This is a genomic window from Anaerococcus sp. Marseille-P9784 (assembly GCF_902500265.1).
Taxonomy (GTDB): Bacteria; Bacillota; Clostridia; order Tissierellales; family Peptoniphilaceae; genus Anaerococcus.
The window spans coordinates 576715-692057 of the sequence record NZ_CABVOZ010000001.1 but is presented as its reverse complement, the minus strand read 5'-3'; the positions used below and the strand labels follow the sequence as shown (position 1 = coordinate 692057).

The window sequence follows — 115343 nt, the reverse complement described above, 5'->3', positions numbered from 1 at the left end:
GTTCTATTGATATGGCTTCACCATCAGCATACCTAATTCTTTTAAGCACAAATACATAATCAGAAGATTTTATTTGCAATTTTCTAGATATTTTTGGATCAGGAATTATTTTTTCAAAATTCAATATTTTTGAACTAGGTTTTTTGCCAATTTTCTTCATTTCTTCTGAAAAGCTGTAAAATTTTGAGATGTTAAATTCTATTATTCTATCAGCTACAAATGTTCCTTTGCCTCTAACTTTATAAATATATCCAGAATTTTCCAAATCTTGAAAAGCTTGTCTAACTGTAGTTCTGCTTATGTCATATTTCTCACATATTAATCTTTCCGATGGTAGTGATTGATGTGGTATTAATTCTTCACTTTCAATTTTTTTTATAAACATTTCCTCTAATTGATAATAAATTGGTATTAAACTATCTTTATCAATTTTTTCCATAGTAACCTCACTTTCATCATATTTTACATTTCAAAAAATGTATATATTTTAATCTGTTTACGAAATCATATATTAGCATCATTTTATAATTAATAAACAATAACTAATAAATATTTCTTATTACCAAAAAAATTAAATCGCTATTAATTTGAAATTATATTTTCATTATACTTAATATACTTTCTAAGTAAAAGTGGTTTAATATAGATAGAAGGTTTTTTGAGGTAATTTATGAAAGTGATTTTAGCTGTCGATGAAAATTGGGGGATTGGCAAGGATAATCAGATGCTTTTTCATATATCTAGGGATTTAAAGCATTTTAGATATCTTACATATGGAAATATTGTAATAATGGGTAGAAATACATATGAGTCCATGGGAAAAGCTCTGAGAGGTAGAGAAAATCTAGTTTTAACTAGAAATAAAAATTATAAATTAAATGATGCTAGGGTGTTTGTTGATTATAAAGATCTATTAGCATACATAAAAAATTCCAAGAAAGAAATTTTTGTAATTGGGGGTGAGCAAATTGTCGATTTGTTTTTGCCTTTTATAGATGAGGCGATAATTACAAAAATTTTCTCAAGTCGAGAAGCCGACACTTTCTTGCATAATTTTGATGAAGATCCAAATTTTAAAAAGATCGATCAATCAGAAATTTACCGAGAAAATGAAGTTGACTTTAAATTTGTAAAGTATAGGAGGAAATAATGGAAGATGTCAAAATGGTTTATGACAAATTAGACGAATTAGGGATTAGCGTTGAAACAGTTGACCACCCACCAGCACTGACAACCGAACAAGCTGACGAATTTATCGTAGGCGTGCCTGGAGTTAGAACCAAAACCATGTTTCTAACCAACAGAAAAAAGAAAAACTTTTATCTGGTGATAATGGATGATACAAAACGTTTGGATATGGATAATTTCAAGGAAATTGTCGGCGAAAAAGTAAAAATGGCATCAGCAGATACCCTAATGCAAAAAATGAAACTTGCTCCTGGCGTTGTTTCCCTATTTGGCTTGTTAAATAACGAAGATAAGGACATCAAAGTATATTTTGACAAGGCCATTATGGACGAGGAGAGAATGAGCTTTCACCCTAACACCAACGAAAAAACTGTTTTTATAAACACAGATGATATGCTAAAATTCATGGATGCAATAGGCTATGATGCAAATACTGTAGAATTATAATTAGGAGATATTATGAGTATAGAAATTTTTGTAAGCGATAAATGCCCTCACTGCAAGTCTTTGATTGAGGAATATAAGAATAATCCCCAAAAATTTGAAGGCCAAGAATTTATCAACATCAACGAAAATATGATGAATTTAAAAAGATTTTTAAAATATCGTGACAACTTAAAAGAATACGAAAAAATCAAAGAAGCTTATAAAGTTGGAGTTCCATCAAAAGTAATAGATGGCAAAAAAGTCGAATTTTTCGACCAAGTATAAATTTTGGTGCTAGATCTTAGCACCATTTTTTTGCGCTTTTTTGATCATTTATATTCCTACAAAATGAAATTTTTGTCTATTTATTAGATAATTGTTTAGATATTGGGTAAATTAATATAAATGGAGGAAATTATGAGAAGCGAAGTTAATTCTTACAATACAAAAATGCTTTTGGCCAATACTTTAAAAGATCTTTTGGAAAAAAAGTCCTTTTCCAAAGTCACCGTTACGGAAATAATCACCCTAAGTAAGGTCAATAGAAACACATTTTACTATCATTTTGAAGATATTTACGACCTTTTAAGATGGCTTTTGGAGCAAGAAGCAATAAATATTGTAAAAGATTACGATAGCAAGGATGAAATAGATATGGCCATTAATTTCACCCTCTCATATATAGAAAAAAATAGGAGTTTTTTGAAAAACATCTTATTTTCAGTAGGAGAAAAAGATCTAAGAAGATTCTTCTCAAAAGATTTTAGGGAAATTATAGGAAATTTTATTAAAATAGATGAAGAAGAACTAGGAATTAAGATTGATGACCAATACAGAAATGTCCTAACTATGTATTTTACCGAAGCCATAGCAGGACTACTTATAGAATCTCTAAACAAAAAATACGAAATCTCAAATGCCAAAATAACTTCCTACATAAAAACCATCAGCACAAATTCCATCAAAGCCTCTCTAATGGCCTACAAGAAAATATAGCAAATTCAAAAACACACTCTCCAAACTTAGGAAAGTGTGTTTTTATGTTGATTGTTAAAGGCTCATCCAGCAATATTTATTATTTTTGTAGGCGACATAGCGCCTTAGTCCGCTTGAATTTCCTATATAGGATAGCCAAGAATAGCCATTTGCTTCAATAATCCTATCGTAATAAATGACAGAACCTTTCCTATAAAGACCTACAATTTTTGAATTTGTCGATGGATAAGCCCTAATATTTGTGGCGGAATTTACTATAGCTTTTCCAGATTTGTTAATAAAAGATCCTTCTTTTTCAACCATCGGCCTAAAATATCTTTCTTTTTGACTGCGCCTACAATCTAAGAAATATCTAAGGAAATTTCTTTCACCGTTGATGGTAACGGTGTTATTTAGACCGTTACAATGAATAATTTCCCCTTTTCTAAGAAAAATTCCAGTATGACCGCCTCTGCCGGCACTTTTCCCTTCTAAACCTCTGATAAAAATATCCCCAGGTCTTATATCTTCGTAAGAATAAATTTCCTTAAAAATTTTTCCCTTTAGCTTATAAAGGCTTTCTGTGTTGCCGATAAAAGAATTTTTGGGCAAAAATCCTCCTGCAATCAAACTGTAGTAGACAAAAGAGGAACAATCCAAACAATAAGGCCCCAAACGAGCTGGATAGGCCATAGAATATCTTACCTTGTGGTGCTTGCTTTTGGCATAAGCAAGCATTTTGTCAACAGATGCCATTTTTTCTCCTTATCTTTCCCCTAATTTCTTTTCCAATTCTCTAATTTCTCCTAATATTTGATCGAGTTTTCCATTTATTTGATAAATCAATATCAAAGTTATTACAATTGGAAAACCCAAATCTCCGATAAGTTTTGTTATATCCATATTCCCTCCTGTTTGTTAACAAGTGACTTTTGGAATTTCTAAAAATTTTTTATCCTAATAGAAAAACTTACCGAGCCAGATTCCTTAGTCTTCTTTCTTAGAAGAATCCTCTTCTTCATCTTCCTCATCTTCCTTAAAAATGCAGATTATTGCCATAATATTCACCTCCTCTCACTTATATATAGAAAAAAGAGCCTTATTGTCCCAGAAAATAGAGTGTAAGATCAGAAAAAATTATGATATAATAAAAATGTTATCATCAAGCTCTCATAGCATGAGAGGAGGTGAAACTATGCGAACACTTTTAGGTATCATAGTAAGTATCGTAGTTGATATAGTTGGTCACTTAATCAACAAATGGCTAGATAAATTACTAAATGATGATAACTAGCATAAAAAAAAGACGAGCTGCAACTCGTCTTTTTTTGTGGTCAAAACCATGCATGAACTTTTAGGTATCATGGTTAATAATATTATACCTTTTCACAGAATTTCTTCAAAATTAAGAAAATTAAATTTCTCACCAACTTTCCCTTATCAAGAAAATTACCAATTTCAACTCCATTATATCCAGATTTTCCCAAGCTAATCGCCTTTTAGCCTATTAAACTTTTTTAGGAAAATATTATATTATTTACTTGTCGACAAATAAAATATAGCGGCGCCGCTTTGAAAGGTTATTTATGAACATAAATTTAGACAATTCAAAGCAAATCATGGAAAAATATATGCCACTAATAAAGTCAATGGCAAGGAAATTTGGAGTTTTTGAATATGAGGAAAATATTTGCGAATCACAGATGATTTTGATAGAAGCCATTGGCGCATATGATAAAAACAAGGGAACTTTTGGAAATTATCTAAAAAACCAACTGAGATACCATTTCCTAGACAAAAGCAAAAAAGAAAGACCCCTAAGCCTAGATGACTTTGACGAAGATGGCCAAAGATACATCGACAGCCTATTTTCAGATTTTGATATAGAAAAACAAATACTTGAAAACGAAAAATACCAAGAACTAGAAACAGCCATCGGCAAATTAGAAATAAGGGACCAAAAAATAATAAAAATGTCCTACTATGAAAATTTAAAAAACGCAGAAATCGCCAAAAAGCTAAATATTTCACCAAAAACAGTAGCCAACAGAAAAAGTCTTAGTATTAAGAGATTGGGGGAGATTATGAGAGAAAATTAATGGAAAATTTATGGTCTATGTAAAAAAGGCAATGCAATCTTTCTATACGGATTGCATTGCCTTAAAATTAAAACCTTGCTTTAATTATTAAATAAAACAGCCGATCTACAATTTTTTTAGTATATATCATAAGATTAGTTTTAAAATTTACACTAATTAGCTCGTTTTAAACTAATAATTAATCAAAATCTCTCATATCTTTCGAATATGAAAAAGGTATTATTTCATTTGCCTTTGTTAATTTGTATGCTTGTTCATTATGCATATACTCGCTAATTTCCTTACCACTATAATCCTTAAACTTATCTATGACATTATCGATTATCTTTTTTTCTTCATCATCCAAAATATCATCTTTCAAATTATAATTTGGCAAAAATCTTAGAGAATTTGGATAATCAAAGCCTCCTTCCTCAGTATTTACATTATCCAAAGCAATCATTGCCTTATAGCCAATAGGAACCGCTCCCATTGGAAGATGCAAATATATAAGTCCAGTCATCGCCTTATCCTTAATTGAAAATGATAATGAATCGACAAACCATAGCATTTTATTCAACTTTACAGTATAAAGATTCTTAACCCTTTCTGCCATATAAGAAATAATGGCTTCAATTTTTTCTATATTCAAAAGAGTATTACCGTTATTGTCATTTTCAGAATTATAAGAGCTATAATATATAGCTAAATTGTTTCTTGATGTATAAACTCGGCCATATTTTTCAATTAATGCGAGTATATTAGATCTAATCTCAGAGTATCTAAAAAAATCAAATCTATCCCTATTTTTATCTATAAGCTCCAAGGCCTTTGACGGATCATCAGAAACCATCCTCAACAATAAATCATAAGACTCATCTTGAATCGCTTTTGATTCATATCTTGAAATAGTAGCTTCGCCAAAACCCATCATCTTTGCAAATTCTACTTGGTTAAGATCAAATTTTTTCCTAATATTTACTATCTCATCAGAAGTTAGCAAACCATGTTTTATTCTATAAGCATTTCTTGCATTAAGAAGATTCCTATCCAATAATTTTCCACTTACATACTTATGCTCTCCATCAAAACCAATAGGGCAATAGTAAAAAGTTTCATCATATTCTACTTCCTCGCCCTTAATCTTTGTTCTTGTTACATCATTTTTTTCCAAAATTTCGTGGACTCCTCCACAAAGTGGACAATATTTTTCCTCGTGCTTTTTCATAACATTTTCCTCCATAAACTAATTTATTACTAACTTTACAATTTTTTCAATGCTAATTTTTATATGGAAAATTCATCCCATGGTCGGCTTTATGAAAGGAAAGGCAAATTATTTGTTTTTTGCTATTACAGACATTCCTTAACTTTATTTTGATATAAATAAGCTCATTATTAATATATTTCCCAAAAACATAAAGATCCCTGGGATTTGCATCTAAATTATCTACTACTGTTTCAGAATAATCCTTTAAGCTAAGATTTTTAAGCTCATTAATAACATCACTAGTATCCAAACCTAAATAGGCTAGAGTATTAACATTCTTATTTCCTCTACCATTTGATAGAAAAAAATCTTCATCACAGTTAAATTCCTTTGAATTAATATAATCTATTAAATTTTTTAAAAATTTTATAACTTCATTCTTAGTGCTGGTAAAATTATACATTTTATTTTCCTTTCCACTATCAATTGATAGTTCTGTATTTATATTATATACCCTTTTTAGCAAAAATCAATAAATAATTTTGTAAATGGCAAATATTTCTTAAATTCTTATAATAAACTACAGACATTTTAATAAACATTTTATGGAGAATTGGCTTTATTGATTATTAGGATCAATAAAAAGAGGAGATAATTTCTCCTCTTTTTCTAAAACTCAATTTCCATAAGGGTAATTGATTTATTTCTTATTATTAAGCATTAGCTGCGTTTCTTTTTCTCATAGCTACGAATGCTACTGTCATGATTGCAAGACCTGCTACGATGAAGATTAGTGAACCAATACCACCTGTTTGTGGGATTGTTAGGTTCTTGTTTATTACTTGTAAAGCAGAACCTGTGCTATTTTCATTAAGTTTTGCTTCTCCATCTTTTTTAGCTTGTGTATCATCTTTGTCTATAGCAAATTCAATATTTCCTTCGCTTTCCCAAGAATTAGCACTAACTGTGAATTCTTTTTCATCTGTTAGTTTAGCATAGCCTTTTGCTGCTTTAGTTTCTTTTAGATAGTATTTTCCATCTGCAAGACCTTCTATAGCAAATTGACCTTTTTCATTTGATACTAGTTTAACTAGAGTAGTATCTGATTCTGGTTTAGTAGATTCTTTCCATTCATAGGTAGCATTAAGTTTTTCATAAGCTTTTGCTACTTTTGTATATTGAGCATCTAAGCCGTCTGAAATTTTATCAGCTATCATTTGATCATAGATTGCTTTTTCTGTTGTATATTCTTGTCTATCATGTGCTGTTGTTTTAGAAGATTTTTTAGCTAAATATTTTGTCTTCTCTGAGTTCATAACTACAAATTCTGCACCTTGAACTCTCTTGTCTTTTCTATCGCTTGTTTTTACGAATTTTTTACCATGTTGAACAACTTTTGGTTCTTTTGGGTTAACTTCAATGTTGTTTCCTTTGTGGTTAACAGCTTTGATTTGTCCATTAGCTGTAACTTCATAAGAAACTTCAACGCCATCAGTTCTATCAATTTCTTCTACTCTATATGATCTTTGATTATCAAGGTTGTCCCATGTATGAGTTTCTGTTAGATTTGTTTTATTTTTGTCTTTTCCTATAGTAACCTTGCTATTTTCTACTACTTTTCCAGTAGAAACATCAACTAATTGGAATGTTGCAGTTTCGCCATCAGCAAATTTTCCGTCGTCCCATGTTTTTGTTACAGTGATTTTTTTCTCAGCTGGTTTAGTTGTTTTTGGAGTATTACCTTGTTTTTTATCGTTACCATAGAAGAAATCAACGTTGTTTGTTTCTGGAATATTTACGATTGCTTTTTCGTTAAGTGTTGCTGTATATTCTAAAGCTACTAAATGTTTAGTTGGTGAGTAAATTTTAGCAAGTCCTTTTTCAGTCAAAGAAACGTAAAATCCATTGTAAGTTTCGCTATTATCACTTTTTTCTATTTTATAGTCTTCAGCAGCAGCTTCTTGTCCATCAATATATACTTTAAGGTCTTTATTGTAAGTTAGACCTGCAGTCATATCATCTTCCCAATAAGCTTGTTTGTAAGATGTGTTTTCATGGAATAGAGTTTCTACTCTGTATTCAAGTTTATCACCTATTTGATGATCTTTTTTATCCCCATCTATTTGTTCTTGTGTTCTCTTGTTATTTAATTTAGTATTTTCTTTTGTTTCATTAAATTGGTTTTTGTAGTCTTTTACTATTTCTGGACTTTCAGTATCTGTATTTTTTGGATATAGGTGTAGAACATCTCCACCCATAATTGTAGCTGGAAGAACTATTTTTGCTGGTATAGCTTTACCAGTTTTACTAACAGTTTTACCTTTATTATTGTATGTTGATTCTTCTAAGTTTTCAACAATTATAAATGTGGTGTCCTTATAACTTCCATCAGTATTCTTATCTATAGAATTAGTCAAGTCAATTGTACCAGTACCATCTTTTGTATGATCATTTTCATCAACTTCTGTAGCTTTGCCATTTACTAATGAATAGTATTTAGTAGTTTCAAAAATTGTAACACCATACTTTGTGTTTAATTCAGATCCTAGTTTTGCTCCTGATGTATTTCCAGTTGTTTCCTTATAGATTTCAAAATATACACCAGCTACTTCTTCAGAACTTTTTCCAAAGAATGCTTGTATGTTTACAATTCTTCCACCATTAGTTCTGTTATCCTCTGGTTCCCAATTGCTTAAATCAGTAGCTGTCATAATGATTTTATGGATATCAATTTTACATACATCTTCTGTTGCACTTTCTTTATCAGCTGGTGCAGACGGATTTGTTGTTGGCACTTGACCATTGTCATAATATTGGTCATGTGTTTCAGTTTGGTCTGCCTTAGCAGTTGTAAATGGTGCTACGAGGATTCCGAAGACCATTGCAAATGCTGTTAAAAATGACAAAATTTTCTTTTTCATTTGTTTCTCCTTTATTTTTTATTTTGCCAGTTTGATTGATGGGAATTATCCCTTCTCATTTGAGAATATGTATTCTCTATAAGTTCAAATCAATCCTTTCATAGTTTCATTATATCACATTTTTGAAATAATGTAACTATATTTTGAAACATTCCAACATTTATATAATTATTCGAAAAAGAACTTTTTGGAGGTTCTTTTTCGGATTAATTACCTAAGTTTATTGCTTTTTTTAAAAGCTGTGTAAAATTTTTTTAATTTTTGTTAAAATTGATGATTTGACTTACATAGTTAGTGATTTTTTTACTCTATCGCCTTGAACTTGGAGGGCGGCTTTAAGGGACTTTCGATTGTCCCTCCAAAGCCCTTTTGTCCACGAAAACTCGCTTTTCACAAAGCTCCCTCGTGCTACCGCACTATGTTTTCGGGGAAAAACTCCAAATTCAATGGAGTTTTTCCCTCCGCAAACTCACCCTTAAACGACCATTGCATGGAGCAATAAATGTAGGAATTGCTTCGCAATGTCCTTTTGAAATTGTTTGAGTCAAACCTTTTTAGGGTTGGTTCTTTGTGAGATCCTTCGACTCGCTTCGCTCGCTCAGGATGCCAAGGGAGGCGTGGATGCGTTCGCTTATGTTACCAAGGGGCGATTTTTTGCTATGCTTGGCAAGATGAGCGGGTTTTGCTTGTTAGCTATGGCTATTAGTCTAAGCAAGTTGTTTTCTCTTACCGTAGATTAGTACTCCTGTAATCATCACTGCAAGTCCAATTAGGCTAAAGCCTATCCAAACTCCCGGTCCACCGGTTTGTGGGTATGTGGCTTTTTTGTTGGTTATTTGGTAAGGGTTAGATTCGGAGTTGTCATACTTTTCTTTTTCTCCTGCACTTTTTGTTATCACTAATTTACCATTAATATCAACCATAAATTCAATTTCTATTTTTTGATTTATATATCCAATTGGAGCTTTTATTTCAACAATCCTATATTTCTTGTTAAATTCTAGTCCTTCAAATTTGATAAGGCCCTTATCAGCTGAAGTGACTGTCCAATCTTTGCCATCTTTCTTTAGGTTTTTCCAGATTTGCTTACCTTGTTCGTCTACTTTTTCTCCATCTGGTTCTTGAATTCCAAAGATTGCACCTTTTAGCTTGATGGTCGTATCGCCTTCATCAACTTTTTCAAAGTAAACATCTGGGTTTTTGATGTTGGCTATTTCTGTTGTGATTAGGTTAATATCTCTTGCTAGATATTTTCCTTTGTAGGTTTCCATTGAAAGATTGGTTTTCTTTACTGTGATTTTTGATGAGTCGGCTACATATTTATCTAGTGTTTCTTTTGGACTTGTTGTTATATTGCCACTTTGATCGACTGAAATTTCATTGTAGATTACTTTTGCTCCAACTTTTCCTTTTTCCTTGTATGGCATATCTACTATTAGCTTGTAGTATCTTTCTGTTTCTGTACTTGGTGTAGTAGTTCCTGGAGCTTGGCCAACTGGGTTGTGGCCATCGTCCTTATATGGAGCTGTTATTGTTATGCCAAGGTTAGGAGTTCCACTAGTAGGGTTATTTATCTCTAGCTTGTAAGTTGTGTTGTCAGGATCTGCAAGATTTGTTCCATCATCGCTTGCTACAAGTAATACTTTTGTATTGGCCTCGGTAAGTTTTGTTGAACTATCATGGCTTTCAAGAACAATTTTCTTGTTTTTTAGTTCTGATGGTTTTGCCTTTAGGGTTATTATTTGTCTAAAGGTCTTATTTTTTGGATTTAGTCCGACAATCTGGCTATCAAGGCTTGTTGTTGATTGACCTGTGTAGGTTGGAGTTTCTATTTCCTTCATATCGTTGTAAGATTGGCTAAATGTATTGGTCAATTTGACTTTACCATCTCTAGTTACTTTGATTTCCCAATAGGTGTCTTCATCTGGTATCTTGTAGCCTTTTGGAGCTTCCATTTCACGTAGCCGATAAGTTCCAGCTGGTAGATTCTTAAATTCCGCTATTCCGTCTGCCTTTGTTGTGATGGTTGGGTTGTCGTAGTCTTGTCTATCTTGTGCTTCTAGGAAGAATTTAACTCCAGCTAAAGGCTCTCCTTTTTCATTTGTCTTTCTAATTCTTATTTCAGCTTTTTTGTTGTTTTCTAGAATATTCTTATCATTCTTTATTTTTGTGATATTTCCATTCGCATCAACTTCAAAGCTTGAAATTAGTCCTATTGGTTCTTTTGGATCAGTTGGTCTTGGTAGGTCATAGGTCTCATCGGCAGTTTGGGTTTCTATTACTAGATATTTGCCAGGAGTAAGTCCTTGCCATGAGAAGATACCATTTGCATCTGATGTTCTTTCAGAGCCATCTACATCTTCGTATCCTCCAAGGATGCCTGTTGCTTTTTGGAGTTTGAATTTTGCACCCTTTAAGGCACTTCCTATACCAAGACCCTTTAGTGATCCTGCATCTGAGTTTGGAGTTGCAAGGTTTGCTGCGTTTGAAATTACGCCACCATTAACCTTTACAAATTCTATCTTGTTAGGATAGTTTGCAAATTGGAATGTCATATCTCCACTGCCAGTTCCTTCTGGTTTGTAGAATTGTGACCAGGTGTAGAATACTCCATATACTCCATGGTACCAATATTGGAGATCGCTATGTCCTTTATAAGCATCATATGACATATTGTAGTATGAGCTTGTTTGAAGAACGTTATTAGTTCCAGAATTTTTCAATTGTCCTTGGATTACAACAACATAGGTTGAGTCATTATTATTATAATAGTCAAGGTACATACCGTAGTCTTTGTTGGTATTGCCATATTTATAATCAAATTGAGTTTTGTTAGCTACAAGACTTAGTCCTTGTGCTTTGTATCCATTAGCTAAATCATCGTCAAATTTGATGCCATAAGAATCTGGCAAGTCGCCTGTTTGTGGTGAAGTTTTGTTAGAACCATCACCAGATTTACGGAATACTTTTACATTCTTAATGTCTACTGGTTGACTTGTTATAAATCTAAACCATCTGTTCTTGGTGTATTTGTTCCATGGGTTGTAATAAACAACTGTTGTAAATTCACCATTATCTGGATTTAGTCTTAGCATGTATGAAGATATATCAACTTTTGGATCTTGGTAACCTTTGTGATCTTGTCCAGGGGTATCGCCTCTGTAGTTGACATAGATGCTATCTGAATAAGTGTTGCCAGCTGTGGCAGTAACAGTTATGTTATCTGATTGAGGAACAGTTTTCCTATCAACATAAAGCTGTGTACTTAGTTTCATATCTCCAAGCTTGTAATTATCAAGATATTCTGTGAAGGTGTAGGTGAGCTTTCTCTTGTTTGGATCAACTTTAGCCTTAGCTACAAGACCTAAATCAGAGTATAAGTTAAAGGTTTGATCTTCTTCTTTTCCCTTGCCGTCTTTGTCTACGAATATACCAAATAGGTCTACATTATCAGAGAAATCTATGGTGAAGGTGTCTCCAGATTTTACCGTAGCTCCATCTTTGACTTTTAGGTTAAAGTAAGCAAGGATTGCTTCTTGTTGGTTAGGTTTAACTTCACTTGTTGATGAAGTTTCACCACCGATTGATTTCAATTCTTTAGATTTTGTTAAATCAAATAATACATCATTTGTAACATCTCTTGGACTTGTTGGATTTGTTGGAACTTCCCAGTTTTTGCCAAGGAGTACTTGTTTTAGTTTTCTATCTATAACATAACCATCTTTGGTTTTTGTTTCCTTTAACCAATATGATCCAAAGGCTAGACCATCAAATTTGATTTTGCCACCATTTTGTGTGGTTATCTCTCTTACTTTCTTTCCTTCAGAGTCGTAAAGCTCGTAGGTTACTCCGTCAAGACCTTGACCATTTTCATCGACTTTTTCTACATCGAATTCGCCATTGCCTGGTTTTGTGTTGGCAATTGTGGTTAATTTTTCTCTGTTAGTATCAGTTAGAGATTCTTCTGATGTGTCGGTTGTGATTTTGATTGCACCATCGACAACTCTAAATTTCTTAACTGGACCGTCAACTTCCATGTATTTTTTGCCTGGGGCATATGATGGAGCTTCTGGTTCTATAACTTGATAGTAACCATCAGTTAAGCCTGTAAAGGAGAATTTACCATCTGTCTTAGATGTTTCGTAATAAGCGCTATTTGCTGTTGATACTGGTTTTTGGATGTTTCCATAATCCTTTGTGCCATCAGCTTTTTCTATATATTGCTTACCTTCTCCATCAGTTTTGATAAATTCCATATCCCTGGTTACTGGATAGTAGGTGTTTACTTGGTCAGGATCTTGTTTTTCTAGGTAGAATCTTACATCTTTAAGTTCTGTATCCTTAGGATTGATCGTTCCATCTTCTCCCTTAACAAATTCTCTACCAACCTTTGTAAATTCGATTTCTGCCTTGTCATTTACTATCTTTAATTCTGAATCTGTGACTTCATTTACTGGGCTAATTGTTATTCCACCACCGATTGGTTCTCCAGTTTCTGTGATAGATTTACCAGCAGCATTTTTAAGCTCAGTTCCATCTGGCTTTATAACAGCTTTTAGGATAGCTGTCATATCAGATCCTTGTGGCTGGTTAAAGTATAGCTTGTACTTATTAGAAGTTTTCTTGTAACCATCTGGGGATTTTAATTCTTCTAAGAGGTAAGTTTCTCCAGATTTTACACCATCTATCTCAAATTTATAAGATTTTGCACCTGATAGATTTATGGTTTTGGTAAATACTTTTGGATTTGTATCCGTAACTTGAGTCAACCTTAATACCAACTTGCCAGAATTGATATTAATAAATTCTTTTCTATTAGCAGGATCTTTTAGGAATCCTTTTGATAGTGGGAATGAGGCTTTGGCGTCATTCTTTATAAAGATACTACCATCTGGGTCAACGTGAGTTTCTATATTTCCACTTTGATTGCGGTTTAGTAGGTATTTGAAGTCATTTGCTTCTACCAAGACATTTTTGCCATTGGCATCTTTTTTCATCTCATAGAATTTCTTTTTAAGTTTATAATTACCGTTCGTATCTTTTTCTTCATATACTTGGATAACTATTTTCCTATCTTCTATTATTTTGTAGCCTTCTGGGGCTTGAATCTCTATAAGGGTGTAGACACCTTGAGCTAAGTCTTTGATTTCAAATACACCATTTGTACTATCCACTTCGTATGGAGCAAAGCTTGATTGACCAGATTTGGCAGAGTCTACATCATTGCCATCTTTAGAGTTTTTAATAAGTATAAATTTGGTATAACTCTCGATTAGGTCATCTTTGTTTTCTCCAGAATATTTCTTCCACTTTAGGTCGACCGTATTTTTGGTGTTGGTTAGTGTATAAGAAAATCCGTCTGCATCTGGTGTGCTTAGTTTTTCAAGGGTATTTTTCTTATCGAATCCTTTGGCGATATAGGTGTTGGTGTAATAATCATTATCGTGTTCTTGATAATAGTCGCCCTCAAATTTCTTGTCATATTTTACTTCTAGGCCGTTTTCGCCTTTTACAATTTTAATTATCCACCTATCTTGGTTTGTGGAAGAATCGTAACCTTCTGGCTTTGTGGTTTCATGTAGTTCATAGACACCTGTGCCAAGTTTGAAGAATGTTACTGCACCATTGTTTTGTGAACGAGCTCTATCGTAATAGGCAGATGTTGCGGATGATACACCGTCAACATATTCATATTTTTTGCCGTCTAAGTCTTCCAATTTCTTCATATCGAAGTAAACACCAACTAGAGGTTTGTCATCTTGGTTTTTCTTCTTAAATACGAAGTTTATCTTTTGGTAGTTGGCAATTTTGATGTCTTTTGGATTGCCATCAGTGTCTTGGTTAAATTTTACTGAAGCATCAGGATTTTCAAATACAATCTTTAATTTGTAAGTTTTTGGATCTTGATCTACCTTGAAGAACCATGGACTTGGTTTTTCGTATTTTTCGATAGCTCTTTTTTCTGTTAGCTTGTAACGACCAAAAGCTAGACCTTCAAAGCTAAAGTTAGGATTTGCATATGAGTAGAGGGTTTTTTTGTAGCCACCTTCTATTTCCTTGCCATCATTATCAACTTCTACCAATTCAAAGTCTGAAGAGTCGATTTCTGGATATTTGCCATTAACTTTTGTTCCCTCGACTTTTTGGAATTTAAAGTCGATTAGGTTTTTGTCGTTTGCGATGCTTGTAAGTTTGCCATCGTTTGTAGTCGTAAATATCGTACTATCGGAAGCTTGGATTATTTCATATTTGTTTGTTGTTGGATTTAGTTTGTATCCTGTTACTACTTGTTTCCAAGAACCATCAGTTGCTTCTGTAAATTTGATGGTTAGGTAAGCATCTATTGGAGCATATCCATCTGGTGGAGTTAGCTCTTCTAGGATGTAAGTTCCTTCTTCGATTTCTTTGAAGTGTACTCCAAGTCTATCGTTGGATGTTGATTTTGCAAATCCTGCACTTTCGTCAAATGGTTCAACTCGTTTTTCTTCTTCGGTACTTGCGTTAGGATCGTATTGAGCCTTATTATTTGCATCAAAGACTGGATTACCAGCACTATCAACTTTAGCTTTTCTTAGGCTAAATACTGCACCTTTTAAGTTTTGATAATTTTCTTTATCTTTCTTGAAGAATCTAAGTTCTGTTTTGTTCTTGTAGTTGGTTACCCTAGCATCGTGAATTCCTTTGTATGGAGCATCAGGTCTTGCTGGGTTTGAACGTCCATCATCTGGTATTTCTTCTATATATTTACTAAAGTCAGGATCTCCTGCTTGGAAGCCCTTTATGGTTGTACCTATAAGTTTATTTCTTTCTTCATTTGTGATTGCGCTGTTAAATTTATCATTTGCTGAGAAGGTATGGGTAAAGTTAAAGGTAATGTTCATGTAGTTGGCATCTCTTGGGATTTTGTTTTCTTGAACATAAACCTTGAAATACCATTTCATGTCCTTGCCATCTTTATCTTTTGGCAATCTATATGATCCATCTGGAGCTTGGGTTTCTGTAAGTTCGTAGATACCAGGACTTAGCTCTCTAAAGTAGTTATCTCCCGGCTCACCAGTTGCCTCAGAAAATTGGTCATAAGGTTCTGTGGCATATTTTGGAAGTTCTTTTACGTGCGTATTGGTATAAGTACCATCTGCGTTTTTGATGTATTTGTCAGCTTTTTCACCATCGATTAATTTTCGAGCCTTAAATTGTGAACCTGTTAAAGCTCCTAAGTTTTCGTTAACTTTGGTAACTCTTAGAGGGATTCTAAAGCCTGTTTCATCGTGGTTAAAGATTTCTGTTAGGTTACCATTGGAAATTTCTAAAGTTAGCTTGTTGTTTGCATCAGCTTTTGTAAAATCTAATGGGTAATTGCTAACAGTATTAGTTCCCCAATCTCTGCCATTATCGCCATCTCTGGTGTAAACTAACCTATATTCTTTTGAGGAATCTAGGCCATTAAAGTCTAAACTTCCCTTGAAAGGAACATCTTTAGGAGGTCCGGCTACATCTACCCAAGTTTCAACCATTCCAGACATTTGTTTTTCTTGTAGTCTCATAGAACCAGCAAAACCTTGAGGAGGATTGTTGCTAGTATCATTGCCATCTGTTTGGTTGTGATAAGTAAAGTTTACCTTTACATCTACATTTGCAGTTGGGACTGGAATTTGCTCAAATGTTGGAGTTACTGTAACATCTGATGCTGGCATATTGAATGTGTTGTTATTTACAGGAACATCATTACCATTGCTATCTACAACACTTAAATTTTGTAGTCTATAGCCTTGATTTGGGCTTACAGTAAGTATAACTTGTGATCCCTGACTTACATTTATACTTGGATTTGCAATTACAGAACCATTATTAGCTGGCATTACTCTTACATTGTAAGTAGTAACTGGAATTTGACTAAAGCTTGCAGATATTGTTACATCAGATGCAGGCATAAAGAATTTATTATCAGCAGTTAGAGTAATATTTTCACCAGTTTTATCATTGATTACTGTAATAGAATCTAACTTAAAGCCAGCTTGTGGATTTGCTGTAAGACTTACCTCAGTGCCTTCTTTGATATTTTCACTTGGATTTGCACTTACACTACCTCCTGCCATAGGAGCATAGGAAACATTGTAAGTTACAAGGTTATTTTTGTTGATACCTGCTTCGTTATCGTAGGAATCTCCTGCCCAAGCTTTATTACCATAGGTTGCTCCCGTATTGTAGTTATAATCACTTCCAAGTCCTAATGGCGCGGTATCTGATGGATAAGAAGTTTCTATTTCCACTAGTATTGCACCGGTATATCTTGTAGGTATATTTGCACTTACTCTTTGAGGTTTTTGAGTCTCTCCTGGTTTTCTCGGAGGAGTATATTGGCTTGGGTGGATATTATTAGTAATATCTGTCTTTGTTCCAGTGATATTATCTAAGGTAGAATTTTCTCCAACTTCATAAATTTTCATTGTAGATATAACAGTTTTACCATTTTTCAATCTAAATTCGCCATTTTCTGGCTGTCTATGAATTTGTATATTACGAGCATAATTTCTACCTTGAGGTCTAAATAGAAAGACTTGTCTAAATCTATTATCGACCTTGTTAATCTCGGTGATTCTAGTTTCCATTTTTAAGTTAGAATGCTCAATATTTGCTCTACCTTCAGAGTTAGCTGGATTAACATCTTCCCAATCATTTGCAGATCTTAAAGCTGTTCCAGGATTTTTTGCTTTTACTGGGCTATTGGCAAGTGGTTCTGATAGTGAAAGTAAAGAACTTCCCTTAGCTGTGTCAACTAATGATAGTCCTGACATTTTAAATCTGGTGTTTATTGGAGAATAGTCCATAGTTCTTGCACCAGTGTTGGTTGCTGGATTATCTTTGTATTTTTTGACAGTTCCATCAGCTTCTACAAGGATATACCAAGGGTTAGGATCTTTTTCATAACCTGCTGGTCCTCTGTATTCTTCTAGAACGTATTTGCCCGGTTTTAGTTGGTCAAAGGTTACAATACCTTGGTTTGGCGGAATCTTTGTTGGGTCGTTAGGATCTACTCCTTGTTGTCCACCATGACCATCTGGTTCTGTGATTGGATTTCCCGGTGTTACCTTTTGGATGTATTCTTCAGGGAAACCTGCGGCATTTCTCTTGATATTGTAATTGTCATCTGCAGTATAAAGTCTAAAGTAAGCACGTCTTAGTCCGACTCTTATAGGATTGCCATCATCATCATTAAATCCTATGGCATTACCAACTTTTTTGATTGAGAATTCTCCAAGAGCCGTACCTTTGTGGAAGTTTATTACACCTTCAAATATCGCATGCTCGCCATATTTAGTGTTAGGGTTGGTATCTCTAACAATAACTTTCATATGGCCTTCGCTGGCTATGGCTTCTGCTTCAACTTTTAGCAAGATTCTTCTAGCTCTTATATATCCAACTGGTGGGTTAACTTCTCTAAGTACATAGTAATGACCAAATTCAAGATCGTGAAGTTCGAAAGAATAATCGTACTTACTATCTGTGAAATCTCTACGAGCGCCAGAAGCTTTGGAAATGTTTTGAATTATCGGTTCTTTGTTTATTGGATGATTTTCATCAAGAATTGCTCCGTAATAGTCTGCCTCATAGAGGTTAAATTTCACATCCTCGTTATTTTCGTCAACTAGTTTTTTGCTAGCAGGAACTGCATCTCCACCATCAGATAGGTATTTGCTAAAAGGAATTGATATCTTTCTAGGTTCGTTGCCTATTAAAAATCCTTGGATAGTTTTACTTTCCTTGATGATTTGTTTTAGGTGGATTTCTGTTAGGTCACTTAAAGGACTGTTGATATCTTTTTCTTTAGGGACTTCGTAAAGTTTGTACTCAAGTTCTCCCTTGTTTTCTCCTTCTTTTATTTCAGAAACTACAAGTTTCCAACCATATAATGCTGTCGGTTGATAGCCTTTTGGAGCTTGAATTTCTTGTAAGAGGTATTCGCCTATTTTTAGGTTGTTAAATTCAATATATCCGCCACCTTTAGCTTGTTGATTATCAATTGTTGGAGTTGGTGCTTCTGTTTTTTGGGTTTTGTCGGTGAAGTCTTCTTGTAGATAAGTATCACCATCTATCATCTTTAGAGAAGTAAGTCTAAATTTAGCTTCTGGAAGACCTAGGTGTTCGTTTTCTTCATCATTTTTGAATTCTTCCCTAACTTTTCTAAAGGTCACTTTTGTTTCTTTTGGATTGTTTTTGATTACAACCTTGCCATATTCTTTTTCAAGGTCGGTATCGACAAAGTTAACCAAAACTTTTTCTTTGCCATCTACTGGATCTGTGCCATTTTTAGCTTCAAGGACATATCTTTTTGCTTTTTGATAGCCTGCTGGTGCTTTTGTTTCTTCAAGGATGTAGTAGCCAGCTGGGATTTGTTCAAATTTGAATTCTCCACCATCTCCAGAGGAAATTTGATGATAAGCCTCGTCATAAGCTGGGTTAGCTTCCTTAGCTTGATTTTTGGCATCTTCTGCTGAGCTTGCAGATTTTAACTTTCTTAGGGTAAATTCTGCTCCATCAAGTTTTATGAATTTATTTTTCTTGATAAATTCGATTTTACCAAGGTTATCTTGGATATTTATTACTTTGATTTTTAGTTTGTTATTAGGGTCTATTTCTACTAGAGGTGTTCCTTTAGCAGATTTTGGTACATCTTTTAACTCAAGAGTTGTTTTGTAACCATCATTAACACGAATGTTTTTAAGGTTAAAGAAGTCATAATTGCCACTATCTCCGTTAACTTCTTCTCTTTTTACTTCGATTGTAAATGGTTTTATGGCCTCATAAGTAGCTGGTGCTTCTTCTGTTACTCTATAATAACCTGGTTTTAGGTAAATATTATTGATATCGTTAGTATCTGTTGATGTCCAAGTTCTTTTTTCATTTGTATAGATATTGGTAAAGGTAAATATAGCGTCTTTTAGTTTTGTTTTTCCATCTTCTTTGTATTTGTCTATTTGAATTGGATCAGATACACGACCTGTCATCAATTCTTGGTATTTACCTGATTCGATGTGGCTGTAGAAAACAAGTTTTACTAGGTCAGCTTTTTCATTTGACCAGTCAGAGCCATTTTTATAAGAATTGATGACTCTCTTGTTTAACTCTTCTGCCATTTGCAATTGTGTATCTGCAACTGGTGGATAACTTCCTATTACCTCTTCATTATCTTTTAATTTTCTAAGTTTATCAGGGCTTGATACATAGCGATCTGGTAATGTGTTATCACCTTCATATTGACCAATATAACCTGTTTTTGGAGCAGCTTCTCTTCTACCTGTTAGGGTATAAGGAACTTTCCATTCTTGGGTGTTGTAGTTTGATGGTATAGAAAAGTAATCGTCAGTTAATTCTTTACCGTCTGTATAGTAGTGAAGAACTTTTTGGTACATAGCATTTTCGATAAGTCTATGCATTTCTTTGCCATTATGACTAGATGGATATTCTTTTTTGATTTCGTTACCATAGTAGTAGATTCTTTTCATCAAGCTTTCCATAGCTGTGCCTTTACTACTTTGGCCACCTGGATTTAGATTTATGCCATCTCTTGTAGGGTTAGTTCCAGCTAGCTTATCTTCAAGTGTATAGGATGACCAACCAGGGTTTCCTTGGCTTAGGATTTTTTCATTAAGTCTTGAAATCAAATAATCACCTGATGGGTTTTCGTGAATATCAAGGAAAATACCATTTTTTCCCTTGTAACCTGGGTCAGGAATTCCAGAGTTAAAGCATTGTACCATATCAAAGTTTTTGTTGATACGCATGATTGGATATGGTAGTTCGTGGTAAGCAATATAATTGTTTGCCAAATCTTCGTCAGAAACTTTTTCTGTGAATAGGTCGATATTACCACCTGTTGTTGGTGCGTTAAAGCTTGCATCGAAATTATTTACTTTCTTTTCTGTTATATTTGCATTTAGATAGAAGGAATCATTTCTGCTACCAGCTTGATTGCTATATTCATAGGCAATAATAGTTCCAGGATAGAAATCTCCATTATCTAGCAAGACGTCATTTATTTGACCAGTTTGTCTGTAACCACCAGATTTGAGTGGTACATAGTAAAGTTTCCTTGGAGTGATGCTTTGGTTATTGGTTCCTCCGTTTAGGTAGAAGTTTGGATCTTCAAAAGCAAGATCTTTTGTTTCGCCAAATCTTAGTAGGTCAAGAGCATGCCAATCTACTCTAGAGTCGTTGATTCTTTCTGCAACTATAGTTCTTGATGTATCGTAGAAAAATCTCTCGTTGGTAAAGTTATCTTTTAGATTGACTCTGGCAGGGATTTTGCTTTCTACCAAGTTAAATGGAACTTCTGCAAATCTTTGAGCATCTTCAATTCCTCTTAGCCATTTGATTGGTGTAGGAATTTTATTAAATTGACCTATAAATTCATCAAGCATACTCTTAATGTAGTTAGAGTCAGGGTTAATCCTTAGACCAATTGAATAAGTTTCGTGAGGGTGATCTGGATCTATAAGAGCTTTTACCTTGATATACAAATAGTTGCCAAGGTCAGCCTTCTTTATAGAAGTGCTTTGGCTTAAAAGCTCACTCATATTATTTGAAAGAGTGTAACCAGCTGTGGTATTTAGGTCGGATTCATTTTTTGATGCCTTAAATCTAAAATCTCTTAGACCTTGTTGGCTTGAGCCAAAGATAGTTAGATTTAGATTGTTAAAGTCAAGCTTATCTTCTCCTTGGTCAAGAAGTGTAGATGTATTAACTTTTATGTCCCATTCAACATAAGCGCCATTAAGTCTTGTAGGGTCTGGGGTTGTGATTACGTTTCCTTTATTATCTTTAAGCAAAGTTGATGTAGTTTCCCATGCTAGTTGGTAAGGATATCTTTTAGATGAACTTTGTCCTTGATCTTTTATTACAAAATCTGTTGAAACTGGAGAATCATCATCTATTTTTACAGTTTTTGTAGGCATAGATTGAACAGGGTTGTTCTTTGGTGCAACTTTGATATCAATATTTACGGATTGCTTTGACCCGATATTATCTGTGTCAAATTTTAAATTTTGATCAATATCTAATGAGATGGTTTTTTCTACAGGCTTTACGAATGTGTATCTGATATAATGATTTAATCCGTCCTCATGATACTCGGCAGTTGCTACAAGTCCTAGGCCTGTATAAAATAAGTCATTAAGTGGTTGGTTTTCGCTATAATATAAATATGGACCAAATTCTACGTCAAAGTACCAACCAGTTGGGATTGGGTTTTTATCTGATGCCACTACATTCATCTGTGCTTTTAGGTTAAATTGTTTGTTCGCAAATGAATCGGACTTCATCAAATTTTGTGGTCTATAGTTTTCATTTCTATCTTTTCCCACCAAAGCTAAGATCGCATCATTATTATCAGACATTAATTTTTCTTGATCTTCTCTAGATAATTGATATTTTTCTCCAAGGCTTGTTAGAAGATTTTGAATTTCTTCAATTGTCTTCTTTTCATCAGCAAGAGCAGATTTTAGTTCTTGGTCTGCTTTTTCTAGGTTCGTTTTCTCTTTTTCTTCTTTGGAATCTTCTTTATATATGTAGCCGATTATTTCATCTATTGGAAGATTTGCCACTTTGAATTTTTCTTCATTTAAGCCTGCGATTAGACTTTGTAAAATTTCTTTTAATTCTTCTTTATTAAGATCTTTAGAATTTTCTTTTAGATTAATCTTAAATTCTTCTTCGCTTATTTTTTCTTCGTTGTAAGAATTTAGGGTTTTTGTAATTTCTTCGATTTGTACTTTTAGTTGGTCGCTTAATTTTTCTTCGCTTTGGTATTTATTTATCAAAGCATCTTTGTTTAGGTCGATAGGGGAAGTTTGATTTTCTTTTTCCTCTTCGCTATCAGATGGTTTTTCTTCCTCTTTTTCTGTTTTTTCTGGATTTTCTTTTTTGTCAGAATTTTCTTTCTTTTCTGCTTCTTTATTTTCTTCTTTGTTTTCTTCAGGCAAAGGGTCTTCAGATTTTTCTTCTGTCTTGTTTTCTTCGTCAGTTTTTTCGTTTTCTTCTTTATAAGAAGGATTTGCTATTATTTTATTATTGTAAGAAAATTCTTTTGGATTTGCCCCTTCTTTTACTTTTGTTGTAAGGGCAATTTTTGCTATGAAGCCTTGAGGGATTTGTAGTTCGGTTTCTTCTGTGTAAGGGATTTCTTGGCTGTAGGTTTTATTTATTAGAAAACCCTCATCGGAAGCTTCATAGAAATCTACCCTTATAAGGCTATCTGTTGTATCTTGATTTTCATCTACTATAAGTTTGTAGTTAAGAGCTTCGTTATTTTCATCATATTTTGGAAAGATAAAATCTGTCCAGTTAATTTCATTTGTTTTGTCAGATAATAAGTTTTTGCTATTATCTTTATATTGGCCTGCCACTTGGAAAATATCATCGATAAATTCTAGGTCAAAATCTAAGTCTTGATTTTCTTTTTCAGAAATTTCTAGATTTTCCGGATCGAGAATATTTTCCTTGCTCTTATCTATATTTCTAAAAGCCAATCTTTCTTGGTGAAGAATTTCTTGGTTTTCATTTTTAATCAATAAGTCCAAAGCAAATTGATAATTTTCGCCTGCTCTAATTTCTTCAAGAGTTTTATCGTCGATTTTGCTGCTTAGGTAATAAAGCAATAAATTGCCTTCTACTTGGCAAGTGCTTGATAGAGTTTTTATTTCATCTCTTTGGAAAAATGGTTTATTTTCTTTTGCGTCTATTTCAACTTCATTGCCATTTTTGTCAAAGCTTGTTATTTTTTGGATATGTAAGTCATTTTGTTTGGAATTTTTGTTTAGTGCAAAGATTGTTTGAAGATTTGATAAATTGTTTTCATCTTTGGCTTTTATAAGAATTTTATAGATGATCTCTCCAGTTGTTTTGGAAAGACTTACAGATTTTTCGATATCTAGCTTTTCTAGATTTTCTTTAAGAATGTCAGATTGGAGGAGGGTTTTCTCATTTTGGGCAGAATTATCCCTTGAATTTGGATCTTCGTCTTTTTCAGTTACGCCCATTAGACTTGAATCTTTAGTATAGATCTCTCTTTGTTCGCCATTTAGACTTTGGGCTACGATTTCACTTGGAAATGTCAAAATTATTACCAAAACTAATGATAATAATTTTATCATTGCCTGCCTTATCCTTTTTCTCATTTGCTCCCTCCAAATATTTTATTTGCAAATTGTAATTTACTTTTAATTAATAGTATTATATATGGTTGATAAATAATATTATGAAATGAAAAAAATATATAAATTTTTCTATGTATATATTTTCTCTATTATACACCGTTTTCAAAATAAATAATATAGTTTTTTCAATGTTTTTATATATATTATTAAAAAAGTATATAAAGCTAAAAAAACACGCTATCGTTTGCAAGTATTTATCGATCTTTTGGGAAACTGTATTTTCTTTGTTAGGAAAACTATTCTACTTTTACAAATATTAGAGGTTGCCGTTGTCACTTTCGTTGTTTTTCAAGCTATCTAGCTAAAATCTTTTAGAGCAAAAGTTTTCTATATTGACCTAATTATTTTATATATTTTTAGATTTTTTTGGTCAATTATCCTAAATTTGCCTTGAATATATATAAATTTTCTTGAAAAAAAAGATAAATCTATGGAGGAGTTTTACTTTTAACTATTCAAATAAAAAAACACAAGTTTGAATAATTTCTCCAAAACTTGTGTATATTTTATATTATTTTTCATTTTCCAAATGTTTTTTGGCATATTTTAGAAATTCTTCCATTACTTTAATTCTGGCGTATTTCTTATCGTTGCCTTCTATTATTATCCATGGAGCGTAATCGGCATTGGTCCTATCTAGCATTTCATTCATGGCTTTGATGTAGGCATCCCATTTGTCGCGATTTCTCCAGTCTTCATCGGTTAGTTTGTAGTTTTTGTCTGGGTTTTTCTCACGATCCTTAAAACGCTTGTATTGCTCGTCTTTGTCGATTACTACGAAAAATTTTAGTATTAGACTGCCATGGTTGTAGATGTTTTTTTCCATGTCAAGAATTTCTCCATAGGCTCTGTCCCACTCGTTAGTTTTGGCAAAACCTTCTACTCTTTCTACCATGACTCTGCCATACCAGCTTCTTGAAAATATTCCCATATAGCCATCTTTTGGCAATAAGGCGTAAAATCTCCATAGGTAATTTCTGTCTAATTCTTCCTTGGATGGAGCAGAAATTGCATGGACAGTGTAAAGTCTTGGGTCAACTTTTTTTATAAGCCTTGATATTGCCCCATCTTTGCCGGCAGCGTCGACTCCTTCAAAGACTAAAACTGTCGATATGTCTTTTTTGTAAAATTCAAAGAGAACTTTTCTTATCTCTTCTTGGAGAGTTTTTTTCTTTTCTTTGTATTCTTCATCGTCAATTGTTTTTTCAAGGTCGATATTTTCTATGATTTTTACATCTTTGTTATAGGATCTTTTAGTGTTTTGGCTGTTGATTCTTTGGGTAGATACTCTTTCAATTCCTATGGTTAAAGCTTCTAGCATTTGAAATACTGCTGTTTTTGAAGCTTCTTTTAGGTCATCGCTATCGATTATTATCCAAGGAGAAAAAGGAAAGTTTGTTTTTTCTAGGATATTTGCCATATGCTTTTGGTAGGCCTTGTAATTTTTGTTTTGGTTTTTGTCGTTGGCAGATAGGTAAAAACTTTTTTCGTTGGATTTTTCAAGTTTTTTTATGCGGTCTTTTTGCTCATCTTCGCTTACATTTAGGAAGATTTTGATGATTATGGTCTGATCGTCGTAGAGAGCTTTTTCCATATTTTCAAGGGAATTGATTTCTTCATCAAGATTTTTTTCATCTACTTTGAGATTATCGAAAAGCTTGTAGTAAAAGGATCTGTCAAAAAATTGCATGTGACCTTTTCTTGGTGCATGCTCAAAAAATCTTTTGGTAAAAGGAAATTTGCTATCGTATTCTTCGTTGGTTTCAAAGACTTCTACGTCAAAATATTTGGGATTTAATTCTTCTGTTAGGGTGTTTATTACATAGCCCTTGCCAGATGATTCAAAGCCATCTACCATTACAAGAACTGGAATTTCAAGGTTTTGGCAGACTCTACTTATTCTTGCAAGTCTTTCTTTAAGATCTTTTGTGCTTATATTTTCATATGTAGTTGTATTATCTAGTATCATAATTTGCTCCTTTTATGATTTGTACCCAATTATAGTTTTTTATAAAATATTTATAGTTTATTTATAAAATATTTTAAAATCTTAAATTTTAAGTGTAATTATCTAAGATTATTAGTCAAAAGTCTTAAATTGTCTAAGGATAAAGCTTGAACTTATGAGCAAGTATGCATACAATGCTTATAAATAAAACTATATAATGGAGATATTTTTATTAAATTCATTATATTGTGTAAAATTTACTAGCTAATAGATTTTAATTTATAAGTTAGTTAGATATATTATTTAAGAAAGAGGTATATTATGGAATTTACATTAAAAGAAAAAGCTTCTAAGGCTCTATTTTCCAAAGCATGTGACCTTTCTTTTAAAGCTATAAAAAAAGATCCTGTTAAGGGGATGGAGGAGATAACTGCACTTATTGATAAATTTCTAATGCCAAAATCCAGCAAGGAAAATAGTGCAAAAATGGCTATTGGCAAAATTAGAAATGAATTTGCTAATCCAAATTCAAAATGGGCATCTTTTGCCGAGGATATGGTTAATGATGTTGATAGTCATATCTTAAATCAATTTGCAGTTACTGTTGGCTACAATGCTTTTTATAGGGGCAATGCAATTAGAAATAAGTTGCAAGAAGAATACGATTGCAATATTCCTTGGACAATTCTTTTTGACCCAACTTCCGCTTGTAACTTGAAATGTTTGGGTTGTTGGGCAGCTGAATATGGTTATAAAAATAATCTTACCTATGATGAAATGGCAAGCATTGTAAGACAAGCCAACGACTTGGGTTCTTACTTTTTCATTATGACAGGCGGTGAGCCACTAGTTAGAAAAGATGATATTATAAAATTAGCCGAAGAATTTAACGATTCAGCCTTTCATATTTTTACCAACGGAACTTTGATCGATGAAGAATTTTGTAAGGAAGTTAGGAGAGTAGGAAATATCTCTTTTGCCCTAAGTATCGAAGGAAGCGAAGAATCCACCGATGCTAGAAGGGGAGATGGTGTTTATCAAAAAGTTATGGATGCCCTTAGCTTGATGAAAGAAAACAAACTTTTGTATGGAATCTCTGTTTGCTATACTTCAGCTAACTACAAGCAAGTAACAAGCGATGAATTTATGGAAAAAATGGTAGATAAGGGTTGCAAAATCGCTTGGTTCTTCCATTATATGCCAGTGGGAAACGACGCTGACGTAAGCCTTTTACCAAATCCTAGCCAAAGAGAATATGTTTATAAAAGAGTTAGAGAAATAAGATCTAGTAGCTCACCACACAATATTTACACCATAGACTTTCAAAATGATGGTGAATATATCAGAGGTTGCATAGCTGGAGGAAAGAATTATTTCCACATAAATTCTCAAGGCGACATGGAACCTTGCGTATTCATCCACTATTCTGATTCAAATATCAGAGAAAAAACCATACTTGAAGCTTTGCAAAGTCCTTTATTTATGGCTTATCATAGAAATCAACCATTTAATGACAATATGCTAAAGCCTTGTCCAATGCTTGAAAATGCAGGCAAGCTTACAAAAATGGTAAAAGAAAGCAATGCCAAATCGACAGACTTAATCTCACCAGAAAATGTAGAGGATTTGGAAGCAAAATGTAGGCCTTATGCGAAAGAATGGAACAAAGAAGCCGACAAACTTTGGCAAGAAAGACTTTTGGAAAAAGAAAAGCTAAAAGAAGCAGAGAAAGAAAATATTAAAGCATAATAAAAGCTACTAGGTAAAATCTAGTAGCTTTTTAATTTCTAAAAATTTTTTATTTCTTAGGCAATTTTGCCTTTTTGTCTTAGTCTATAAGTATTAATCAAAGATGCAGTTGCATCGCCTGTGATATTAAGAGTTGTTCTACCCATATCAAAGATTCTATCGATACCAGCTACAAGAGCTATACCTTCGACAGGAAGTCCTACTGATTGAAGTACCATAGCAAGCATTATCATACCAGATCCTGGTACACCAGCTGTTCCGACAGATGCAAGAGTTGCAGTTAATACTATTGTCATCATTTGTCCAAGGCTTAAATCAATTCCATAGCAAGAAGCTATAAATATTGCACAAACTCCTTGATAAATAGCAGTACCGTCCATATTGATTGTAGCGCCAAGAGGCAATACGAAACTTGTTACGTCAGGATCTGCTCCTAATTCTTCACAGCATTTCATATTAATTGGTAGTGTTCCTACAGAAGATGCTGATGAAAATGCAAACATCATTGCTGGAGCCATGCCTTTGAAAAATTTTGCAGGACTCATATGAGCCATTGTTTTTACAGTAGTTGAATAAACAACGCCTGCGTGAACTATGTAAGCAAGATATGCAACTAGTAAAACTGAAGCCAAAGATCCTATGATTTTTGGACCATTTGCTGCAATAACTGGAACTAGTAAGCAAAATACACCGATAGGTGAAAGTTTAATAATAAGCTCCATTGCCTTCATAAATATAGAGTTTAAAACTTCAATTCCAGCAATAGCCTTATCTTGGTGTTCTTTTACAATTAAAAGAATTGAAAAACCAACTATAATAGCCGCAACGATTATTTGAAGCATATTAGCCTCAACCATTGGAGTTAGGAAGTTTTTAGGGAAAATATTTACTATTGTATCCATAAATGAAACTTGATTTTGTACTTCAAACTCTAGGTCTGTTGTAGCAATAACTGGGAAAAATCCTTTAAATACGTTAGCAAATATTAAACCAATTACTATAGCACAAGCTGTAGTTAGGAAATAATAAATTATTGTGAATATTCCAACTTCTCCAACCTTCTTGATATCTTTCATAGATACGATACCACCTATAATTGAGAAAAATACAATAGGGGTAACTATGAATTTGATTAGGTTAAGAAAAATATCTCCGAAAGGTTTAATATAAGTTCCTAAAAATTCTGATTGACTTTGAAAAAGCAAACCTAAAACTATCGCCAAAATAAGAGCAATAAAAATATTGCGAGTTAAGTTTGATTTTTTTGTTGCCTTTGTTTCTGTCATAAGATCCTCCTTTTTTTTCTTATTATATATATAATATTCCAAAATCCAAAAAAAGAAAACCTTTTTTTATAGATAAACTACTAAAAAACCATAATTTTTGAAGTTTTTTCAAAAATTATAGCGAAATTTATGAAAAATATTAGCTTTGATAAATAATTATCTAAATTTTACATATTTTTACAGGAATAATTCCCTTAATTCTTCCAGATTATTGATTTTTTTAAAGAGATTTTTGTTGATCTCGTGAAGTTTTGAAAAAAAGTCCTTTATGTTATATTTTTCATATTCACTAGGCTTAACTGCTAGCAAAATAACAATATCCACATTTTCTTCTTGCCAAAAAATTTCTCTTTTAAGCCTTAAAAATGAAATGAGGATTTTTTTATATAAGCTGGATCTCCATGGAGGAGAACTATCCCATTGCCAATTTCTGTAGTTGCTATTAGCTCTCTATAGAGAATACTTTGCCTATACTCTTTTGTTGTATATAAAAGTTCTTCCAATTTATCTGCCAAAAAGTTTATTACAGATTTTTTGCTCGGCAAATTATCTTCTATGAAAAATAAGTTTTCATCAAATAAGTTGATATAGTCAGCTTTATTTATTTGATTGGTGATTTTTTCAAAATCTATCTCGCTTAAAGTTTCAGGGATTTTGATATAATCTCTGTCCACTAGGTCAAGGGTTGAAAAAACAATGTAATCATCGTAATTTTCATTATAGAATTGGCTGATATTTATTGGCTTATTAAATTTGATCCATTTAATATTTTCTTCCAAGATGGCCTGGATATACCAAGAAATTCCAACACCATAATTACAAACTATAACGCCTTTTAGCTTCTTGTCTATGGTTTTTTCAATGGTTATGATATAAATTACAATGTAAGCTACTTCCTCTTTGGGGATTTTTATTTGGTTTTGCTGGTTAAATTTATCTGTAATATAAATTACTTCGTTGTAATAGTAGGGATAATTCTTTTTTATGGATTCATAGAGAGGATTGTTGATCTTTTCATCATTTGAAAGTCTTATAAAACTTTCTTCAAGGTGTTTTTTAAGACTTGTGATCTTTTCCTCGTCTATGTCAAAAATTGGATCTCCTATTTTTTCAAAGTGGTCTTTTAGGGCTGCTATAAGCTCTATGGCTTTTGTTTTTGCAAAATCTCTTATGAGAAGATAGTCTTTAAGATTTATTCTTTCGTAGACTTTTATGAAATAAATTACAAGTTTTTCATCGTCTAAATTAAATTCTCTACAAATTTCCTGAGTTTTTTTTGCATAGGAAAAATAGAAGGATTTTTGATTTTGTTTTGAAAAATTTTCATCAAATTTGTCCAAATTTTTTAGGTAGCTAAGGTGAATTAATAAAATTTCATTGATTTTTTTATCAAGTTTTAGGTCACTAATTATCAAATTTGCAAGTCTTTGGACTTGGTTTATCGATGTTTTTCCGTAGATTTTTTCCAGATAATAAGTTTTATCGTCAATTTCTAACAGCAAATCTCTTTTGTATAAATTGATGTCTTTTTCTTTGCCGATTAACTCTATGCCTGAATTTTGTTTTGTTTCTATGCAAATATTATATAAAGCCATATCCGCATTTATCTGTTCAAGCATATGGGATAATTTGTTGTAGCTTAGATAGTAATTTTCCATCAAATCTCTCACAGTGAGATTTTTTTTACTTAAAATATCTGTGATTATGTCAAAATCTATATTTTCTATCTTTATATCAGAAGCATTTACTTCTAAAAATATGCCTTTGCCATAAATTTTATCCAATTTGTAGGCAATTTTATTATTTTCTAAGTATTCTTTAATCCTATCCAGAGAATTGTAAATGGTTCTTTTTGAACAAGCTAGCCTTTCTGATAAGTCATCGCTTGAAAGATAGGACTTTTCATTTATTAATATTTCTAATAATTCTTGGTCTAGCTTGTTCATTTTATCACCTCATAAAAGTTTTATTGTCTTTATTGCACAGGCTTTTATAAAATCGCCATCATCTTTTGTTATTTCATCAGCTTTTAAATATTCAACATCCTTATGTGAAAGAGAAAAATCAATATCTCTATCCCTATAAGGATTATATAATCTTAATATTAGCTTATCATCATATTGGCAAAGCTTTAAGGTCGAGAAAATTGCATTTTTGACTTCTAATAAGGAGTAAGATTCTGGATAAGTTTGATTTTTGCTAAGAACAAAATAATCAGTATTATCGTAAATTTCCCCAGCTTGATAGGCTATAGGCTTTGTTAGAAGTTCTTTGGAGATTTGGTGGATGGCAAAAAAGTCATTTTCCATATCGCCTACATAAACGGTTGAAGTAAGCTCCTTATTTAATAAGGCATGACCCATTTGAACCTCAAACACTCCAGAAGCTCTACCTGGTCTATCATTTAAGTCGGCTTTGCCTAAATAAGGGATAGATCTAAAGAGAGTAAGGGCAATTTTATTTTTATCTAAAATTTCGTATTCTCTTACGCCATTTGTTATTGCATAGACGGTTTTTGGACTATCCAAAGCTGCAAAAGAAATCATAGGTTCAATTCCTCTTGGCTTTTCATCCCAGCCATCTTCTTTCCAAGTGTCAAATTTCTCGTAGTCTATATCTCTTAAAATCGTTCCAAATTGTTGGTCAGCAATTGATTTAGCGGTTTTGATTTTGCTATCAACTATAAGCCTATCCCTATGCTCAATCGCATTATTTAAAGTTTTATAAGTTATTTCTATATACTTTTTATTTTTATATAAAACAAGGCTCACTTTTGTTTGAAGCTTTGTATCTGAGATTTTTTGATCTCTATTTTTCAAATCTTTTGGAATTTTTCTTGTCAAATCATAGGAAAGTTTTTGGAATAAATTTCCCTTAATGACTTTTAGATTTGAAACTTGACCTTCTGAAATCTTAAGATCAGAGTTTGGGCTTGAATAGTCGTAGCTATCACCCTCATCGCCATTATCTTCAAAATAAATTTTATTGATATTGCTATCGCCTTTTACAAGAATTTGACCCTTTTCGTCAACAGAAATCTTGTAATAGTCATTTTCTATAAAATCATCCTTGCTAATCTTAGGCTCTTTAGATTTTTCGCTAGTTTCAACCACTTCATAGCTTTGGTAGCCCATTGGAAGGATTTCATCCTGGAGGATTAGCTCTACTTTATAAATCTTGTCGTATTTTAGTAAAGAGCTTTGACTTTCGTTATTTACGCCAATTTCTTTAATGGATTTGGCTAAAATCGTCGGATCTTCTTTTTTTGAAATTATATCATAAGCTATTTCTTTGCCAGCTCTTTTGATTATAAAGTTTTCATATGGAAGGCGTATTTCACATGAAACATAGGCATTTCTCCTATTTGCAAGAGTATTGTAAATTTGGAAGGAAAAATTCTTTGAATCAATTCCATCGCCAATTTTTCTCATTAGCAAATCTCTTAAATTGTCGGATAAGTCAAAGGCTGTATCGTACCTATTTTCGATAAAATAATTTGTCTTATCAGAATTGCACATACCTATGGAATCGTGGGCAGAATTTAATAGCAAAAGTTTGTAGCATTTTTCTATCAATTCTTTCTCATATCTTATGCCCAATTTATAGCCAATAGAACTTAGAGGTTCAATAACTTCCGCTAAGAATCTTTCTAAATTATTGTGCTTAAATTTTAGATCTGCTCTGGTTGAAAATATGCTCTTGTGAGTTCTTGAAAATTGACCAAAAGTAAATTCTCCCTTGTAATTTTCTAGATCTTTAATGTTTGAAAAAACCTCATCTAAAGCATCTTCAAGAGTTGATATTTCTATATGGTGTGAGGAATTTTTAATTATTTCTGGCAAATTTTTCCTAATAGGCTTTTGATCTTCGCCGTTAAATAAAATGTATGGCTTGGAATTACCAAATTTTTCAAGTTTTTCTACTAAAGAATCAATGTAAGAACCATCATCTTCATTTGGGGGATAAGCCATAATTCCGTAGTGGTAGAGGTTAAAGGTTTTTATTTCTTCTCCGCTAGGGCTTATCCAATTAAATTCCCTTTTTTTGATAAGATGATCTGCAATGCCACGTCTAAAGAAAGCATACTTTAGTCCCATTTGCGAATAAATTAAAGGCAATTGCTCGCTCATGCCAAAGCTATCGGGAAGATAGCCTATACTTTGATATCCTCCCAAGCTTTTTGAATCTCTCATGCCAATTAGTAGGTTTCTTAGCAAATTTTCACCGCCGATTACAAGTGTATCGGATTGGGTGTACCAAGGACCTGTGATTAGCCTTTTATCTTTTATTAATTTTATAATTTTTTCTTTTTTTTCTGGTCTAAATTGTAAATAATCTTCAATAATCGATGTTTGACCATCTAAGAGAAAAGATCTTATGTCGTCATTTTCTGATAGATAATCAATTATTTCGTCAAAATCGGCTAAGGAATATATCAAAGACCTATGATCTGTAAAATACCATTCCTTATCCCAGTGAGTATGAGCAATTACTTTGATATCGCTCATTCTTCAACCACCAATTTACCTTTTTTGATTTGATTATTTCTGTAAAGGATATTTACTATAGCAATGAAAGCTGCGCCAACTAAAATTCCTCCAACGTAAGCTAAAAGATTTTCAACTAATGGCCAAGCCCAAATTGCAGATTCAGGGAACCATTGAACTGCTCCAAGAACTACTGCAAACAAAGCTCCAATTAGTGATCCTATCATATAAAGAGGAACTGTAAATGCTGGATTTTCAAGTGCAAAAGGAATTGCTCCCTCACTTATGCCCATGAAAGCCAAAAATATTGAAGTTTTTGCAGCTTCTCGTAGTTGTTTATCATAAACTCTTCTTTTAAATATATATTTATCTAGTAAAGCAGATAGACCAAGACCTATTGATGGAGTTACAATTGCAATTACTCTAGCTGTAAGAGGCATAATCTTATCTACTGCAAGTCCTGTTGCTACAAAGCCTGCTGCTTTATTAACAGCACCACCAAGGTCAAAGGCTGTTGTTAGAGAAAGTAAAATTGCATATACAATTCCACCAGATTTGCCTGCGCTTGTTAGTAAGTTTTTAACAGCTTCGTTTAAGCCTGCACCTATAGGTGTGATTACATAAATCATTAATAGCATGGTAACTAATACTGATACCAAAGGGATTAAAAATGTTGTCTTAAAGGCCATCCAATTGTGGCTAACTTTTATTTTTTCATTTAAAAATTTAACAAAATATCCAATCATAAAAGCAATTAACAAGCCACCAAAAAATCCAGAAGGAGCAGGAGCAACTGGTGCATAGGCTCCATCAACTATATTTAGAGTTTCGATAGGATTATTTGCAACTACACCACCGATAAAACCGCATATAAGGGCAGTTTTTCCACCTATGGATTGGGCTGTAAAGGCTGCAAAAATCGGAATTGCAAAGCCGAATAATTTAAAACCGAAGTTTTGTAAAATATAGGCAAATTTTAGCAATCCTTCAGAACTTCCTTGATATGATCCACTATTGATGGCATCGACTATTGACATTGATGGATCGATTTTCATAAACATATATGGAATAAGTTGAGAAATAGCTCCCAAAAGTCCACCCATGATCAAAACTGGAATCATGTAGGAAATTCCTGTCATCAAATGTTTTTGAAATTCGCTAAATTTTGAATTAGATGTTTTATTTGAAATTGATGTTTTCTTGGTAGAAGTGTCTGAACTTCCAACTTTTCTTTTAGTTACTGGCATTTTTCCCTCCTATTTTATACCTAAGTCCTCTTCTATATCATCAAAAACAGTTTTTATATCTTTTATAGCTTCAGATAATGGAACTTCGTAAATCTCGTAGCCCTCAAACCTATCCATATTTTGTGGAGTAATAGCTGTTGATAATAAAATAATATCAGCATTTGCTATATCTTCGCTTGTTAATTCGTTTTTTATTCCATCTGAACCTTGAGTTTCAACTTTTGTTTCGTATCCTCTTTTTTTTGCTTCAGCTTCCATAGATTCGGCTGCCATAAAAGTGTGGGCAAGACCCATGGTGCAAGCACATAAACCAACAAATTTTTTCATATTATTCTCCTATATCCTTTAATTTCTCATAAATTTCATCTCTATTTCCAGTTTCTAGAAATTTGATAAATTCTTTATCTACTAATTTCCTAGATAAGTTTGCCAAAGTTTCGATGTGTTCTCCACCCTCTGATTTTGAAAAAATACCAATTACAATTTTTACATCTACACCTTCCCAATCTATCTTTTGCTTAAGCCTTAGAAAAATGATGGTATTTTTGTTAACATAAGAGCTTTTGGCGTGGGGAATAGCCAAAGGTTCAATAAGGGCTGTTGACATTATCTTTTCTCTTTCTAAGAGGTCATTTTTGATTTTTTCACTATCTGATGCAATATTAAGCTCTTTTGCTTTTTGAGATAAAAAATCAAAAACCTGATCTTTGCTAGTTAAATTAAGATCAGTAATAACGTTTTCCTTATGCATTGTAACCGCCTCCTTTTTATCATTATAACACTTTATCTGATTATATAATTTTTTATTTTTGCAAAACTTTGTGCAAGTTTTGAAATAATTAGACAAACATCGATTTTTATATTTGCATTTATTTGCTTGTAATTTCAAAAAGATTTGACAAATGGAAATTTTTTTTATAAAATATTGAAGATTTGAGATAAATTAAGGAGGAATTAATGGAAAAGAAGAAAATTTACAATGTTGGCGATGATATTCCAAAGTCCTTGCTTTTGCCTTTGGGCTTGCAACACACTTTTGCCATGTTTGGAGCATCTGTTTTGGTTCCAATTTTATTTGGCATAGATCCTGGCATTGTGCTTTTGATGAATGGAATTGGTACTTTACTTTTTATTTTTGTAACTAAGGCTAAGGCTCCAGCTTATTTGGGTTCTAGTTTTGCTTTTCTTGCACCAGGACTTGCCATTATCAAATCTCAAGGGTTTGAGTACGCTCAGGGAGCTTTTGTTGTTGTGGGACTTTTAGGATGTCTTTTGGCATATATTATTTATAAATTTGGCACTGATTGGATTGATATTGTTTTACCACCTGCTGCTATGGGGGCAGTTGTTGCTTTGATTGGATTTGAGCTTGCTTCTAATACAATTTCTGGCGGAGCTATTGGGGCAAATATTATGACTGATACTGTTAGCTCAACAGACTGGTTGGTTTTTATTGTAACTTTGATGACTGCGATTTTAGGGTCTATTATGTTTAAGGGATTTTTCTCAACTATTCCTATCCTTATTGCTATTATTGTCGGCTATATTGTCGCTTATTTTTCTGGTCAAGTTGACTTCACCCCTGTTAGAGAAGCAAACTTTTTTACCCTTCCACATTTTCAAATGGCTAAATTTTCATCTGATGCAATTTTTGCCATGCTGCCAGTCTTATTGGTTATCACATCTGAGCATATCAGCCACCAAGTTGTTACAAGTAACATTGTCGGCAATGACTTAATAAAAGAACCTGGTCTTCACAGATCAATTTTCGCAGATAACTTCTCTACTGCCTTATCAGGTCTTATCGGTGGCGTTCCAACTACAACTTATGGAGAAAACATTGGAGTTATGGCAATAACTGGTGTTTATTCAGTAAAAGTTATTGGCGCTGCAGCTGTTATTTCAATTCTAATGGCCTTTATCGGACCACTTTCAGCCTTGATTTCTACCATTCCAGGAAATGTAATTGGCGGAGTTACATTCTTACTTTATGGAATGATCGGTTCAAGCGGAATCAGACTTTTGGTCGATCAAAAAGTCGATTATTCAAAATCAGATAATTTAATTTTGACATCAGTAGTTTTTATAGCAGGATTATCAGGCTTATCAATAAAATTTGGCAGCATCCAACTACAAGGAATGGTTCTATCATCAGTAGTTGCTATCATACTTTCCTTGCTAATTTATATAATCAAAAAAGCTGGTTTGTCAAATTTGGAGTAAGATTTGTGGGAAAAAGATCTCTTTTAGAGATCTTTTTTTAGTGGGATTTTTTTGTGCCTTTTATTATTCTATAGTTTTTACTTCTTGAGTTCCAATTCGGGGGATAGGCGCTAGGGGTTACGGAGACCCCTTGCTCCTTTCCCCCGAGCCCCCTAAACCTTTTTTAACCCCCCGCCCTTGCAGGGAGCAATGAGCAGTAGAAGTTTGCTCCGCAAATTCTTTTTTGGGTAGTGTTTTCACATATTTTAATGCGAATTCTTGGCATGTTGAGCGAACGGAGTGAGTTGAAACATCTCTTAGTATTTTCTTAAATATAAAAAGATTACCGTCTTTTATGAGATCTTTCGACTTCGAACATCTGAAGATGTTCTCCGCTCAAGATGCCAGGGGGATTAATATAATTTTTTAACTGATACTACTATGTATAGCACATTAGTGTAGTTTGTTCTGTTGAAGATACAGGAAATTAAAATGGCTCTTTTTCTCCACAAAAAATCCTCCTATTCTTAGGAGGATTTTCTTTTATATTTCTTCGTTTTCTTCGTTATTTTCTTCTTTGATATCTTCTTGATTATTTATTGGTGGGAATTCTTCTTTTGGTTTTTCTTCTTTTTCTAGGTCATTTAAGTCTACGTCAGTGTTTTCTTTTATATCATTTTCACTTGTTTGACTTGTGTTTTTCCTATTTAGGATTTCCATGAATTCTTCACCTGTTATGGTTTCTTTTTGCAATAGATAATCTGCTATTTCGTGGAGCTTGTCCATATTTTCTTTTAGGATTTCAATTGCACGCATGTGGGCTGCTGAAATAATTTTTTGAACTTTTTCGTCAATTTTGTTGCCTGTTCCACTTGAAACAATTAGTCCACGTTCTCCACCTAAATATCTACCTTGAATTTGTTCAAGTTGCATGAAGTCAAAGTCTTCGTCCATTCCGTATATTGTTACCATGGATCTTGCCATTGCTGTGGCGCGTTCTATATCGTTACTTGCGCCTGTTGTTTTGGTGTTAAATACTAATTCTTCTGCACTTCTACCGCCAGCAAAGGTACATATTTCATCAAAGAGTTCTTCTTTGGTCATTATATATTTTTCGTCTTTGTCAACAGTCATTGTATAGCCCAAAGCTCCACCAGTTCTTGGAACGATTGTAATTTTGGTTACTGGAGTTTTATGGGTTTGAATTGCTGCTACTAGGGCATGGCCAACTTCGTGGTAGGCGATTATCTTCTTTTGGTCGTCAGAAATAACCGCATTTTTCTTTTGTTGACCTGCTATTACAACTTCAATTGATTCTTCAAGATCTTCTTGAGTAAGTTTTTTTCTGCCTTCTCTTACTGCACGCAAAGCACCTTCATTTACTATGTTTGCAAGGTCAGCACCGCTTGTTCCTGCTGTTCTTGCTGCAATTTCTTCATAGTCGATGTTATCTTCACGTTTGATATTTTTGGCGTGGACTTTTAATATGTCCTCACGACCTTTTTTATCTGGCAATTCAACTTCAACTCGTCTGTCAAAACGACCCGGACGGGTTAGGGCTGGATCTAGGATTTCTGGTCTGTTGGTTGCAGCTAATAAAACTACTCCTTCTGTGGCATCAAATCCATCCATTTCATTTAATAATTGGTTTAAAGTTTGTTCACGTTCGTCGTTTCCTGAATAGCCTGAAACGTCACGTTTTTTGCCTATGGCATCAATTTCATCTATAAATACTATACAAGGAGCTTTTTCCTTGGCTTGTTTGAAAAGATCACGCACCTTGCTTGCTCCAAGACCTACAAACATTTCTACAAATTCTGAACCAGAAATTATAAAAAATGGAACGCTGGCTTCGCCTGCAACTGCCTTTGCCAATAAAGTTTTACCTGTTCCTGGAGGACCAACTAAAAGAACTCCCTTTGGAACTTTGGCTCCAATTTCCTTGTATTTGCTTGGATTATGAAGAAAATCTACGATTTCGTATAGGGAATCTTTAGCTTCTTCTTGTCCTGCAACGTCTTTGAAAGTTTTGCCTGTTTTATTTTCCACATAAACTTTGGCGTTGGATTTGCCAAAATTCATAAAGTCTGGGCCACCTCTGCCACCCATAGTTTTTGTTAGGGATCTTGAGGCAAAAACAAATATTCCCCAAAGGAAAAGCAAAGGCAAAACTGAGGTTAAAAATAGGGTCAACCAAGGGTTCATGGTCGTTTCTATTTCTTTGCCAAAAGTTAGCTTGTCATTTCTTTTTTTGGCCTTCAATAATCTTTCTGTAAGGTCTGTATCTTCCCAAAGTCCAGTTTCAAAAGTTTTTTCCTTGCCATCAACTTTGGCCTTGAAAGTGTATTTGGTTTTATCTTTGAACACTTCGGTAACTTGATCATTTTCAATCATAGTTACAAATTCGCTGTAAGATGCTTCTTTGGCCTGATCTTTAGTTGTTATTGGGCTTAGGGCATAGCGGATAACAACAAAAAGTATTATCGCCACCAGCCAATAATAAAGAAGGGGCTTATTGGCCTTATTCTTTTTCTTATCCATCTATAATCCGCTCCTTGAAATGAAATTATCAAGTAGTTGATCCAAAGATTTTAATTCATCTATAATAGTTTGTAAATTTACATCTACCTCATCATTTTCAAATTCATTTCTTAATTTGTATAAGTAATCACCAACTTTAATAGCTGCTTTTTCGCCGTTTTTGGTCAACATTACATTAACTACACGCTCATCTTCTTCAGATCTAACTCTTTTTACAAAACCTAATTTTTCCAATTTTTTGCAAATATTTGAAATATTGCCACCTGTAACTCCAATGGATTTGCCTAAATTTCCTATGGAAACTTCCTTGCCACTTGAATATAGGGTTATTAGCATCCTTAATTGTAAGGTTGTTATGCCCATTTCTTGGGCAGTTTCTTGTAATAAAATATCAATCTTATGAGAAATCTCTCTAATCATTGAGAAAATAGTATTGTTAAATTCAAAAAAATCAATATGTTCGTTTGCCATATTTCCTCCTTGTGTAAAACTAATCTATAATATGTATTTTACATATTATTATAATTTTTTCAATAAAAAAATACTATTTTTAAACAAGACTTGTAAAAATAGTATTTAATATGTTAAAGTTTTAAAATTTATAACAATTTTTATGAAATATCTATAAATACTTGCTCAATGCTTCTTCAAGTACATCTTTTGCTTGAAATCCTACCAAGGTTTGTTTTAAAACACCATCCTTAAATATCATAAGTGATGGAACTGCATTTACATTGTATTTACTTGCTATATCTTTTGCTTTATCGACATCTAGTCCATATATATTAAACTTATCTTCCAATTCTTCTAGGATTGGTTTTTGCATTTTGCATGGTCCGCACCAAGATGCATTGAAATCTACTAGGCATAGCCCACTACCATTTTCTATTTCTTCGATAAATTCTTTTGAATCTAATTCTTTCATTTTTTTCTCCTTTTTGGATTATTTTCTAGGACAAATCAAGCAAAATTTTAGTCCGTTTAAATTATATATTTTCCAACTAAAGGCTCTTCTCGGAGCTTCGCTCCTGCGACCATTCCATGGAGGGTCCTCCTCTAGTCAGGCAAATATGCCTTGACTTGGCATATTTGCCCCGAAAACTTAGTGCGGAAGCACGGGAGAGTCTACTTTAAGTAGACGAGTTTTCGTACGGGCTTTATTGTTGTTCGATAAGTCCTCTAACTTCTATTACTGGTAACGTATATATTATACCCTTATTTTCATCTTTTAGTTGCATTTGTTCATAGATTGCATTTTTTATTTGCTCTGCTAGTTCTGTTTTTACTAGCATTATTACTAGATCTTTTTCTTCCTCTATGTTCATATTAAATAGGATTGATTTTACTTCTTTGGCTGAGCCTCGTCCGTGTACTAGGCTTGCACCTCTAGCTCCGTTTTCTTGGGCAATTTGCACTGCTTTTTGACCTTCGTGTCTATCTACTATTACATATAATGCTACATATTCTAAATTCATTTTGACCTCATCCTCAATTCTATATTCAAGGGGCGATGTAAAGGCTATGGCCGTGTTAGTCTTTTGGATTTCCTTGTTTAATTCTCTTAGTAAAACCCTTGCATCTTTTTCATCTAATATAGCCATTACTATTTCTTTTTTTATTTTATCGATGTGGAGCATATTTTCTATATGTCCCTTGCTTAATCCGTAACCATAAAAGCAAGTTATGGAGCTTGCTCCATTTTTATCTAACAAATTCATGAAGTCGCTTCCCTTGCCTCTAGGTAGTATTACTCTTAATAATTCTTTCATTAATTCCTCCCCTTATAAAGGTAACCCATTATCATTATCGTTAGAACCGGCATCATGGCGACAAAGGATATTACTCCAAATCCATCTGCCACATTTCCTGCTACTCCTTGGCAAAAGGCTAGGATAAAGGTTGCTGTCATCGGTCCTGATGCAACTCCTCCTGAATCAAAGGCAATGCCAACAAATAGTTGCGGAACTTTTCTTGAAATAATTAGGGATAATAAAAATCCTGGAACTATTACCATCCATAGGCTAAAGGCATTTGTTTTGATCCTTATTACTGCAAGCATTACTGCAAGGGCAACTCCTATGGAAAGGGCTTTTAGGATGTTTCTTTTTGGGATAGATCCTCCAGTTACATCTTCTACTTGCTCTGCTAAAACTGCAACAGCTGGTTCTGCCAAAACGACCAATAGGCCAAGGATGAAACCTATCAGCGGTAAAATTTTATAATCTCTCAGAGACTCTCCAAAAACTCTTGCAAGATCCATAAAACCTGCTTCTACGGATATCAAAAATAAAATAAGTCCAAAATAAGTATAGATAAGTCCTAAAAGAATTTCTTTAAACTCGTCTTTTTCCATTTTGAAATATTTGTGGTTCATGGTAAAAAACACCAAAGAAAGAGGCAAAATTGCAAGACTTGCATTGATTATTCCAGAAATTATTATAGAGCCTTCTTCATGGCTTGCTATTTCTATTTGTCCTATTTGTGTGAAAAGACTCATCAACAAAGCTGCAAGTATGGGGCCTGCTGAGGCCATTCCTACAAGTCCAAAAGAGTTTTCTTCTCCATGCTCTCCTTTAAGATTTGCAACTCCAAGTCCAAGGGCAATGATAAATGGCGTTGTCATAGCTCCTGTTGTTGCTCCCGAAGCATCAAAGGCTATGGCATGGGAAATATTATCTGTAATAGCCATTAGTCCAAAAATTATAAGATAAACTATCCACATAAGTTTTGATATGGAAATTTCTTTAAAAATCCTATAAAGGCCAAGGGATATCATAAATCCTACTCCTGCGGAAATAATTGCTACTATTAACCAGGAGTTTAGACAAAGTGCTAGTGAAACTTCATTGGAAAGAATTATTAAATCTGGTTCTGCCATTGATATTATAAATCCAAGAAAAAGTCCGAATATTAGTACCTTGCTTATTTTGTCAAATCTTGCTAAAAAGTCTCCCATCATAGTTCCGATTTTGGAAATAGATAGGTCTATGCCTGATAAGAATATAGAAAGTCCTATAATTACTCCCAGTGATCCCAAAATAAATTTGATAAGTAGATAACTTTCCACTTTTACAAAAATATTAAGGATTAGGACTAAAGTCACAATAGGTAATACTGCTTTGGAGTTATCTTTTAAATATTCAACAAATATATTATGCCTCCTTTTTTAAAAATAAAGAGGCAATCTTCCGATCGTCTCTTTACAAATCCTATATTTTTACTATATATTAATTAGCAGTATTTATTGCTTGGCTAGCAGTGATTATTGCAATTTCATATACATCTTCTGCTGAGCAACCACGAGATAGGTCGTTTACTGGGGATTTTAGGCCTTGAAGAATTGGACCTAAAGCCTTATAACCACCTAATCTTTGAGCTATTTTATAACCGATATTACCTGCTTGTAGGTCTGGGAAAATAAATACATTGGCATGACCAGCTACTTCAGATTTTGGTGCTTTGTTTTTTGCGGTAATTGGATCTAGGGCAGCATCGAATTGTAATTCTCCATCTAATGGCACATTTGGATCAATTTCATGTGCTTTTTTTGTTGCCTTGGAAACCTTATCTACTAGATCATGGCGAGCAGAACCTTTAGTAGAAAAAGATAAAAGAGCTACTTTTGGTTCTATGCCAAAAGACTTAGCTGTATAGGCTGTCTCAATTGCAACTTCTGCCATTTCTTGAGATTCGAGTGTTATATTTATAGCTGTATCAGCAAATACATATTGTTCTCCATTTGGTCCAATCATTATCATGATTCCAGATACTCTTGAAATTCCAGGTACGGTTTTGATAATTTGTAGGGCTGGTCTAATGGTATCTCCTGTTGTTCCAATAGCACCAGATACCATTCCATCTGCTAGTCCTGCTTTTACAAGCATAACTCCGTAGTAGTTGTTATCTTTTTTTAGCAGATATTCAGCATCCATCTTTGTAGCTTTGCCTTTTCTAGCTTCGACAAATTTTTCTACAAGAAGATTAAAATTCTCATCATAATTAGGATCAATTATTTGTAAATCTCCAAGTTTTAAGTTGTTTTCATCGGCAATTTTTTGTATTAGTCCCTTATCGCCAAGAACTATTGGAGTAAGCAATCCATCTTCTTTGTGCCTAATAGCAGCTTCTAGGATTCTTGGATCTTTACCTTCTGGGAAAACAATTTTTAGGTCTTTGCCTTTTATTGAATCAGTTGCCATCTGTAAAATTGTTGAATTTGACATAAGTCCTCCTAAATTTCTTTTTAATCACTAATTTTATTATACCCAAAATTTCTCTATCTATAATCAATTGTTAGATATAAAAAATCTATTGTTAGATATAATAAGTTGTTTTACTTATTTAAAAATTTACCCTTTGCTCTATTTAGAGCATCTTTTTCGTTTTTTGAAAGCTCTTGCTTTGAGATACCATTGGTAATTTCTTTTATATAAAAATTTGAACCCTTATCGGCATAAAGGCTAGTAAAAATAACACCGTTGTGGTAAGTGTCAAGCATGCAAAGCGAAAAAGATAGTTCGCCACTTTGGCCTTGGAAAGCGTCATAATGAACAACTGCAATCTTGCTAATAGCTCCCATAGTTTTATCGCTTGTTTCCATTGAACGTTGGTCTACTGATTTTAGCTGTAAATTTGAGGATTCTATCTGATCATTTAAGTTGAGCAAAAGCTCTTCAATATTCAAATCTTCTCTAGTTCCCCTAAGCAAATGGTCATATCTTTGTTTTTGTCTGCGTAATTTGTTGTTTACGGAATGAATCATGGCAAATTCAATGATGGAGATTAGGCCTAAAATTCCCAAAATAACATAAATTGTCGTCATTTTTTCCTTCTTTCAATAATTTTTGTATTTTCCTTGTGCAATTTATTTGCTAAATTAATATACTTATCAAGATCGATTTTTTCATCAAAATTTTCTAAATTTAATTTAATAGTTGGAAGAGCTGAAATAATTGTTTGTTTAAGAATATCGTTGGCAATTTGTCCATCTGTTATTGTGGAAATTTTTCCATATTCTAAGTAAAATTTCAAAATCTCTAAAGCCTTGATATTCGTATCAATCATAGTAAGCAAAGGCTTACTAGCATTATAATAATCTTTTTCTAATGCTTGGCCTTCTATAATTTTTTCCATCAAATAAGCAAAATTGTCAACATCATCTTGTGCATTTAAGGATAAGCTTTCTGATAATTTTAAAATTTCTTCTTTGTTAATCTCAGCTTGATCTTTCTTTTCTTTCCAAGATTTTCTATCCATCATCAAAATTAAATTTAGAGCTAAATTGCTTATGATAATTAAAATCGCACCTCCACCTGGATTGGCATCTGATTTTCTTGTTTGCTTTAGCAAAGTTTCTAAATCAAAAGTTGATAATTTTTTCTTATAATTTGTCATAAATTTTTTCTAGATCTTCTATACTGTAACAATCAATTGTTAGCTTGTAGTTTTTGCCAGATTTGCTGATATTTACCTTGGAAGATAATTTATCCATAAATTTTTCTGTCAAATCTTCTAGCAAAATATCGTCAAGGTTAGGTGTTTGAGGCTTGTTATCAGTGACAGATTCTGCCATTTTTTTCTCTTTGATTTTCCTTTTTTCAACTTTTCTTATATTGGTAGATCCGTTTATAAAATCGTTAAGTGTCAACGATCTTAGGTTGCCATCATCAATTGACAAAAGCGTTCTTGCTTGAGAAGGGGAGATTTGACCCTTATCTAAGGCTCTTTTTTCAACATCATAAAGATTTAATAACCTCATGGTATTTGCTATATAAGATCTTGATTTGCCCATAGTTTTAGCAATTTCTTCTTGTGTTAAATTATATTGGCTTGAAAGTTTCTTGTAGGCATTTGCTTCTTCGAGAACTTTTAGGTCTTCTCTTTGGATGTTTTCTATCAAGGATAAAACTTCTACATCTTTTTCATCATAGTCTTTAATAATGGCATCAATTGTTTTTAATCCAAGGTTTTTTATTGCTCTGTACCTACGTTCACCAGCAACTATTTCGTATTTATCATTTTTTTTCCTTACTACAATCGGATTTAAAAGTCCGTATTTTTCAATGGATTTAGCCAAATCATCAATTGTTTCATCATCAAAAGATTTCCTAGGTTGGTTATTTCTAGCGTAAATTTTTTCTATGTCGATTTGTAGAATTTCTTTACTGTTCGCACCTTTGACCATTTGCTTATTTAGAGCCGGGTCTGTTTCAAAGAGTTTATTCATTTTTTTGTTGGGATCTTCAGGTATTAATGAGTGCAAACCACGTCCTAGACTTCTTCTGTTAGTCATTTTCATTCTCCATTTCTTTTTTGATTATTTCATCAGCAAGCATCATATACGCAAGAGTTCCTTGTGAATCCGGGTCATATTGTATAGTTGATTGCCCATGACTTGGTGATTCAGCTAGCCTTGGAGTTCTAGGTATCATGACTTTAAATACTTTTGACTTAAAGAAGTTCTTAACTTCTTCAACTACTTCGTAAGATAAGAAAGTTCTTTTGTCAAACATCGTCAATAGAACCCCTTCAATTTCCAAATCTTTGTTTAATTGATTTTTAACTAGATTAAAGGTATTCATAAGCTCGCTTATTCCTTCCAAGGCGTAATATTCAGTCTGTACTGGTGCAAGTATTGAATCGCTTGCAACTAGTGCATTTATTGATAAAAGCCCAAGAGATGGTGGACAATCAATTAACACAAAATCGTAAGATTTTTTCCTTATTTCTTCCATGATTTCTTTTAGCTCTTGAGTTCTTTCAAAGGGATCAAGATCGACTAGTTCCACTTCTATACCAGATAAAGCGGGTTGGGAAGTTATAATATCTACACCAATTTCAGTCTTGCTAATATATTTATCTATATCCACGAATTCTTTAAGATCAGTTTTTCCATCTATCTTTTCTATTTCATCTTCTTTTATTGAGTCTGCCTTGGGATCTTTCCCGTTGCTATTTTGATCTTCAGAGTCTGTTTCTTCTTTATCTTCTTTTTTGACACCATCTTCTTTTATTTCTTCTACACTGCTTTGTTTTTTATTTTCTTCCGCCATGTCTGCTGCGAGTAATTCATCTTCCACAAGATTTGCGGTCATAGTTTTCTTTTCTGTTAGATCACAAAAAAGATCATAAATTGAATTTTCAATGGTAAATTTATCCATACCAAAACCCGAAGTTGTATTAGCCTGCGGATCCATATCTATTACCAAAACTTTTTTATCTAGATAAGTTAGGGCAACCGATAAATTGACTACAGTTGTAGTTTTTCCTACTCCACCTTTTTGATTAAATACCGATATTACTTTCATAAACACCTCTCATTATTAGTATAGCCATATCAAGAGCATAATTTTTAATTCTTTGTCTTATAAGGTTTCGATCGCCAGAAAGTTTAAAATATCTAACGTAAATTTCTCCATTATAATAAACTCCAACATATACTTCGCCCTTGTGAGCATATCCGGTTGTTGCTATACACAAGTTACTATTTGTGATTTTATTTAGTCCAAGAGCCATTTCTCTTACGACTTCTTTACTAACAACAGTATACTCCTTAATTGTTTCACATGAAACATTTAGAATTTTTTCTTTTGTTGCGTTGGCATATGTTATGTAAGATTCTTTTAAAACATCGCTTGCACCTGGGATATCTATTATAGAAGAAGCTATTAGTCCACCAGTAATTGATTCGGCGGTAGAGACAAATTCGTTTCTATCTCTTAAAAGATTAATTAGAACTTCTTCTTTTCTAATATTTTCACTTGTTATAACAAAAGGGTTAAGTTTATTTTTTACTAAATCTAGACCTTCTTTAATTTTTTTATCTACATCTTCTTCGCTTTTTCCCATTGCTGAAATTCTTAATAAAGGACCTTGATCGCTTACGTAAGGACTAATGGTTGGATTGCTTTTATTAAGATCAATTCTTCTAGCCATATCCCATTCTTCCAAGAGTCCAGTTTTTACAAAAACAGATTTTAAAAAAGCTTCCTTGTGTAAATATTTCATCAATTCATTTTCAAACATTGGAACCATTTCCTTGGGTGGTCCAGGGAGCAAAACGAATTTGGTATTAGATTTTGACTTAATAATACAACCAGGTGCAGTTCCAACTTTGTTTTTTAAAATGATTGCAGATTTGGGAAATTTGGCCTGCTTAATATTTTCTTTTGCCTTAAATTCATTATTGTTAAAAAACTTTAAGATTTCTTGGTAGCTATTTTGATCAACTTGAACATCGTTAGATAATTCACAAACATCAATTGCTACTTCCTTGCTTATATCATCGGCTGTTGGACCCAGGCCACCAGTTGTGAAAACATAATCGACTTTACCATCAACTTCTTTCATGGCCTCATAAAGTCTCTTATAATTATCGCCTATGGTTTCCATTTTATATAAGTTGATGCCAAGGTCTGCTAGTTTTTCTGCTATAAATTTTGAGTTGGTATCTGTTATTGTACCAAGTAAAATTTCTGTTCCTATAGAAAAAATTTGTGCATCCATAATTACTCCATTCTAAAGTATTATACCATTAAATTTTCTCAAGAAAAAAGCCATCTAATTAGATGACTTAATGATTTTTTTAATTATTATAAAGCTTATAAATATGCAAACAAAACCTATAATAAATACAAGACTTGCCAAGTTTTGATTGATGCTTAAAATTAACGCCAGAAAATTATTTACCATGTGGATTAAAATTGAGTCGAGAATATTTTTCCTGTAATAATAAATCATTGCCAAAATAAGAGCCATTACAAAAGTGTTCACTCCTTGAAGAATATTAAAGTGATAAATTCCAAACAAAAGTGCTGTGGATAATATAGCAAATTTATAATCAAAAAGCCTATTGATTTCCTCAAACAAAATCCCTCTAAAAATAAGTTCTTCGGTTATTGGAGCTAAAATTACTATAACTAAGAAAGTTAAGAAAAATCCACTTGAAAAGTTTGAAACTTCTTCAAGAGTTTCCAGGGTCCTTGTTATAGATGGTAAATCTTTTAAAAAGTATAATAAAATACTTACAAGAATGTTTCCTAAGGAAAAAACGCCAAAACCAATTACAATCATCTTCCAAAAATCTTTTTTTACTGATGATTTTATATAAGGAGTTTTTTCCGATCTCTTATAGATTATAGGTATTATTATGATTCCTCTTATGATTTGCCCTAGCAAAAGTTGATACTTAATGTCTAGAGTTTCCTTTTTTATTTGCCCATAAATTTGAATTACTTTGGCAGCTAGTAACTCTGATAAAAATACAAAGCCTGCTAGCAAAAATATTATTCCTAAGAGTTTTAAAAATTTCTTCATAGTTTTCCTTTTAGAATTTCAATGGTTTATTTTTCGGCAAATTTTTTCCTCTTGGATATTTGTTATTTGTCGGGTAGATTTTTTTAACTACGATATTTGCTCTCTCATTGCCCGATAAATCAAATCTTTCTATATCTATAACTTTTCCGCCTAAAATTTTTATAGCATTTTTTGCTTCTTCCAATTCTTCATCTGCCTTTGGCCCTTTAAGGGCGATAAAAATTCCGCCCACTTTTACAAAGGGTAGGCAAAGCTCTGATAGGGTTGTCATGTTGGCAACTGCTCTTGAAACGACCACATCATATTTTTCTCTATTATCTTTGGCAAAATCTTCGGCTCTTGCGTGAATGGCTCTAGCGTTTTGTAGATTAATTTTTTCAATTGCTTGGTTCATAAACTTAACTTTTTTATTTACACTGTCTATAAGAGTTAGGTCGATTTTCTTTTCAATGGCTAGAGGGATTCCTGGAAAGCCTGCCCCAGATCCTATATCTAAAACTTTGTCATTTTCCTTTATCAGATCAAGAACGCTTAGGGAATCTTCTATGTGTTTTATTTTTATCTCGTCAATGTCTGTAATGGTCGTAAGATTTGTATGGGCATTTACTTCTAACAAATAATCTATGAAAATCTTGTATTGGTCTTTTTTATCCACTTACTTCTCCAGTCTTTAGTCTAATTAAAAGTACATTTATGTCCGCCGGGCTTACTCCAGAAATACGACTGGCTTGGCCGATTGAATCTGGTTTTATTTCATTTAGCTTTATTGCCGCTTCTTTTTTTAGTCCAGAAACATTTAGATAGTCAAAATCTTTTGGCAATTTCTTTTTCTCAAGCTTTTTAAATTTCTCAATATCTGCCATTTGCTTAGCAATATAGCCTTCGTATTTTATTTCAGTTTGAGTTTGAATTTGTTGAAATTTTGGAAGAATCGGTCTATCAGGATCAAAAACTGAAATTTTCTCATAATCAATTTCCGGTCTTTTTAATAAGTCGTAAAGAGTTATGCCTGTCACTAGGGGATTAGAACCTAGAGTTGTTAATTTCTCATTAGTTTCCTTGGTTGGAGTAAGCATTATTTTTTTTAGCCTATTTTTTTCATTTTCAATAGCCTTATACTTATCGAGCATTTTTTGGTAGCGTTCTTCATCTGCCAAACCAATCTTGTAAGCTTTTTCAGTAAGTCTATAATCGGCATTATCTTGGCGAAGAGTAAGTCGATATTCGCAGCGGCTTGTCATCATTCTATAAGGTTCGTTTGTCCCTTCTGTAACCAAGTCGTCAATCAAAACTCCAATGTAAGCATCAGACCTATCCAAAATAAAAGGATCTTCGCCCTTTATTTTTAATGCCGCATTGATACCTGCAATTATTCCCTGACCTGCTGCTTCTTCGTAACCACTTGAGCCATTAATTTGACCTGCAAAATATAATCCTTGGTAGGCTTTGCTTTCCAAAGTCAAATTTAATTCTCTGGTGTCAATCATATCGTATTCAATGGCGTAAGCTGGACGCATGATTTTTACATTTTCCAAACCTAAAATCGTCTTATAAAAATCCATTTGTACTTCTTGTGGCAAAGAAGAAGACACTCCTTGAACGTAAATTTCATCTGTTGATAAAGATTCTGGTTCAAGAAAAACTTGGTGGATATCTCTATCTGGAAATCTCATCATCTTATCTTCTATAGATGGACAATATCTCGGACCGATTCCCTTGACCTTGCCGCCGTAGATAGGGGAGCGGTCGATGTTTTCCATAATGATTTCTTTTGTTTGTGGACTGGTGTAGGTTAGGTAGCAATCGTATTGTTTGCGATCTGAAAAATCGCAGCCTTCGTTTGCAAAAGAAAAAGGGATTACTTCGGCATCTCCTGCTTGAACATGAGTCTTTGAAAAATCGATTGATTTTTTGTCAATTCTTGCAGGAGTTCCAGTTTTAAATCTTCTGAGTTTAAAACCCATTTCCTCTAGGCAATCAGAAAGATAAGTTGCTGCTGATAGACCATGAGGACCTGAAACTTTTTCAAAATCACCGATAAGAATTTTCCCGTTTAGATAAGTGCCAGTACAAATTATTAAAGCCTTGCAAGGAAAAATTGCTCCTTGGATTGTTTCACATGAAACAATTTTTCCGTTCTCGTAATTTATCTTGTCGACTTCTTGTTCAAAAATGTCGATGTTTTCTTCATCTTCCAAAACTTTTTTCATTGCTTCGTGATATTTTCTCTTGTCAGCTTGCACTCTTAGGGAATGAACCGCAGGTCCTTTGGATGTGTTTAACATTCTTGATTGGATGAAAGTTTGGTCGATTACCTTTGCCATTTGTCCACCTAGAGCGTCAATTTCACGAACCAAATGTCCCTTGCCTGTTCCACCAATATTTGGATTGCAAGGCATATCTGCAATTGATTCTAATGATGTTGTTAATATTAAAGTGTCCATGCCAAGGCGAGCTGAAGCTAAAGCTGCTTCGCAACCTGCATGGCCAGCACCTACGACGACTACATCGTAGGCTTTTTGTATATACTTATTTTCCAACACAAAACTCCTTAAATACCTTATCCATAATTTCATCTGAAACGGATTCGCCAATTATTAGTCCCAAATCTTTGTAGGAACTTCTTAGGTCAACTTCAACTGCGTCAAGCGAAATCCCTCTTTTTATATCTTCTAATGAATTATCCAATTTTTCATCAGCGGATTTTAATAATCTCTCGTGACGAGTGTTGGTAATGATTAGCGACTCTCGGTTAATCACTTTGGTGTCAAATATATCTTGAATTTTTTCTTCCAATTCTTCAATGCCAATATTTTCTTTCATGGAAGTTTCTATTATAGGTAAGTCCAATTCTTCCATATAAAATTTGTTGGCAAGGTCAGTTTTATTTAAAATGACTATGGCATTTTTGCCTTTGATTAGTTCTAAAATTTTTTCATCTTCGCTGTCAAACTCTCTGGATCTGTCAAAAATTGCAATAATAAGATCAGAAGACTTGGAAAGCTCTATTGATTTATCAACCCCAATTTTTTCTACCAAATCATCTGTATCGCGTATGCCTGCTGTGTCGTTAATCTTTAGGGTAAAAGATCCTAGACTTATATATTCACTGATGGAATCTCTGGTCGTTCCAGGAATATCTGTAACGATGGCGCGATTTTCTTTTAGCAGTGCATTAAGTAGGGAAGACTTGCCAACATTTGGCTTGCCAATTATTGTTGTGTTTATTCCATCTTTTATAATCTTGCCCTTATTGGAAGTGCTTAATAATTTTTTGATTTTTTTATCAGCTTCTTCCATATAGGAAATAATTTCATCTGGAGGAAGGTCTTCGCCATCTTCTGTAAAATTAATCGAATATTCCAAACGAGAAAGTGCTTCCAAAAGATCTTTTCTAATTTTTCCTATCTCATCTCTTAGCAAACCATTTAACTGATTGATGCCCTGAGCTTGGGATAATTCGTTGGTAGAATTAATTATGTCTAAAACCGCCTCGGCTTGGGATAGATCGATTCGTCCATTTAGAAAAGCACGCTTGGTAAATTCTCCTGGCTCGGCAAGAGTCGCTCCCTTATCCAAAAGTAAGTTAAGGATTTTTTTTACCGAAATAAAAGAGCCGTGGCAATTTATTTCAACTATATCTTCTCTAGTAAAAGTTTTGGGAGCTGCCATGAAATTTACCATAACCTCGTCGATAATCTCTTCACCATCGATGATGTTTCCATAACGCATTTTGCGATTGTCTTTGATCTTATCTATTGGTCCACCGTGAATGGGACTAAAAATTTGATCGATAATTTCCTTTGACTTATCTCCACTCATCCTCACAATGGATATACCACCTGTACCTTGAGGAGTGGAAATAGCTGCTATTGTTTTCTCACTCATATATTTTCCTTTCTTAGTAAGCTAGTAATCCACTACTTTCACTAGTGGTTCTTAACATTAAGATTATAGTGGAAATGCCGATAAAGTCAATCTTGTTTTTCAAATTTATGGGAGATTTTAAATGATTTATAAACAAAAATACCAGCATCTTTTCAAAAAATAGTACAATAATAAAAAGGAGTTAAATATGGCTTATAAAATTTTGATAATCGACTTAGAAAATGAAAATACAAAAGTGGAATATGTGGAAGATGAAATTTCAAATTCTTACCTAGGAGGGCTGGGGCTTTCCTATTACTATTTGTCCCAAAATCCTAAAACAAATCCTTTTATGGTTTTTACGTCCGCAATAATTTCATATCCCAATCCTATATGCAAATACATAATAATGGCAAAAGATGAATCAGGAAATATTACCTACGGAACTTTGGGAGGAAATTTTTCTTATTATCTAAAAACAAATTCTTACGATGCTTTGGTTTTACTTGGAAAAGCAAGAGAGAAAAAAGAAATTTTTATAGATGATGAAGTTTTTATAAATAATTTTGAAAAGAGCGATAATCTATCTTTTTCGGCTTTGAGAAAAAAATATGGAAAAGATATTTCTTCTATTTATATAAGTAAGTCTGCAACGAAGGGCGATGAGCTTTCAAGATTAAGGGTTGACGAATATCAAGGAATTTCTAGAGGCCTTGCTAATATTTTGTTGGCAAAAAATGTCGTATCGATAAATGTCAAGAAAAATAATCTTAGAGAAATAAAAACTCCTCAAATCTACGAGGAAAATCCAAATAGAAATTGCCCTGGCTGCCTTTTGGGTTGCTTGGAAAAAAGGAGGGATAAAAAAGAAAATATATTTTCTACTAGCGAAAGAAATTCTATAAGCGAAAATCAAAAATTAGAAGAAATTAAAAAAATCTTGGATGCCTACGGCATAGATATCTTTGCCCTATCAAAGACCATAGAATTTGCCTACGAAAATCTAAATCACATTTATAAGTTTAAAAATCTACAAGCAGAAAATTTGGATACTATTTGCAAAAATATAGTAGAAGATAAGAGGGAAGAAATTTATAAAGATCTGGCCAAGGGAAGAAATTTTCTAGCAGAAAAATACGCAATCAAAACCACTAAAAAGAAAGCTAAAAATAAAAATCCAAATATCGATATAATAGATTCCGCAGGCCTTTGTTTATTTGCAGTTAATCCAAAAGACTTATCAAATATAAGTCAAACCATAAATAAACTTTCTGGCAAAAATTATTCAGAAGATGATTTAGAATATTTAATAAATGAGATAGAAAAAATAAAAAGCAGCTTAAAGTAATTTGAGCTGCTTATCTTCTATTGCTACATGATAATCATAAGTATAATCTTCTAAACTGTCATGGCTTATTAGAATTATCATCCTATCGTCTTTTTCTTTTAGCCACTTATCTAGAAAATCATTTGCATTTTTCCTAGATTTTTTGTCCATCTGAGAAAAAGGTTCATCCAAAATCAAAGTTTGCTTGGCTCTAAGAGTTGATCTTAGAAAAGCAAGCTTTTCTTTTTCTCCACCTGATAGACTTTCTATGTGCTGGTCTAGCAAATTTTCTATGGCAAAAAATTCCAATTCTTTTTTTATATTTTTGGGATTTATATTTACCAATTTGAAATTATCTCTTGGAGTATTTTTGTAAAGGTAGGGAGATTGAGCCTGGTAGATAATTTCCTTATCTATGTCAATTTCTCCTTTTACAAAAGGGCAAAGACCCAAAAATGATTTGAGCAAAGTAGATTTGCCAGCACCGTTTTCTCCAGTAAGAATATATTTATTTCCATCCTCAAAGGTAAATTCTTTTATTTGAAATAATGATTTGCCATTAACATCAGCTGTAAGATTTTTTAATTTTATCATTATTTCTCCCCCTAATAATCATAGCTAGAAATGAAACTGTTAGAGAAATTGCCATAAGAATAATTCCAAGTTTGATACTCATTTGATAATTGCCCTTGTTATTTTCAAGAACAATGGCAGAAGTCAAAACTCTGGTTTTAAATCTTACATTTCCTCCAACTATCATAACAGCTCCAACTTCTGAAATAGCTCTGCCAAAACCTGTGATGATTGCAGAAATTACAGAAATCTTAACTTCTTTAAGTAATTGAAAATACATTTTTACTTTAGAAATCTTTAATCCTAGAGATGTTTCAATAAAAGAATTTCTAATACTTTCAACAGCCGGAAAAATATTGGCAGTTATAATCGGTGTAACTATCAAAACTTGAGCGATTATTATAACTTTTTCAGTATAAAGCCAAGAAAGATGTCCCAAAACTCCATTTTTTGAAAATATTAGATAAACCACAACGCCAGCTATAACTGGTGGCAAGGATGTAAATGCATTTGTAATTATCTTTACATATTTGATGAATTTATTGTCATTTAATCCAAGGGTAAAACCCAAAAGGATTGCAAATATTGTCGAAATCAAAGTTGAAATAAAGCATATCCTAAGAGTTAATACCACTATGGAAAAAATTTCATTCATATTATTCACCTAAGAAGAATAATGCTTGTCCGTATTTATCTTTTCCGTATTCGCTTATTAGTTTAGCTGCATGATCTCCAAGCATCCAATCTTGGAATTTTTGTGCAACGTCTGGATTTGTTCCTTCAACCTTATCAGGGTTAACAATTATAACTGAGTAAACATTCTTTAGAGAATCTGATTGGTCAACTAAAACTTCAAGGTCTAAATCATTTTCCATTGATAGGAATGTTGAAAGGTCTGTTAGAGTGTAAGCTCCATTTTCTGATGCAAATGTAAGAGTTGCGCCCATGCCATCGCCTGTTGCGTTGTAATTATCTTTTTTAGATAATTCGTCAACATTTACTCCAGCTTCTTCCCAAAGTTTTAATTCTTTGTTGTTTGTACCTGATTCATCACCTCTTGATGCAAATTTTGCATTCTTTTCGTTGATCAAAGCAAATGCTTCTTTGGCATCTTTGCCTTTGATTCCTGCTGGGTCATCTTTTGGTCCAACTATTACAAAGAAGTTGTGCATGAATGGTTTTCTTTCAAGACCATAACCTTCTTTTACAAATTCTTCTTCTTTAGCTTTTGAGTGTACAAGGATTACATCAGCGTTTCCTGCTTTAGCATCTTCTAAAGCAGCTCCTGTTCCCTTTGATACGATTTCCATATCAAGACCTGTATCTTCTTTTAGACCATCTCTTAGATATTCCATAAGACCAGAGTCGTTTACAGATGTTGTTGTTGTAAGTTTTACAACATTTTCTTCTTTAGAAGTATCATCTTTAGCATCTTCGTCTTTTTTGTCTTCTTCTTTGTTAGCATCTTCTTTGTTTTCTTGGCTTTGAGATTCTGTTACTTCTGTTTTGGTTTCTTCTTTTGTTTCTTCTTTTTCTTGATTGCCACAACCTGTTGCTATTAATAAGGTTGCAACTGCAATTAAGTGAAATTTATTTAGTTTCATTTTATTCCTCCTATAAAATATTTCCACTGTCATTTGTATTATACCCACCAAGCTCAGATATTCTAATTTTAAAGTCTTCTGATCTTAAAATTTCAAGCAAATCTTTGATTGACTGAAGCTTCAAGTTCTCTTTTTTGATGATAAATTGATATTCTTCATCTTTTAGGTAGATAAAGTCTATATCCATTTTTATTGCTGCTGATTCTACTCCAATGGAAAAATCGCAATCGCCATTTTTTACAGCAAGAGCTGCTGATAGGTGAGTTGTAACTTCATTATCATATCCTCTTATGGTATAAGGGTCAATATTTTCTTTTTTCAAAAGATAATCAAAAAGCAATCTTGTTCCTGCTCCTCTTTGCCTATTGACCATTTTTTTATCAAGCAAATCATCGATGGTCTTTATAGAAAGAGGATTACCCTTTGGGACATAAATTCCCTGCCTACGACCGACAACATTTATCTTTGAAATATTTTCTGGATCGAAGAATAATTTTATGGCATCATTATTATAAGTTCCATCTTCATCTAGCAAATGTGAAGGAGCTATTAGGCAATCGCCCTCGCTTAGAGCCTTTAGTCCACCAAGAGAACCTACATGAGAAGATGAAATCCTCGTTTGCTTTTTGTCTTTGGCAAACATATCATTTAGCAAGTCTACAACAATATCGTGAGAGCCTATACAAACAATTCTGTTGTTAAGAATTTCTTTGGCAATCGGCTTATGCAAAATTACATCTATGATATCACCCCTGTTGTAGCCTTCGATATTTCTATCGATTATTATATAACCATCAGATTGGGCAAGGGAAAATAAAGATCCCGCCTTCCTATCTAGAGGAGTTACAATTGTTTTGCCATCGACAATGCCAAGTTTAGATCTTATATATTCTCTATTTTTTAGCGAAGAAATCACAGGTTTGGTAAGTTTTGCCTTTATTATTTCCTTGTCATCTTCAATTTGATTTAATTTTTTTAGGATAGTAGGAATTACGATTCTTTCAAAAACTATGTGAGTTGAAACTGGATAGCCTGGAAGTCCTACAAAAGGAAGGTCAAAAATTTTTCCCAAAATAGCAGGCTTACCTGGTTTTATGGAAATTCCATGGACAAAAACTTCTCCAAGTTTTCCTACAATTTCGCTGGTAAAATCTTTGCTTCCTGCAGAAGTTCCTGCAATTAGACAGACAAAATCGCATTCTTTGCTTGCCTTTAGCAAGGCTTTTTCTATGGAATCTTTCTCATCTTTTACTATTGGATAGATAATTGTTTCGATGCCATTTTCAAAGGCCATACTTTTTAGCATGGCGGAGTTTGATTCTATAATTTTGCCAACGCTAAGCTCTTCATCCTTATCGATTATTTCATTGCCTGAAGGGATAAGTCCAAGGATTGGCTTTTTTAAAACTTCAACTTCGTTGATGCCAGTTGCTATTAAAACTGAAAGGTCTACTGCTCTAAATTTGTGATAGGATTCAAATATCAAATCTTTTTCTATTACATCTTCGCCTTGGATTCTAATATTTTCCCAAGCATTTACTGGCTTTAAAATCGTAATGCCATCTTCTTCGATTTTTACATCTTCTATCATTATTACCGCATCGTAAGGCTTAACTAGGGGAGAACCAGTATTGCAATAAATGAAATCTTCGTTTTTTAAAAAAAGCGGCTTATTTTCTCTGGCAAGTTTGGTCATCTCGCTTACAACCATTACTCCGTCCATGGCTGATGAATGATAGGAAGGAGAAGAATATTTGGCAAAAATTGCTTTTGCAGAAATTCTTCCCAAGGCATCTTTGGAATTTATAATTTCAGTTTTCTTATCCTCAAAAAATTGGTCTAAATTATTTTGGAAAATCTCTATGGAATCTTCTAATTCTTTGGTATCTAAATATATATTTCTCATCTAATTAGGCTTACCCAAACATCTTCTCCATCTCTTAGACCTTCAGTATATTCATCTATTATAATATAGCCCTTGGCTTTTTTTAGTAGAGAAATATTGTTTGAAAATCCAAAGATGGGACTTGCAATAAGCTCATCCTCCTTTTTCTTTAAATCCACTAGACAAATTTGCGTTTTTGCAGAATTGTTGGCTATGTTTCTATCGATTTTGCATTTGATTTTAAGATCTTCTTCTATATTAAAATACTTGTTATAGGCTTTTTGGAAAATGCTCCTAAAAATCGCATAAGCGCTTATAGGATTTCCCGGCAGTCCCAAAATCATAGTCTTGTTATTTTGGCTAAGGCTTGTGGGCTTACCTGGTTTTATGGAAATGCCATGATAAATTATCCCCGGGCTTAATTTTTTGCCGACAGTTGGGACAAAATCTTTTTTGCCTTTGGATGATGAACCAGAAATAAAAATTAAATCCAAATCTTCTTTTAGTTCTTTTTCTATTAAATCTTCATCATCTGCCAAGTGCTTTACAGAAACAACATCAATTCCCATGCTAGTTAAAAGTCCAAAAAGCATATAAGAATTTACATCTCTTGCCTTGGCTGGTCTTAATTTACCATTAACTGGAATTATTTCATCGCCAGTAGATAAGATTTTGCATCTTAGTTTCCTATAAACAGAAATTTTGTCATAGCCAAGACTTGCCGCCATGGCCATGGTTTCTGGATTAATAATTTTGCCAGCTTTTTCGTAAATATCGCCAACTTTTGAATCATCGCCAATATCAATTACATGATCCATAAAAACAACCGGTCTACTTATAGAAATTAATTTTTCAGATAAGCTTTCTGTAAATTCAATTGGAATTACCGCATCAGCTCCCTCTGGAAGCATTCCTCCAGTATAAATTTTAGCCGCTTCTCCTCTTTGCAAAATTTTTTGTGGAACTTCTCCCATAGATATTTCTTCAATGACCTTTAGCATTGAGGGGATCGTTTCTGTCGCTCCAAGAGAATCCTTGTAATTTATAGCATAACCATCCATGGTGCTTTTTCTAAAATGTGGCAAATCATCTTTGCTTATCAAATCTTCTGCCATAATATAGCCTAAGGAAGAAGTTGTATCTATGGTAATTTTTTCCTTGTAGGAAATTTTTTCCATAAGGTCTACTTGCAAATTTATAGCTTGATCAATTTTTACTACTTCTAATAAATCCATAACCACCTCATTTTATAATAAGATTTTCGTTCTTATTATAAAGATTAAATCTTTGTTCTCTAGCAAAAGCAATCAAATTTACATTTTTTTCTCTTGCCATATCTATGGAAACGCTGGTAGGGGAGGCTTGAGATACGATTAAATCAAAGTCGATTTTTAAAATTTTATCAATAATCTGATCGCTTACCCTACAAGAAGTAAAGATAAATTTATCTGAAATGTCAACTTCCTTTGCCAAGATATAGCCTATGAGCTTATCGACGGCGTTATTTCTTGCCACATCTTCAAAAAATTCCATGATCCTATAATTTTCTATAATAGCACAAGCATGAGCGCCACCAGTTTTTTTAAAAATCAAAGAATAATTTTGAAATTCATTTGCCAGGGCAAAGATTTTTTCTCTTTCAAGGATAAATTTGCCCTTATTTCTCTTTATCTTTGGAGATTTTTCCTCTTTTAATTTCACATAGGCCTTATTATCTCTTATTTGTAAATCTATTATGTCATCTTTTGAATTTATCAAATCCAAGGCATAAAGATGGCCAATGACAAGATATTCTAAATTTGACGGCGAGCACATAAGCCTTGCAAGGATTTTTTCTCCTTGGTAAATGTAAAAATAAGTTTCTACTATAACATCATCGTTAAAGCAAATTATTTTATCTTCCTTGTATTTTTTTATTTGGTATTTTTTAGTTAAATCCATTGTTTTTCTCTTTCAAAAATTTCTGCCAATCTTCTGGATAATTTAGATTTCTAAAAATGTTTTGGTAATTTTTAAAGATCCTTATCTCCTCTTCTTTTATGAGAGTGGGGGAGATTTCTTCTAAAAATCCATTAAGACTTCTTTTTTGTGCTTGTAGATATTTTTCTAAATTATTTGCCAAGTCTTTTTTGTAAAAGGCAAAAAATGGCTGGTAATATTTTTCGTTTTTATAAACTAGGGCGTTTTTGTAAGTCTTAGTCTTTAGAAAATCTAGGTAGGCTTGGTTAAAATAAGGCATATCACAAGCTATTAGAAAATTATCCTCATTAACAGAAGAAATGAGGCCTGTAAAAAGTCCTCCACATGGCCCCATATCTTTTATAATATCAGATACGATAAGTATTTTATTTTCGTAATTATCATACCTATTTTTGAAAAAATCCTTCTTGTTGCTTACAATAATTATTTCTTCAAAATTTTTGGATAAATTTTCTATAAGAGCATCTATTAGATAAGTTCCCTTATAATTTAGCATTTGTTTATCCTTGCCCATCCTAGTGGATTTGCCACCGGAAAGGACGATTGCTGATTTTTCTTTCAATCAACCACCCCAACTCATGTTCATATACTTATCCATGAGCTTGTCGTATTCGTCTTTGAAAATTTTGGCATGGCCATCTTCCCAAGCCGCAAAGTTTGTAAGAATTTCTTTTAGTTCGCTATCTTCAACTTTTCCTGCCATCATCTTATAATATTCTCTAAAATCTTCTTCGATTAGGTAAGCCATACGAAGAACGTTCATATCTGGAATCATTGATTGTTCCAAAGTCTCATCTAAGTTTTCGCTTTCTTTTCTTTGGTCGAAAAACTCGTGAGCTTCTTCTTTTGGCAATTCTAGGTCAGAAACTTCCTCGCCTTGGTATTTGGCAAGTAATTTTTTTAGATATTCGTAATGTCCCCATTCGATTTCAGATAATTTCTTAAAAACAGATTGGGTTTGTAGATTTTGGCTTTTTTCTGCATTGTCCTTGTAGAAATTATGGCCATATAATTCCATGCCCATGGCAAGATTTATTATCTTTATTGGATCATACATAAGAATTCCTTTCTAATTTTTCTATAGCAACAGATGAAACTTTTAATTCTGGAATTTTGGCAATTGGGTCCAAAACTGGATTTGTAAGTGTGTTTGCAGATCCGTCAACATAGTGGAAAGGCATAAATACAACGCCCGGTTCAATTTTGTCGGTAACTTTTGCCATTGTCGTAACACTACCACGTCTTGATGAAACTTTTACTCTTTCACCATCGGCAATATTGTATGCTTTGGCAGTAACTGGTGAAATTTCCATGTAGGATTTTCCAGCAATTTCTGTAAGTCCGTCGATTTTGCCAGTCATAGTTCTTGTGTGGTATTGGTATAACATTCTTCCAGTTGTTAGTATCAATGGATAATCTTCATCAGGTGTTTCTTTACTTACTTCATATTCTATTGGCACAAATAAGCCCTTGCCTCTAGCCATAGAATTTTTGTGCAAGTATTTGGTTCCCTTGTGGTCCTTGCTTGTGCATGGCCATTGTAGAGATTCAGTTTTTAATCTCTCGTAGGAAATTCCCCTATAAGATGGAGTGCAAGCTGCAAGCTCATCCATAATTTCACTTGGAGAATTATAGTACTCTTCATAACCTAGTAGTGTTGAAACTTCCATTAAGATTTGCCAGTCTGGCTTTGCTTCGCCAATAGGATCAATGGCTTTATTGATTCTTTGGATTCTTCTTTCGGTGTTGGTAAAAGTTCCATCTTTTTCGGCAAATGATGCTGCTGGTAAAACTACATCGGCAAATTCTGCTGTTTCTGTTAGGAAAATATCTTGAACAACCAAAAAGTCCAAACTATTAAGAGCTTTCTTGATGTGGTTTAAATCTGGATCAGAAATCATAGGATTTTCGCCCATTATATATAAGAAGCTTAGTTCTCCTTTTTCTGCTGAGTGCATCATTTCAGTTAAGGTTAGACCTTTTTTAGCTGGTAATTCAGTATGCCAGAAATTTCCCATAGATTCTCTAACTGGATCCAAAAATACTTTTTGATATCCTGTGTAATCTGTAGGAAGAGCTCCCATATCACAAGCACCTTGAACGTTATTTTGTCCTCTTAGAGGGTTAATGCCTGTAGATTCACGACCGACATTTGCTAAAAGCATTTGTAGGTTTGAAGTTGATCTTACGCCGTTGGTACCTGTAGCATGTTGTGTAATTCCCATTGAATAATACAAGGCACCTTTGTCAGCTTTGGCATACATTCTTGCAGCTTTGATCAAGTCATCTTTGTCGATGCAACAAATTTCTGCAACAACTTCTGGAGTATATTTTTCTATAACTTTCTTAAATTCTTCAAAACCTTCAGTTCTTTCGTTTATATATTCCTCATTTTCAAGATGTTCACTTAATATTACATTCATCAAACCATTTAAAGCTGCAATATTTGTTCCTGGTTTTATTTGCAAGTAAATATCTGCATATTTGGCAAGTTCGATCTCTCTTGGATCTATAACTATTAGTTTTGCTCCATCTTGTACTCTTTTTTTGATTTTTGTGCCTATAACTGGGTGATTTTCAGTTGTATTTGTACCGATTATCAAAAATGCATCTGTGCCGTCAATTTCTTCTATGGAATTTGTCATAGCACCAGAGCCAAGGGTATTGGCAAGACCTGCTACGGTTGAGGCGTGGCAAAGACGAGCGCAGTGGTCAACGTTATTGGTCTTAAAAACTGTTCTTATAAATTTTTGGAACAAATAGTTTTCTTCATTAGTACATCTTGCTGAAGAAAAACCTCCGAAGCCATCTGGACCTTTTTTGGTCATAATCTCTTCGTATTCTTCTTTGATTAGTCTATAAGCCTCTTGCCAAGATGCTTCTACAAATTTGCCATCTTTTTTGATAAGTGGTTTTGTAAGTCTATCTGGATGATTTACAAATTTGTGGGCAAATTTACCCTTTACGCAAAGCAAACCATCGTTTGGTATGGTGTTAATTGGCTCAACTTCAACTATACGATCGCCCTTAATTAGTAAATTTATTTGGCAACCTACTCCACAATAAGAGCAAGTTGTTTGAACTTTTCTAACTTCCCAATATCTAAATTTATCTTCTGGATATTTTTTCTTAGGATTTAAAGCTCCAACTGGGCAAGCTGAAACACAGTTGCCGCAAGAAACACAATCGCTATTGCCAAAGCCCTTTTCCATAGGAGCTCCAATATAAGAATCAAAACCTCTATCTATAAAGCTTATGGCATGGCTATTTTGCAAATTATGGCATGCACTTACGCAAATTCCGCATTTTATGCACTTATAAGGATCATAGGTAAAGAACTTGTTGGTACTATCGACCTTTAATTCACTAGGCTCATTTTTGTAAGAGCCAGTCTTAACTCCATATTCATAGCAATAATTTTGTAATTTGCATTTACCAGATTTATCGCAATTTAGACAATCATTTGGGTGGTTGGAGAATAATAAATCTAATATTTCTCTTCTCATCCTCATGATTTTTTCGCTGTGGGTGTGGATTTTCATTCCATCTTTTAATTTTTCTGAGCAAGCTGTAACTGGGGTTTTGTAACCTTCAACTTCTACTATGCATAACCTACAAGCGCCATTTGGCAATAATCTCTTGTCATAGCAAAGAGTAGGAATTTCTACTCCAATTTCGTTACAAAAGCTAAGGATCGTTTTAGGAGCATCAACATCATATTTGACATCGTTAATGTAAACTTCCATATTATTCTCCTTTTTTAGCATCTACTTTTTCAATCTTTTTAACTATATTTTTAAAACCTGTTACTGTTAGCCAGTCGCTTTCTACAAATTCTCCTGCACCTTTCATATAAGGAGTGTCAGGATTATCTAAAAACATTAGCTCTGTCATCATTCTGCCTTTTAGACATAAAGGTCTGCCAGAACTTGGTTTTTTAGCTGTAACTGCAATGTTTTCTCCATTTTTGGAATGAACTTCAAAGTTACAACCAAATTCGCAAACTTTGCACTTAACAGTTTTCTTTTCGCTTTCAAAACTTCTAATTTTGCCAAGCGATCTTTTGTCAATCAAAGCTCCTACCGGGCAAATTGAAACGCATCTATTGCAAGATATGCAATATGAATGAGCAAAATCCTTTCCTAGATCCAAAGCTATATAGGCATCATAACCTCTATCGGCAAAGCTTAGGATAGATCTTTCTTCGATTTGTCCACAAATTTGAACGCATTTGCCACAAAGAATGCATTTAGCATTATCTTTTAAAATATAAGGGCTTGAAAGATCGTAAACTTTTTCTCTTTTTGCTCCGTCGTGATCTCTAAATTTCACATCATATTCGTAAGCGTATTTTTGTAAATCACAAGCTCCTGCTTTTTGACATGTTAGGCAATCATTTGGGTGAGAATCTAAAAGAAGTTGTAAAATAGCTCTTCTTTTTTTGATAATCTCCTCAGATTTAGTATTTATTTCCATGCCATCAGCAACTCTAGTTGAGCAGGCTGTATCGATTTTTGTCCAACCACGGTTTGTAATCTCTACTATGCATAACCTACAACCACCGTATTTTTCAAGATCTGGATCATAACATAGAGAAGGGATATCTATGCCATTTTCTCTGGCTACTTCCAAAATGAACCTATCTTTTTGGGTTTGTATTTCTTTTCCGTCGATTTTTATCGTTATATCTGTCATAAAATCATCCCTTTACTACAGCTTTTGGTTTGATTGGGCAAACATTATAGCAAGTTCCGCATTTAATGCATTTATCTTGATCTATAATATGTTTTTCTTTTGGATTGCCGCTTATGCAAGATACTGGACAATTTCTCTTACAAGTTCCACATCCTATACAATTATCTGCTATCTTATAGCTTAACAAAGCCTTGCAAGTTCCAGCTGGGCAGTGTTTGTTTTTGATATGGTCGATGTATTCATCTTTGTAATACATAAGTGTTGAAATTACTGGGAAAGCCGCAGATTTTCCAAGACCACATAAAGATGTTTCAGTTACCAATTGACTAAGTTCTTCTAGCTTATCAATATCTTCCATCTCGCCATGGCCGGCAATAATTCTTTCAAGAATTTCAAGAATTCTCTTTGTACCTTCTCTACAAGGAACGCACTTACCACATGATTCATCACAGGTAAAATCTAGGAAAAATCTTGCAATATCAACCATACAAGTATTCTCATCCATAACTACCATTCCGCCTGAACCCATGATTGAGTGTAATTCTTTTAAGGTTTCATAATCAACAGATGAGTCAAGGTATTTTGCTGGTATACATCCACCAGATGGACCACCAGTTTGTACTGCCTTAAGCTCTTTATCTCCTTCAATTCCATCGCCTAGGTCATAGATAATTTGTCTTAGAGTTGTACCCATTGGAACTTCTATAAGTCCACTTTTCTTGACATCTCCTACTAAAGAGAAAACCTTAGTTCCTGGAGATTTTTCTGTACCGATAGATCTATACCAATCAGCGCCTTTTAGGATAATTTGTGCAACATTTGCCAAAGTTTCTACGTTGTTGATAACTGTTGGTTTTTGCCATAAGCCCCTAAAGGCTGTACGGTGAATTTTTACTCTTGGCATTCCTCTTTTGCCCTCGATTGATTCCATCAAAGCTGTGGATTCACCACATACAAAGGCACCAGAACCTAATCTAAGCTCGATTGAAAAGTCAAAACCAGAATCCATTATATTTTTGCCAAGAAATCCCTTATCTTCTGCATCTTTAATAGCATATTTTAAACTTTCTACAGCTTTTGGATATTCAGCTCTAACATAGATAAAACCTCGATCGCTTCCTATTGCATAACCTGCAATTGCCATTGCTTCAAGGACTGAATGAGGGTCGTTTTCAAGAATTGACCTATCCATATAAGCACCAGGATCTCCTTCATCAGCGTTACAGATGATATATTTTTGATCTACATCGTAATCGTAAGCTGTTTGCCATTTTTTGCCTGTCGGAAAGCCTGCGCCACCTCTTCCTCTTAACAAGGAATCTTTTATTACATTTATTATTTCTTGTCTATCCATTTCAAATAGAGCTTGATGGAGGGCAAAATATCCATCTCTAGCTATGTATTGATCAATATCTCTAGGATCTATTACTCCACAGTTCCTAAGAGCAATTTTTACTTGTATGTCATCTGTCGGCTCTAAATTTTCTGGATGTGCAATTTTGGTATTTTCTTTAATCTCTTTAAGATAATCTAAACTAATCATAAATTCACCTACTTGTTATTTTCCAAAACTTTTAAGACATCTTCTTTTGTGAAGTGTTCAACCTGTTCGCCATTTATTTCTACTACCGGAGCAGCTCCACAGTTTCCAAGACATCTAGTTTCTGATATAGAAAACTTACCATCAGGAGTAGTTTCTCCCTTTTTTATGCCAAGGCGAGTTTCAAATTCGTTTAAAATATCGGCAGCTCCTTTTACATAGCAAGCTGTTCCAAGGCAGATGTGAATATCAGTTTTTCCCTTTGGAATAAAGGTAAATTGTGAATAGAAAGTTGCTACACCATAAACTTCTGAAAGTGGTATATTAAGTTTATTTGAAATAAGAGTCATCATCTCATCTGGCAAATAACCAAATATATTTTGTGCCTCTTGCAAAACTGGCATCAAAGGACCTTTTCTATCCTTGTTCTTTTCTATAAAATTTTTAAATTCTTCTATTTTTTCTTTGTTTGCTTCCTTGTCAAAAGCAAAATTTCCTCTAATTGTTTTCATTTAATTTCCTCTTTTTCTATAAGCTAACCAATATCCTAATCCTACAAATATTCCACCACCGATGATATTACCAAGGGTTACTGGAAGTAAGTTGTGACCTAGAAAACTTCCCCAATTTAAGCCATTTAGAGCTGCTTGGTCAAGACCTGTTGCGGCAACGTATTCTGGTATAGATTTTGCTAAAATTCCTGCAGGTATGTAATACATATTTGCAATACTATGCTCAAAACCTGAAAGAACAAATAGCATAACTGGGAAAAATGCACAAAGCATCTTGCCAACTTGGCTATCAGATCCAAAAGACATCCAAACTGCTAGGCAAACTAACCAGTTACAAGCAATTCCTAAAATAAGAGCTTGAGAAAAGCCTAAATTTACCTTAGAATTTGCAATCAAAATTACTCTAGCTCCAAGTTCGCTTGCTCCACTATTCCATTGACCAGATTTTAGCATCAAAAATGCAAAAAATACTGAACCAATAAAATTGCCAATATAAACTATGCCCCAAGCTCTCAATAATTCTTTTATACTTATTTTTTTGTCCAAAACTGAAATTACCATAAGGTTATTACCGGTAAAAAGTTCAGCTCCTCCAATAAGTACAAATATTAGGCCTGGAGTAAAGGTTAAGCCTTGGATAAGCTTTCCAATTCCTAGACTGTCTTTATTTGCAAGTAAATTAAAGGATGCAAAGGTTGAACCACTTGCAGCAAAAGCTATAAACACCCCAGCAATAAAAGAAAGTATAAAAAGTTTTTTGCTACTTGCGCGAGCCTTTCCAACATAAACATCACTTACCTTGTCCAAAATTTTATCTGGACTTAAAATCTCTTGCATATCTCCTCCTTTATCTACATAATATATACATAAATATTCAATTTATAATCATAAATTTAAATACTTACACATTACTATAATAAAACTTTTTCCCGTCTTTGTCAATGAGAGTGAAAATGGCGGTATAATCATTGTTCCTTGATAAAAAATTATCTAATTAGGAAATCATTTTTTTAACAAAATACTTTTATTGAATTTTTTGAAAAATTGTAAGTCCTAAAATCTTTCTAAATCTTGATTTTTTAGCATTTTAGATAAAAAAAATAAGCTTAAATTAATAAGCTTATTGAAATTGTATTTTTATTAATACTAATGATTATCAATACCAATTATAGTTTCTAGAGCGTGGATTATAAAAGGTCTTATTATTTCAAAATTTTCCGTACAGGCTTTGGCAGATCCTGGGAAATTTATTATAAGACTTTCTCCTCTAATACCAGCTACAGCTCTTGATAAATAGGCAAGAGGAGTGATTTTCCCGCCCTCATATCTCATGGCTTCTGTAATTCCAGGAGTTTGTTTTTCGATAACTGCTAAGCTCGCATCGGCTGTAAAATCTCTTTTGGAAAATCCAGTTCCACCACTTGTTAGAATTAGAGATATTTTTTCATCGGCATATTCTATTAATTTATTTTTTATTTCCTCGTAATCATCAGCTATTACTTGGTATTTTTTTACTTTGAAGCCCATTTCTTTTAAGAGATCTACTAGAATTTTCCCGCTTTTATCTTCGTAAATTCCAGCAGCTGCCCTGTCAGATGTCACCAAAACTGCCGCACTAAAGTTCATTTTTATCCTCCAAATTTTCTTTAGGGATTTCTTTTATAGAAATTTGATCGCCTGGATAAATGTAGCCTTCTTTTTTTACTATGGTAAAAATCCCCTCGCTTGGCATTATGCATTCGCCAATTATATTTCTAATTTCGCAACCCTTGTGGCAAACTTTGCCAATTTGAGTAACTTCAAGTTCACAAGCTCCAATTATAAGCCTTGTTCCAATTGGCAAATGGTGAAGGTCAATTCCTTGGGTCATTATATTTTCTGCAAAATCTCCAGGCTTTAGACTGGGTAATTTCTTTTGCATTTTTTTAAGCGATTCTTCTGCCAAAAGAGAAACTTGCCTATGCCAATTGCCAGCATGGGCATCGCCAATTATTCCATGGTCAATTTTTAATTGGATTTTTTCTACGGGAGTTTTTATAGTTCCCTTTTCCTTGCTTATATTAACTGAAATTACTTTCATTTGTGAATGTTCCACTTTTTCCACCTGACTTTTTTAATAATTTTATATTCGTGATTTCTATATCTCTTTGAAGGGCCTTGCACATATCGTAAATGGTTAAAGCTGCAAGACTTACTGCAGAGAGCGCTTCCATTTCCACTCCAGTTTTTTCATCTACCTTGCAAGTTGCAAAAATTTCTATGAAATTTTGCTTATCATTCATCTTAAATTCTATGTCTATAGCAGTTAAATTTATGGGATGACACATAGGAATGGCCCTAGATGTGTTTTTGGCAGCCATTATTCCTGCGATTTTTGCAACAGTAAGGACATCGCCCTTTTTTATTTGACTATTTTTTACCATTTCATAAGTTTTTTCGTTAAGTAAAACTCTCCCGTAGGCTACGGCTTGTCTGTGGCTTATGGATTTTTCCGATACGTCTACCATTTTCGCCTTGCCATTTTCGTCTAAGTGTGAAAATTTGTCCATTTATCCTCCAATAGAATTCATATTTCTTAAACTAGCAGAAGTAGAATTTTCTAGCTGATGCTTTTGGGGTTTATTATAAATTGCCCTTATAATTTGCTCTTTTTTTTCTTCTTTAGAAAGTCCCTTTATATTAATTTCATCTGCCGAATGCAGACAAGCTTTTAATTTGCCATCTGAAGTTAGCCTTATCTTGTTGCAATCCTTGCAAAACTTATTGCTTAGAGGTGAAATAAGACCAATTTTGCCCTTGTATCCGTCAATTTGATAAATTTTCGCCACTCCCTTATATCCTAAATCCTTATAGGAATATGCCTTTAAAATATCCTGATTTCCCATGAAATTTTCTTTATCAAAATCTTTGGCCTGACCAATCGGCATTAGCTCAATAAACCTAACTTCTATATCCCTATCTTTGGTCAAATTTATAAAAGAATCTATCTCATCTTCGTTAAAGCCCTTGATCAAAACAGTATTTATTTTTACCTTAAATCCTAAATCCAAAGCTTTTTCTAAGGATCTTATGGTTTTGTCAAAATCGCAGCTTTTAGTTATTTGTTTAAATTTATCTTCTTTAAGAGTATCTAGGGAAAAATTAATCCTATTTACTCCAATTTCCTTCAAGCGTTCAAGTTTATCGTAAATCAAGGATCCATTAGTTGTAATTCCAATGTCTTCTAAGGCTTTAATAGATGCGATTTTTTCTATAAGGTTCATTATATTTTTTCTTACAAAAGGCTCGCCGCCCGTAATTCTTACTTTTTTTACGCCCAAATCTGTCATGATTTGAACTATTTCATAAATTTCTTCAAAAGTTAAAATATCCTTGTGGTCAAGTAGTTTGATGCCTTCTTCGCCCATGCAATATTTACAGCGAAAGTTGCACCTATCTGTGACTGATATTCTAAGATAAGAAATTTCTCTATTAAATTGATCTTTCATTAAATCATTCCCATCTAAAATTAAGTGTTTTTTTCTACCTAATTATTATAACAGATTATGGATTTTATAAAAAATTACCAGGAGATTTTAACAAAAAAATAGAACCCAATATTGGGTTCTATTTTATAAAACTATCTTAAAATTAACTTTTATTTTGTCCTTAAAAGTGTTGTAAATTAGAGTTTTATCCAAAACTTCTTGTAGAAATTCACACAAATCGTCTCCTTCTAAAAATGAAAAGAAATAAATATCTATGTTTATTTCATCTATTAGAGCTTTTTCATCAAAGCCAATCACATTTAGCAAGTACATTGGATTTTTTATTGTAAGGTTTACTTTTGCTTCTATGTCTTGGAGGACTTGCTGGTGTTTTTTGGCCTGTCTTTTCATAGTTAGGATGATTTCTGAAGTTATGGCAGATATTAGATAGTCTATTGATGTAAATTCTTCTTTTTCTGAATCAAAGGAAATGGGGGAATCTACAGCAATTGATGATTTTTCATTGTAAATTTTGACCAAATCATCTCTAACTACTGCCCTATAATTTTTATTAAAAAAATTTATATCATCTGTCATATTCTTCTCTTAATTTGTCGCGAGCTTCTATCATGGACTCTAATTTCTTTTTGATATTTTCGTATTCATTTACAGGTCTATTAGAAAATGTTGCAAATCCACAGTCAGGATTTAGCCACAAATTTTCTTTGTCTATAAATGTTAAAGCTTCTTTGGCTCTTTCATAGATAACATTGCTGTCTTCTTTTGCGTCAAATCTAGGATTTATAACTCCAAGGCCTAGGATTACTTTATTTCTAATTCTATCATCTGATAGAAGAGATTTTAATTCTCCTGCTCTTGGGGTGGAAAATTCTAGAGCTAATAGGTCTGCATTGATATTAGCAAATAAATCTAGCAATGGAGTGTAAGGACCTTCTAGAAGTATGCTTTCGTTTTTGGACCAATTGCCTCTGCAAACGTGCATGGAAGCTATGGATTTCCTTCTGTCAATACCATCCATGACACTTTTTATAAGATGACTTGCAAATTTTAATTCTTCACTTGGATCTTTTCTTTGGGATAAGGATGCACACATGAATGTTCTTGGTCTACCTTCAGTAAAAACAATTTCTGTTAGGACTGGTTCGTCAAATTGAATTACATCTACGCCAATTTCTTGAAGGTTTTTGATTTCTTCTTTGAAAATTTTTATTACATCTTCGCCAAGATCTTCTTTGCTATCGTAGTATTTGGAGCTTACATTGGCAAGCCACATACTTCTGGTTACAAGATAAGGACCCGGCATAGTAATTTTTACTTTTCTATCGGTCAAAGATTTTAAAAGTTTTAATTCATTTGCGACAATATCGCCCTTGTAGACAAGTTTTCCTGTACAAATGGCATTTTTAATTGAACTAGCTGGTACATCAAGAGTTGTAAGAATGTTTTCAAATTCTCTTTTGTCATCCACATAATCGAGCATTTCAGCCATGGACATTTGGCTTACGCCCCCTAATTTTTCTGAAATAAAGGAAACGTAATTATCACGAGCTATTTCGCCGCTGGTTATTATATCAATATCCAAATCTTCTTGAAGCCTTACAACTTCCTTGGTTTTTTCGCTAACAAGTTTTTCATAAGATGCCTTATCGATAAGGTTTGCGGATAATTTCCTACGAGCAAGGAGAATTTCCTTGCCCCTAGGCATTGATCCTATAAGTGATGTTTTAAAAAGCTTAGTTTGCACTATTGAAACCTTCTAGGAAATTTCCTAAATATTCATTAGCTTCTGTAATTTGCTTAAAGCCATCATATCTTCCATCAACCCATTTTGTAAGACCTTCAAGATCCATTATTTCCTTATCTTCTTTTTTGTTGTAATCCATTCTCATCATGATTTCATCAAAAGCTTTGATATCTTCATCGGAAACTTCTGGATTAAAGGTAAATACACAATGGTCAAAATGATCTGTCTTATCTAAAACTTCTACAGCGTTTTTGTCAATTGTTCCATCGGCAATCCAAGCATCGTAATTTAGATCTAAGCAAAATGTTGCATCAACTTCGTCATTTAGCAAAGCTTTCATGCTATCAAGTTCTCCACCAACGTGATCTCCGTGAAGGCCAACGCCTATATCAAATCTTTTTTCTTCGTAATCTTTGCCAAATTCAAGGCCATTTTTGTGAAGATGATTAATTGGAATAAGTCTTGCTTGAGGAGAGTCTATTGCTCCAAAGCCTATGGTTTTGCCTTTTAGATCAGATATATCTTTAAATCTATCTTTTTTTACAACTAGATAAGTTCTTCTATCCCTATCTGTATCTCTCATGCAGCCGATTTTTTCTTTTTTGTCAGTTCTAAGTCTTGCATCCAATTGGGCAAGTGGAGAATTCCAAGCTACATCTATATCTTTGTTGATAAGAGCATCTACTTGTAATTTGTAATCCTTAAAGAAAACAGGTTCAATTTCTGCTCCATTTTCCTTATAAAACTTCTCAATCAATTCCCAAATAACTGTAACTCTAGGAGCATAAATAACTGCTCCTACCTTTAATTTATTCATTAGTATCCTTTCTTTATTATAAAAGTGGTTGACCTGTGATAGCTTTACCTAGCCATACATTTAATACATCCAAAGATGGAGCCATGATTTGTCCTGCATAAGCATCTCTCATTAATCTTTCGATTTCGCTTGCTTTGTTGTAGGTCTTTCCACCGCCAACTCTCATTGCAAGTGTTGATGAAGAAATTGCATTGTCAATTGCAGCAATTCTTGCAGCTATAATCTTAGCAACTGCATCAGCTTCGCCATCTACTAAACTTCTTGCAGCAAGTTCTGTTAGAGCTTTTGAGCTCATAGCGTTTTTATAGATTGTTGCCAAGTGAATCTGAACTGTTTCTATATTTGCAAGATTCTTTCCATCAGGATATTTTCTATTTAGTGCATAGTGGTTAGTAACAGATGATAATCTTAAATTTAGTCCTGTATAAACGCTTGCAAGTCCAAGAATGAAATATGGAGCTACTACGTTAAATACTTGATCTTGACCAGATCCTTCTTCGCCGATTTTGTTAACTTCATCAAGTTTAACATCATTTAATTGCATTGGGCAAGATACGTTACCCTTCATGCCTATGCCTTTCCAATGTTCCGTCTTAAATTCTAAGCCTTCAGATTCAAGTGGAACTAACCAGTTGTTGATTGCTCCTTCTTTTTCTGTAGCTGGAGTTAAGATTAGATAATAGCTAGCGTTTAAAGCACTTGTAACCATTGATTTTACACCGTTAAAAGTATAAGTTCCATCGTTGTTATTAGTTACTTTAACTTCTGGAATATAAAAATGTGTTCCAGTTCCAAATTCAGAATAAGCTAGTGCCATGAATTTGTTGTTGTTAACAATATCATCTACGACTTTTTTCTTTAATTCGTCATTGCCGTTTGTAAGAACTGTCATCAATGCAACATTGTGCATCATGTAGCAAAGACCAGCTGTTGGATTAGATTCAGCAAAAGCTAAAACTGCTTGTTGGTGCTCTACTGCAGTTTTTCCTAAGCCGCCTAATTCTTCTGGGATAAGAAGTTTAAAATAACCAGCTTCTCCCATAGCTTTGAAAGATTCAGCAGGGAATTTTCCCTCTTCATCAGTCATGCGATTGAATGGTTCAATGTGTTCTTTAGCAAATTGTTTTGCTTGTTCGTAAAAGTTCATATTTTTCCTCCTATAAAAAAATATTTTACATAATTATCATAACAGCCATTCCAAATCTTGTCCAGAAATTTTTTAATTATATTTTATTTTTTTATTTGTTTAAAAGTGGATAATTATCTTTGTGAAAATTTAATTATTAAAAAATTTTTTCCACATAAAAACTCCTGACAATTGCTATCAGGAGCTTTATTTTTGTAATTTTAAAATTTTTAACTTATAAAACTTATTTTATTATATGCTTTACTATTTCTCCTTCCTTCATTAGGAAAATCTCATCAGCTAAAGCATCAATTATTTCTTTCTCGTGGCTTGCTAATAGGACTATGGTTCCTTTTTCTTTTTCTGATTTTATAATATTTTTTAAGATTATTACACCTTGTTCGTCTATAGCATTGGTTGGTTCATCTAGCATTAGGATTTTAGGATGTTCCATTATAGCTTGAGCTATGGCAAGTCTTTGTTTCATTCCCAGTGAATACTTGGCAAAAATCTTATCTCTTGCTTTATATAAGCCAACCATATGTAAAATTTCATCAATCCTTTTTTCATCTACAACTTTTCTAATTGAGGCGATCATTTCTAAGTTTTTCTTGCCAGTTAGATTAGGAATAAATGCTGGATTTTCAAGTAATAATCCCAAATCTTCTGCAAAATATTTATTATCTAATTTTAAGCCATTTACAATTACTTCTCCACTATCAACCCCAATAAGACCTGCAATAGCTCTAAAAAACATAGTTTTACCAGAACCGTTTCTACCTTGAAAGCCATAAACTTTACCTTCATATAGGTCAAGGCTTATATTTTTTAGTATATTTGCTTCTCCTATTGTTTTTGAAATATTTGTAACTTTAATCATTAGATCCTCCACAAAAATCATATTTTGAAAATATTAGTTTACTTGCAAGTAAAAGTAATATAAGATAGACAAACCAGCAGATAATATTTTCCTTTAAGGAAATATATCCTCCCATGATATCCTGCTTGTAAGCTAATGATTGCTGACCAATAAAATATTTAAAGTTGCTTGTCATAGATAGGATAAGTTGGATTAAAATCGTAGAAATTGCAAATTTATAGCCTAATTTTATTCCAACGATGAAGGATATATAAAATAAAATAAATTCTACTATTATATAAGATATAATAATTCTATTAAAAACTCCCAGCAATTCGGATTCTACATTTCTAGATATATAAGTATTAGCAATAAGTAAGATATACAAAATAGCATTTAATAAAATTATAACTATTAAACCTGCCAATATTTTGGAAAAAAAGTATTTATTCCTTGATCTTGTTTTTAGGACATCATAGCAACTGTTGTTTACATGATTGGTGTAAATAGAATAAGAAGCTATAAAAGTAGGCACCAACTGCAACAAAAACCAAAAACTAGGCAAAATAAAAGTTTCAAAATTTGTGATATATCCTGCATCTATGGCTATGTTATTGAAAAACACCTCAATAGCATTATATTCAGGAAAAATCAAAATATAAATCTGACAAGCTAGTAAAAGTAGCAAATACAATAATAGTATCGGATTGGATTTATATAAAATACTTGCAAGTTCTTTTCTTAAAAGATTCATAGCATATCTTTCTTTCCAATTACTCTAATAATATAAATAATAGAAATCACTACGAATACTATCAAAGTAAAAAATGTCAAGTAATCCGGCTTTGAAGAAAAAGTTAATAAATTTGAAACTGATATAGCTAGCTTAGGATTATTAAATATCACCATAATAACTTGCAAAATAGTATCAAATATCAAAGGAATACATAAGCCTATAAACCTATTATTAAATCTAGTGTTGATAGCTAAAGCAAAAGTTGCTATTATGCCAGCAACGAGGAAAATTTTTATGATATGCAATAGGAAAAATAAGGCCTTGCTTTTATAAAAAACCAAAGCAAATAGCTCATCGTTAAACATATTCATAGTATTAAAATAAGTAAGAGGAACATTTCCTCTGACACAAAACCAAAGTAAAATATTTATTAAAAATGGAATAATAGCAAAAGTACCTGCTATTAAAAAGTTAAACAAAACTGTTTTTCCTATATATTTTCCCCAAGACATTTTGGTAAAAATAGTGTTAGCAAGACCAGTTTTTTTATCAACAACAAGAGTATCCGCATACATTAATCCACTTATTATAAAAACATAAGTAGCATATATGAAAGAAGCTGTGCCAGTATTAAGTAAAATATTTTCTGTCCAAGGAGATTGGAGCAAGGCCTTATCATAGTTGTTAACAATAGGATAAGCGCTAATAGATATATAATTTATAAGTATTGTAAATATGACTACAAGAGCCATCTTTAGCAAGTTATTTGACCTAATTTTAAAATATTTCAAAACCTAACTCCAAATCAATAATTTCATAATAAAAACTTCCATTCTTTAACTTATTATTATAAGTATCTTTGTATAAATTATTTGCTAATTTAATACAAGTTGGAAATTTTTTTAATTGCTCTTTATTAACAATATAATAAAAAATAAACTGCTTTGATTCTCCACTTGCTAAGATAAAATCCTTAGGCTCATACTCTACATCATATGGATTAGGCATCTGTTCATCTGGTAAATCAACCGGAAAATCACTAATGTTTTGAACAGTAGTTTCTCCATATCCATTATATACAACTAAGTTATAAAGAATATTAGAACAATCATAAGATTGATTGTTATTATTTGTAATATCATAGGCAATTGGTAATATAGAATAATATTCTTTATCAATCAAATCCTTATGACTAGATGTAAAAGTACAATTATTGCAATTAATTACTTCTCCTTCTTTGTAATTTTTTATCTCCAGATCTTTAGGAGTATTGCTATTAACCCTAACATATAAAAAAGCGAATATAGCTAAGGGGATGATTATAAAAAAAAATTTTTTCATATTTTTTCCTTTTTTCATATTTTTTATGTTTAACTTTTGATAATATATGGGAAATCGTATTTATATAATTTAAATTTCTACATTTGATAATCAGTTATTACATATATGAAATTCATTTCGTAATAGTAAAATTAATTTCCATATTTGACTAGAAGCAATTGGATTATTCCCAAGGACAAGAGTAGGAATCTGATGACCAAAATCCTCCAGCAAACATTTGTCCAATACCAATTCTATCACCTCTAATCTTTACCTTTACTCCATATCCCTTATTTTCATAGGCATTTGAATGTAAGCAATATTTTGCATTTACGTAACTTATTTTATATTTTGGGCTATAAGTGGTAAAAGAACCATCTTCATTTACGACTCTTGCATAAAATGATCTATTTTGTGTAAGGGATTTAACGTACATAAAGATAGGTGATGCATCTTCTTTATCTCTGGCATTAGTAAACTGAGCTAACGAGAAATTAGAAAATTCAAAATGAAAATTTTCATTTTTTGTATTTGCGGCATAAGAACTATAGCTTAGCAATAAAGATACGCTTACTAAAAAAATCGGAACTATTTTTTTGATTATTTTCATATTTTCCTCCTGTGAAAATATTCTATTATATGAATACAATTTCCTTTAACAACTACATACCATTTTTTTTCTTTTTTTCAAGTTTCTTAAAAAATAAGATATGGAAAAATATTAAAAATCCCGACTGAATTTATTAACAGTCGGGATTAATTATTTTATTCTTCATCTTCGTCTTTATATTCTACTACTACATATCTTTTTGGTTCTACGCCATCGGAATGGCTGGTTACGTTTGTAAATTTGCTAATTTCTTCGTGAGCTAGACGTCTTTCGTAGGAATTCATATATTTTAGATTCCATGATTTTTTGCTTCTTTGAACTTTTCTTGCTGTATCATTTGCAAGTTCTCTGATTTTGTCGTCACGACGTTTTTTGTAGTTGTTGATATCTACATTTACTCTTAGGTTGTTGGCTCTTGAGTCTATTGATTTTCTTATCAAAAGTTCAATTGCATCAAGGGTGCTTCCAGCTTTTCCTATGGCTATTCCTGTGTCGTTTTCATCAACTTTTACATCAAGTTTTATTATTGATCCTTCAAGGTTGCCATAGACACTTGCATTTTCAAAGTGCATTTGTTTTAAAAGTTCTTCTAAGAATTCTTTGGCTTTGTAGTATTTGTCTATGTCGGTTTGTTTTTTCTCTAAAGAGATGTTTTTTGCTTCTTTCTCGTCTGTAAGATCTTCTAATGGAAAATCTTTTTCATTTGCTTCTTCTGTATTTTCAGCTGTTGAAAAATCTGGCATTTCATTTCTTTTTATTTGGTAGCCGTCATTTTCAATTTTTTCTATGCTTTTATCCAAATCGCTTGTTAGATCTTTTTCGATTATGCTTTCATTTGCCGAGTTTTCTTGGTAAGAATTTATTTTTTCAAGTCTTTCAAAGTTTCCAAGATTTTCTTCTTTTTCTTTGATTTCTTCAATTGATTCTACAAATTCTTCGCCTTGTTTTTTTATAGCTTCGCTACTATCTTCTATTTGATAATCCTTATTATCTTCTTTTTCGTATAGGGCATCGGCCTTTTCTTGGTAGTATTTTTTTCTAGATTCTATATCGTAATCTTCTTTGTATTCTTTGGAATTTAGGCTATCTCTTTTTATTTCTTCTTCAAAATCAAATAGTGTATCGTCTAAGTCTTCATCATAAGTTATACGAACAATGGCATCTTTGCTTCCAAGACCAAGAAATCCAGCTGAGCCTTCTTCTATAACTTCTATTTCTACTTCAGATCTATTTTTCCCAATTTCTTCAAGGGCAAGTTTTACAGCTTCTTCTTTATTTTTTGCTTGTTTTATTATTGATTTTCTCATTTTCTCCTCTAATTTCTATATCTTTATTTTTTGGATTTACAAGATGCATTATCACCATAATTATAAGTCTCATAATTGAGCTTAATGTATAATAAAGTGGCAAACCAGCTGGTAGGCTACGGAAAGTTAGGAAAAATACTAATGGCAAGAAAAGCATTGTCTTATTCATGCTTGCCATAGGTCCTTCATTCATTTGCGGGTTAGTTTTCATTGAGAATAAGGTTACAGCAAATTGAGATAAACTTGTTAGTAGTGGAAGTCCATACCAAAGTGGATCTGGCTTTGTAAGGTCACTTATCCAATAAAAATCTTTTCTAATGCTTTCAATTCCTTCAGGAAATACAAAAGTCTTTGTATCATTCATAACTCTAAATAAGGCAAAGAGTACTAAAATTTGAAAAATCATTCCCAAACATGATGAAATACCAGGATTTACTCCTTCTTCTTTGTAAAGTTCTTGCATTTTCTTTTGCATAATCTGTGGGTCGTAGGAGAATTTTTTTTGTATTTCATCCATTTTTGGTTTTATTTTTTTGGTATTTTCAGCTTGTTTTTGCTGAGAAATTGTAACTGGTACTGCTATTAGGGTAACAAGAATTGTCATTATAATGATTGCAATGGCATAAAAACTTATGCTTTCTGGCTCAGTTGCTGAATTAGCCAAAGAATCATAAATCCATCTCATTAGTTTTCCTAATAGGCTAGCTATAAAATTTAACATAATAACTCCATAATTTTTTCTAAGCTATAAGTAGGACTAAAGGACTATTTTACTGGATCATATCCACCTTTGGAAAAAGGATTGCACCTTAAAATTCTCCACAAGGACTTAAAAAATGCTTTTACAAATCCGTAGCGAGTGAAGCACTCAATGGCATACGAACTACAGGTCGGATGATATTTACATTTTCCCAATCCCAATTGTGGAGAAATAAATTTTCGATAAAATATGATGATTTTGATAAAAATTTTATTTAACATAAAAAATCTTATTCTTCTTAAATGCTATGCTTAAAACATGACCTAGAGATTTTTTTAATTTTTGGTAGTCAAAATCTGTAAGATGCTTTTTGGGAATAATTACTATATCAACTCCGTTGAGATTATTGTAATTAATTCTTACTATATTTCTAAGCCTTCTCTTTAGTAAATTCCTTTGATTGGCCTTGCCAACTTTTTTCCCTATAGAAAAGCCAAATCTTGGATGATTTAATCCATTATTTCTAATAAGTACTGTAAAGTCTCTATTAAAAAAAGCATCGTTTTTTTTGTAAACTCTCTGAAAGTCAGTATCTTTTCTTAAACTTATTTTCTTTTCCATCTATGTCCTAATTCTATTAAAAGTAACGCTCTTATAGAAAAAGAAAATCCTAGAAATTAAGCGGATAATCTTTTTCTATTTTTTTTACGTCTTGCTTTTAAAACACGTCTTCCGCCTGGGCTAGACATTCTTTTTCTAAAGCCATGATCTTTTGATCTTTTTCTTCTATTTGGTTGATAGGTTCTTTTCATACTTACACCTCCTCATAAAATTTTGACTCATATTATTATATGTAGAAATAGCTATTCTGTCAAGATATTTTGATATTTTTGCAATTATTTCTTATATTTTTATTCTTTTTATAAATTTACAAAGCTTATCCTTATATTTATTCGAAAATTTTTAAGATTATCTAATAAATTTTCAATGTGTATAACTTTTTTAAGAAAAATTTTTATCAACAAAAAAATAAGACTTTTTCACATGGAAAAAAATTAATTTTTATGAGTAAAGATTTTAAAAAAGAGCTAAAACAATTGAATCTTTAAAAAATTTATAAAAAAGATAAATAAATACACATACTTATCCACATATACACAATTTATTTGCCAAAATATTTATAAAAACATAAGTTTTCCCAAAACTTATTCACATCTTGTGGATAAGTTGTTAAAAACTCTGATTTAGAGTATAATTTCTTGTGTAAAAGTATATGGAAAAGCTAAATTCCTATTTTCATTAGATAATAATTGTGGATAAAATATTAAAAAATATATTTTTTTAATTTTTTATTTGCTATAACCCTTGATTTTTAGGAATTATTTTTTAAAAGTAAAAGTTATCCACAATTTAATCCACATTAGTGGAAAACTTATTTTTTTACTTTTTAAGCTTAGAATATAAGTATTTATTATTGTGGAAAGATTTTTCTTAAGAAAGGCTTACAATGATTAATTTAGAATACATTACCAGTGAATTAAAAAATGAAATGAAAATGAATATTCCAGACGAGAGTCAATATTATACTTGGATAGATATTTTAAAACCAATAAATTTTTTTGAAAATACCCTGTATCTTGAAATCCCAAAGTCTAATATGATGTTCATTTACGAAAAGATTTGGGTTTCATCCTTACAAGAGGCAATGGATAAGATTACAAAGGATAAGGGCATTAATTACAAGGTTGTAGTAGTTGCTAGAGATTCTTATAGTTACAACAAAATCCTTGCTTTGGGCAAAAATTATGACAATGACGGGCAGATGAAAATTAAAGAAACTAACGATTTTCCTAAGCCACTTTTGGATAGAAATTATACTTTTGAAAATTTTATCCAAGGTAAGTCCAACCAATACGCTCTGGCAATTGCAAGCGCTGTTACCCAAAATATTATAAATGGAGATTCTACAAAAATTTATAATCCCTTGTTTATTTATGGGGCTTCAGGTCTTGGCAAAACTCACTTAATGCAAGCTATAGCCCATAAAATTTTGGAAGCTCGTGATGATTTGTATGTTATGTATATTTCCAGTGAGCGTTTTACAAACGAATTGATTGCTAGTATCCAACCAACAAGCAAGGTTAAAAACCAAAACCTAAACCAAGAATTTAGAGAAAAATACCGCTCGGCTGATGTTCTATTAATAGATGATATACAATTTTTATCTAATAAAGAAGGAACTCAAACAGAATTATTCCACACCTTTAACGATCTATATTATGCTGATAAACAAATTGTTTTATCATCTGATAGGCCTCCACTAGAGATAAAAGATTTGGAAGATAGGCTTTTATCAAGATTTTCTTGGGGAATTACTGTCGATATACAAAAACCTGATTTTGAAACGAGAGTTGCAATTTTGCAAAAAAAATCAGATGAATTAGGCACTTATATTGACCCAGAAATTTTAACTTATATAGCAGAAAATATAGATACAAATATTAGAGATTTGGAAGGAGCCTTATCAACTGCCATAGCCTATGCTAAGGGTGATAATAGAAGTTACGTAAGCATAGAAGATGCAAGTAAGGGAATTAACACCAGATCTTTAAACAGAAGAAAACATGTAAGTATTTCCGATATACAAAAAAAGGTTGCCGAAAAATATTCCATCAAACTTTCTGATTTGACAGGCAAAAGCAGAAAAAAAGAATTTGTTAGCCCAAGACATATAGCCATGTACTTGTGCAGGGATATTTTGGATGATTCGCTTGTTACTATAGCCAATAGTTTTGACCGTGATCATACGACTTTGATGCATGGTATAGATAAGATAAAAGAGCAAATGGAATTAGATAGTGATTTCAAAGAAGAAATAGAAAGCATAAAAAAATCCATAGTAGAATAATTTCAAAATGTGGATTAATTTGTGGAAAAGTCAGTGGATATTTAAATTTAGATTTAAAAAAAAATTCTTAAATTTAATATGTGGATAAGTCCCCAAGTTATTATAGGCTTATCCACAAAAATATTTGAATAAATTTTGGCTTGTTTTAAATAATAAAGCTACTTATCCACATTTATACAAGACCTACTACTATTACTACTAAATATATATAATAACATGAGGAGAAAACATGAAATTTGAAATTAAACAAAACTCATTGATCAATGCTATCAACATAGCTAACAGAGCTGTATCAAAAAATACCAATATACAAATACATGAATTAATATACTTTCAAGCAGAAAATGATAGCTTAATTCTTACAGCTTTTGACGGAGAAATCACTATAAGAACTTCAGTAAAAGCAAAAGTTCTAGAAAAAGGCGAAGCTGCAATTAAGGCAAATTTGTTTACTAATATTATTAGAAAACTTCCAGATGAGATAATAAGGATTGAAAAATCTGATGGAAAAATCAATATAAGAAATAAATATTCTAACTTTAATCTTATAGCTTTTGAATATTTTGAGAAAAAAGATATAGAACTTCCATCTACAAATCCAATAGAAATAGCTAATGACAAGCTAAAAAGATCTATAGTTCAAACAGAATTTGCCACAAGTTTGGATGAAACAAAACTTGCTTTAACAGGAATTTTATTTGAGCTAAAAGATTCAAATTTAACTATGGTTGCCTTAGATGGTTATAGGGTAGCTTTAAAGAAAAATAAAATAGATTATCAGTCAGATTTTGAAAATCAAAGTTTTATAATACCAAAAAGATCCCTTATAGAATGGTCTAGGATTGTTTCTGATGACGATATTACAAAAATTTATAAGGCTGATAATGACCTAGCTTTTCAAAGTCAAAACACTATTATGTATTGCAGAGTAATTGATAAAAATTTCATCGACTACAGAAATATTATAAATGATATATCTGATACATCTGTAATAATCGATAAAACGTCTTTGGTTTCTGCCCTAGACCGTGCTCAAGTTTTATCAGATCCAGGACGAGCAAATTTGATCCGCATAGAAATAACTGATGATGCTATGGTTATAAAATCAAATTCAGAAATAGGAGATGTTAAAGAAGTTATAGGAGTAAAAAAAGACGGTCCAAACTTAAATATTGCCTTTAATGCAAGATATATGCAAGAAGGAGTTAGAGCATTTGATAGCGAAAAGATAAAATTAAATTTCAAATCATCCTTAAATCCTTGCCTAATTTATCCGGTTGATAGCAAGTACGAAGATGAAAATTTAACCTATTTGGTATTGCCAGTTAGACTTGCAAACTAGGAGCAATTATGAAAAAACTAGAATTTGAAACTTCAATGATAAGTCTAAAAGATCTGCTAAAGGCTACTAATCTTGTTTCATCAGGTGGCCTTGGCAAAGCTATTATAAAAGATCAAGGAGTTTTAGTAAATGGAGATATTTGTTTTGTTCCTGGCAAAAAACTTTACAAAAACGATCAAATTATTTTTGAAGATTATGAAATTACTATAATATAATGTGGATTAGCAATATAAATTTAGATTCATTTAGAAATTATAATAAGGCAAAGGTTGAATTTTCCAAGGGGATAAATATTTTTATTGGAGATAATGCTCAAGGCAAAACTAATCTTTTGGAGTCCATCTATTATTTGGCCAATGCCACAAGCTTTAAAAAAATAAGAGATAATGACATTATAAGTTTTAAAAAAGATAAGATGAGCCTTGATGGAATTATTAGAAAAGATAAGTATTTTAAACACGTCTATATAAATATTTCAGATAAAGAAAAGAATATCTACGTAAATGAAGTAAAATATGATAGGAACAAAGATCTTAGAGCTTTATTTTCTATAGTGCTTTTTACCCCAGAAGATTTGATGATAATAAAAGATGGTCCAAATCTAAGGCGTGAATTAATTGATGAAATAATAACAAGCTTAGATTTCTCTTATAAGCCTATTAAAAAAGAATATGATAAGCTTATTTTTCAAAGAAATAAGCTATTAAAAAATCAATCTATCCCTTATTTTTATGAGCAAATTGATGCTTTTGATAAGTCCATTAGCAAATTTGCCTATAGAATTTATCAAAAAAGAGAAAAAATTATTAAATTTTTAGATAAGTATGCCTATTCTTACCATTATTATTTATCAGCTGGCAAAGAAAAATTAAGGCTAGCTTATAAGGCTAATATCAGGGCAAATTCTAAGGAAGAATACTACCAACAATTATTAGCAAATAGAAAAAATGACCTAAAATATCAAACAACCCAAGCTGGCATTCACAAAGACGAAATAGAAATTACGATAAATGATAAATTAATCAAAAATTTTGGATCCCAAGGCCAGCAAAGATCAGCTATATTAAATATCAAACTTGCCCAAGTTAAGCTAATTAAGGAAGTGACAGGTGAAAAATCTGTCATTTTATTTGACGATGTTTTTTCAGAATTAGACGAAAAAAGATCAGCTTTTCTCTTAAAAAACTTAAAAGATTACCAAACAATTATAACAGCGACAAACACCAAAAGTTTGGATATGATAGATCAATCGACTATTAGATACATAAAAAATGGCGAAATTTACAATAAATTACCGTAATTTTATGCTTAGAAAGGAAAATTATGACACAAAGTAATTATGATGCAGCAAATATAAAGGTCTTAGAAGGCTTAGAACCAGTTCGCCTAAGGCCAGGAATGTATATAGGTTCAACAAGTGAGAAAGGCCTTCACCACCTTGTTTATGAGGTAGTTGATAACTCAATAGATGAGGCCTTGGCTGGTCGTTGTGATTATATAAAAGTAAGTATTTCAGAAGATAACATAGTAACAGTTGAAGATGACGGTTCAGGAATTCCAGTAAAAGAACATCCACAAACTCACAAATCAACCCTTGAAACAGTTTTAACAGTTTTACACGCTGGTGGAAAATTCGACTCATCCGCCTACCAATTTTCTGGTGGACTTCACGGAGTTGGAGTTTCTGTAGTAAACGCCCTATCAGAATTTCTAATAGCAGATGTAAAAAGAGATGGACATCTTTATAGGATGACTTTTGAAAGAGGAAAAGCTACTAGTAAATTACAAGTTCTTGGCGATACAGAAGAAACTGGAACAACCATAAGCTTTAAGGCAGATCCAGAAATTTTTGATACTACAGTTTTTGACAAAAAAACTTTAGAGAGAAGATTTCGTGAGATGGCATTTTTAAATTCTGGCGTACAAATTATTTTTGAAGATAAAAGAGATAATTCAACCCAAACTTTCAAATATGACGGTGGACTTAGGGAATTTGTAACATATCTAAATCGCAACAAAGATGCGATAATGACAGAAGTTCCACATTTTTTGGGCACTCAAGAAGAAACAGGAATAGAAATTGCCTTTCAATACACAGATTCCTACAATGAAAATATTTTAACCTTTGCCAACAATATTCTAACCCCAGAAGGCGGTACTCACTTATCAGGTTTCCGCTCAGCCTTGACCCGTGGAATAAATGATTATGCTAGAAAATATAAAATAATCAAAGATAATGAGGAAAATCTTCAAGGTGAAGATGTTAGAGAGGGAATGACAGCTATAGTTTCTGTAAAAATTTCCAATCCTCAATTTGAGGGACAAACCAAGGCAAAACTTGGAAATTCAGAAGTTCGTGGAGCTGTAGATAGCTTTTTCTCTAGCAAATTAGAAAGCTTTTTGGAAGAAAATCCAAAAGTTGCTCAGACTATATTAGATAAGGCTCTACAATCAAGAAGAGCAAGAGAGGCGGCAAGAAAGGCAAGAGATCTTACAAGAAAAAGATCAATCCTTGATTCTGCAACTCTTCCAGGCAAACTTGCCGACTGCCAATCAACCGACATTAGTGAAAATGAAATCTTCATAGTCGAGGGTAATTCAGCTGGTGGTTCAGCCAAAGGTGGCAGAGATAATAGAATTCAAGCCATACTTCCTTTGCGTGGGAAAATCCTAAATGTAGAAAAAGCAAAACTTGATAGAATCCTAAATTCCGAAGAGATAAAGGCTATGATAACAGCTTTTGGTACAGGTATTGCCAATGATTTTGATATATCAAAACTTAGATATGGAAAAATCATAATAATGACAGATGCCGATGTCGACGGAGCTCATATTCGTACACTTTTACTAACTTTCTTTTATAGATATATGAAAGAATTAATTGATGGTGGCCATGTTTATGTTGCCCAACCACCTTTATATAAAATTTCCCAAGGAAGAAGCGAACGTTATGTATATTCTGATAACGAACGCGATATGGTTCTAAAAGATATAGGGGATAATCCTTATAAGATTCAAAGATACAAGGGACTTGGTGAAATGAATGCCGAGCAACTTTGGGATACGACTATGAATCCTGATAATAGAGTTCTTTTACAAGTAATGGAAGATAGCGAATCCACAAGCCTTGATGATACATTTTCCTTACTTATGGGCGAAAAAGTTGAACCACGTCGTGAATTTATAGAAGAAAACGCCAAATACGTAAGTAATATTGACGTATAGGAGTAATGATGACAGAAATTAATAATAATGACAATATAATAACTATAGATCTTGAAGAGAAAATGAAAGAGTCCTACCTAGATTATTCCATGAGCGTCATAGTTTCACGTGCATTACCAGATGTACGCGATGGTCTAAAACCAGTTCATAGGCGTATACTTTATGGAATGGAAGGCTTAGGACTTGATCCAAACAAACCAACCCGTAAGTCAGCAAGAGTAGTCGGCGATGTAATGGGTAAATATCACCCTCATGGTGACAGCGCAATTTATGATGCCCTAGTTCGTCTTGCCCAAGATTTCTCAACCAGATATCCCCTAGTACAAGGCCAAGGTAACTTTGGTTCTGTTGATGGCGATGATCCTGCTGCTATGCGTTATACAGAAGTTAGGATGAGCAAAATCGCCAAGGAAATGCTTAGAGATATCAACAAAGATACAGTTGATTTTATGCCAAACTTCGATGAAGAAGAAAAAGAACCTACAGTTCTTCCAGCAAGATTTCCAAATCTTTTGGTAAATGGTTCAAATGGTATCGCTGTTGGTATGGCAACAAATATGGCTCCTCATAATCTTAACGAAGCAATTGATGCATCAATTGCCTACATGAAAAATCCAGAAATTACCATAGAAGACTTAAATAAAATCATAAAAGGTCCGGATTTTCCAACTGGAGCAAAAATTCTTGGCAAAAATGGTATAAGAGAAGCTTACAAAACAGGTCGTGGCAAGGTAAAACTTCGCGGCATTGCAAAAATTGAGCCGTTTAAGAAAAATCGCGAGAGAATCATTGTAACAGAAATTCCTTACCAAGTTAACAAGGCAAGGCTAATAGAAAAAATAGCAGATCTTGTAAAAGATAAGAGAATTGATGGCATATCTGATATCCGCGATGAATCTGACAGAAAAGGTATGCGCATTGTAATTGAAATAAAACGTGATTACAACGCCAACATAGTTTTAAATAATCTTTATAAGTATACCCAACTAGAAACAACTTTTGGTATCATAAATCTTGCCTTAGTTGATGGAATTCCAAAGATTTTAACCCTAAAAGAATTAATAAAATACTATATAGACCATCAAAAAGAAGTAGTTACCAGAAGAACACAATTTGACCTAGACAAGGCAAAGGCTCGTAAGCACATAGTTGAAGGTTTGATAATAGCTATTGATAATATAGATGAAATAATAAAAATCATCAGATCTTCTTACGACGATGCAGAAATTAAGAGAATTTTCCTTGAAAGATTTGGCTTATCAGATCTACAATCTCAAGCTATCCTAGATATGAGATTAAAACGTCTATCAGGTCTTGAAATTGAAAAGCTAAACGCTGAAAATAAGGAACTTGAACAAACAATTTCTTATCTACTTTCAATACTTAACTCAGAAGAAAAATTAATTAAGCTTATAGAAGAAGAATTAAATGAGATTAAGGAAAAATATGGAGATAAGCGCCGCACAAAAATTGTAAAAGATGAAGGCGAAATCGACATAGAAGAATTGATCGAAAAAGAAGACATACTAATAACCCTAACCAACGATGGTTATATAAAAAGACTTCCTGTAGATACCTACAGAGTCCAAAATAGGGGAGGTAAGGGAATATCTGCGGCAAATACCAAAGAAGATGACTATATCAAAAGAATAATGACAACCAATACTCATGAAGACTTGTTATTCTTTACATCTTTAGGAAGAGTTTATTCGCTAAAAGGCTACGAAATCCCAGAAGGATCTAGGACAAGCCGTGGCCAAGCCATAATAAATATCTTGTCATTAAATTCTGGCGAAAAAATCACAGAAATAATGACCCTATCAGATCTAAAAGAAGATGATCAAATAGTTCTACAAACAAGAAATGGCAAAATCAAAAAAACCGATGCCAAAAATTTCAAATCCATTCAAAGAAATGGAATAATTGCCATAGGTCTTGAAGAGGGCGATAAATTAATATCTGCTCGTCATATAGAAAAAGAAGAAGAGCTAATAATTTCGACCAAAAATGGAATGACTATCCAATTTTCCACAAAAGATGTTAGAAATATGGGTCGTCAAGCTCGTGGAGTTCGTGCAATAAGACTAAACAAAGATGATCAAGTTGTAGCAATGAACATCAAGGGCAGCGAAACCTACCTACTTGTTGTAACAGAAAATGGTTTTGGCAAAAAAACTTCCTTTAACAATTTCAAAAACCAAAGCAGGGGTGGAAAGGGAATAAAATGCCACAAAGTTACAGAAAAAACAGGCTTTGTAGTAGACACCATTCCAGTAGATCTTGAAGATGATATAATGATGGTATCACTAAAAGGCGATATAATAAGAATAAAAGCAAAAGATATTTCTACAACAGGAAGAAATACCATGGGAGTTACCCTTAAAAATCTAGCAGATGAAAATGACAAGATCGTTTCAGTAACCAAATACGACCCGAGCTTAGAAGAAGTGGAAAAATAAAATGTTTGATACAAAAATAGAAAATTGCGAAAATTATCAAAAAATATCCTTAACAGGAGATCTGGACGTTTATTCAGAAGAAGAATTCAAAAAATTCATCGACGAAAAAATCGATGCTAATAAAGACATAGTTTTTGATCTAGAAAAGCTAGATTATCTCGACTCAACAGGACTTGGAATGTTTATGACAGTCTATAATATGCAAAAATCCAAGGATAAAAAAGTAAAGATAATAAACAGCAAAGAAAACATCAAAAAACTCTTTAAAATAACAGATCTCTTTGATCTTTTTGCCATGGAGTAGAAAATGGAAAAAATAACTATAAATATTCCTGCAAAGTCAAATTACATCAAGTCAATAAGACTCTTTACAGCTTCCCTTGCAAGCGATCTTGGCTTTAACATCGAAGAAATAGAAGATCTAAGAGTAGTTGTAAGTGAGGCTATAAATTATAAACTAAGCGAAGAAGAAATCAAAATTGAGTTTTTGCCTAAGGAAAAAAACTTGACAATCAAAGTTTATGGCAAAGATAAATCCTTAGATCAAAAAGCACTACAAATGCGCGATCTAATCCTAAAAGAATTGGCAGATGAAGTAAAAATAAGTGAGGATACTATCCAAATAACAAAAAGGGCATAAAAATGACAAAAAAACAAGAGCCAGCAAAAACTGACCAAGCCTACAAAGACCAAATAAAAAAGAAATTTGAAGAGTTTTACCTTACTCGTGATAAGAAACTAAGAGATGAGCTTATAGAAGAGCATATGTATATAGTGGACATCTTATCAAACAAATACGTCGGCAAAGGCATAGAAAAAGATGACCTTTACCAAGTAGCAAGCCTTGGACTAATATATGCCATAGATAGGTATGAACCGGACAAGGGTTATGAATTTTCATCATTTGCAACGCCAACCATAATGGGAGAATTAAAGCGCTATTTTAGAGATAAGGGTTGGGTAATAAGAGTTCCAAGACGCATACAAAACCTCTACAAAAAAATAAACACTGCCAAAAAAATCCTTCCTCAAGAACTTCAAAGAACTCCAACAATCAAAGATATAGCAGATTATATAGGAGAAGACGAAGAAACAATTCTTGAAGCAATGGAAGCAAGCAAAGTTTATACTCCCCAAAGTTTGGATATGAAATATCAAGTTCAAAAAGGCGAAAACTCCATAGATCTAGCAGAAATGATAGGAGAAGAAGATAAATCCTTTGACTCAGTAGAACTATCAGACCTAATAGAAAAATCAACCCAAAGACTAAACGATTTGGAAAAAGAAATCCTAGACTTAAGATACTACCAAGGCAAAACCCAAATAGACATAGCCAAAAGTCTTAACATAAGCCAAATGACAGTATCAAGAATAGAAAAGAAAATCACTCAAAAATTCACCATGGAATTAGAAAAAACCAATGAAATATAAAAAAAGGCTAGCAAAAGATGATAAAAATCAATCATCCAAATTTGCTAGCCTTTTATAAGATTTTCAAAAATTACAAGGAAGTTATATGGATAAGTTTAATAGATTTTTTAAGAAAAATAAATTATCAAAAAAGCTTATAATTTTTTGCCTTTTGGGGGTTTTGGCTTTTTTTAACAAAAATTTTACTGATGATTCTGATATTTCCAAGGATTTTTCTACAAATAAAGAAGAAGATTTTTATCAAAAGGCTAAGGTTACCAAGGTGATTGATGGAGATACTATCAAAGTTGATATTGACGGAGAAATATATAAAGTACGATTTATAGGTATAAATTGCCCGGAAATTGGAGAAAATGAGGAATTTTTCGGCAAAGAAGCCAAAGAATTTACCAAAGAAAAACTATATGATAGGGAAATTTTTTTGCAAAAAGATGTTTCTGAAACTGACAAGTATGGGAGATTACTTAGGTATGTTTGGCTAGAAAAGCCTAAAGACTTGAATAATCCTAGCAAAGACGAAATTAGAGATTCATCTATTAATGGAATTTTGGTAAGAGAAGGCTATGCCAAAGCCAATTATTATCCACCTGATACTAGCTATACAAAATTTTTAAAGGAAATAGAAAAACAAGCAAAAAAGGAAAATTTATCTATGTGGAATGAAAAGCAAAGATTTGAGTGGGAAGATTTAAACCCCAAGAGATAAATTTTATATTTAAAATAGAAAGTCAAATTATATTTGAATATTTAAAAAACTAGCAGCAAAATTTTATTGCTACTAGCTTTTTTTGTTCAAATTATAGATAATATTAAGTCCCCTAAGGGCAAGGTTAGGGACTTTTTTTGCTTGATATTTTTCATCTTCTATTAGATCTATAAAAGGCCCTGTTAGTAAGATTTGGGTGTTTTCTTCTTCTTGATATTTTTCAATTATTTGATTAACTATCCCCCACACTGAATTTTTGTAGGCGAGGTAGATGCCATTTTGCATGGCTTTTGTTGTCGAATTGCCTAAAATATTTGTCGTTTTTTTTATTTCTATTTGTGGTAGTTTGGAGCTTTCCAAAAATAGAGATTTTTGATAAAGGTCGATTCCTGGAAAGATTAGTCCGCCCATAAATTCTTTTTTGCTATTGATATAGTCAATTGTCGTTATTGTCGATGCTGATATGATAATTGAATTTTCATCATTTATTTTATTTGCACAAACTGCTCTTATTATTCTATCGCTGCCGACATCTTTGGGATTTTCGCATTTGATATTTATGCCGATTTTAAGTCCAGCTGAAATTAGCATGGGACTTTTGCCTGTGATTTTTTGTGAAATTTCGTTATATATTAAATCTAGCTCTGGAACTACAGATGAGATTATTATTTGATCTATATCTTCTAAATTTATATTATTTTCCAGCAAAAGTAGCTTTATTAGAAGTTTTAATTCGCTAGGGCTTTTGTTTCTATCACTCCCAATGGAAAATTTACAGAGCATATTTTCTCTATCAAAAACTCCAAAATCCGTTATTTTATTTTCTATATCAATTGCTAAAAGCATCTTATCTCCTTGATTTATTGAGAGCTTTGATTACTGCTGTTGTAAGTATTACTGATAATATTGCCTCAGGAATTCCACTTGTTATTGTTACACCAAGTATTGCAGATTTGGCATTTTCCATTGGAATTCCAAGTGTTTCCACATAAGCTTTGGCATAGATTAAATAAATTCCTCCCAAAACCAAAATTGTATTGGTCATTGATCCTACAAAAGCTCCCATAGCTATTGGGAAGTCTGCCTTGTCGGATTTTCTGGAATAAACAAATAGGCCTAAGCAAACTAATAGTAAAATTACAACAAAGATGATATTTGAAGTTGATTTACCTGCATTGATATTTTTATAAAGTAAATATCCTAGACCAAGTGAAATTATTATCCACAAGCCTTCTGAAAGTTTTTTTAGATTTGAATTACTTAGTTTTTTAAAGCCAACATAGGCATAGTAACTTGTAATACCAATTAGTACTCTAGGCACAATTGATATAAGTGGATTGTAAAATACGAAAGAAACTGGACTTGGATTTCTCAAAAGAGCATTAAGAAGTGATGAAACTCCAAAAATAAGTCCTACAAGTGCGCCTACAACAGGCCCTTCTGCTATAGCTCCAATAATTACTGGAATATGCATAGTTGTCGCATTAATAAATCCCAAAGGAATAAGACCAAGTGGGGTTAAGCTTAATACAACAGTAATTGCACCAAGCATAGCAGCTGTAACAAGTTTTCTACTAGTAATAGTAGTTGATTGTGATTTAACCATTTTTCCTCCTGATATGGTTCATATAGATACCATTCTTTGCATCAAAAGATGCTAGTAACAAAATTTACTAATAGCTAAGATAAAAATAGTATCTCCAAAAATTGTGAGATCTAAAAATAGCTATAAGCTTGTCTAAATTATAACAAATACTGCACGATAAGTAAAGATAGTTTTAAAATAAATAATTTTGTAAGGGAAAAATCATCTATAAATTCTATATATGAGTGTAAGGCAATTACAAAATATTTAGGAGGAAAAAATGAAATTACAATTAAGATTTAGCATATTAAATGCCGACAATAGCAAAAAGAAAGTTACTAAGACATTTTCAAACATCAATGAAAATGCAACAAATGAACAGTTCAAGGAATTTGCCCAAAGCTACACATCATTAATGGATGCAAGTGGCCTTGAAGTTTATCTAATAACTGTAGCAGAAATTTAAGGAGGAAATAAATGTCAATGAGAAAATTAAAATTATACTTTAAAGATCAAATACAAAACGAAAAATCATTAACAATAGATTATCCAAAAGCAGACTATGATGGAAAAATGCTTTCTGAAACTATGGATAAAATCATAGCTTCCAAAGTATTACTTACCAAAAATGGACCAATAGTTGCCAAAACTAAGGCAGAAATCGAGACGATTGATAAAAAAGAAATAACTTTAGGTTAAAAAAAGCTGGTATGAAATTTCATACCAGTTTTTAATATGTTCCAAGGAAAAGATAGGAAATAAATTTTACTCTTATCTTATAAAAAATATTTGTAAAAAGAAAAGTTATAAGAGAGGATGTTAGAAGAATAAAAATTACTTCTATATGGAAATAATTTGTCAAAACCATAAAAACTAGGGGATTTATATATAAAAATCCCATAAGCAAATATTTTTCAAAACTTACATTTTCTGGAGTTTTATCGGCCTTTAAGATGATATAAGTTAAGAAAAATAAGGATAGATAAATTCCTATGTAATATTTAAAATAGAAATTTACTAGATAAAATTCTAAAGCAAATAAAACAGCTGACAAAATACACAAAAGACCGTTAATTTTTATGGCCGGTTTAATTTGAGAACCCATTACATAAAAGGCAAAATAAGCTAGTAGGTCTTTATAATAAAAATCAAAAGGCAAAAAGCTAGTATTTTGCATTACAAGATAGATTAAAAGCGATAAAATTGCCAACATATTTGTAATAATTCTTCCAAAAACCTTGCTTAAAAAAAGCTCTATTAGGAAAAATACTGCAATTACAAAGATCAAATCATAATATTTTATGATAATTTCTTCTAAGTCGTAGAATAATTTCATAGAAAAGTCTAGCTTAAAATTCATCTTATAAAATAAAATAAAGGCCAAATAAAAAACCAAAGGTAGGAATAAAAATCCTACTTTTTTTGTTTCCATAAAGGAAATATTATAGGCAAAATAAGCTATAAGATAGCAATTTATAAGCATGGTAAGGATATTGTTATTAAGTTTTATTTGATTTGCAAAAAATGGCGTAAATAAGCTTAGTATTAATAAAAATGAAGCTAAGCCATCTGCAAAATTAATATTTATCTTTTTCATATTAATATAATATCACTATTTCCAAAAAATTCCCATAAGATGGTATAATATAAGACAAGCGAGGAACTTATGGCAAATAGATCAAGAAATAACAAAAAAACAAATCGTCGTAGAAAAAGAAGAAGATTTTCGGTACTTCCTTATGTGCTTTTAGCAATTTTTTTAATCGGAGGAGCTTTAAGCATATTCATATCCCTTACATCAAATGTCGATAGGAATATTAGAAAGCTTGAAAGCGCAATCAAAACTTACAATGTGGACTATCTAAAAGAAAATACCGACAGACTTCCGATAATTTTGGATGTTTTTAGGAAGTCTTATTCAGAAGATTCCATTAAAGAAGAGGAATTTTACAAAAACAACTTTGCAAATTTATCCATAAAAGTGGAAAATGTTGAGAAAAAAGGCAGAGATAAAAAAGTAAAATTAAAGATAGAAAATGTAAATTATATAGATTGTTACAAGCAAACGAAAGAAAATGAAGATGAAAATATCTTGCACAATAATTACATGGAAGAATTATCCAAAGAAAATCAAAAAAAATCCAGCAGAGAAGCAACTGTATTTTTGGAAAGAAATATAAAAGGCTACAAAATCTATGAATCAAAAGATTTTATCAACGCCATTTTTGGTGGAGCTTTGGATTATGCTGATGATTTGACTAATAAAAAAGAAGAAAATACAGACCAAGAAGTAAAAGAAAATCAAGAAGAAAAAGAAAATCAAGAAAACAAAGATCAAACAGACAAAAAAGATCAGGGCAAGAACTAAGAGCATTTTTAGTTGAAAGAAGGTAATTTTGCTAAATGAAAATTATTCTATAAGGCAAACAAAAAAAACTTTGGCAAAGAGAAATCCAGTAATTACTGTAGTTATTTTATTTTTAGCTATGGAAATTCCAGGATTTTTCCTAGCTATGATATTTAGATCTTTCTTTGCAAATGAAGAAAATTTTGATTTATTAGAAATTTTAAATAATCCAGACGATAAAATCCTCTTGTTTTTACTTTTTATGACTCTTTTTGTCGTGATTTTAGGATTTATTTTTGGGAAATTTTTCCAAAAAAGAAATTTAGAGTCTTTTGGACTAAAAAATCCAAATAGGAAGATTAATTATTTAAGGGGCCTAGTTTTAGGCTTTGCCATGCTTGCTATTGCAGTTTTGCTATTAAAAATTATAGGAGCCGTAGATTTAACAAATAATTTGGCAAATGTTTCGCCTTTTATTTTTATTCTCTTTATAATTGGCTGGATGATTCAAGGTTTTGAAGAAGAGTTTATGATTAGATCTATTTTGATGAATTATTTTGCAAGCCTTAATACGGTCTTTCTTGGGATAATTGCCAATAGTTTGATTTTTGCAATTTTACATTTGGGTAATGACGGTTTTTCTTTTTTGCCCTTTATAAATATTTTTTTTATGGGACTTGTTTTTTCTTTTCTTTTTTATATTTCTGATGATATAATGCTTTCTGCGGCAGCTCATAGTATGTGGAATTTTGCCCAGGGAAATATTTTTGGCATCAGCGTTAGTGGAAATTTTCCTATCAAAAATTCAATTTTTAAGGCAAGTTTTATTGGAAATGATATGTTTACAGGTGGAGATTTTGGCATTGAAGGGGGACTTGCCGTAACTTTTGTCGAGATTACTGCAATTATTATCTTATACAAATTGGCAAAAGAAAAAAGCAAAGAATATGAAAAATATAAAAGGCTTGAGGATTTATAGATCCCAAGCCTTAATTTTTTAGTAACCAGCTTTGCCTAGTAGTTTAAACATTTGACTTTTGTATTCTTCAACTCCAGGTTGGTTAAATGGATTTACTCCAAGCATATAACCTGAAACTCCTACTGCAATTTCAAAGAAATAGTAAAGTTCTCCTATGGATTTGGCACTTACTTCATCTAGGATTATTCTTATATTTGGAACTTCGCCTTTGACATGGGCGATGGTTGTTCCTTCCATAGCTTGTTTGTTGATAAAAGATAGGGATTTGCCAGCTAGATAATTTAGGCCATCCAAATTATCCTTATCTTCTTTGACTTTAATATCTTTTTTTGGATTTTTAACTTCAATTACACTTTCAAATATATTTCTCTTGCCATCTTGGATTATTTGTCCAAGTGAGTGCAAATCTGTGGTATTATTTACAGAAACTGGGAAGATTCCGCAGCCGTCTTTGCCTTCGCTTTCTCCGTATAATTGCTTCCACCATTCAGCTATATATTGTAATTTTGGCTCATAATTTACTAAAACTTCAATATCTTTGCCATTTTCATAAAGCATATTTCTAACTGCTGCATATTTTATAGCATCATTTTCAAAAGAATTTTCTTTATATTTGTCATAACCTGACTTAAATCCAGCCATAAATTCGTCTATATCGATGCCAGCTGCTGCAAGTGGCAAAAGTCCAACAGCAGAAATTACTGAAAATCTTCCGCCTATATCATCTGGAATTACAAAAGTTTCATAGCCTTCAGCATCAGCTAATTCTTTTAGGGCGCCTTTTTTTCTATCGGTTGTTGCAAAAATTCTTTCCTTTGCACCTTCTTTGCCATATTTTTCCTCTATGGCTTCTTTTAAAAATCTAAAAGCTATGGCAGGTTCTGTTGTTGTTCCTGATTTGGAAATTACATTAAGGCTATAATCCTTATCTTTCAAATATTCTAAAAGTTCTGATAAGTACTGGCCAGAAAGATTGTGGCCTGCATAGATTAATTTCACCTTTCTATCTGATGAAAAATATGAATCAAGGGCAAATTCTGTTGCCTTAATTCCTAAATATGAGCCACCAATTCCAATGGATACTAAAATATCACTGGAAGCTTTAATTTTTTCTCCTGCTTTTTTTATTCTTTCAAATTCTTCTTTATCATAATCAACTGGTCTATCAATCCAACCCAAAAAATCATTGCCAGAGCCATTTTTCTTAATTAGGCTATCAAAAGCTTTCATAGCTTTATCTTCATAATTGCAAAGATTTTCACACTCGATATTAGTTAAATCTATTTTCATACATGCCTCCTTTATATTATTTTATACCCCAAGATTTGCTTTAAGAAAAAAAGATTAGAAATTTTTTTAAAAGAAGAAAAAATAAAAAAAGCTATAGCAAGGAGTCTAGAAAAAAACTTATAAATTCCTAAATTTAGCTAATTAAGAGTCATTTCTTAGCTTGACAAAAAAATTCCTTTTCTATAAAATGAACTTGATATATATTGAAAGGAATATTATGAAACGTGTTTTATTAACAGGAGGAGCAGGCTATATAGGAAGCCACACTGCTGTAGCATTGCTTAAAAATGGCTATGAAGTTGTAATTTATGACAATTTGATCAATTCATCCATTTTAGTTATAGATAGAATCAAAAAAATCACCGGTAAAAATTTGACTTTTTACAAGGCTGATGTACTTGATACAGATTTTCTAAAAGAAGTTTTGATAAAAGAAAAAATTGATACGGTAATTCATTTTGCAGCCCTAAAGTCTGTTAGCGAATCTTTAGAAAAACCACTAGAATATTATAAAAATAACCTTGGAGGAACTTTATCTTTGCTAGAAGCTATGAGAGCCTCTGAGGTTAAAAAAATAATTTTTTCATCTTCTGCTACGGTTTATGGAGATCCCAAAAAAACTCCGATAACAGAAGATTTTCCCAAGGGAATTTGCACCAATCCCTACGGCTGGTCCAAATCTTTTATAGAGCAAATTTTAGTTGATATTAACGGTTCAGATAAGGATTTTAAGGTAGTTTTGCTTAGATATTTTAACCCAATAGGAGCTGATAAGTCTGGAGAAATTGGCGAAGATCCAAGGGGGATTCCAAACAATCTTATGCCTTATATTTGTCAGGTTGCCCTAGGAAAACTTCCTTATCTTCATGTCTATGGCGATGATTACGACACAAAAGATGGAACAGGAATTAGAGATTATATTCACGTAGTGGATCTAGCCTATGGTCATGTACTTGCAGTAGAAAAAATCGATGAGCTAAAATCTCTTGAAATAATAAATCTTGCAACAGGCAGAGGATATTCAGTTTTGGAAGTAGTTTCTGCTTTTGAAAAAGCAAGTGGCAAAAAAATCCCCTACAAAATAGAAGCTCGCAGACCTGGAGATGTGGACAAATCTTTTGCAGATGCATCCTATGCCAAAAAAGTCCTAGGTTGGCAAGCAAAATATGGAATCGATCAAATGTGCGAAGATACATGGAGATGGCAATTAAAAAATCCAAACGGATATGAAAGCGAGGATAAATGAAAAGCACTCTAGTAGTTCTAGCAGCTGGTATTGGCAAAAGATACGGAGCTGGAATCAAACAACTTGCAAAAATGGATAAAAATGACTATGTGATAATCGATTATTCAATCTATGATGCCATAAAAGCAGGCTTTAACAAAGTTGTTTTTATAATAAGAGAAGATATAGAAAAAGACTTCAAAGAAGTAATTGGAGATAGGATTTCAAAAATTATTGATGTTAAATACGCCTACCAAACTTTGGATTTGCCAAAAGGATATGAATTACCAAAAGAAAGAAGCAAACCTTGGGGAACGGTAAATGCCCTAATTGCTTGCAAAGATTTGGTAAATGATCCATTTTTGGTAATAAATGCTGATGATTACTATGGCAAAAAAGCCTTCAAAGACCTAAATAAATTCCTATTAGATCCAGAAAATTTGAACAAAGACAAAATACAAATTGCCATGGCGGGCTACAAACTAAAAAACACCCTATCAAAAAACGGAAGCGTAACCCGTGGAGTTTGCCTTGCAAATGATAAAAATAAATTAGAAAAAATAATAGAAACTCACGAGATAGAAGAAAAAGATGGGAAAATTTCAAGCAAAGAAAACCTATCCGATGATTTATTAAACTTGGAAAGTCTTGTATCCATGAATATGTGGGCAACATATCCAGAATTTATCGATCTTTGCCAAAAGCATTTTGAAAAATTTATTGAAAAAAACAAGGAGAATTTACAAACTGCTGAATATGTTTTGCCAGAAATGATAGAAGAGCTTTTAGTAGAAGAAAAAGCTGAGATAAGTATTTTGCCGACAAGTGATAAGTGGATAGGAATAACCTACAGATCTGATTTGGACCTGGCAAAAAAAGAATTTGAAAAAATGTTAGATGAGGGAATTTACCCAAAAGATATTTGGGCAAAATAAAAATTATAAGTGAAAAAAGTATAGGAGGAATTATGGCTAAAGAAGTCTTACAAATTTCGATAATTTTTATGATTTTTATCGGTCTTTTCCTAGTAACGATGCAAATTGTAAGCGCTAGAAATTTGAAAAAAACCAAAGAAAAGATAAAAGTCTTACAAGAAGCTCTAAAACCAGGAGTAGAAGTAATGCTTTTGGGTGGAATTTATGGAAAGCTTGTAAAATTAAATAAAGATACAGCTCTAATAGAAATTGCAGATAATACCGAAATCAAAGTAGACCGTTCTTCTATACAAGCGATAGTAAAAAATTAAAAATCTACGAGAATTTTACTAAGTCAACTTAGCTATTATGTAAAGGAGTATTTTATGAAAGGAATAATATTAACCAGCCACGGAACTTATGCTTCTGGACTATATCAAACAGTAAAAATGATAGCAGGAGATTTTCCTAATATCAAAATAGTAGAATTTCACGAAGGCGACAATTTAGAAAACTTTGATCAAAAACTAATCGAGGCTTACAATGATCTTACTTACAAAGATATTGTCGTTATAACAGACCTAGCAGGAGGAACTCCTTTTAATAGATCTGTAATGAGCCTTGCTGATAAGGGAAATGTAGCATTCTTATCTGGAGCAAACTTTGCCATGGTCTATCAGGCTCTAAGCTCTGAAATAGAAGATTTATCAGAATTTGTAGCAGATGTATTAGAAAAAGGCAAATCTTCCATAACAAAATTTGACATGGAAGAAGATGATGAAGAAAGCCTAGAAGATGGCATTTAAAATTTATAAAAAATTAAAATCCCCTAACTAGGAATACTAGAGGGGATTTTGTTTTTAATTTTAATAATTCACACAAGAAAAGCGTTTGAAAATGATAATCATTATTTACCATACAAAAGAAATTTACGCTTTTATTGACAAAGTTATTTAAAATTATTATAATATTAGTAAATACATATAAAAAATATTGTATAAAAAAAGGAGTGTACATATGCAATTAAAAGGTAGTAAAACAGCACAAAATCTAATCACATCATTTGCAGGTGAAAGTCAAGCTAATATGAGATACACATTAGCAGCAAAAGTAGCTAAAAAAGAAGGTTATGTTCAAATTTCAAGAATATTTGAAGAAACAGCAATGAATGAAAGAGAACACGCTGCAAGATTTTACAAATTCTTAAAAGAAGAATATGAGCTAGAAGCTATCGAATTAACAGAAGGTTACACAGCTTTCCCAGTTGTTTATCATGACACATTAAAGAACCTTGAAGGCGCTATCGCAGGCGAAAACGAAGAAGCTGAAACAATGTATCCAGAATTTGCAAAAGTTGCAAAAGAAGAAGGATTCAATGAAATAGCTACAGCATTTACCTACATTGGAAAAGTTGAAGAAGCTCACAAAAATAGATTCCAAAAACTTCATGACAATATTGAAGAAGGTAAAGTTTTCGAAAGAGAAGAAAAAGTTTTCTGGATGTGTGGCAACTGTGGTTATATAGTAGAAGCAGAAAAAGCTCCAAAAATTTGCCCAGCTTGTGCTCATGGTCAAGAATACTTTGAAATAGCTAGATTTAACTATTAATTAGATAGATTACAAGGCAGGATTTGAGCCGAACCCCAAAATCCGGAATACGGATGGAGGGGTTTTTTCATGCCAAAATATACAAAAGAATTTAAAATTAGATTAGTGCTAGAATACTTATCAGGTGAAACAGGTGGGCGACCTGCAATAGCAAACAAATATTACATACCTGATAGCACTCTAGAAAATTGGATTAACAAATATAACTCAGGAGGCTTTGATAACTTATCTAAAAAGCTAAACAATAATAAATACACTAGTGAATTTAAACTATCTGTAATACAATATAGGCAAATCAATAATCTATCATACAGAGAAACCGCAGAACATTTTGATATCAGCAATGGCTCAGTAATATTTAACTGGGAGAAAGCATATCAACAACGTGGTTTATCTGGGCTAGAAGATAATAGAGGAAGGCCTAATAAAGATATGTCTAAAGCAGATAAGAAATCTAAGAATCAAAAACCAATAGTAGAGACTGAAAGAGAAGAACTAATCAGACTTAGAGAAGAAAATAGACTTCTAAAAATGCAAATACTATTCGAAAAAAAGTTTCAAGCCTTGCTACTGGAAGAAGAAGCAGAAGCAAGGAAAAAACAAAGATAATACTAAGTCTTCTAGAAGAACACCCTGGTACAAAGATAAGTGAATGGATAACAGTAGCAAAACTTCCTAAATCATCATACTATGAGCGGAAGAGCAAATTAGAAAATCCAATAGACAAAGACAAAGAAATCAAAGAAGAAATCAAGTTAATAGTTAAAGCCAGCAAAGGAAGATATGGATACAGGAGAGTAAATACCGCCCTAAGAAACAAGGGTCTAATAGTAAACCATAAAAGAGTTCTAAGAATCATGAAACAAGAAGGACTCCTATGCACTAAATTTAAAACTAGATCAAGAAAATACTCATCCTACAAGGGACAGGTAGGCAAAGTAGCTCCTAATGTTGTAAATCGTAATTTTAAAGCCAGCAGACCAAATCAACTATGGCTAACAGATGTAACAGAATTTAGAATCAAGGGACGTGAAGAAAGACTATACCTATCACCAATACTAGATGTTTACAACAGTGAGATAATTAGCTATACACTAAGCCATCACCCAACTATTAAACTGACCAACTCAATGTTAGACAAAGCAATAAAAGGTATTAGTACTAAAGACAACTTAGTAATACACTCAGACCAGGGATTCCATTACCAACATAGCTCATGGTCTAGCAAGCTAAGAAAACTAAACATACGACAAAGTATGTCAAGAAAAGGGAATTGTCTAGACAATTCACCAATGGAAAACTTCTTTGGTCTACTCAAACAAGAAATGTACTACGGTGTAGAATTTAAGAATTATGAACAATTAAGAAAAGAAATAGAATCATACATCAAATGGTACAATGAAGACAGGATAAAGGCAAAATTAAACGGAATGTCCCCTGTTGATTACAGATTACATTCCGCTTAAAATATTATTAAGTTATTCCGTGTTTATGGGTGCAGCTCAATTTTAGATCCTGCTTTTTTTGTATTCATTATTAAGAATAAGCATAATTTTCAAAGACTTGATTGCCAATTATTTAATATTTGATTTAATAAAACTAAAAAATTAGATAAATAATATCAATTTATAAGCAAAAAAGCTAGTAAAAATTAAAAATTTACTTATTTTGCTTATTTTTTTTAAAAAATAGTTGAACATTGTTCACAAAGGGTGTATTATATATCCGTAACAACAAATGAACAACGTTCATTAATTGAAAGGATATAATATGGCGACTAGAGATATTAGCGATAAGAAAAAAGCAATAATGGATGCAGCTCTTAGAGTTTTCAAAAACAAGGGTCCAGATAAAACATCTGTTAGAGATATTATGAAGGAAGCAGGCTTTGGCCTTGGAACTTTTTACCTATATTACGATGATAAAAACGATTTGAAAGAGAGAATGGTTTTAGAAAAAGCTATGGGAATTATTACCAAGGCTGAAAATATGTGCACCCAAGAAAATCCAGTTGAAAGGTACATATCTTTTTTGGAATATATTATTGATTATTTGATAGCTAATCCTTTTGAATTAGAACTTCTAAGCAAAAATATTACCTGGGCACTTTATGCAGAAATTGAAAATGATCAAAGATTAAAGGAAGCTGATTCTGCTCTTTCATTTATTTTAAATAAGTATGAGAATCTTTTTTCCAAGGGTTATAGCCAATCCCAACAGCTATATATTCTTTCCATTACTTTAGATATAGTGATGTCAACTTGTAAAAGTGCTGTTATGGCTGAGTCTATTTTGACAATTGATGAAATGAAACCAGTTTTATTTGCTGTTATTAGAAAAATATTTAGTAAAACAGGAGATAATTAAATGAAAAAAATAGCAAAATTTATTTCATACCATCCTAGACTTATTTTGCTTATCATGACTATCTTATTGATACCCTCATGGTTTGCCTATAAGAATACTGGTGTAAATTATGATATTTTATCTTATCTACCAACAGATCTTGAATCCACTCAAGGTCAGGAAATTCTCGATAAGGATTTTAAAAATGCCGCCACTGGTATGCTGATCCTAAAAGGAAGCGACCACGATGCTGAAGTTTTGAAAAATGAAATTTTACAAATCGATGGAGTAGAAGATGTTATTAGCAAATCTTCCATTGCTGGAGAAATGTTACCAAAAGATTTTTTGCCAGATGAGATAAGAGATGCTTTTTATGCTGAAGATAGCACGCTTTTGATGGTGAAATTTTCAGAATCTTCATCATCTTTTAAAACTATGCAAGCAATCGATAAGATCAAAAAAATCGAATCAAAAGAAAAGTTTCTAAGCGGTATAAGCGCTTTGGTAAAAGATACCAAGGATTTGATAGATCATGAAACTCCGATTTATGTTGGACTAGCAGTCCTTTTAGCTCTTATAGTTTTAAGTTTGACTAATGAGTCTACCATAATTCCTTTTCTTTTCTTGTTAAATATTGGCTATGCGATTTTATATAACTTTGGTACAAATTTTTTCTTAGGTGAAATTTCTTATATAACCAAAGCTATTGCAGCTGTTTTGCAATTGGCTGTAACAACTGATTATTCGATATTTTTATACCATAGATATGCAGAAAAGAAAAAAACCAACCAGTCAAAAAATGAGGCCATGGCTAAGGCCATAGTAAATACGCTTTCATCAATATTTGCCTCATCACTTACAACTTTTGCAGGATTTTTAGTTTTGCTTTTGATGAGATTAGGACTTGGCAAGGACATTGGACTTGTAATGAGCAAGGGAGTTTTGTTAGGACTTATATCAACTGTTGTAGTTTTGCCAGCTATGATACTTGTAGGGGAAAAGTGGGTTAACAAATTTAACCACAAGGAATTGTTGCCTTCTTTTGAAAAAACTTCAAATTTCACTATGAAATACAAAAAGACCTTGTTTATCATATTCTTAGTATTATTTATTCCAGCTATCTATGGTGCAAATAATACCAAGCTTTACTACAATTTGGATAGGTCTTTGCCAGAAGATTTGGATTCTATTGTAGCCTTAAATAAATTGAAAAAAGACTATAATATGGCCTCAACTCACTTTGTTGTTGTAAAAGATGACCTATCTAAGCAAAGTGTCGATAGTTTAGTTGACGAAATAAAAAAAGTTGACGGAGTAAATAACGTCCTTAGCCTAAATTCTATGACAGGCTTAACTCTTCCAAATGATGTTTTGCCAGATAAGTTAAAGGATAATTTTTACAAAAATGGCTACCAAATGATTATGATAAATTCAAAATATCAAACAGCATCTGACGAAGTTAACAAACAAGTTGGAGAAATTAGAAAAATCGTAAAGGCTCATGATAAAGAAGGTTATCTAACCGGTGAGGCTGTTTTGACCAAAGATTTGACAATTCTTTCAGATAGGGATTTCAAAATGGTAAATATAGCATCAGTTGTGGTTGTATTTTTGATAATTGCCTTTGTATTTAAGTCACTTGCCATTCCGATAATATTAATTGCAGCTATAGAGCTTGCTATATTTATAAATATGGGCATTCCTTTTTACACTGGAAAAACAATTCCTTTTGTAACATCAATTATAATTGGCGTTGTACAATTAGGATCAACCATAGATTATTCAATACTTCTAACCGACAGATTTTTGCACGAATATAAAGTGACAAATGACAAAAACGAGGCCCTTAATAAAGCTATAAAAGAAACTTCCAAATCAATAGTAACATCAGCCCTATCATTTTTTGCTGCAACTATTGGGGTTGGAATTTATTCAAGAATGGAAATTGTATCAACTATATGTTCATTTTTGGCTAGAGGAGCAATTATAAGTATGCTTATAATTATAATCTTCCTACCAGCGATAATAAGCATAACATTTCCATTTATAAAGAAAACAACCAAAGGATTAAATTAGGAGGTAATAATGAAAAATAAATTTGTAAAAGCTCTAGCAGTTCTTAGCATAGGCTCAATTCTAACTTGCAACATTTCTTATGCAGATAGTGTAGTTAAAAAAAACGAAACCATATATGTAACTAAAGAAAACAACAAAATAATAGACAAAACTGCATCAATTTGGCTAAATTCTGATGAAAATATAAAGACAAAAGATAAGTCAAATCTAAAAGAGATCAAAAATCTAAAGACAGATCAAAGTGTAAAAGAAGATGGGGGCTATATTAATTGGAATGAAGATAGCAAGGATATCTACTACCAAGGAAAAATGGAAACAGATCTTCCAGTAGAAGTAAATGTAAAATATTTTCTTGACGGCAAAGAAATTTCCTTTGACCAATTAAAAGATAAAACTGGCAAGCTAAAAGTTGAAATTTCAGCTGTTAACAAGAGCAAAGAAAAGGGCTCAATAAAAGGAAAAAACACCGACATATATTCGCCTTACCTAGTTTTGACAGAAGTAAGCTTTAACTCAGATGAAGTTTCAAATATCAAAACAGACGATGGCAAAATCGTAAAAGATGGAAAAAATGACATTGTAATGGGAGTTCTTGCTCCAGGACTAAAGGAAAATTTTTCGGGTATTTTAGAAGATGACAAATTAGATAAGTTTAAGGATAAATTTGTAATTGAAATGGATATCAAAAATTACAATCCAGCAGAAATTTATGCGATAATTAGCAATGAATTTTTCCAAGATGATTTGAATATGAAATCCATGGATAAATTAAACGATGGCATAGATGAACTTACAAACAATGCTGTAAAATTAGTCGATGCCTCTGACAAATTGGCTGATGGCGCAAACAAACTTGACGATGGAATTGAAACTTTGGCAGATGGAAGCGAAAAACTTTCAGAAGGATCCCAAAAACTAAATAGTTCTTTTGGAGAATTTGCCAAGGCCTTTAAAAATTTACCAGATCAAATAGGACCTATGACAAAAGCCATAGATCAATTATCAGCTGGCGGCAAATCCCTAAACACTGGCGTAAATGAATATACTAAAGCACTTTCTTTAATAAATTCCAATATGGGAAAATTAAACCAAGGCGCAAACAACCTTGCTAGTGGAATAAGTGAACTTGATGATGGAATCGGCCAATTAAATGAGGCTACAAGTATGCTAAAAGAAAAAACTTCCTTTAGCTCATCAGATGACAGTAGCGAAAATTTTGGCAAATCATTAATAAAATTACAAAATGGCCTTGATGAATTTTCTACAAAAATAAGTCCACTTGCAGATTCTGTCAATAAACTTGATTCTTCTATTGGAGCTATTTGTGATTCATCAAAAAATTTAAGCTTAGGCTTAAATAGCCTAAATGAAAAAGCAAAAGCTAGCCCAAATAATGGAAATTCAATAGAAAATATATATGCCAAGGCAAATGCAATAGAAAATGTAATAGAAAACTTACAGGCAAATAACGAAGATGGTTCTCTAACAAATGAAATAGAAAATCTAAAAGCCATAGAAAATTCTTTGCTATCTGAGGCAAATAATTTAAAAAAAGGAGCAGAAAACTCCTCAAATCTATTAGCATCTATCGACCAACTAGCTAAAGGTTCTGAATCTTTAAGCCAAGCAACAACAAAACTAAAAACTGGTTCAGCTGAAATAAATGAAAAATTATCCAAATCCCAAGAAGAAATTTCTCTAGCATCTAAATCTTTAGCCACTGGCATCGGTCAAATAGAAGAAGGATTTTCATCAAGCAACTTGGCAAAATTAAAAGAAGCTCTAGCAAATCTAAACCAAGCAAGCGAAAAATTAAAGAATGGCTCAGAAAGATTAAAATCAGGAAGCCTAGAAAATAAAGCGGGCGTAGAAAAATTAGCAGCTGCAATTAATGAGCTTGACAATAACTCTGATAAGTTAAAAACTGGGTCAGCAGAACTTTCTGATGGTCTAAGTCAATTTCAACAAAGATCAGCTTCCTTGAAATCTTTGGGAGAAATAAACGACAAAGCCATAAATCCGATGGCAAAAGGCATTGGTCAATTAAACGATGGAATTTTGGAACTTAGAAATGGCGCCCTAAAACTAAAAGAAGGCTCAAGTACTTACAAATCAAGTTATCAAGAATTTAACCAAGGATTAAAAAAATACAAATCCCAAGGCATAGACCAACTAAGCAAAAAAACAGAAGACTTAGGAGAAATAAGCGAAATTTTAGATAAAATGGCAAATCTTGCCAAAGAAAATAATTCTCTAAGCGGATCTAGCGATAACTTTGAAAGCAAATCAAGAATTATAGAAAAAATCAAGTAAAAAAATATCCTCCAGGCAAAAGCTTGGAGGATAAATTTATTTGTTTTCTTTATGGTTTAGAGCAAAATACATAATTGCAATTGCTACAAGCATTATAGTCAATGGCGTGTATATCCAATCATTAATATCGTGAACGCCCTCGGTATAAAGAATTGTATAAAATTCTTTTAACAACCATAACATAATTATAACGAAAACAATTCCTAAGAAATGTTTAAAATATTCAGCATAATTATGAAAGAACTTTTTTGTATTATCGTGAATTTTTTCCGTATCAATAGCTGGTTGATTATTATTAGATTCCATATTTTCCTCCAAATATCAGATTTATAAGTCAAATTTAAATTAAACAGATTATAGATAAATATTCAGGTCTCCGTTTTTGTACTTACTTGGATATATTGTTAACATCTAATCCTCCTATTTTTTATAAGAATTAATTTTTATATTATATTTTAATTGGGATCCAGTTAAGTTTTGAATAATAACTTGGTAAGTTTTATTGCTATAAGCGTTAAATTTAAGTATGAGGGCTTTTGTCGAAAATCTTCTATATATTACTTTATCGTCTTCTTTGATAATTATTTGATAAGATGCTTCATCTTTACATTCTAGATTACTTAATTTTACAGAAAATCCATCGTGGTTAACTCCGCTATATGATTTCATATTAAATGTGTAGATCTTATGATCTAGTCCATTAAGCTTTTCATCTCTATCGTTATTTATGGCTTTTAATTGATTTTCTGATATTTCACTAAGTTCCATTTTCTCGTATTCATCTTCATCGATTTCTTTTACTCGATTATCCATATTTACAATAGTTTTTTCTGGCCTTTCTATATAAATGGTTGACTTATCTCTTGCTTTTCCACAATCAGCAAAAGATGTTAGGGAAAATAAGCTTATAAGTACAAATAAGAAGATGCCCGAAAGAGTTTTTTTATAATTTTTCATAACAATAATCCTTTCTTTTGTTGGACTAAGCTTTAAGCTAAAAGAATTTTCGCTATCTTTAAGCTTTAGTAGCTTTAGCATTTGATAGCAGTAATTTTGTCTATTTTTCATGTTATCTCCAAGCCTTTGAATTACAAGCTTATCGCAAAGAATTTCAATATCTTCTTCTATATATTTTGCTACAAGTAAAAGAAAAATATTATGCCAAAAAATAAATATTATTATATTTTTTATGTAAGTAAAGACTATATCAAACTTTTTGATATGAGTAAGTTCGTGGATCATTACATATTTTAACAAGTCATCGTCATCTAAGATTTGATTAGGAATAAGAATCTTTGGCTTAATAATTCCAAAAGTCATAGGTACTTTCACCTGATCATTTGCCAACACTTCTATTTTTCTTTTTAAATTAAAGCTTTTGATTTGATCATTTATTCTAATATCATAGTTAATTAAACTTGTCTCTTTTAGGCTTTTATTTCTAAGATAAATCTTTCTTAGCATAAAAATTACCAACAAACTTGCTATTATGGTAAGATTTAAATCAGATAAGACATTGCCAAATGTAATTTCAAAGGCTCGTAAATATGAATTTGTCAATATAGAAAGTTCAAAAATTTTCTTCATTGGTCCTAATTTATCCAAATCATCAACTTCTATCAAAAGACCATGAGGTAAAATCAAATAGATAAAAAGTATTGACCGTAAAATCATATTAGCCCATTTTATACTCTTTTCATTTAATTTTTTTCTGGAAAGAATTATTAGACCTATTAGAAAAATACTTTTAAGGCTTCTCTGCAAATTATCTGTATTAGAAACTATTATATCCACTATTCTTCCTTAAAATCATCTATTAACTTTTCTAGCTCTTCTATTTCTTCCTTGCTGACATTTTTTTCCTTTAAAAAAGTACGACAAATATTTACAAGAGATCCTTGGAATAATAAATCGATAGCTTCGTTTTGGCTTTTTCTCAAAGCTTCTTTTCTAGAAACAATTGGCTTTAGGGTGTATTTTGGATAGCGCCTGCTAATTGCCTCTTTTTCAAGCAATCTAGTTAGAAAAGTATAGCAAGAAGTTTTTTCTATGTCATATTTTTCTTTCATAATTTTTGCTAGTTCTATCGCTTGAATTTCACCATTTTCATCTAAACAATCTCCATCCCAAAGCTCTTGCATCACTTGTAATTCACCTTTTGAAAATTTCATTTTCTCCTCCTTATATAATTTCCTGCAATCAAAATATATTTGCATATTTATTAATCTCAATTTGAGTATATACTCATTATTTAATTTAGTCAATATTTTTTAAAAAAGAGCAAATTTGACAAAATGCAATAATTGACTAGTTATTTTATGTGGATTTATCTATATATTAATGCTATTTTAGGGTATAATTTAAGTATATGTTATAGGAGGTGAAAAATGGCAGATGATATTTTATTAAAGATCAAAGAAGCTGAAGAGCAAGCGTCTTTAACTGTTAGCGATGCCAAAAGCAAAGCTGGTGATATTATTAAAGATGCCAAGGATAAGGCGAATTTTGAGTACAAAAAAATTATCTCCGATGCCAAAAAAGAAGCATCTTCATTGATTGATCAAGCAAACAAAGCCGCAAAAAGCGAAAGCGAGCCAGTAATTGCTAAGGCTAAGGCGGATACAGAAAAAATTCTAAATACTGAAAAAATCGATACAAAAGCTCTTATCAAAGAACTTACAGAAAGGATAGTCAAAGATGGCAATAGTTAAAATGGATAAGTTTAACTTGCTTAGTTTTGATTCCGATAGAGAAAAACTTTTGGACACTTTGCAAAGTTTTAACTACGTGCATTTTAACGATTTGATTTTGGATGATGACAAATCTTATTTAAGCGAGCTAAAAAACAACGAAAAGCTTGCTAAAATAGATCAGCAAATCAACCAAGTAGATTATGTTATCTCGCTAATTAGAGATTACAACAAGGATTCCAAAGATAAATTGGACAATAAAGTTACTGATCTTTCTTTAGAAGAGCTTAACAAACGTGGTTATAATTTTGGTTTTGACCTAATTTATGACAAGTTAAGAGAATTAGTGTCAAATCGTGAAAAATTAGTAGGAAAAAGAGATAATTTGACAAATACTTACAATGAATTATCTCCATGGAAAGATATATCTTTTGATATAAACGAACTTTACAATTCAAAAAGATTTTTCTTTGAAAGCGGAAGCATTTCAAGCAAATTTTACGATTCCTTACAAAAAGCCCTAGTAGAAAAGGGACTTGATGGATCTTTGGTTTACAAATTAGGCGAAAAAGATAAGGACTATTATGTCATAGCAATCTCTACCAAGGACCTAGAAGAAGAATTTTCTAATATTTTAAGAGATTTTTCTTTTAACAGACAAAAAATAAAGGCAAATAAAGATGTAAAAGCCCAACTATCTGATTTAACAAAAGAAAAAGCTCAAATAAATAAGAAAATTGAAGAAATAGATGAGCAAATCAAGAGTTTTTCTAAATATCTCAATGATTTGGAAATTTACCAAGCTTATGTAAAAAATCTAAGATTAAAAGAAGAATCGACAGAAAATTTCTTGGCTACAAAAAAGATGAATGTCATAGAAGGCTATATTCCAAGCGATAAAAAAGGCGAATTTGACCAAAGGCTAAAGGAAATTTTAAGAGATCATTACATAATAGACTTTAAAGAAGCTAGCAAAGATGATCCGAATGTTCCAATAATACTTAAAAACAACAAGCTAATTGAACCTTACGAAAGCGTTGTCGAAACTTACGCCTTGCCAAAATACAGTGAGCTAGACCCAACGGCAATCATAGCACCTTTTTATACCATATTTACAGGTTTTATGATTGGGGATTTAGGCTATGGACTTTTGGGAGTAATTGGAATACTTCTTGCCTTAAAGCTAAAGCTTATGCCAAAAAACGAAAAAGCCTTGAAACTATTTTTAAGAATTTCCCTATCAGCTTGCTTTTTTGGAATCCTATTCGGTTCAGTTTTTGGTGGAATTATAGATGTGCCTTTTGGCTGGATTGATATAACCAAAGATATAAACGAGCTAATAGTAATGAGTATAGTTATAGGCGGAATAAGTTTATTCTTTGCCCTTGGAGTTAGAGGCTTTATGGCCCTACGTGATGGTCACCCAGATGGCTTTGTATTTGATACTTTAAGCTGGTATATGGCAGTAGGCGGAGCAATTGCCCTTGCTCTTACAAAAAATCCTCTTGCAAAATACGTGATGATTTTAGGAATGGCAATGATTGTTTTATTTGCAGGTAGAGCTATAAAATCATGGCCTGCAAGAATTGCAAGTGGTACCTACGAACTATATGGAATTACATCTTGGATTGGAGATTTTGTATCTTTTCTAAGACTTATGGCTTTGGTTTTATCAGGAGGCTTTGTAGCTTATTCTGTAAACCTAATTGTAAAAATGATGGTGGGTAATGGCCTAGGTGGACTAATTGGAGGAATCATAACATTTGTAGTTTTCCAATTATTTAATATGTTTTTATCATATTTATCAGCCTATGTACATTCACTTAGACTTATATATGTAGAAATGTTTAACAAATTCTACGAAGGTGGCGGAATCAAATTCCGTGAGATGGTTACTGATACAGACTTTATCAATATAAAAAGAAGAGGAGAAAAATAATGAGTCAATTTTTAGTAGAAAATGGTGGAACTATTTTTGGAGTATTAGCAGTTGCCCTAGCAGTATTTTTATCAGGAATGGGATCTGCAAAAGGAGTTGGTATGGCTGGTGAGGCAGCAGCAGCACTAACTGTACAAGAACCAGAAAAATTTGGTAAAGCTTTGGTACTACAACTATTACCAGGTACCCAAGGTCTTTACGGTTTCGTAATCGGATTTTTCATTATGCAAAAAGTAACTAACGGACCAATCGATACACAAACAGGATTTTACCTACTAATGGCAGCACTTCCTGTTGGTATAGTTGGTCTAAGATCAGCTGTTGCTCAAGCAAAAGTTGCCATAGGCGGTATAAACATCCTTGCCAAAAACGAAGACCAATTCGTAAAAGGTATAGTTTTTGCAGTAATGGTTGAGTTATACGCAATTTTAGGCTTTGTAATCTCTCTACTACTAGTGCTAAATGTATAATATTAGGAAAAGATTATGAATAATCTTGAAGTAATATTAGAATCAATTATTAACGAAGGAATTAAAGAAAAAGATCAAATTTTAGATGATGCCAATAATAAGGCTAGAGAGATTTTAGAAAATTCAGAAAATGATGCCAAGGATATAGCCCAAAAAATCCTTGATACTGCCAAAAGAGAAGCCAAGATAATAGGCGAGAATGAAGCAGTATCAACAAAAAGAAAGGCGCGCGATATTGAAATTGCTGCCAAAAACCAAGTTATAGATGAAATTGTCGAAAAACTTATAGAAAATCTTAAAAATATCGACCAAATTTCCTATGTAACTTTTGTGGAAAAAACTTTGGAAAAATTAAATATCGGAGAAGGAGAAATTCTCCTATCAGAAAAACACAAGGATACCTTTAAGAATGATTCTATAAGGGGACTAAAAATATCAGATGAAACTTGTGAAGATGGCTTCGTTGTAAGAAATGGCAAAATCGAATATGATAACAGATTTTCTTCGATAATAAAATACAATATCGACGATATAAGAAAACAAATTTCAGATGAAATTTTCAAATAAGGAGGGATAAATGAAAAGAGATGACTATATAGGTGGATCTATCTCAGCAAGAATCTATGAAAAAAACCTCCTAAGTAAAAATGATCTAGAAAGATTAAATGATTACGATAAGATTGAAGATGTCCTAAATGCCCTAAATGATTCTTCATATAGAGAAAGCATCAAGGACTTACAAAGACCTAGTGATTATGAAAAAATCTTAAATGATGAATTGAAAAATACTTACAAGCTTATAGAAGAAATCCCAAATAGCAAAGATCTTTTGCAATATTTTAGAGAAAAATACAACTTCCACAACCTAAAAGTTATGGCAAAGGAAGTTTTGCAAGATGAAAATTACTCTAATTTATATAGCGAAATTGCAAATATCGACCTTGCCTATATAAAGGAAAATATTCTAAAAGATAAGAAAAATGAAGATGCCTTGGTAAAAGAAACAAGCATTGACTTTAAGGCCAAAGAAGAAAATGTAAGCGAAGATGATCTTTATCTTTCTTATATAAGAGAGGCTTTAGGGAAATTTAGAGAAACTAAAGACCCTAGAGATTTAGATATAATTTTAGATAAAAATTACTATGAGAAACTTCTAGCTGATAGCAAAAATATTGGCCTTGAGGGACTTATCAAATTTACTAAGGAAAAAATTGATCTTACAAATATAAAAATCCTATTGCGCATCAAAGCGCAAAACCAAGAGCTTGATAGATTAGATGAGGCCCTAATAGACGGCGGCAACATCGAAATTTCAACACTAAAAGAGCTTTTTATCCTAGATCTAAATCAAATAATTTTAAAACTTCAAAATTACGACATAGGAAAATACTTAAAAGATTTGGCAAGCAAAGACAAAAGTTTGGACCAATCTATGCTTGATTTGGAAAAAGCCATTGACGATCATCAAATGCAATATTCAAAAAAAGCCAAAGATATGACCTACGGCCCTGAAGTTTTGATAAATTATATAATTAGCAAAGAAACCGAGATAAAAAATCTAAGGATAATTTTAGTATCCAAAGTAAATTCACTATCCAAAGAATTTACCCTAGAAAGGTTGCGTGAAACTTATGCATAGAGTAGCAGTTATAGGAGATAAGGATTCCATACTTGCCTTTAAGGCACTCGGTGTAGAAGTACACACAGTTGTAGATGCAAATGGAGCAAGTGAAATGATAAAAAAACTTGCCAAAGAAGATGTAGGAGTAATATTTATTACAGAAAAATTTGCATCAGAAATCCCATCTACAATCGACAAATACAAAGAGCAAATGACTCCAGCAATAATTCTAATTCCAGATAACAAAGGAAGTCTTGGAATTGGACTTGCTGATATTAATAAGAGCGTTGAAAAGGCTGTTGGAGCCAATATTCTAAATTAAAGGAGCTTAATTTGAAAATAGGTAAAATTACTAAAGTATCAGGACCATTGATAGAAGCTAGCGGCTTATCTG

Annotated in this window: 106 protein-coding genes (2 of these 106 only partly in view); 39 read left to right on the top strand and 67 right to left on the bottom strand. The window is 32.4% G+C overall.

Features of this window, described 5'->3' with window-relative positions:
- Positions 1-439 carry the 5' portion of a GntR family transcriptional regulator gene (locus tag GAN53_RS03210; protein ID WP_151409550.1) on the bottom strand. It extends 284 nt beyond the left edge of the window, so 439 of the gene's 723 nt are visible here — the first part of the coding sequence; its start codon is at positions 437-439; its stop codon lies off the left edge, out of view.
- 231 nt (positions 440-670) lie between these two features.
- Between GAN53_RS03210 and GAN53_RS03205 the strand changes: the two genes are divergently transcribed.
- The 4 genes from GAN53_RS03205 to GAN53_RS03190 all read left to right on the top strand — a co-directional run bounded on the left by GAN53_RS03205 (position 671) and on the right by GAN53_RS03190 (position 2610).
- Positions 671-1150: a dihydrofolate reductase gene (locus tag GAN53_RS03205; protein WP_151409549.1), complete on the top strand. Its 480-nt coding sequence runs from the start codon at positions 671-673 to the stop codon at positions 1148-1150.
- Positions 1150-1635 (top strand): prolyl-tRNA synthetase associated domain-containing protein, encoded by a 486-nt coding sequence (locus GAN53_RS03200; RefSeq protein ID WP_151409548.1) that lies wholly within the window; start codon positions 1150-1152, stop codon positions 1633-1635. Before GAN53_RS03205 ends, GAN53_RS03200 begins: the two co-directional genes overlap by 1 nt.
- 12 nt (positions 1636-1647) lie before the next feature.
- Positions 1648-1899, top strand: a complete 252-nt coding sequence (locus GAN53_RS03195) for a hypothetical protein (protein ID WP_151409547.1) — start codon at positions 1648-1650, stop codon at positions 1897-1899.
- Between the two features lie 132 nt (positions 1900-2031).
- The gene (locus GAN53_RS03190; protein ID WP_151409546.1) at positions 2032-2610 is read left to right on the top strand and encodes a TetR/AcrR family transcriptional regulator C-terminal domain-containing protein; all 579 of its coding nucleotides are present in this window, start codon (positions 2032-2034) and stop codon (positions 2608-2610) included.
- 54 nt (positions 2611-2664) lie between these two features.
- Here the strand turns inward: GAN53_RS03190 and GAN53_RS03185 are convergent, their stop codons facing one another.
- Together GAN53_RS03185 and GAN53_RS03180 are read right to left on the bottom strand one after the other, a co-directional pair.
- Entirely contained in the window at positions 2665-3345 is a 681-nt protein-coding gene (locus tag GAN53_RS03185) for a peptidoglycan amidohydrolase family protein (RefSeq protein ID WP_151409545.1), read from the bottom strand.
- A 9-nt stretch (positions 3346-3354) separates the two neighbouring features.
- Positions 3355-3492, bottom strand: a complete 138-nt coding sequence (locus tag GAN53_RS03180; RefSeq protein WP_099321444.1) for a YvrJ family protein — start codon at positions 3490-3492, stop codon at positions 3355-3357.
- A gap of 683 nt (positions 3493-4175) precedes the next feature.
- On the opposite strand from GAN53_RS03180, the gene GAN53_RS03175 reads away from it, so the two are divergent.
- Positions 4176-4688, top strand: coding sequence for an RNA polymerase sigma factor (locus GAN53_RS03175; protein WP_151409544.1), 513 nt, complete (start codon positions 4176-4178; stop codon positions 4686-4688).
- Positions 4689-4866: 178 nt separating this feature from the next.
- Here the strand turns inward: GAN53_RS03175 and GAN53_RS03170 are convergent, their stop codons facing one another.
- From GAN53_RS03170 to GAN53_RS03150, 5 genes are all read right to left on the bottom strand, one after another.
- On the bottom strand, positions 4867-5895 hold the full coding sequence (locus GAN53_RS03170; protein WP_192574079.1) for a type II TA system antitoxin MqsA family protein: 1029 nt from the start codon (positions 5893-5895) through the stop codon (positions 4867-4869).
- A 52-nt stretch (positions 5896-5947) separates the two neighbouring features.
- On the bottom strand, positions 5948-6340 hold the full coding sequence (locus GAN53_RS03165; protein ID WP_151409542.1) for a type II toxin-antitoxin system MqsR family toxin: 393 nt from the start codon (positions 6338-6340) through the stop codon (positions 5948-5950).
- 250 nt (positions 6341-6590) lie between these two features.
- Positions 6591-8798 carry an isopeptide-forming domain-containing fimbrial protein gene (locus GAN53_RS03160; protein WP_151409541.1) on the bottom strand — a complete coding sequence of 736 codons (2208 nt, stop codon included), beginning with the start codon at positions 8796-8798 and terminating at the stop codon, positions 6591-6593.
- Between the two features lie 707 nt (positions 8799-9505).
- Positions 9506-23971: a SpaA isopeptide-forming pilin-related protein gene (locus GAN53_RS03155; protein ID WP_151409540.1), complete on the bottom strand. Its 14466-nt coding sequence runs from the start codon at positions 23969-23971 to the stop codon at positions 9506-9508.
- Between the two features lie 550 nt (positions 23972-24521).
- Positions 24522-25979: a hypothetical protein gene (locus GAN53_RS03150; protein WP_151409539.1), complete on the bottom strand. Its 1458-nt coding sequence runs from the start codon at positions 25977-25979 to the stop codon at positions 24522-24524.
- 300 nt (positions 25980-26279) lie between these two features.
- Between GAN53_RS03150 and GAN53_RS03145 the strand changes: the two genes are divergently transcribed.
- Positions 26280-27707, top strand: a complete 1428-nt coding sequence (locus tag GAN53_RS03145; protein WP_151409538.1) for a radical SAM protein — start codon at positions 26280-26282, stop codon at positions 27705-27707.
- 56 nt (positions 27708-27763) lie between these two features.
- On the opposite strand, the gene GAN53_RS03140 is transcribed toward GAN53_RS03145, so the two are convergent.
- From GAN53_RS03140 to GAN53_RS03115, 6 genes are all read right to left on the bottom strand, one after another.
- Positions 27764-28993, bottom strand: coding sequence for a dicarboxylate/amino acid:cation symporter (locus tag GAN53_RS03140; RefSeq protein WP_151409537.1), 1230 nt, complete (start codon positions 28991-28993; stop codon positions 27764-27766).
- 359 nt (positions 28994-29352) lie between these two features.
- Entirely contained in the window at positions 29353-30939 is a 1587-nt protein-coding gene (locus tag GAN53_RS03135) for a BglG family transcription antiterminator (protein ID WP_151409536.1), read from the bottom strand.
- A 9-nt stretch (positions 30940-30948) separates the two neighbouring features.
- Positions 30949-33501 carry a glycoside hydrolase family 38 C-terminal domain-containing protein gene (locus tag GAN53_RS03130; RefSeq protein ID WP_151409535.1) on the bottom strand — a complete coding sequence of 851 codons (2553 nt, stop codon included), beginning with the start codon at positions 33499-33501 and terminating at the stop codon, positions 30949-30951.
- Entirely contained in the window at positions 33498-34727 is a 1230-nt protein-coding gene (locus GAN53_RS03125) for a PTS fructose transporter subunit IIC (RefSeq protein ID WP_151409534.1), read from the bottom strand. Before GAN53_RS03125 ends, GAN53_RS03130 begins: the two co-directional genes overlap by 4 nt.
- 9 nt (positions 34728-34736) lie before the next feature.
- On the bottom strand, positions 34737-35054 hold the full coding sequence (locus GAN53_RS03120; protein WP_151409533.1) for a PTS fructose transporter subunit IIB: 318 nt from the start codon (positions 35052-35054) through the stop codon (positions 34737-34739).
- Position 35055: 1 nt separating this feature from the next.
- Positions 35056-35478, bottom strand: coding sequence for a PTS sugar transporter subunit IIA (locus tag GAN53_RS03115; protein WP_151409532.1), 423 nt, complete (start codon positions 35476-35478; stop codon positions 35056-35058).
- 206 nt (positions 35479-35684) lie between these two features.
- Here GAN53_RS03115 and uraA point away from each other — a divergent pair, with 206 nt between their 5' ends.
- Positions 35685-36950 (top strand): uracil permease, encoded by a 1266-nt coding sequence (gene uraA / locus GAN53_RS03110; protein ID WP_151409531.1) that lies wholly within the window; start codon positions 35685-35687, stop codon positions 36948-36950.
- 522 nt (positions 36951-37472) lie between these two features.
- Here the strand turns inward: uraA and ftsH are convergent.
- From ftsH to mnmE, 15 genes are all read right to left on the bottom strand, one after another.
- Entirely contained in the window at positions 37473-39470 is a 1998-nt protein-coding gene (gene ftsH / locus GAN53_RS03105) for an ATP-dependent zinc metalloprotease FtsH (protein ID WP_151409530.1), read from the bottom strand.
- Entirely contained in the window at positions 39471-39941 is a 471-nt protein-coding gene (locus GAN53_RS03100) for a MarR family winged helix-turn-helix transcriptional regulator (protein WP_151409529.1), read from the bottom strand. It lies immediately after the preceding gene.
- A gap of 151 nt (positions 39942-40092) precedes the next feature.
- A complete protein-coding gene (locus GAN53_RS03095) occupies positions 40093-40395 on the bottom strand; it encodes a thioredoxin family protein (protein ID WP_151409528.1) in 303 nt (100 codons plus the stop codon).
- A gap of 232 nt (positions 40396-40627) precedes the next feature.
- The gene (locus GAN53_RS09815; RefSeq protein WP_225791805.1) at positions 40628-41239 is read right to left on the bottom strand and encodes a transcriptional regulator; all 612 of its coding nucleotides are present in this window, start codon (positions 41237-41239) and stop codon (positions 40628-40630) included.
- The gene (locus tag GAN53_RS03085) at positions 41239-42573 is read right to left on the bottom strand and encodes a DUF1538 domain-containing protein (RefSeq protein ID WP_225791804.1); all 1335 of its coding nucleotides are present in this window, start codon (positions 42571-42573) and stop codon (positions 41239-41241) included. Before GAN53_RS03085 ends, GAN53_RS09815 begins: the two co-directional genes overlap by 1 nt.
- 124 nt (positions 42574-42697) lie before the next feature.
- Positions 42698-43693, bottom strand: a complete 996-nt coding sequence (gene pta / locus GAN53_RS03080; protein WP_151409526.1) for a phosphate acetyltransferase — start codon at positions 43691-43693, stop codon at positions 42698-42700.
- 110 nt (positions 43694-43803) lie between these two features.
- On the bottom strand, positions 43804-44292 hold the full coding sequence (locus tag GAN53_RS03075) for a DUF4446 family protein (protein ID WP_151409525.1): 489 nt from the start codon (positions 44290-44292) through the stop codon (positions 43804-43806).
- Positions 44289-44864, bottom strand: a complete 576-nt coding sequence (locus GAN53_RS03070) for a cyclodeaminase/cyclohydrolase family protein (RefSeq protein ID WP_151409524.1) — start codon at positions 44862-44864, stop codon at positions 44289-44291. The genes GAN53_RS03075 and GAN53_RS03070 overlap by 4 nt, the downstream gene beginning before the upstream one ends.
- Positions 44851-45762, bottom strand: coding sequence for a ParB/RepB/Spo0J family partition protein (locus GAN53_RS03065; RefSeq protein WP_151409523.1), 912 nt, complete (start codon positions 45760-45762; stop codon positions 44851-44853). The genes GAN53_RS03070 and GAN53_RS03065 overlap by 14 nt, the downstream gene beginning before the upstream one ends.
- Positions 45755-46777 (bottom strand): ParA family protein, encoded by a 1023-nt coding sequence (locus tag GAN53_RS03060; RefSeq protein ID WP_151409522.1) that lies wholly within the window; start codon positions 46775-46777, stop codon positions 45755-45757. The genes GAN53_RS03065 and GAN53_RS03060 overlap by 8 nt, the downstream gene beginning before the upstream one ends.
- Entirely contained in the window at positions 46755-47975 is a 1221-nt protein-coding gene (locus GAN53_RS03055) for a CinA family nicotinamide mononucleotide deamidase-related protein (protein WP_151409521.1), read from the bottom strand. Before GAN53_RS03055 ends, GAN53_RS03060 begins: the two co-directional genes overlap by 23 nt.
- 54 nt (positions 47976-48029) lie before the next feature.
- Positions 48030-48785 carry a CPBP family intramembrane glutamic endopeptidase gene (locus GAN53_RS03050; protein ID WP_151409520.1) on the bottom strand — a complete coding sequence of 252 codons (756 nt, stop codon included), beginning with the start codon at positions 48783-48785 and terminating at the stop codon, positions 48030-48032.
- A gap of 10 nt (positions 48786-48795) precedes the next feature.
- The gene (gene rsmG, locus GAN53_RS03045; protein WP_151409519.1) at positions 48796-49440 is read right to left on the bottom strand and encodes a 16S rRNA (guanine(527)-N(7))-methyltransferase RsmG; all 645 of its coding nucleotides are present in this window, start codon (positions 49438-49440) and stop codon (positions 48796-48798) included.
- Entirely contained in the window at positions 49433-51325 is a 1893-nt protein-coding gene (gene mnmG, locus GAN53_RS03040) for a tRNA uridine-5-carboxymethylaminomethyl(34) synthesis enzyme MnmG (RefSeq protein WP_412835125.1), read from the bottom strand. Before mnmG ends, rsmG begins: the two co-directional genes overlap by 8 nt.
- Positions 51315-52673 carry a tRNA uridine-5-carboxymethylaminomethyl(34) synthesis GTPase MnmE gene (mnmE, locus tag GAN53_RS03035; protein ID WP_099321479.1) on the bottom strand — a complete coding sequence of 453 codons (1359 nt, stop codon included), beginning with the start codon at positions 52671-52673 and terminating at the stop codon, positions 51315-51317. The genes mnmG and mnmE overlap by 11 nt, the downstream gene beginning before the upstream one ends.
- 187 nt (positions 52674-52860) lie before the next feature.
- Here mnmE and GAN53_RS03030 point away from each other — a divergent pair, with 187 nt between their 5' ends.
- Positions 52861-54000 (top strand): aldehyde ferredoxin oxidoreductase N-terminal domain-containing protein, encoded by a 1140-nt coding sequence (locus GAN53_RS03030; RefSeq protein ID WP_151409518.1) that lies wholly within the window; start codon positions 52861-52863, stop codon positions 53998-54000.
- Here the strand turns inward: GAN53_RS03030 and GAN53_RS03025 are convergent.
- From GAN53_RS03025 to rpmH, 31 genes are all read right to left on the bottom strand, one after another.
- Complete coding sequence (locus GAN53_RS03025) at positions 53992-54573, bottom strand: energy-coupling factor ABC transporter ATP-binding protein (protein ID WP_151409517.1); 582 nt, start codon at positions 54571-54573, stop codon at positions 53992-53994. The genes GAN53_RS03030 and GAN53_RS03025 overlap by 9 nt on opposite strands.
- Positions 54545-55207 (bottom strand): ABC transporter permease, encoded by a 663-nt coding sequence (locus GAN53_RS03020; RefSeq protein WP_151409516.1) that lies wholly within the window; start codon positions 55205-55207, stop codon positions 54545-54547. Before GAN53_RS03020 ends, GAN53_RS03025 begins: the two co-directional genes overlap by 29 nt.
- 1 nt (position 55208) lies before the next feature.
- Positions 55209-56156, bottom strand: a complete 948-nt coding sequence (locus tag GAN53_RS03015) for a substrate-binding domain-containing protein (RefSeq protein ID WP_151409515.1) — start codon at positions 56154-56156, stop codon at positions 55209-55211.
- A gap of 10 nt (positions 56157-56166) precedes the next feature.
- Positions 56167-58062: a molybdopterin biosynthesis protein gene (locus GAN53_RS03010; protein WP_151409514.1), complete on the bottom strand. Its 1896-nt coding sequence runs from the start codon at positions 58060-58062 to the stop codon at positions 56167-56169.
- Positions 58059-59276, bottom strand: a complete 1218-nt coding sequence (locus tag GAN53_RS03005) for a molybdopterin molybdotransferase MoeA (protein WP_151409513.1) — start codon at positions 59274-59276, stop codon at positions 58059-58061. Before GAN53_RS03005 ends, GAN53_RS03010 begins: the two co-directional genes overlap by 4 nt.
- Positions 59277-59283: 7 nt before the next feature.
- Positions 59284-59982, bottom strand: coding sequence for a formate dehydrogenase accessory sulfurtransferase FdhD (locus GAN53_RS03000; protein WP_099321486.1), 699 nt, complete (start codon positions 59980-59982; stop codon positions 59284-59286).
- Positions 59969-60583: a molybdenum cofactor guanylyltransferase gene (locus GAN53_RS02995; protein ID WP_225791803.1), complete on the bottom strand. Its 615-nt coding sequence runs from the start codon at positions 60581-60583 to the stop codon at positions 59969-59971. Before GAN53_RS02995 ends, GAN53_RS03000 begins: the two co-directional genes overlap by 14 nt.
- Positions 60584-61078, bottom strand: a complete 495-nt coding sequence (locus tag GAN53_RS02990) for a ferritin family protein (protein WP_151409512.1) — start codon at positions 61076-61078, stop codon at positions 60584-60586.
- A complete protein-coding gene (gene fdhF / locus GAN53_RS02985; protein WP_151409511.1) occupies positions 61071-63767 on the bottom strand; it encodes a formate dehydrogenase subunit alpha in 2697 nt (898 codons plus the stop codon). Before fdhF ends, GAN53_RS02990 begins: the two co-directional genes overlap by 8 nt.
- Position 63768: 1 nt before the next feature.
- Complete coding sequence (locus GAN53_RS02980) at positions 63769-64716, bottom strand: 2Fe-2S iron-sulfur cluster-binding protein (RefSeq protein ID WP_151409510.1); 948 nt, start codon at positions 64714-64716, stop codon at positions 63769-63771.
- A 4-nt stretch (positions 64717-64720) separates the two neighbouring features.
- The gene (locus GAN53_RS02975; RefSeq protein ID WP_151409509.1) at positions 64721-66259 is read right to left on the bottom strand and encodes an NADH-ubiquinone oxidoreductase-F iron-sulfur binding region domain-containing protein; all 1539 of its coding nucleotides are present in this window, start codon (positions 66257-66259) and stop codon (positions 64721-64723) included.
- Between the two features lie 8 nt (positions 66260-66267).
- Positions 66268-66768: an NADH-quinone oxidoreductase subunit NuoE gene (gene nuoE / locus GAN53_RS02970; RefSeq protein WP_151409508.1), complete on the bottom strand. Its 501-nt coding sequence runs from the start codon at positions 66766-66768 to the stop codon at positions 66268-66270.
- Positions 66769-67605 carry a formate/nitrite transporter family protein gene (locus GAN53_RS02965; RefSeq protein WP_151409507.1) on the bottom strand — a complete coding sequence of 279 codons (837 nt, stop codon included), beginning with the start codon at positions 67603-67605 and terminating at the stop codon, positions 66769-66771.
- A gap of 309 nt (positions 67606-67914) precedes the next feature.
- Positions 67915-68394: a MogA/MoaB family molybdenum cofactor biosynthesis protein gene (locus GAN53_RS02960; RefSeq protein ID WP_151409506.1), complete on the bottom strand. Its 480-nt coding sequence runs from the start codon at positions 68392-68394 to the stop codon at positions 67915-67917.
- Positions 68384-68848 carry an MOSC domain-containing protein gene (locus tag GAN53_RS09710; RefSeq protein ID WP_192574085.1) on the bottom strand — a complete coding sequence of 155 codons (465 nt, stop codon included), beginning with the start codon at positions 68846-68848 and terminating at the stop codon, positions 68384-68386. The genes GAN53_RS02960 and GAN53_RS09710 overlap by 11 nt, the downstream gene beginning before the upstream one ends.
- Positions 68829-69317 (bottom strand): cyclic pyranopterin monophosphate synthase MoaC, encoded by a 489-nt coding sequence (gene moaC / locus GAN53_RS09705; RefSeq protein ID WP_192574078.1) that lies wholly within the window; start codon positions 69315-69317, stop codon positions 68829-68831. The genes GAN53_RS09710 and moaC overlap by 20 nt, the downstream gene beginning before the upstream one ends.
- Positions 69318-70256, bottom strand: coding sequence for a GTP 3',8-cyclase MoaA (gene moaA, locus GAN53_RS02950; RefSeq protein WP_151409505.1), 939 nt, complete (start codon positions 70254-70256; stop codon positions 69318-69320). It lies immediately after the preceding gene.
- Between the two features lie 123 nt (positions 70257-70379).
- On the bottom strand, positions 70380-70832 hold the full coding sequence (locus tag GAN53_RS02945; RefSeq protein ID WP_151409504.1) for an OsmC family protein: 453 nt from the start codon (positions 70830-70832) through the stop codon (positions 70380-70382).
- A complete protein-coding gene (locus GAN53_RS02940; protein ID WP_151409503.1) occupies positions 70822-72000 on the bottom strand; it encodes a cobalamin-independent methionine synthase II family protein in 1179 nt (392 codons plus the stop codon). Before GAN53_RS02940 ends, GAN53_RS02945 begins: the two co-directional genes overlap by 11 nt.
- A complete protein-coding gene (locus tag GAN53_RS02935; RefSeq protein WP_151409502.1) occupies positions 71990-72817 on the bottom strand; it encodes a phosphate/phosphite/phosphonate ABC transporter substrate-binding protein in 828 nt (275 codons plus the stop codon). Before GAN53_RS02935 ends, GAN53_RS02940 begins: the two co-directional genes overlap by 11 nt.
- A 16-nt stretch (positions 72818-72833) precedes the next feature.
- On the bottom strand, positions 72834-73964 hold the full coding sequence (locus GAN53_RS02930) for an acyl-CoA dehydrogenase family protein (protein WP_151409501.1): 1131 nt from the start codon (positions 73962-73964) through the stop codon (positions 72834-72836).
- Between the two features lie 223 nt (positions 73965-74187).
- Positions 74188-74823 carry an ABC transporter ATP-binding protein gene (locus GAN53_RS02925; RefSeq protein ID WP_151409500.1) on the bottom strand — a complete coding sequence of 212 codons (636 nt, stop codon included), beginning with the start codon at positions 74821-74823 and terminating at the stop codon, positions 74188-74190.
- The gene (locus tag GAN53_RS02920; protein ID WP_151409499.1) at positions 74816-75556 is read right to left on the bottom strand and encodes a hypothetical protein; all 741 of its coding nucleotides are present in this window, start codon (positions 75554-75556) and stop codon (positions 74816-74818) included. Before GAN53_RS02920 ends, GAN53_RS02925 begins: the two co-directional genes overlap by 8 nt.
- Positions 75553-76329, bottom strand: coding sequence for a hypothetical protein (locus GAN53_RS02915; RefSeq protein WP_151409498.1), 777 nt, complete (start codon positions 76327-76329; stop codon positions 75553-75555). Before GAN53_RS02915 ends, GAN53_RS02920 begins: the two co-directional genes overlap by 4 nt.
- A complete protein-coding gene (locus GAN53_RS02910) occupies positions 76316-76879 on the bottom strand; it encodes a hypothetical protein (protein WP_151409497.1) in 564 nt (187 codons plus the stop codon). The genes GAN53_RS02915 and GAN53_RS02910 overlap by 14 nt, the downstream gene beginning before the upstream one ends.
- 163 nt (positions 76880-77042) lie before the next feature.
- A complete protein-coding gene (locus GAN53_RS02905; protein ID WP_151409496.1) occupies positions 77043-77468 on the bottom strand; it encodes a hypothetical protein in 426 nt (141 codons plus the stop codon).
- A 155-nt stretch (positions 77469-77623) separates the two neighbouring features.
- On the bottom strand, positions 77624-78775 hold the full coding sequence (gene jag / locus GAN53_RS02900; protein ID WP_151409495.1) for an RNA-binding cell elongation regulator Jag/EloR: 1152 nt from the start codon (positions 78773-78775) through the stop codon (positions 77624-77626).
- Positions 78741-79496 carry a YidC/Oxa1 family membrane protein insertase gene (locus GAN53_RS02895; RefSeq protein ID WP_151409494.1) on the bottom strand — a complete coding sequence of 252 codons (756 nt, stop codon included), beginning with the start codon at positions 79494-79496 and terminating at the stop codon, positions 78741-78743. Before GAN53_RS02895 ends, jag begins: the two co-directional genes overlap by 35 nt.
- Positions 79497-79540: 44 nt before the next feature.
- Positions 79541-79756, bottom strand: coding sequence for a membrane protein insertion efficiency factor YidD (gene yidD / locus GAN53_RS02890; protein WP_151409493.1), 216 nt, complete (start codon positions 79754-79756; stop codon positions 79541-79543).
- The gene (gene rnpA / locus GAN53_RS02885; RefSeq protein WP_151409492.1) at positions 79746-80096 is read right to left on the bottom strand and encodes a ribonuclease P protein component; all 351 of its coding nucleotides are present in this window, start codon (positions 80094-80096) and stop codon (positions 79746-79748) included. The genes yidD and rnpA overlap by 11 nt, the downstream gene beginning before the upstream one ends.
- A gap of 56 nt (positions 80097-80152) precedes the next feature.
- On the bottom strand, positions 80153-80287 hold the full coding sequence (rpmH, locus tag GAN53_RS02880) for a 50S ribosomal protein L34 (protein ID WP_037326218.1): 135 nt from the start codon (positions 80285-80287) through the stop codon (positions 80153-80155).
- A gap of 695 nt (positions 80288-80982) precedes the next feature.
- Here rpmH and dnaA point away from each other — a divergent pair.
- From dnaA to GAN53_RS02830, 10 genes are all read left to right on the top strand, one after another.
- On the top strand, positions 80983-82383 hold the full coding sequence (gene dnaA / locus GAN53_RS02875; protein ID WP_192574077.1) for a chromosomal replication initiator protein DnaA: 1401 nt from the start codon (positions 80983-80985) through the stop codon (positions 82381-82383).
- A 229-nt stretch (positions 82384-82612) separates the two neighbouring features.
- Positions 82613-83725, top strand: coding sequence for a DNA polymerase III subunit beta (gene dnaN / locus GAN53_RS02870; RefSeq protein ID WP_151409491.1), 1113 nt, complete (start codon positions 82613-82615; stop codon positions 83723-83725).
- Between the two features lie 8 nt (positions 83726-83733).
- Complete coding sequence (locus GAN53_RS02865; RefSeq protein WP_151409490.1) at positions 83734-83940, top strand: RNA-binding S4 domain-containing protein; 207 nt, start codon at positions 83734-83736, stop codon at positions 83938-83940.
- A complete protein-coding gene (gene recF, locus GAN53_RS02860) occupies positions 83940-85025 on the top strand; it encodes a DNA replication/repair protein RecF (protein ID WP_151409489.1) in 1086 nt (361 codons plus the stop codon). The genes GAN53_RS02865 and recF overlap by 1 nt, the downstream gene beginning before the upstream one ends.
- Before the next feature lie 23 nt (positions 85026-85048).
- On the top strand, positions 85049-86950 hold the full coding sequence (gyrB, locus tag GAN53_RS02855) for a DNA topoisomerase (ATP-hydrolyzing) subunit B (RefSeq protein ID WP_151409488.1): 1902 nt from the start codon (positions 85049-85051) through the stop codon (positions 86948-86950).
- 8 nt (positions 86951-86958) lie between these two features.
- Positions 86959-89409, top strand: a complete 2451-nt coding sequence (gyrA, locus tag GAN53_RS02850) for a DNA gyrase subunit A (RefSeq protein WP_151409487.1) — start codon at positions 86959-86961, stop codon at positions 89407-89409.
- 1 nt (position 89410) lies between these two features.
- Positions 89411-89713 (top strand): STAS domain-containing protein, encoded by a 303-nt coding sequence (locus tag GAN53_RS02845; protein ID WP_151409486.1) that lies wholly within the window; start codon positions 89411-89413, stop codon positions 89711-89713.
- 3 nt (positions 89714-89716) lie between these two features.
- On the top strand, positions 89717-90049 hold the full coding sequence (locus GAN53_RS02840) for an anti-sigma regulatory factor (RefSeq protein ID WP_099321509.1): 333 nt from the start codon (positions 89717-89719) through the stop codon (positions 90047-90049).
- 2 nt (positions 90050-90051) lie between these two features.
- The gene (locus tag GAN53_RS02835) at positions 90052-90840 is read left to right on the top strand and encodes a SigB/SigF/SigG family RNA polymerase sigma factor (RefSeq protein ID WP_151409485.1); all 789 of its coding nucleotides are present in this window, start codon (positions 90052-90054) and stop codon (positions 90838-90840) included.
- Positions 90841-90925: 85 nt separating this feature from the next.
- Positions 90926-91546: a thermonuclease family protein gene (locus tag GAN53_RS02830; protein ID WP_151409484.1), complete on the top strand. Its 621-nt coding sequence runs from the start codon at positions 90926-90928 to the stop codon at positions 91544-91546.
- Positions 91547-91618: 72 nt separating this feature from the next.
- Here GAN53_RS02830 and GAN53_RS02825 read toward each other — a convergent pair whose 3' ends face one another.
- Complete coding sequence (locus tag GAN53_RS02825) at positions 91619-92392, bottom strand: type III pantothenate kinase (RefSeq protein ID WP_151409483.1); 774 nt, start codon at positions 92390-92392, stop codon at positions 91619-91621.
- Between the two features lies 1 nt (position 92393).
- Entirely contained in the window at positions 92394-93152 is a 759-nt protein-coding gene (locus GAN53_RS02820) for an ECF transporter S component (RefSeq protein WP_151409482.1), read from the bottom strand.
- 259 nt (positions 93153-93411) lie between these two features.
- On the opposite strand from GAN53_RS02820, the gene GAN53_RS02815 reads away from it, so the two are divergent.
- Both GAN53_RS02815 and GAN53_RS02810 read left to right on the top strand, forming a co-directional pair.
- Positions 93412-93597 carry a hypothetical protein gene (locus GAN53_RS02815; protein ID WP_151409481.1) on the top strand — a complete coding sequence of 62 codons (186 nt, stop codon included), beginning with the start codon at positions 93412-93414 and terminating at the stop codon, positions 93595-93597.
- A 17-nt stretch (positions 93598-93614) separates the two neighbouring features.
- Positions 93615-93830, top strand: a complete 216-nt coding sequence (locus GAN53_RS02810; protein ID WP_192574076.1) for a DUF2922 domain-containing protein — start codon at positions 93615-93617, stop codon at positions 93828-93830.
- A 31-nt stretch (positions 93831-93861) separates the two neighbouring features.
- Here the strand turns inward: GAN53_RS02810 and GAN53_RS02805 are convergent, their stop codons facing one another.
- Positions 93862-94728, bottom strand: a complete 867-nt coding sequence (locus GAN53_RS02805; RefSeq protein ID WP_151409479.1) for a hypothetical protein — start codon at positions 94726-94728, stop codon at positions 93862-93864.
- Positions 94729-94797: 69 nt separating this feature from the next.
- Here GAN53_RS02805 and GAN53_RS02800 point away from each other — a divergent pair, with 69 nt between their 5' ends.
- Together GAN53_RS02800 and GAN53_RS02795 are read left to right on the top strand one after the other, a co-directional pair.
- Positions 94798-95499 carry a hypothetical protein gene (locus tag GAN53_RS02800; RefSeq protein ID WP_151409478.1) on the top strand — a complete coding sequence of 234 codons (702 nt, stop codon included), beginning with the start codon at positions 94798-94800 and terminating at the stop codon, positions 95497-95499.
- A 28-nt stretch (positions 95500-95527) separates the two neighbouring features.
- A complete protein-coding gene (locus GAN53_RS02795) occupies positions 95528-96457 on the top strand; it encodes a CPBP family intramembrane glutamic endopeptidase (protein ID WP_151409477.1) in 930 nt (309 codons plus the stop codon).
- Between the two features lie 18 nt (positions 96458-96475).
- Here the strand turns inward: GAN53_RS02795 and GAN53_RS02790 are convergent, their stop codons facing one another.
- On the bottom strand, positions 96476-97747 hold the full coding sequence (locus GAN53_RS02790) for a glucose-6-phosphate isomerase (protein ID WP_151409476.1): 1272 nt from the start codon (positions 97745-97747) through the stop codon (positions 96476-96478).
- 217 nt (positions 97748-97964) lie between these two features.
- Between GAN53_RS02790 and galE the strand changes: the two genes are divergently transcribed.
- From galE to GAN53_RS02740, 10 genes are all read left to right on the top strand, one after another.
- Positions 97965-98993, top strand: a complete 1029-nt coding sequence (gene galE / locus GAN53_RS02785; RefSeq protein WP_151409475.1) for a UDP-glucose 4-epimerase GalE — start codon at positions 97965-97967, stop codon at positions 98991-98993.
- A complete protein-coding gene (locus GAN53_RS02780) occupies positions 98990-99907 on the top strand; it encodes a sugar phosphate nucleotidyltransferase (RefSeq protein ID WP_151409474.1) in 918 nt (305 codons plus the stop codon). The genes galE and GAN53_RS02780 overlap by 4 nt, the downstream gene beginning before the upstream one ends.
- Positions 99908-99939: 32 nt before the next feature.
- Positions 99940-100218 carry a preprotein translocase subunit YajC gene (gene yajC / locus GAN53_RS02775; RefSeq protein ID WP_151409473.1) on the top strand — a complete coding sequence of 93 codons (279 nt, stop codon included), beginning with the start codon at positions 99940-99942 and terminating at the stop codon, positions 100216-100218.
- Positions 100219-100272: 54 nt separating this feature from the next.
- Entirely contained in the window at positions 100273-100692 is a 420-nt protein-coding gene (locus GAN53_RS02770) for a PTS sugar transporter subunit IIA (protein ID WP_151409472.1), read from the top strand.
- A 211-nt stretch (positions 100693-100903) separates the two neighbouring features.
- Positions 100904-101494, top strand: a complete 591-nt coding sequence (rbr, locus tag GAN53_RS02765) for a rubrerythrin (protein WP_151409471.1) — start codon at positions 100904-100906, stop codon at positions 101492-101494.
- A gap of 69 nt (positions 101495-101563) precedes the next feature.
- The gene (locus tag GAN53_RS02760) at positions 101564-102103 is read left to right on the top strand and encodes a helix-turn-helix domain-containing protein (protein WP_151409470.1); all 540 of its coding nucleotides are present in this window, start codon (positions 101564-101566) and stop codon (positions 102101-102103) included.
- On the top strand, positions 102037-102960 hold the full coding sequence (locus GAN53_RS02755; RefSeq protein ID WP_151409469.1) for an IS3 family transposase: 924 nt from the start codon (positions 102037-102039) through the stop codon (positions 102958-102960). Before GAN53_RS02760 ends, GAN53_RS02755 begins: the two co-directional genes overlap by 67 nt.
- 304 nt (positions 102961-103264) lie before the next feature.
- The gene (locus tag GAN53_RS02750; RefSeq protein ID WP_151409468.1) at positions 103265-103861 is read left to right on the top strand and encodes a TetR/AcrR family transcriptional regulator; all 597 of its coding nucleotides are present in this window, start codon (positions 103265-103267) and stop codon (positions 103859-103861) included.
- Positions 103862-105916 (top strand): efflux RND transporter permease subunit, encoded by a 2055-nt coding sequence (locus GAN53_RS02745; protein WP_151409467.1) that lies wholly within the window; start codon positions 103862-103864, stop codon positions 105914-105916.
- Between the two features lie 9 nt (positions 105917-105925).
- Positions 105926-108229 (top strand): hypothetical protein, encoded by a 2304-nt coding sequence (locus GAN53_RS02740; protein WP_151409466.1) that lies wholly within the window; start codon positions 105926-105928, stop codon positions 108227-108229.
- A 36-nt stretch (positions 108230-108265) separates the two neighbouring features.
- Here GAN53_RS02740 and GAN53_RS02735 read toward each other — a convergent pair whose 3' ends face one another.
- The 3 genes from GAN53_RS02735 to GAN53_RS02725 all read right to left on the bottom strand — a co-directional run bounded on the left by GAN53_RS02735 (position 108266) and on the right by GAN53_RS02725 (position 110400).
- Positions 108266-108535: a hypothetical protein gene (locus GAN53_RS02735; RefSeq protein WP_151409465.1), complete on the bottom strand. Its 270-nt coding sequence runs from the start codon at positions 108533-108535 to the stop codon at positions 108266-108268.
- A 114-nt stretch (positions 108536-108649) separates the two neighbouring features.
- A complete protein-coding gene (locus GAN53_RS02730) occupies positions 108650-110023 on the bottom strand; it encodes a M56 family metallopeptidase (RefSeq protein ID WP_151409464.1) in 1374 nt (457 codons plus the stop codon).
- Entirely contained in the window at positions 110023-110400 is a 378-nt protein-coding gene (locus tag GAN53_RS02725; protein WP_151409463.1) for a BlaI/MecI/CopY family transcriptional regulator, read from the bottom strand. The genes GAN53_RS02730 and GAN53_RS02725 overlap by 1 nt, the downstream gene beginning before the upstream one ends.
- 216 nt (positions 110401-110616) lie before the next feature.
- On the opposite strand from GAN53_RS02725, the gene GAN53_RS02720 reads away from it, so the two are divergent.
- The 7 genes in view from GAN53_RS02720 to GAN53_RS02690 are tightly spaced (at most 15 nt apart) and all read left to right on the top strand, a layout consistent with a single transcriptional unit that may run on beyond the window.
- Positions 110617-110940, top strand: coding sequence for an ATP synthase F0 subunit B (locus tag GAN53_RS02720; RefSeq protein WP_151409462.1), 324 nt, complete (start codon positions 110617-110619; stop codon positions 110938-110940).
- Complete coding sequence (locus GAN53_RS02715; protein ID WP_151409461.1) at positions 110927-112858, top strand: V-type ATP synthase subunit I; 1932 nt, start codon at positions 110927-110929, stop codon at positions 112856-112858. The genes GAN53_RS02720 and GAN53_RS02715 overlap by 14 nt, the downstream gene beginning before the upstream one ends.
- A complete protein-coding gene (locus tag GAN53_RS02710; RefSeq protein ID WP_151409460.1) occupies positions 112858-113328 on the top strand; it encodes a V-type ATP synthase subunit K in 471 nt (156 codons plus the stop codon). The genes GAN53_RS02715 and GAN53_RS02710 overlap by 1 nt, the downstream gene beginning before the upstream one ends.
- 15 nt (positions 113329-113343) lie before the next feature.
- Positions 113344-113895, top strand: coding sequence for a V-type ATP synthase subunit E (locus GAN53_RS02705; RefSeq protein WP_151409459.1), 552 nt, complete (start codon positions 113344-113346; stop codon positions 113893-113895).
- Positions 113896-113905: 10 nt separating this feature from the next.
- Positions 113906-114967, top strand: a complete 1062-nt coding sequence (locus GAN53_RS02700) for a V-type ATPase subunit (protein ID WP_151409458.1) — start codon at positions 113906-113908, stop codon at positions 114965-114967.
- Positions 114960-115271: a V-type ATP synthase subunit F gene (locus GAN53_RS02695; RefSeq protein WP_099321779.1), complete on the top strand. Its 312-nt coding sequence runs from the start codon at positions 114960-114962 to the stop codon at positions 115269-115271. The genes GAN53_RS02700 and GAN53_RS02695 overlap by 8 nt, the downstream gene beginning before the upstream one ends.
- An 11-nt stretch (positions 115272-115282) precedes the next feature.
- A protein-coding gene (locus tag GAN53_RS02690; protein WP_151409457.1) for a V-type ATP synthase subunit A crosses the window boundary here: on the top strand, positions 115283-115343 show its start. Its footprint extends 1697 nt past the window's final position; only the first 61 of its 1758 coding nucleotides appear in the window; the start codon lies at positions 115283-115285; its stop codon lies beyond the right edge, outside the window.

Coding starts and splice junctions, on each gene's coding strand:
- GAN53_RS03205 (WP_151409549.1), top strand. CDS start 671: ATGAAAGTGATTTTAGCTGTCGATGAAAATTGGGGGATTGGCAAGGAT.
- GAN53_RS03200 (WP_151409548.1), top strand. CDS start 1,150: ATGGAAGATGTCAAAATGGTTTATGACAAATTAGACGAATTAGGGATT.
- GAN53_RS03195 (WP_151409547.1), top strand. CDS start 1,648: ATGAGTATAGAAATTTTTGTAAGCGATAAATGCCCTCACTGCAAGTCT.
- GAN53_RS03190 (WP_151409546.1), top strand. CDS start 2,032: ATGAGAAGCGAAGTTAATTCTTACAATACAAAAATGCTTTTGGCCAAT.
- GAN53_RS03185 (WP_151409545.1), bottom strand. CDS start 3,345: ATGGCATCTGTTGACAAAATGCTTGCTTATGCCAAAAGCAAGCACCAC.
- GAN53_RS03180 (WP_099321444.1), bottom strand. CDS start 3,492: ATGGATATAACAAAACTTATCGGAGATTTGGGTTTTCCAATTGTAATA.
- GAN53_RS03175 (WP_151409544.1), top strand. CDS start 4,176: ATGAACATAAATTTAGACAATTCAAAGCAAATCATGGAAAAATATATG.
- GAN53_RS03170 (WP_192574079.1), bottom strand. CDS start 5,895: ATGAAAAAGCACGAGGAAAAATATTGTCCACTTTGTGGAGGAGTCCAC.
- GAN53_RS03165 (WP_151409542.1), bottom strand. CDS start 6,340: ATGTATAATTTTACCAGCACTAAGAATGAAGTTATAAAATTTTTAAAA.
- GAN53_RS03160 (WP_151409541.1), bottom strand. CDS start 8,798: ATGAAAAAGAAAATTTTGTCATTTTTAACAGCATTTGCAATGGTCTTC.
- GAN53_RS03155 (WP_151409540.1), bottom strand. CDS start 23,971: ATGAGAAAAAGGATAAGGCAGGCAATGATAAAATTATTATCATTAGTT.
- GAN53_RS03150 (WP_151409539.1), bottom strand. CDS start 25,979: ATGATACTAGATAATACAACTACATATGAAAATATAAGCACAAAAGAT.
- GAN53_RS03145 (WP_151409538.1), top strand. CDS start 26,280: ATGGAATTTACATTAAAAGAAAAAGCTTCTAAGGCTCTATTTTCCAAA.
- GAN53_RS03140 (WP_151409537.1), bottom strand. CDS start 28,993: ATGACAGAAACAAAGGCAACAAAAAAATCAAACTTAACTCGCAATATT.
- GAN53_RS03135 (WP_151409536.1), bottom strand. CDS start 30,939: ATGAACAAGCTAGACCAAGAATTATTAGAAATATTAATAAATGAAAAG.
- GAN53_RS03130 (WP_151409535.1), bottom strand. CDS start 33,501: ATGAGCGATATCAAAGTAATTGCTCATACTCACTGGGATAAGGAATGG.
- GAN53_RS03125 (WP_151409534.1), bottom strand. CDS start 34,727: ATGCCAGTAACTAAAAGAAAAGTTGGAAGTTCAGACACTTCTACCAAG.
- GAN53_RS03120 (WP_151409533.1), bottom strand. CDS start 35,054: ATGAAAAAATTTGTTGGTTTATGTGCTTGCACCATGGGTCTTGCCCAC.
- GAN53_RS03115 (WP_151409532.1), bottom strand. CDS start 35,478: ATGCATAAGGAAAACGTTATTACTGATCTTAATTTAACTAGCAAAGAT.
- uraA (WP_151409531.1), top strand. CDS start 35,685: ATGGAAAAGAAGAAAATTTACAATGTTGGCGATGATATTCCAAAGTCC.
- ftsH (WP_151409530.1), bottom strand. CDS start 39,470: ATGGATAAGAAAAAGAATAAGGCCAATAAGCCCCTTCTTTATTATTGG.
- GAN53_RS03100 (WP_151409529.1), bottom strand. CDS start 39,941: ATGGCAAACGAACATATTGATTTTTTTGAATTTAACAATACTATTTTC.
- GAN53_RS03095 (WP_151409528.1), bottom strand. CDS start 40,395: ATGAAAGAATTAGATTCAAAAGAATTTATCGAAGAAATAGAAAATGGT.
- GAN53_RS09815 (WP_225791805.1), bottom strand. CDS start 41,239: ATGAAAGAATTATTAAGAGTAATACTACCTAGAGGCAAGGGAAGCGAC.
- pta (WP_151409526.1), bottom strand. CDS start 43,693: ATGTCAAATTCAACAATTTTACAGATGGCAACTGATTCAATAAAAGGC.
- GAN53_RS03075 (WP_151409525.1), bottom strand. CDS start 44,292: ATGACGACAATTTATGTTATTTTGGGAATTTTAGGCCTAATCTCCATC.
- GAN53_RS03070 (WP_151409524.1), bottom strand. CDS start 44,864: ATGACAAATTATAAGAAAAAATTATCAACTTTTGATTTAGAAACTTTG.
- GAN53_RS03065 (WP_151409523.1), bottom strand. CDS start 45,762: ATGACTAACAGAAGAAGTCTAGGACGTGGTTTGCACTCATTAATACCT.
- GAN53_RS03060 (WP_151409522.1), bottom strand. CDS start 46,777: ATGAAAGTAATATCGGTATTTAATCAAAAAGGTGGAGTAGGAAAAACT.
- GAN53_RS03055 (WP_151409521.1), bottom strand. CDS start 47,975: ATGGATGCACAAATTTTTTCTATAGGAACAGAAATTTTACTTGGTACA.
- GAN53_RS03050 (WP_151409520.1), bottom strand. CDS start 48,785: ATGAAGAAATTTTTAAAACTCTTAGGAATAATATTTTTGCTAGCAGGC.
- mnmE (WP_099321479.1), bottom strand. CDS start 52,673: ATGAGTGAGAAAACAATAGCAGCTATTTCCACTCCTCAAGGTACAGGT.
- GAN53_RS03030 (WP_151409518.1), top strand. CDS start 52,861: ATGGCTTATAAAATTTTGATAATCGACTTAGAAAATGAAAATACAAAA.
- GAN53_RS03025 (WP_151409517.1), bottom strand. CDS start 54,573: ATGATAAAATTAAAAAATCTTACAGCTGATGTTAATGGCAAATCATTA.
- GAN53_RS03020 (WP_151409516.1), bottom strand. CDS start 55,207: ATGAATGAAATTTTTTCCATAGTGGTATTAACTCTTAGGATATGCTTT.
- GAN53_RS03015 (WP_151409515.1), bottom strand. CDS start 56,156: ATGAAACTAAATAAATTTCACTTAATTGCAGTTGCAACCTTATTAATA.
- GAN53_RS03010 (WP_151409514.1), bottom strand. CDS start 58,062: ATGAGAAATATATATTTAGATACCAAAGAATTAGAAGATTCCATAGAG.
- GAN53_RS03005 (WP_151409513.1), bottom strand. CDS start 59,276: ATGGATTTATTAGAAGTAGTAAAAATTGATCAAGCTATAAATTTGCAA.
- GAN53_RS03000 (WP_099321486.1), bottom strand. CDS start 59,982: ATGGATTTAACTAAAAAATACCAAATAAAAAAATACAAGGAAGATAAA.
- GAN53_RS02990 (WP_151409512.1), bottom strand. CDS start 61,078: ATGTATGATCCAATAAAGATAATAAATCTTGCCATGGGCATGGAATTA.
- fdhF (WP_151409511.1), bottom strand. CDS start 63,767: ATGGAAGTTTACATTAACGATGTCAAATATGATGTTGATGCTCCTAAA.
- GAN53_RS02980 (WP_151409510.1), bottom strand. CDS start 64,716: ATGACAGATATAACGATAAAAATCGACGGAAAAGAAATACAAACCCAA.
- GAN53_RS02975 (WP_151409509.1), bottom strand. CDS start 66,259: ATGATTAGTTTAGATTATCTTAAAGAGATTAAAGAAAATACCAAAATT.
- nuoE (WP_151409508.1), bottom strand. CDS start 66,768: ATGAAAACAATTAGAGGAAATTTTGCTTTTGACAAGGAAGCAAACAAA.
- GAN53_RS02965 (WP_151409507.1), bottom strand. CDS start 67,605: ATGCAAGAGATTTTAAGTCCAGATAAAATTTTGGACAAGGTAAGTGAT.
- GAN53_RS02960 (WP_151409506.1), bottom strand. CDS start 68,394: ATGAACTTTAGTGCGGCAGTTTTGGTGACATCTGACAGGGCAGCTGCT.
- GAN53_RS09710 (WP_192574085.1), bottom strand. CDS start 68,848: ATGAAAGTAATTTCAGTTAATATAAGCAAGGAAAAGGGAACTATAAAA.
- moaC (WP_192574078.1), bottom strand. CDS start 69,317: ATGGACAAATTTTCACACTTAGACGAAAATGGCAAGGCGAAAATGGTA.
- moaA (WP_151409505.1), bottom strand. CDS start 70,256: ATGAAAGATCAATTTAATAGAGAAATTTCTTATCTTAGAATATCAGTC.
- GAN53_RS02945 (WP_151409504.1), bottom strand. CDS start 70,832: ATGACAGATGATATAAATTTTTTTAATAAAAATTATAGGGCAGTAGTT.
- GAN53_RS02935 (WP_151409502.1), bottom strand. CDS start 72,817: ATGAATAAATTAAAGGTAGGAGCAGTTATTTATGCTCCTAGAGTTACA.
- GAN53_RS02930 (WP_151409501.1), bottom strand. CDS start 73,964: ATGAACTTTTACGAACAAGCAAAACAATTTGCTAAAGAACACATTGAA.
- GAN53_RS02925 (WP_151409500.1), bottom strand. CDS start 74,823: ATGATTAAAGTTACAAATATTTCAAAAACAATAGGAGAAGCAAATATA.
- GAN53_RS02920 (WP_151409499.1), bottom strand. CDS start 75,556: ATGAATCTTTTAAGAAAAGAACTTGCAAGTATTTTATATAAATCCAAT.
- GAN53_RS02910 (WP_151409497.1), bottom strand. CDS start 76,879: ATGAAAAAATTTTTTTTTATAATCATCCCCTTAGCTATATTCGCTTTT.
- GAN53_RS02905 (WP_151409496.1), bottom strand. CDS start 77,468: ATGAAAATAATCAAAAAAATAGTTCCGATTTTTTTAGTAAGCGTATCT.
- jag (WP_151409495.1), bottom strand. CDS start 78,775: ATGAGAAAATCAATAATAAAACAAGCAAAAAATAAAGAAGAAGCTGTA.
- GAN53_RS02895 (WP_151409494.1), bottom strand. CDS start 79,496: ATGTTAAATTTTATAGCTAGCCTATTAGGAAAACTAATGAGATGGATT.
- yidD (WP_151409493.1), bottom strand. CDS start 79,756: ATGTTAAATAAAATTTTTATCAAAATCATCATATTTTATCGAAAATTT.
- rnpA (WP_151409492.1), bottom strand. CDS start 80,096: ATGGAAAAGAAAATAAGTTTAAGAAAAGATACTGACTTTCAGAGAGTT.
- rpmH (WP_037326218.1), bottom strand. CDS start 80,287: ATGAAAAGAACCTATCAACCAAATAGAAGAAAAAGATCAAAAGATCAT.
- dnaA (WP_192574077.1), top strand. CDS start 80,983: ATGATTAATTTAGAATACATTACCAGTGAATTAAAAAATGAAATGAAA.
- dnaN (WP_151409491.1), top strand. CDS start 82,613: ATGAAATTTGAAATTAAACAAAACTCATTGATCAATGCTATCAACATA.
- GAN53_RS02865 (WP_151409490.1), top strand. CDS start 83,734: ATGAAAAAACTAGAATTTGAAACTTCAATGATAAGTCTAAAAGATCTG.
- recF (WP_151409489.1), top strand. CDS start 83,940: ATGTGGATTAGCAATATAAATTTAGATTCATTTAGAAATTATAATAAG.
- gyrB (WP_151409488.1), top strand. CDS start 85,049: ATGACACAAAGTAATTATGATGCAGCAAATATAAAGGTCTTAGAAGGC.
- gyrA (WP_151409487.1), top strand. CDS start 86,959: ATGACAGAAATTAATAATAATGACAATATAATAACTATAGATCTTGAA.
- GAN53_RS02845 (WP_151409486.1), top strand. CDS start 89,411: ATGTTTGATACAAAAATAGAAAATTGCGAAAATTATCAAAAAATATCC.
- GAN53_RS02840 (WP_099321509.1), top strand. CDS start 89,717: ATGGAAAAAATAACTATAAATATTCCTGCAAAGTCAAATTACATCAAG.
- GAN53_RS02835 (WP_151409485.1), top strand. CDS start 90,052: ATGACAAAAAAACAAGAGCCAGCAAAAACTGACCAAGCCTACAAAGAC.
- GAN53_RS02830 (WP_151409484.1), top strand. CDS start 90,926: ATGGATAAGTTTAATAGATTTTTTAAGAAAAATAAATTATCAAAAAAG.
- GAN53_RS02825 (WP_151409483.1), bottom strand. CDS start 92,392: ATGCTTTTAGCAATTGATATAGAAAATAAAATAACGGATTTTGGAGTT.
- GAN53_RS02820 (WP_151409482.1), bottom strand. CDS start 93,152: ATGGTTAAATCACAATCAACTACTATTACTAGTAGAAAACTTGTTACA.
- GAN53_RS02815 (WP_151409481.1), top strand. CDS start 93,412: ATGAAATTACAATTAAGATTTAGCATATTAAATGCCGACAATAGCAAA.
- GAN53_RS02810 (WP_192574076.1), top strand. CDS start 93,615: ATGAGAAAATTAAAATTATACTTTAAAGATCAAATACAAAACGAAAAA.
- GAN53_RS02805 (WP_151409479.1), bottom strand. CDS start 94,728: ATGAAAAAGATAAATATTAATTTTGCAGATGGCTTAGCTTCATTTTTA.
- GAN53_RS02800 (WP_151409478.1), top strand. CDS start 94,798: ATGGCAAATAGATCAAGAAATAACAAAAAAACAAATCGTCGTAGAAAA.
- GAN53_RS02790 (WP_151409476.1), bottom strand. CDS start 97,747: ATGAAAATAGATTTAACTAATATCGAGTGTGAAAATCTTTGCAATTAT.
- galE (WP_151409475.1), top strand. CDS start 97,965: ATGAAACGTGTTTTATTAACAGGAGGAGCAGGCTATATAGGAAGCCAC.
- GAN53_RS02780 (WP_151409474.1), top strand. CDS start 98,990: ATGAAAAGCACTCTAGTAGTTCTAGCAGCTGGTATTGGCAAAAGATAC.
- yajC (WP_151409473.1), top strand. CDS start 99,940: ATGGCTAAAGAAGTCTTACAAATTTCGATAATTTTTATGATTTTTATC.
- GAN53_RS02770 (WP_151409472.1), top strand. CDS start 100,273: ATGAAAGGAATAATATTAACCAGCCACGGAACTTATGCTTCTGGACTA.
- rbr (WP_151409471.1), top strand. CDS start 100,904: ATGCAATTAAAAGGTAGTAAAACAGCACAAAATCTAATCACATCATTT.
- GAN53_RS02760 (WP_151409470.1), top strand. CDS start 101,564: ATGCCAAAATATACAAAAGAATTTAAAATTAGATTAGTGCTAGAATAC.
- GAN53_RS02750 (WP_151409468.1), top strand. CDS start 103,265: ATGGCGACTAGAGATATTAGCGATAAGAAAAAAGCAATAATGGATGCA.
- GAN53_RS02745 (WP_151409467.1), top strand. CDS start 103,862: ATGAAAAAAATAGCAAAATTTATTTCATACCATCCTAGACTTATTTTG.
- GAN53_RS02740 (WP_151409466.1), top strand. CDS start 105,926: ATGAAAAATAAATTTGTAAAAGCTCTAGCAGTTCTTAGCATAGGCTCA.
- GAN53_RS02735 (WP_151409465.1), bottom strand. CDS start 108,535: ATGGAATCTAATAATAATCAACCAGCTATTGATACGGAAAAAATTCAC.
- GAN53_RS02725 (WP_151409463.1), bottom strand. CDS start 110,400: ATGAAATTTTCAAAAGGTGAATTACAAGTGATGCAAGAGCTTTGGGAT.
- GAN53_RS02720 (WP_151409462.1), top strand. CDS start 110,617: ATGGCAGATGATATTTTATTAAAGATCAAAGAAGCTGAAGAGCAAGCG.
- GAN53_RS02715 (WP_151409461.1), top strand. CDS start 110,927: ATGGCAATAGTTAAAATGGATAAGTTTAACTTGCTTAGTTTTGATTCC.
- GAN53_RS02710 (WP_151409460.1), top strand. CDS start 112,858: ATGAGTCAATTTTTAGTAGAAAATGGTGGAACTATTTTTGGAGTATTA.
- GAN53_RS02705 (WP_151409459.1), top strand. CDS start 113,344: ATGAATAATCTTGAAGTAATATTAGAATCAATTATTAACGAAGGAATT.
- GAN53_RS02700 (WP_151409458.1), top strand. CDS start 113,906: ATGAAAAGAGATGACTATATAGGTGGATCTATCTCAGCAAGAATCTAT.
- GAN53_RS02695 (WP_099321779.1), top strand. CDS start 114,960: ATGCATAGAGTAGCAGTTATAGGAGATAAGGATTCCATACTTGCCTTT.